Here is a 114,382-nt window from a genome sequence, read left to right as displayed (position 1 = left end):
CGCGGGCCTTCCGCCGGCGGCCAGGTCGAGCCGTCCGTAGAGGAAGTCGGCGGCGTTCTCGATGACGAGGCTCACATCGATCATCTCGTTGAGCGAGGCGGGCTGCGCACCGCCCGACCGCTCCACCCAGGTGATCACTGCGTAGTGGCCGTAGGTCTTGGCGTAGGCCGCGCTGAACCCGGGCCCGAACGCGGGCACGCCGGGCGCCTTCAGCGGCTCCACCCAGCCGGCGCCGGTCGCCGGCTCCAGATCGCGCAGGACCTGCTTGACCCCGTCCTCGGTCGCCATGTTGAGCACGATGAACTGGCCGACGTGCTTCTTGTCGTCGCTGACGTACGCGGCGCGGACGATCTGGCTGCACCCGTACTTGGCGAGGTCGCCCTGCAGGCGGGCGCCCCACGTGCCGGACTTGCAGTCAGTCAGTCTCGACGCGGCCAGCGTGAACGCGTACTTGTCGGTCTTGAGGCTCTTGGCCCCGAACGCCTCGCCCTCGGTGATCGCCCGGCCGTCGGCGGTCCGGGCCGCGATCTGCGCGAAGCCCTCACCGAGGTAGTCCGGCGTGTAGGCGCTCGGCACCGCCGCCTTCTGAGCTGGCTCGTCGCCGCCGCCGGTCAGCAGGACCACGGCCACGACCGCGACGACCAGCGCGACCAGCGCGGCGGCGCCGGCGCCGGCGCCGAGCAGCAGTTTCGGGCGGGGGAGTTTGCGGCCGGGCTTGTCCGCCGGCCAGAAGTCCCGCCCGCGGCCCTTCTGCGCGGCCTCGGCGGAACCTGTGTCACGAGCCTCGATCACGCCCCGGAGCTTAGCGGGCCGCGTCGCCCCCGCGCGCCCAAAAGGGCTTTTCGTCCAGATTCCTCGGTGCTACAGGCCGTTGGTGCCGATCAGCGCGCCGACGCCGTAGGTGATCCCCGCGGCGGCGGCGCCGAACAGCAGCTGCCGCGTCCCGCCGAACCACCAGGGCCGGGTGGTGATCCGCGACACCAGCGCCCCGGCGAAGAACAGGCCGAGCGCCGCGACGATCGCCGCGGGCCACAGCGAGGTGGCCCCCAGCATGTACGGCAGGACCGGCAGGATCGCGCCGATCCCGAACGACAGGAACGACGAGCCCGCCGCCAGCACCGGCGAGGGCAGGTCGCCGGGCGTCACCCCGAGCTCCTCCCTGGCGTGCACCTCCAGGGCCTCGTCGGGGTCGCGGGACAGCTGCCGGGCGACCTCGGCGGCGGTGTCGGGGTCGACGCCGCGGGCCTCGAAGACCTCGGCGAGCTCGCGCTCCTCGGCGACCGGGTGCCGGGCGAGTTCCCGCCGCTCGACCTCGATCTCCGCCTCCGCCAGCTCCGACTGGGAGGCGACGGAGATGTACTCCCCCGCCGCCATGGAGAACGCGCCCGCCGCCAGGCCGGCGAGTCCGGCCAGCAGGACGACCTTCTGGTCGGCCTGGCCGCCCGCCACGCCCGCGATCAGCGCGAAGTTGGACACCAGCCCGTCCATCGCGCCGAACACCGCTGGCCGCAGCCAGCCGCCGGTGACGTCCCGGTGCTGGTGCGTCGGCTCGGTCGTCACACTGGTCTTCTCACTGGTCTTCTCACTGGTCATCGTGCCCGCGTCCGCCCCGTTCCGATTCCTACTTCCCGTCCGAGACGGGCTCCGCCTTGTCTACCCGGGCGGGCTCGGGTAGATCGTCACCCTTGTCGTCCCCGGCCACGGGCTCGGGCTCGGGCTCGGGCTTCGCGGCGTCCGCGGGGACGTCTCCGGCTGGGTCTTCGGGGTCGTCCTCCGCGGAGGCGGACTCTTCGGCGAGCGTCTCCGGTTCGTCGGCGTCCGTCGCGTCCTCGGTCTCGGCCCGGGGCTTCCCGTCCGCCGGCTTCCCGTCGTCCTCGGCGCCCTCGGTCTCGTCCTTCGCACCGCTCGCCGTCTCGGACTTGACCGTTCCGGGGACGGCGCCGGGGTCGCCGGACGCCGCCGCGGCGGGGACGCCGACGTTCTCGGGGCCGGTGCGGCCCCGGGACAGGTACAGGTAGGCGACCGCGCCGGCGAACAGGATGATCGACGTCCAGTCGTTCAGCCGGAGGCCGAGGACGTGGTGGGCGTCGTCGATGCGCAGCGCCTCGATCCAGCCGCGCCCGACGGTGTAGGCGGCGACGTAGAGCGCGAACGCGCGGCCGTGCGTGAGCTTGTAGCGGCGGTCGGCCCAGATGACGAGGACCGCGACGCCGACGCACCACAGCGACTCGTACAGGAACGTCGGATGGTAGGTCGCGACGTCGGCGTACTTCGGGTCGAGGGCGGGCCCGCCGTCCAGCATCGGCCGGTGGTTCTCGTCGATCTTCAGTGCCCAGAAGGCGTCCAGCGGGCGGCCGTACAGCTCCTGGTTCCAGTAGTTGCCCCAGCGGCCGATCGCCTGCGCCAGGGCGATGCCGGGCGCGACCGCGTCGGCGAGCGCCAGCGCGGAGATGCCGCGCCGCCGGCAGCCGATGATCGCGCCGACCGCGCCCAGCGCGACGGCGCCCCAGATGCCGAGGCCGCCCTTCCAGATCTCCAGCGCCCGGACGGGGTCGCCGTCCGCCCCGAAGTAGCGCTGGTAGTCGGTGAGCACGTGGTAGAGCCGGCCGCCGACCAGGCCGAACGGCACCGCCCACACGGCCACGTCGACGATCACGCCCGGCGTGCCGCCCTTGGCGGCCCAGCGCCGCTCGCCCAGCCATACCGCGACGACGATGCCAAGGATGATCATGATGGCGTAGGCGCGGAGCGGGACGGGCCCGAGATGCCAGACGCCCTGCGAGGGACTCGGAATGTAGGCGAGCGGGTGCATGACCGTTGACGTTACCGCCTCCCGGGCGCGATGGGCGCCCTCTCTACCACCGCAACGAAGCCGTTGCCTCCGGCATGCCGCCGCGCAGGCCGGAGGCCGTGCCGCTGGACCGCGTGCCGCCGGGGACGGGCGTGCCGCCGCCGGCCTTCGCGACGGCCTTCCTCAGCTCGTCGGGCGAGCCGAGGACACCGGCGCCGACCTTCTTGCCGTTCAGCGCCAGGTACGGGGTGGAGTCGACGCCGGCCCGGCCCGCCCGGACGCTCGCCTGGTCCACCGCCTTCATCTGCTGCTCGCCGTTGACGCAGGCGGCGAAGGACGGGCTGGTCACCCCGAGATCGGCGGCCCACTCGACGAGGTCCCGCGGGAGGAAGCCCCTCGTCCCCTCCACGGGCTGCTCGGCGTAGAGCCGGTCGTGGTACTGGACCCAGTGGTCGGCGGGCATGCAGGCGGCGGCGTTCGCGGCCCGCCGCGAGTTCGACATGAGCGGATCCTGCTGGAACAGCTGGAACGGCCGGTAGACGACCTTCAGCCTGCCCTCCGCCGCGAGCTGCTTCATCGCCCCGCCGAGCCGCTCCTCCATCGACTTGCACGCGGGGCACTGGAAGTCCTCCCAGACGTCGAGGACGGGCGCGTTCACCCCCGGCTTCGCCATCGCGACCGAGCCGTCCTGCTGCCGGGTCGCGGGGGCGAGCGCGCCCTTGTAGTTGCTGATCGTGGGCGTGCCGCCGGTCCGGGAGGTCAGCACGACGACCGCGACGACCGCCACCGCCACCAGGGCGACGGCGCCGAGGACGACCAGCAGCGCCCGCTGCCGGCGTCCCCGTGCCGCCGCCCGCGCCCGTTCGTCCGCGAGACGCCGCCGCGCGGACGGTCCCCTGCCCTGCTCGCTCATCGATCCCCCGATCGCTACCGTGCGTGCTCCTGATCTGTCACGAGCGTAGCGGTGACGGGCGGGCGAGGTCCTCAGGAAGCGCCGGAGGGGGAGGTCACTTCCCGGAGGCGCCGGCGGCCTCGACGGCCGCCCGCAGCCCGGCGGGGTTCATGAACTGGGACTGGTCGAGCTTCTGGCCGTTCAGGAAGACCGTCGGCGTCCCATCGACGCCGCGCTGCTGCAGCGCGTAGTTGGTCATCGCGTCGACCGTGGACTTCTTCTGCTCGTCCCGGACGCACTTCTCGAAGTTCGCGTCGGTGACGCCGACGTCCTTGCCCCACTTCACGAGGTCGTCGGGGGAGAAGCCCTCCGAGCCCTCGGCGGGCTGGAACTTGAAGAGCGCGTCGTGGTAGGAGATCCACTTGTCGGCCGGGACGCAGAGGGCCGCCTCGGCCGAGCGCAGCGAGTTGATGCGGACGGGGTCCTTCTGCTGCCCGAACAGGTGGAACGGCCGGTAGACGACCTTGACCTTGCCCTGCACCGCGAGTTCCTCGACGGTCTTGCCGGTGGCCGCCTCGAACTGCTTGCAGATCGGGCACTGGAAGTCCTCGAAGATCTCCAGCTCCGGCTTGGTCACCCCGGCCTTCGCCATCACGATGGAGCCGTCGTCCTGGCGGCTGAGCGGGGCGAGCGCCCCCGTGTGCGGCTCGGCCCGGCCGTTCTTGCTCTTCTGGTCGACGACCAGGACGGTCGCGACGACGATCAGCGCCACCGCCACCACCGATCCGAGGACGATGGCGAGCAGCCGCCGCTGCTTGTCCCGGGCCGCCTGCCGCTTGCGCTCGGCGGCCAGGCGCTCCCTCGCGGACCGCTCTCGTGCGGCCTTGCTCATTGGTTCTCCTATGCGTGCGGACCGGCGCCGCATAGTGCGGCGCGGTAACGGCGAGATTAGTCGACCTGACCGATCCGTCGGAATTCGTCGGCCAGGACGAGGAGGAACAGCAGGACGGTGGCGACGTGGACGCCGGTGCACCACAGGCAGATCTTGTGCAGGATCACCAGCTCGACGGTGACGAGGTAGACGACGAACAGCACGCCGACCGAGACGGCCGCCACCCGGCCCCAGCGCAGCGGCGGCCACGTCGCGCGCAGCGCCCACGGCGTCAGCAGCGCCGCGAACCCGACGAAGAACGCCAGCCCGAGCAGCGGCATCGGGATGCCGAGCAGGCTGGAGTACTTGCTCGTCGTGACCGCGTGGCAGTCGATCGTCGAGGTCGCCGAGCACACCAGCGCGCCCTCGTCGTAGTGGCTGATCGTCAGGTAGACGGAGATCCCGAACCCGCCGAGCGTCAGCAGCCACGCCGCGACCTGGAACCACGCGGGCGGCATCGGCGGCGACGCCGTCCCGGCCCGGCCCTCCGCCGTCATCTCTTGCGTCATCGTGTTCCTTCCGGACCGCCTCCGCCGGCTCCGCCGGCGATCACACCCTATTGGAGAGCGGCGGTACCACAAGCATGAACTCGGCGGCGGCCGTCCAGAGTTCCCGGCGGACCGCGAAGCCCGCGCGGAGGCGGGTTCTCCGCGTTCCGCGCGGGCTCGGCAGGCGTGTGCGGGGCGGACGGTTGACGCGTGGTCAGCGGGCAACTCCAGCAGGCAGCGCCAGCGGGCCGGGTCAGCGGCCGGCGCGGACGCCCGCCGCGAGCTCCTCGGTGAGCGACCGGACGGCGGCCAGCCCGGACCCGAGGTCGGGGGCGTCCAGGACGCGGCGGATGAACGCCGACCCGACGATCACGCCGTCGGCGAACCCGGCGACCTCGGCGGCCTGCGCGCCGGTGCCGACGCCGAGCCCGAGCCCGACGGGCAGGCCGGTCCCGGCCTTGTCGATGATCGCGCGGGTCCGCTCGACCAGCCGCGGGGCGCCGGTGTCGACGGCGGAGCGGGCGCCGGTGACGCCCATCAGCGACGCCGCGTACACGAAGCCGCGGCACGCGCCGGTGATCGTCTCGATGCGCTCGTCGGTGGAGCTGAGCGCGACGAGGAACACCCGGTCGAGGCCGCGTGCGTCGGACGCCTCCAGCCACTCGCCGCCCTCCTCGGGCGTGAGGTCGGGCGTGATCAGCCCGGAGCCGCCCGCGGAGGCGAGGTCGCGGGCGAACCGGTCGACGCCGTAGTGGTCGACGGGGTTCCAGTACGTCATGACGAGGACGGGGACGCCGGTGGCGGCGACGGCCTCGACCGTCCCGAACACGTCGGCGACGCGGGCGCCGCCGACGAGGGCCTGGTGGACGGCGTCCTGGACGGTGGGGCCGTCCATCATCGGGTCGGTGTAGGGCAGGCCGATCTCGATGACGTCGCAGCCGGCGTCGACCATGGTCCTGGCGACCTCGACGGCGCCGTCTCGGGTGGGGAACCCGGCGGGCACGTAGCCGACGAGCGCGGCCCGCCCCTCGGCCTCGGCCTTGTCGTAGGCGGTCTGGACGGTCATCGGCCCTCTCCCCCGGGCATCAGGCCGAAGAAGGCGGCGGCCGTGTGCATGTCCTTGTCGCCGCGCCCGGACAGGCACACCAGGATCGTGGCGTCCGGGCCGAGTTCCCTGCCGACCTTGAGCGCGCCGGCGAGCGCGTGCGCGGACTCGATGGCGGGGATGATCCCCTCGGTGCGGCACAGCAGCGCGAACGCGTCCATCGCCTCGGCGTCGGTGATCTCGCGGTACTCGGCGCGGCCGCTGTCGTGCAGCCACGAGTGCTCGGGGCCGACGCCCGGGTAGTCGAGGCCGGCGGAGATCGAGTGGGTTTCGAGGGTCTGGCCGTCGTCGTCCTGCAGCAGGTAGGTCCGCATGCCGTGGATGACGCCGAGGGAGCCGCCGGTGAGGGTCGCGGCGTGCTTGCCGGTCGCGACGCCGTCGCCGCCGGCCTCGAACCCGTACAGCCGGACCGACTCGTCCTCGACGAAGGCGTGGAAGGTGCCGATGGCGTTGGAGCCGCCGCCGACGCAGGCGACGACCGCGTCGGGCAGGGCCCCGGTCATGTCGACGCACTGCCGCCGCGCCTCGACGCCGATGATGCGCTGGAAGTCGCGGACCATCATCGGGAACGGGTGCGGGCCCATGACGGAGCCGATGCAGTAGTGGGTGTCGTCGACGGTGGCGACCCAGTCGCGGAACGCCTCGTTGCAGGCGTCCTTGAGGGTGCGGCTGCCGGTCCGCACCGGGATGACCTCGGCGCCGAGCATCCGCATCCGGGCGACGTTGAGGGCCTGCCGCTCGGTGTCGACCTCGCCCATGTAGACGGTGCAGGTCAGGCCGAGGAGCGCGGCGGCGGTGGCGGTGGCGACGCCGTGCTGCCCGGCGCCGGTCTCGGCGAGGATCCGGGACTTGCCCATCCGGCGGGTGAGCAGCGCCTGGCCCAGCACGTTGTTGATCTTGTGGGAGCCGGTGTGGTTGAGGTCCTCGCGCTTCAGCAGCACCCGGGCGCCGCCCGCGTGCCCGGCGAAGCGCTTCGCCTCGGTGAGCAGGCTGGGGCGTCCCGCGTAGTTCGCGAGGAGGTCGTCCAGTTCCGCGGTGAAGCCGGGGTCCTGCTTGGCGGCCTCGAACTCGCGGGTCAGCTCGTCCAGCGCCGCCATCAGCGCCTCGGGGGCGAACCGGCCGCCGAAGCGGCCGAAGTGGCCCGTGGCGTCGGGTACGGGTCCAGCACCGCGCGCGGCGGTGTCCATGGTCATGGGAAAACGCGTCCTGTCGTGGGAGAAGTGGTCGATCGGGGTGAACGGGATCCTGGACTACCCCCGCCATCGCTCCCGGAGCGGTTCGACCTGCATGCCCACACCCTATCCAGTCGGCGCGCCGCTGTGGCGGGAGGACCCCCGCACCCCTGCCGCGAGCACGGGGCTCAGCCGCCCTGCCGCAGCGCGGGGTGGGCGCCGGCGGCGACCAGGTCGGCGACCGCGGCGCGCGGGTCCCGGCCGATGACCAGGCTCTCCCCCACCAGCACGGCGTCGGCGCCGCTGGAGGCGTAGGCGAGCAGGTCGTGCGGGCCCCGCACCCCGGACTCGGCGATCTTCACGACGTCCTTGGGGAGGGTGGGCGCGACCCGGGCGAACACCCCGCGGTCGACCTTGAGGGTGCGCAGGTCGCGGGCGTTCACCCCGACGACCTTGGCGCCGGCCTCGACGGCGCGGGCGGCCTCCTCCTCGGTGTGCGCCTCGACGAGCGGGAGCAGCCCGATGGACTCGGCCCGCTCGACCAGCGACACGAGGGCGTCCTGCGGGAGCGCGGCGACGATCAGCAGCACCATGTCGGCGCCCGCGGCGCGCGCCTCCCACAGCTGGTAGGAGGTGACGACGAAGTCCTTGCGGAGGACGGCGACGTCGACGCTGGCGCGGACGTCGGCGAGGTCGGCGAGGCTGCCGCCGAACCGGCGCCGCTCGGTCAGCACGCTGATCACCTTGGCGCCGCCGGCCTCGTAGTCGCGGGCGAGCGCGGCCGGGTCGGCGATCGCGGCGAGCGCGCCCTTGGACGGGCTGCTGCGCTTGACCTCGGCGATGACCGCGACGCCCGGGCCGCGCAGCGCGGCGAGCGCGTCCCGCGGGGCCGGGGCGCCCGCCGCCTTCTCCTTGACGGCGTCCAGCGGGACCTCGCGCTGCCTGTCGGCGAGATCGGCCCGGACGCCCTCGATGATCTCGTCCAAAACGCTCAAGGTCGCAGGCCCCCTATTTCAGGTCGTTCCGTGCACCGATCGTAGCCGCCTCGCCGGGCACGCCCCCCACCCGGGAGGCCCACCCGGCGGCCCCGCGCAGGTCAGGGTGCCAGCGCGGACGCGAACGGCAGGTTGCGGACGACCCAGTAGACCGCCACCAGGCCGAGGAACGAGTACACCACCGCCGGTCTGAACAGCACGGTCCGCATCGGCAGCCCTTGCGCGGTCCTGACCGTCCACCGCACGTGGAGGTAGCCGAAGACCGGCAGGAGCGCGAACAGCAGCGGGTTGTAGCCGAAGGCGGCGCCCACGTCCCCGTGCGTCAGAGCGTAGACGAGCCGCGTCATGCCGCACCCCGGGCAGTAGTACCCCGTCATCGTCAGGAACGGGCAGCCCGGATAGTGCCCCGCCTCGTTCGGATCGCCTCGGAACGCCACGACCAGCGCCACGCCGGCCGCACCGCCGAGCACCGCCGCCTGCGGCAGCAGCGCCCGCGCCCGCTCGCGCGCCGACGCTCCCTGCGGCGGAGCGGATACCCGGGTCACATCGTCCACGATAGACAGCCCGTCAGCCGTCCAGGACGTAGCCGACGCCCCGGACGGTTCTGATGGGGGTTCCTTCGCCCAGTTTGGCGCGGAGCTGGGCCACGTGGACGTCCACGGTGCGGCTCCCGGCGCCGGTGCCGGGGGCCCAGGCGGCGTCGAGGAGCTGCTCGCGGGTGAACACGCGGCCGGGATTGGCCATGAGGAATTCGAGGAGGTCGAACTCGGTGACGGTGAGGGAGACGCGGCGGTCGCCGGCGGCGGCGGTGCGGTCGCCGGGGTCGAGGGCGATCGCGCCGGCGCGCAGCGGGGCGGGGGCCCCGCCGGCGGCGCGGGCGGGGGTACCGCGGCGCAGCGCCTCGGCGACGGAGCCGACGAGGACGCGGGGGCCGAACGGGCGGCCGACGCGGTGCTCGCCGAGCGAGCGGGCGAGCGCGGGGTCGAGGGGACCGGTGACGGCGACGACGGGAGCGGGGCGGGCGGCGTCGGCGACGCGCCGGTAGAGCTCGGCGGGCAGCCCGGCGGTGGACAGGTCGAGGACGACGACGTCGGGCCGGACGCGCTCGGCGGCGGCGGGGGCGCGAGCGGGGTCGGCCTCGATCTCGACGTCGAAGCCCTCGCGGGCGAGGTAGCGGCGCTGCAGCTCGGCGACGGCGGGGTCATGCTCGACCAGGAGCACGAGGCCGCCACCGTCGCCGGTCACGCCGGCCCGTTCCGCCGGGCGGTCGGGTCCTCGCCGCGGTCGAGGGACCGCCACATCGCGGACGGGTCGTCCGCCGCGGCCGGCTCCGGCGCGGCGGGCCCGCGGTCGGCCGCGCGCTCGTACCGGGACGACATGCCGGGCCAGCGGGCGCCGCGCACGGCGGTGACGAGCCCGGCGACGGCCAGCAGGACCCCGCCGGTGACGGAGACCATCCACCACAGGTTCACGTGCAGGGCGGGGTCGGCGCCGAGCCCGAGCAGGGCGCTCTTGTCGCCGGCGGCCGACAGGACGTTCGGGCGCTGCACGGCGACGGCCGACGCGTAGGCGATCCCGGCCCCGAACAGGGCGATGAGGACCCCGACGCCCGCGCGCACACGGCCGCGGGTGGCGAACAGGGCGGCGAGACCGGCGAGACCGGCCCAGCCGAGGGCGCCCGCCGCGCCGCCGAGGTCGCCGCCGGTGAGCGTCTGGGTGAACGGGGTGATGGCGTCCTCGGCCCTGACGGTGGCCCACGTGCGCCCGGCGGCGAGCAGGGCGAGACCCGCGCCGGCGGCGCACAGCAGCGCCGTCAGGCCGCGCTCACGCCCGGGCGTCATGAGCTCTGCTCGGGACGTTCCCCGACCACGGCGTCGAGGACGTCGGCGTCCCAGCACGTGCGGTCGCCGGTGTGGCAGGCGCCGCCGACCTGGTCGACCTTCACCAGGAGGGCGTCGGCGTCGCAGTCCAGCGCGACCGACTTGACCCACTGCTGGTGGCCGGAGCTCTCGCCCTTCACCCAGTACTCCCGCCGGCTCCGCGACCAGTAGGTGCAGCGGCCGGTGGTGAGCGTGCGGTGCAGGGCCTCGTCGTCCATCCAGCCGAGCATGAGCACCTCGCCGGTGTCGTACTGCTGGGCGATGGCGGGCACCAGACCGTTCGGGTCGCGCTTCAGCCGCTCCGCGATCTTGGGGTCCAGATTGGACGCTCGTACGGACATGGACGAAGTTTATTGCGCCCGGGGCGCCCCATGAACGAAAGGGCCCGCTCCCAGGCGGGGGGAACGGGCCCAGACGTACGACTACGGGTGTTACAGGGGGACGACCTGGTCGGCCTGCGGACCCCGGTTACCCTGCGTCACCTCGAACTGGACGCGCTGGTTCTCGTCCAGAGTGCGGTATCCGGAGGACTGGATGGCCGAGTAGTGCACGAAGACGTCCGGACCGCCGCCGTCGACGGCGATGAATCCGAAGCCCTTCTCGGCGTTGAACCACTTCACGGTGCCCTGCTGGGGCATGTCTTTCTCCTTGCGGCAAAACCTGGGCCCACACCTCGCGGGCCCGTGCGGTCGCTGCGGAACGCTCTCGCCCCCCGTACGGTCCCGGAAAAGCCAAAACGCCCGCTGCCATCAGTTCGCGGGCGTCTGCACGATCGAGAACCACGACTGCAACCGACGGGCCCACAGTATCACCGCTTCCCCGTAAAGCGGAGGAGCCGCAAGGCACGCGATTCTCCCCCCGGCGAACGATGCCGTTACCTGCCCGTTAAAGACTCCAACCGGTCTCGGTCAGGCTCTTGACAGCGTCCGTGGCCCCGGTGAGACGGACGTCCGCGACGTCCCGGCGGCCCAGCGCCCACAGGACGAGTTCGCCGACCGGGCCGTGCACGCGCACGGCTCCGCGGGCGGCGCGGCCGCGGGCGGGCACCCGCAGGGCGCGGCCGTCCGGTTGCACCAGCGTTACCTCGACCTGACACTTTCTTAGGACAAAGCGGGCAATTTTTATGCGCCGCCAGAGCACTTCCTCGAGTTCCGGCGAGATCTCCCGGGGCTCCCAGTCGGGACGCGCCCGCAGGACGTCCTCATGGTGAACAAAGAACTCGACACCGTTCGCGTTTTTGTCGACTCCCGGAAGCGCGTACAGGGAGAACTTCGCCGGTCCGTCCCGGAACCGTTCCACCAGGCGGTCGAACGGGACGGCGCGCGCCGCGCGGCGCCGGACGCGCTCGGTGTAGAAGGACAGCGGGGACAGCACCAGTCCGGGGGCGGCGTCGGGACGGTTCTCCCGGACGACCAGGTGGGCGGCCAGGTCGCGGGCGCTCCAGCCGGCGCACTTGGTGGCCGCGTCCGGCCCCGCCTCCGCCAGCGCGGCGGCCAGCAGCAGCCGCTCGCTCCGGACGGAGCCGGGATCGGCCGGGCCGTCCTCGGGTGTGCTCATCACCTGATCGTAGGCCGTGGCGGGAGCGCCGGGAATAAGCGCCGGAGCGGGATGGTAGGCAATGTGCAGGCCCGTGGATCCCCTCACCCCGGTCGCAGGGGGCATGTTCCGGGCACCGTCGTGATCGAGGAGTCGCCGTGCCACCTGCGTCCAGACGCGTCAGCCCGCATGTGCTCAGGGAGGGCATGGGCGTGCTGTGGGTCGCGGTCAAGGCCGAGCCGCGGGCGTTCACGGTGTCGGTGCTCGCCAGCGCCCTGTACGCGGCGATGACCGTGGCGACCGCGCGGGTGCTCGGCTGGGCGGCCGAGGAGGTCGTGCTCCCGGCGTTCGAGTCGGGGAGCACGACGGCGGGAGCGCTGGCCGGCGCGGCCGGGCTCATCATGGCGGTGGCGCTGCTGAAGGCGCTCGGCGTCGCGGGACGCCGCTTCTACGCCGGCCTCATGCAGTACCGGATGCAGGCGTCCTACCGCCGCGCGGTGACCCGGCAGTACCTGCGGCTGCCGCTGGCCTGGCACCACCGGCATCCGGCCGGGCAGCTGCTGTCGAACGCCAACGCCGACGTGGAGGCGGTGTGGGCGCCGATCGCGCCGCTGCCGATGGCGGTCGGCGTGGTGTTCATGCTGCTGATCTCGGCGGTGTCGATCCTGGTGACGGACGTCGTCGTGGCCGCGGCCGGCTTCCTGGTCTTCCCCGCGGTCGCGCTGATCAACGTCGTGTACCAGCGGCGGCTGGCGCCGGTGGCGACCCGCGCGCAGCAGCTGCGCGCGGAGGTCAGCGAGGTGGCGCACGAGAGCTTCGAGGGCGGCCTGGTCGTCAAGACCCTCGGCCGGGAGGCGGCCGAGACGCGGCGGTTCCGGGAGCGGGCGGAGGCGCTGCGGGACGCCAACGTCGCGGTGGGCCGGATCCGCGGGCTGTTCGACCCGGTGCTGGAGGCCCTGCCGAACCTCGGCGTCCTCGCCGTCCTGCTGATCGGGTCGCTGCGGCTGGAGGCGGGCGCCATGTCGCCGGGCGACCTCGTGAACGTCGCCTACCTGTTCACGCTGCTGTCGTGGCCGATCCGGGCGCTCGGCTGGGTGCTCGGCGAGGTGCCGCGCAGCGTCGTCGGGTGGCGGCGGGTCCGCGGCGTGCTCGACGCGAGCGGCTCCCTCCCGTACGGGGACGGCGCGGTGGACGGCTCCGGCAAGGCGACCGAGCTGGAGGTCCGCGAGGTGAGGTTCGCCTACGAGGCGGCCGGGGACGTAAGCGGCTCCGGGAGGCACGTCCTGCACGACGTGTCGTTCGCCGCGTCCCCTGGCCGGACGATCGCGGTGGTCGGCCCGACGGGGTCCGGCAAGTCGACGCTGACCTCCCTGCTGGTCCGGCTGGTCGACCCGGCCGACGGCTCCGTCCTGCTGGACGGCGTCGACCTGCGCGACGTCCGCCGCGGCGGGGTCGCGGCGACGGCGGCGCTCGTTCCGCAGCAGACGTTCCTGTTCGACGACACCGTGCGCGGCAACGTGACGCTCGGCCTGGACGTGCCGGACGAGCGGGTCTGGGAGGCGCTGCGCCTCGCGCAGGCGGAGGGCTTCGTCGCGGCGCTCCCGGGCGGCCTCGACGCGCGGGTCGGCGAGCGCGGCGCGACGCTGTCGGGCGGGCAGCGCCAGCGGCTCGCGCTGGCCCGCGCGCTGGTGCGGCGGCCCCGCCTCCTCGTCCTGGACGACGCGACGTCCAGCGTCGACCCGCAGGTCGAGGCCCGCATCCTGCGCAGCCTGCGGGAGGCGCAGTCGGGCGAGGCGGGCGGCGCCACCGTGGTCGTCGTCGCCTACCGCAAGGCCACGATCGCGCTGGCCGACGAGGTCGTCTACATGGAGCACGGCCGCGTCGTCGCGCGCGGCGGCCACGCCGACCTGCTGGAGCGGTCGGAGGGCTACCGCGACCTCGTCAACGCCTACGAGCGGGCCGAGGCGGAGCACGAGGCGGTCGAGGGCGGCGAGGGGGCACTGGCATGACGATCCTGAACACCACCGGCCCGAACGGCCCGGGGCAGAACAGCACGGGCCAGACCAGCACGGGCCGGACCAGCACGGCCCCGAACACCGTGGGCCTGGACACCGCGGCGGTGACCGAGGGCGCGATCAGCACGCTCAGGCGGGGGCTGCGGCTCAGCCCGGAGTTCCGCGCGGGCCTCGCCGGAACGCTCGCCCTCGCGCTCGTGTCCACGGCGGGCCGCGTGGTGGTGCCCGTCGCCGTCCAGCAGACGATCGACAAGGGCCTCGGCCGCGCCGGCGGCCCCGACATCGCCTTCATCCGGACCGCGGTGCTGCTGTGCGCGGTGGCCGTGCTGGTGACGGCCGTGTGCGCGTACCTGATGAACGTGCGGCTCTACAGGACGTCCGAGGGCGGCCTCGCGGCGCTGCGGGTGAAGGCGTTCCGGCACGTCCACGACCTCTCGATGCTCACCCAGAGCGGGGAGCGGCGCGGCGCGCTGGTGTCGCGGGTGACGGGCGACGTCGACCAGATCAGCCAGTTCATGCAGTCCGGCGGGCTGATGTTCATCGTGTCGATCGGGCAGCTGCTCGTGGCGAGCGTGCTGATGCTGGTCTACTCGTGGCAGCTGGCGCTGCTGGTGTGGGCGGCGTTCCTGCCGCTGGCGTTCGCGCTGCGCCGCTTCCAGCGGATCGTGTCGGCGGCCTACTTCCGGGTGCGCGAGCGCATGGGCGACCTGCTGGCCGCGGTCGGCGAGTCGGTCGTGGGCGCCCCGGTCATCCGCGCCTACGCCTCCGAGGAGCGCACCGGCGCCAAGGTGGAGGAGACCGTCGAGTCCTACCGGGCGGCGCAGACCCGCGCGCAGATGATGGTCGCGCTGACGTTCCCGGTCAGCGAGCTGGTCGCCGCGGTGGCGACGGCCGCCGTCGTCATCGCCGGCACCCTGCTCGGCATCGCGGGCGAGGTCTCGGCCGGGAAACTGGTCGCGTTCCTCTTCCTCGTCACCCTGTTCGTCAGCCCGATGCAGACGGCCACCGAAGTGCTGAACGAGGCGCAGAACGCGATCGCCGGCTGGCGCCGCGTGCTCGGCGTGCTGGACACCGTCCCGGACGTCGCCGACCCGGGCGACGCCGGCCGGACGCTGCCGCGCGGCCCGATCGAGGTGCGGTTCGAGTCGGTGGGGTTCGCCTATCCGGGCGGCCCGCGCGTCCTCCATGACGTGAACGCCGACATCGCGCCCCGCAGCCGCGTGGCGATCGTCGGGCAGACGGGTTCGGGCAAGACGACGTTCGCCAAGCTCCTCACCCGCCTCATGGACCCCGTCTCCGGCCGCGTCCTCGTGGACGGCGTGCCCCTCACCGACGTCCGCTTCTCGTCCCTGCGCGAGCGGATCGTGATGGTCCCGCAGGACGGCTTCCTGTTCGACGCGTCCCTCGGCGACAACATCCGTTACGGGAGCCCCGGCGCGTCCGACGAGGACCTCGTCCGCGCGCTCACGGAGCTGGGCCTCGCCGGCTGGCTGGCCGGGCTCCCCCAGGGTCTCGGCACGCCCGTCGGCCAGCGCGGCGAATCCCTTTCGGCGGGCGAGCGCCAGCTCGTCGCCCTGGCCCGCGCCTACATCGCCGACCCGGACCTGCTCGTCCTGGACGAGGCGACCTCGGCCGTCGACCCGGCCACCGAGGTCCGCATCCAGCGGGCCCTGGACGGCCTGACCCGCGGCCGCACGGCGATCTCCATCGCCCACCGCCTCTCCACCGCCGAGGCCGCCGACGAGGTGATCGTCTTCGAGGCGGGGCGCATCGTCCAGCGCGGCCCCCACGAGACCCTCGTCACCCGGCCCGGCGTCTACGCCGACCTGCACGCCTCCTGGACCGCGCAGCGGGAGATGTGAGACGAGGACGACCTGGGGTAAAGGACTTGCCCGTTATCTGGTCTAGTGCGCATTCTGGCGGGGTGAGCAACGAGGTCGTGTTGGAATCGGCGGGCACGCTGCACGGTCAGCTGCAGCGTGGGCTCGGCAGGGCCGCGCGGCGCGCGGCGGACAGGCCGGGGGCGGGCGAGTACGTGTACGCCTGCGTCCGGCGGGACCCGCGATGGGACCGCCAGTGCGAGTCGCGGCGGCTGTACTACGCCCGGCTGATGGTGGATCTGGAGTTGCCGGCCGGGCCGGTGGCCGAGCACCTGTTCGACCCGTCCGACCACACCGATCCCGACGACTGGCGGGTCGACCTGGCGCTCGGCGTGCTCGCGGACCTGGTGCGGCTGAGCCGGCGCGAGGCGGCGGCGCCGCTGCGGCGGTACGCCGAGGAGGGCGCCCAGTGGTTCGACGCGGTGACCGAGCTCATCGACCTCGAGGATCCGTCCCTGACGATCGGTCTGGACGAGCTGGTGGCGGCGCGGTGCGACGACGCCGACCTGGACACGCTGATCCCGTTCGGGCGCAACCCGGTGATCGAGGCGTGGGCGGCGCGGCAGCCGCGGGTGGCGCGGGCGCTGGCGCGGCAGCGGGAGGCGGGCCGCGCGGCGCGCCGCGCGATGGCCGCCGCCACCGCGCGGGACGCGCAGAGCGAGGCGGAACTGCTGGAGCTGGCGCGGCGGCGCGGCGAGGGCGCCATCGCGGCGATCTTCGAGCTGGGGCGGCGGCGGACGCCGGCGCTGCTCGACCTCGCCGAGGAGCTGCTGCCGCAGCGGCCGAGCAGGTTCGGCGGCGCGGTGCGCCGGGCGCTGCGCGAGTACGGGCCGGAGACGCTGCCGCGGGCGCGGGCCTGGGCGGCCGAACGCGGCGGCTGCGCCGACATGGGGCTGCGCATCCTCGCCCGGTACGGCACCCGGCAGGACATCCCGCTGCTCATGGACGAGCTGCGCGGGGCCGTCGCCCGGCGGGAGTGGGGCGGCGCCGCCGGGCCGATCGAGGGGCTGGGGCGGCTGCGCGCGGGCGAGGCCGTCCCGCTGCTGAAGACCGCTTGGACCGAGTCCACCTACGCGTATCTGAGACCCCGCATCCTGACCGCGCTGACGAGAACCGCCCCGCACACGGCCGAGTCCTACACCGCCGAGGGGCTGTGGGACTGCGAGGAGGGCGTGCGCGCGGAGGCCGCCCGCTCAGCCCCGCTCACTCGCGAGACGGTGCTGCGGCTGCGACGGCTGCACCAGGACGGCGCCGAGGAGCCCGACGTCCGCGCGGCGGCGGGCGCGCGCCTGATGGCCTGAGCGGATCGGTGAACCCCGCCGGGGCGGGACGCGTATTCATCCGTCGAATCGCGCATCTCACCCCGGAGAGGAATGGCGATGGGTCCCCGACACCCCCTCGGCCCGATCACGCTGCCGCGCGTGAGGGCCGCGCTGCTGTGCGCGGCGGCGCTGGCGGCGCCGCTCGCGGCCGGCTGCTCCGCGAAGCCGGACGCCTCCTCCGGCGGGAAGGCCGCCGAGCCGGCGAGCCTGCGGGAGCTGGCCCGGCGGACGGACTGCGACGTGACCGGCACGCGCAAGGTCAAGGATCTGGAGCAGGGGAACTGCAAGACCCCGCGCGGCCGCTACGTCCTGCTGAGCTTCGTCAGCGACCAGGGCATGGACTCCTGGCTGCACGAGGCCAAGCCGTGGGGCGGGTGGTACCTGGTCGGGGCCCGCTGGGTGGCGGTCAGCGAGAAGCCGACACTGGAGTCGCTCCGCAAGGACCTCGGCGGCGAGATCGTCCAGGGTGACCACCACGACGGCGCCGGCTCCGGAGGCGGGCACGGAGGCGCGCACGGAGGCGGGCACGGCTGAGCGCTGGGCGGGACGGCTCAGCCGGTCGCGGTGCCCTCCTCGCCGCGGACCAGCAGCACGCTCCAGCGTTCCAGGGCCGGGCCGGTGCGGGCCAGGACGCGCCGCGCGGCCAGCCCGCGCCCGATCGTGCCGGGGTGCCACAGCGGGTGCCCGGGGCCGTCCACGACGACCCGGACGGCGGCGACCGGCAGCCTGCCGGCCCGTGCGGCGACGACGGCCGACTCCATGTCGGCGAGGCGCGCGCCCTGCGCGGCCAGCCTGGCGCGTTCCGCGCCGTGGACGACGTGGTCCGTGGTCACCAGGGGGCCGACCTGCACGCTGAGGCCGTCCCGGATCAGTTCCTCCGCGAGCAGGCGCGGCGCGCTGCACGGCACCGCCGCCCCGCCCGCGCCGCGGATCTCGTCGGCGACGAGGACGTCGCCCGGCCGCAGCCGCTCGTCGAGCGCGCCGCCGAAGCCGACGGCGACGAGGGCGGCGCACGCGTCCGGCAGCCGGGCCGCGTGCCGCGCCCGGTAGCCGACGACCACGACGGGGGTGCGGCTGAGCCCGCGCCGGACCGCGCGGGCCTCCATCCGCAGCGCGGCGCACACGACCGGGCCGAGCACGGGCGACTCCACGGCCCCGTCGCCGCTCACCGGGGCGCTGTCGGTACTCACCCGCACAGCGAAGCACGGTGTCACCGGGAAGATCCAGCCGCGTCACCGCGCGGTACCACATTCGTCCTGAGCGGCTCCGCCCCGGGGAGGGCGACGGCCGCCCGGCGGGCCCATAGACTCCACCGCATGACCTCCTTTCCCCTCCGGCGGAAGCTGGCCGTGATCCCGTTCGTCCTGCTGCCGCTCGGCGCCCTGGCCGCGTGCGGCGGCGAGAACAGCAAGACCTCCTGCAACGTCAGCTCCTGCACGGTGACCTTCGAGCGCGGCGTCGACGCGAGCGCGTCCATCCTCGGTGTGGAGGCGGAACTGGTGAAGGTGCAGGGCCAGCTGGTCACCCTCAAGGTCGCGGGCCAGACGGTGACCGTGCCGGTGGGCGACGGCGAGCAGGCCGAGGGGTTCGACATCTCGGTCCAGTCGGTCACCAAGGACAGTGTCGTGGTGAAGATCTCCAACAGCGGCTGACCCGCCCTAAGCTTCGTACATGCGTTCGATGAATCCGGCGGAGCGCCGTGCCCGGCTCGCGCTCCGTCACCGGCTCGCCCCGCAGGCGAGGACGGACGACGTCCTCGACATCGCGCGGTCCATGGTGGTGCTGCACGCCACCGATCCGGCCACGGTGTTCCTGTCCGTCGCGGCGCGCAGCGTCGACGCCGCCCCGGACGCGGTGGAGCGCGCCCTGTACGACGACCGCACGCTGCTGCGGATGCTCGCGATGCGCCGGACGATGTTCGTCGCCCCCACCGAGCTGGTCCCGGTGCTGCAGGCGTCCACGGCGAACGGGCTGGCGGCCAAGCAGCGCGCCACCTACGCCCGGATGATCGAGCGGGGCAGCGACATCCGCGACGCCCCGGCGTGGTTCGCGGCGGCCGAGGAGTCCGCACACGAGGCGCTGCTGGGCCGCGGCGAGGCGACGGGCGCGCAGCTCGGCGCCGACGCCCCCGTGCTGCGGACGCGGGTCGACCCGGCGCCGGGCAAGTCCTACTCCCGGCCCACGAGCGTCACCACCTGGGTCCTCGTCACGCTCGGCTGCGAGGGCCGCATCGTGCGGGGGCGGCCGAACGGGTCGTGGGCCAGCAGCCAGTACAGGTGGTCGCCGGTCGAGGCGTGGCTGCCGGGCGGCATCGAGGACGTCCCGGCCGCCGACGCCCGCGCCGCCCTCGTCCGCCGCTGGCTGCGCGCGTTCGGCCCCGCCCCGGTCGCGGACGTCAAGTGGTGGACGGGCTGGAACGCCGGTGACGTCCGCGGGGCCCTCGCGCTCCTCGACGTCACCGAGGTCGATCTCGGCGGCGGCACCGGCATCGTGCTGTCCGACGACCTGGAGCCCGCACCCGGGCCGGAGCCGTGGGCGGCGCTGCTGCCCGCTCTCGACCCGACGCCGATGGGCTGGCGGGAGCGCGGCTGGTTCCTCGGCGGCCACGGCCCCGCGCTGTTCGACCGGAACGGCAACATCGGCCCGTCGGTCTGGTGGGACGGGCGTGTCGTCGGCGGCTGGGCGCAGCGCGCGGACGGGGAGATCGCCGTCCGCGTCCTGGAGGACGTGGGCGCCGACGCGGAGGCGGCGATCGAGCGGGAGGCGGCGCGGATGTCGGCCTGGTACGGCGACGTCCGCGCGGTCCCCCGCTTCCGCACCCCGCTGGAGCGCGAGCTCACCTCCTGACGCGGGCGATCAGGCTCGCGACGACCTGCGCCTTCTCCGGGGCCAGTCCGGCCAGCCACCGCAGCACCTCCCGGTCGTAGGCGCCGAGCTCGACACCGTTCTCGGCGCATGTCCGGAGCAGCATGTCGAAGGTCCTGGCCCGCGCCACGCCGGGTTTGCAGTACGCGGCGTAGAGGTCGCGGACGTCCGCGGCGACGTCGCCCTCGGTGTCGTACGGCCCGCTCACGACGGCCCCCTTTTCCTGATCGACGCCCGCAGCCGCGGTCACCGCGTCCTGCCGAGGCGGTAGACGGAGCCGTCGCGCCAGAGCAGCCAGCCGCCCGCCGCGAGGACCTCGCCTCGCCATGTGGCCAGTCGCACCGAGCGCGTGTCCCACACCGTCGCGAGGCCGGCGACGGTGTAGGCGATCACGTCGTCGCCGGCGGTGAGCCGCACCGCCGGGGCCTGGCCGGCGGTGAGCGGCCGCCCCTGGTGTATGCCGAGCACCCTCGTCCACGTCTTCCGGTCGAAGATGGTCACGGTCCCGTCGACGGCCCAGGCGAAGTAGCGGCCGGTCGCCGCCGCCTGCCACACCGGCTCGGGCGACAGCGGCCCCTCGACCGGTATCTGTACTCCCTTCGGCCTCCTGTCGGGACCGACGGATGTGAGCCCCCCCATGGATCCGCTCGGCTTCCCGGTGGGCTTCTGCGCGCGGACCCCGCCCGGCAGGGGGTGGCGCTTGGTGATCTCGCTCGTCCGGACGTCGACTTCGCGGAGGCCGTTGGCCTTGTCCGTGGGGTCGACGGTGAACAGCGTCGGGTAGGCGAGCGCCTTGGCGTAGCCGAAGCTCCCCCGCGGGTTCTCCATCGTCTTCCCCGCGCCGCAGCCGGTGGCGAGGAACGGCTGGTCCATGACGTCGCTGCCGATGACCACGCCGCCGCCCGCGAGGACCGGACGCTCGGCCATGGCGCCCTGATCGTCGATCCCGCGGGTGAGGCCGCCCGGGACGCGACAGTTCAGCCGATTCGAGCCCGGGGCGATCCAGGTGCCGAACCCGCGGCCGGTGGCGAGCCCTCCGGCGGCGCGCCCGCCGAGGCGGCGGGGCGTGCCGCCCCCGGGGCCGGCCCGCCAGACGCGGCCGTCCGGGGCGCGGCCGATGACCGAGCCGTCGGCGCCGACGGCGTCCGCCCGGAACGTCCCACCGCCCGGCAGCCGGGTGGGGATCGTGACGATGCTGGAGGCGTCCATCGGGACGCCCGGCGGCCTGCCGGTGATCCCTCCCAGCGTGTCCGGCGCGTCCTCCGGGGGGCCGGACAGGGCGAGCGGCGCGGCGACCGCGGCGGCGGTGGCCACGACGGCGGTGGCCACGACGGCCGACGGTACGGCGATCCGGCGGCGGACTCGCGCGCGGCGGAGCCTGCGGGCGTTCTCCGCGTGGGCACCGGCATGGGGGCGGACGGTCTCCGCCCCCGCGCCGAAGGCCTCCCTGAGCCTTTCCTCGATCCCGTTCACGCGCTCTCCCCGTCCTCAGGTCGGTCCTTCAGTCGTCTGCCGAGTGCCGCGATGGCGCGGGCGGTGTGGGCCTTGACGGTGCCCGGCGCGATGCCCAGCGTCCCGGCCGTGTCGCGCTCGCTCAGGTCGAGCCAGTACCGCAGCACGAGCACCTCCCGCTGCCGGCCGGGCAGGTCCGCGACCGCCGCGAGCAGGGCGCGGACGTCCTCGCCGTGCACGACCTGGTGCTCCGCGGACCCGTCCTCGCCGGGCGGCGCGAGCTGCGCGTGCCGGCGCCGCGCCATCCGCAGGTGCCGCAGCCGGCTGCGGCACGCGTTGCACACGCTGGACCGCAGGTAGGCCAGCGCGGCGTTCTGGTCGCGCAGGGTGCGGCGCCTGCCGTGCAGGCGGACGAAGGCGTCCTGCACCACGTCCTCGGCGTCGTCGGCGCCGAGGAGGGCGGCGAGCCTGACCAGCCCCCAGAAGTGCGCGGTGAACAGTTCCTCGTACCCGTCGTCCGAGTCCTCGGGCGCCACGGCCGCGGCCTCCGCTGTCTGTTGGTACGTCACGGGCCAGAGACGAACGTAGGCGGGATCGGTTTACCGGCGGGACGCCGGTTTCCCGGTGGCCGGAACGGGCCACCGCAACACGCCGCCCGCCAAGGGCGGGCCCGGGTAAGGGCCCGCTGACCACAGTCCGAGGGCGCGTCTGTAACGTCACCCTGAGACTGAGGAGGCGCACGTGGCCGCACCGACCGACCTGGAGCCCGGAACGCTCCCCCCGCAGGCCGCCGAGCTAAGGACGCGGGTACGGGAGTTCCTGGCGCGGACGCCGTTCACGGCCCGCTGCGACAGCTGGCTCACCGGCGCGGACCCCGCGTTCAGCCGCCGGCTCGCCGAACGCGGCTGGCTCGGCATGACGCTGCCCGAACGGTACGGCGGGCACGGGCGCTCCCCGCTGGAACGGTTCGTGGTGATCGAGGAGCTGCTGGCCGCCGGAGCGCCAGTGGGCGCGCACTGGATCGCCGACCGGCAGACCGGGCCGAGCATCCTCGCCAACGGCACCGAGGAGCAGAAGGCGCGGTTCCTGCCCGCGATCGCGCGCGGCGAGTGCTTCTTCGCGATCGGGATGAGCGAGCCCGACTCCGGCTCGGACCTCGCGTCCGTCCGCACCCGCGCCGACCGCGCGGAGGGCGGGTGGCGCCTGCACGGCACCAAGGTGTGGACGAGCGGCGCCCACATCGCGCACGCGATCCTCCTTCTGGCGCGCAGCGCGCCGAGGTCGGACGACCGGCACGCGGGCCTGACCCAGTTCATCGTCCCGCTGCCGGACGAGCGGGTGACGATCCGGCCGATCCGCGGGCTGTCCGGCGAGCACCACTTCAACGAGGTGGTGTTCGACGGCGTGTTCGTCCCGGATGCGATGGTGCTCGGCCGCGCCGGGGACGGCTGGCGGCAGGTCACCGCCGAACTCGCCTACGAGCGCAGCGGCCCGGAGCGGCTGCTCAGCACGTTCATGCTGATCCGGCTCCTGCACGAGCGCGCGACCGGCCCGGCGGCGCGGCGCGCGCTCGGCCGGCTGACCGGGCGGCTGTGGTCGCTGCGGCAGGCGTCCCTGGCCGTGGCGGGCGCCCTGGAGGCCGGGCGGACCCCGGACGTCCCCGCGGCGCTGGTCAAGGACCTCGGGACGCGGTTCGAACGCGAGGTCATCGAGGTCGTGCGCGAGCACGCGGGCGTGGAGCCCGACCTCGCCTCCCCCGACCCGCTGGCCCGCACGCTGGCGGAGTCGGTCGTCCAGGCGCCCGGGTTCACGCTGCGGGGCGGCACCAACGAGATCCTGCGCGGCATCGTCGCGCGCGGCCTGGGAGTGCGCTGATGGAGCTGCTGGAGGAGACCGCGAACGAGATCCTGTCCGGGGACGAGCCGTGGGCGGCGCTGATGGAGTCCGGGCTCGCGCTGGTCGGGGTGTCGGAGGAGGCGGGCGGCAGCGGCGGGTCCCCGGCCGACGCCGCCGTCGTGCTCCGCGCGGCGGGACGCCACGCCGTCTCCGTGCCCCTCGCCGAGACGGGCTGGCTCGCCGGCCGGCTTCTCGCCGGGGCCGGGCTGCCGGTTCCGCCCGGTGTCCTCACGGCGGCGTCCGGGGAGGTCGAGGTCGGCGATGGCCGGACCCTGAGCGGAACGCTGCGGCGGGTTCCGTGGGCGCGCTCCGCGCACCGGCTCGCCGTCCTGGCGGAAGGACTCGTCGCGATCGTCGATCCGGCGCGCGCGCAGATCACCGAGGGGGAGAACGTGGCGGGCGAGCCCCGCGACGACGTCGTCCTGTCCGGCGTCCGGGCGGAGGCGGTGGCGCCGTGCGGCGTGGACGCGGCGGAGCTGCGGCGGCGCGGTGCGCTGGCGCGGGCACTGCAGCTGACCGGGGCGATGGGGCGGGCGCTCGAGCTGTCCGTCCGCTACGCGGGCGAGCGCGAGCAGTTCGGGCGGCCGGTCGGGCGGTTCCAGGCCGTCCAGCAGATGCTCGCCGAACTCGCGGGCGAGGCCACGGTCGCCGACGTCGCGGTGCGCGCCGCCGTCGCCGCCCCCGGCGACCCGGTCGCGGTGGCCGCCGCCAAGGCGAACGCGTCGCGCGCGGCGGGCACGGTGGCGGCGATCGCGCACCAGGTCCACGGCGCGCTCGGCGTCACGGAGGAGCACGTGCTGCGCCAGGTCACGCTGCGGCTCTGGTCCTGGCGGGACGAGTACGGGAACGAGACGGCCTGGTCGGACGAACTGGGCGCCTCGGCCGCCGAGGCTCCCGACCCGTGGGCGTTCATCACCGGCCCCTGACGGTTGCGGCCCGCCTCCGCGGTTATCTACCAGGTGGTAGCAACCTCACGTGGAGGCGGCATGGCGCTTGGGCTCCCTTACCCGCGAGGGCTGTCGCGCTACACGGTCGAGCGCGACCTGCCGGCGACCATGCCGGACGGCGTGACGCTGCTCGCCGACCGGTACGTCCCCGCCGGCGTCGAGCGCCCGCCCACGATCCTGGTGCGGACCCCCTACGGGCGGCGCGGGCCCGCCGCCCTCGCCAACGGGCTGCTGTTCGTCCCGTTCGGCTTCCAGCTGGTCGTGCAGAGCGCGCGCGGGACGTCCGGTTCCGGCGGCGAGTTCGATCCGCTCGGCAGTGAACGCGACGACGGCCTCGTCACCATCGAGTGGATGAAGCGGCAGCCCTGGTTCCACGGCACGTTCGCCACCTTCGGCCCCAGCTACCTCGGCTACTCGGCGTGGGCGACCGCCGCCGAGGCGGGCCCCGCGCTGAAGGCGATGTCGCTGCAGATCACCGCGTCCTCGTTCCGCGACGCCGCCTACGTGGGCGGGTCGTTCGCGCTGGAGTCGGCGCTGGCCTGGACGGACCTCACCCATCGGCAGCAGCGGCCGCTCGGCCTGCTGACCGCACCGCTGACGTCCCGGCGCCGCGCCGTGCGCGCCGCCCGCTCCGGCCGTCCCCTCACCGAGCTGGACGTGCTGGCCGGCGGCCGGCCCATGCGCTTCTACCAGGACCTCCTCGCCAACCACTCCGTCACGCGCGGCTACTGGGACCGGCGCGACTTCAGCGGCACCGTCGGACAGGTCGGCGCGCCCGTCAGCCTCCTCGGCGGCTGGTACGACGTGTTCCTGCCGTGGGAGATCAAGGACTACCTCGCGCTGCGCGCCGCCGGGCACTCCCCGTACCTGACCATCGGCCCCTGGTGGCACACCGACGCCCGGCACGGCCTTCCGGGCATCCGCGAGTCGCTCGCCTGGTTCCGCGCCCACCTGCAGGGCGACCCGTCCGGCCTGCGCTCCGACCCCGTCCGCGTCTACGTCACCGGCGCCCGCGAATGGCGGCACTACCGCGACTGGCCCCCGCCGGGGACCCGGCGGGTGCGCTGGCACCTGCACGCGGGCCCGTCGGACCGGCACGGCCTCGGCGAGGACGGCCCGCAGGACCATCCGGCCAGCACCTACACCTTCGACCCGGCCGATCCCACGCCCGCGCTCGGCGGTCCCACGCTGCTCGGCAGCTCCCGTCCCGTCGACAACAGGCCGCTGGAGCGGCGCCGGGACGTCCTCGTGTTCACCTCCCGGCCCCTCAGGGCCGACATGGACGTGATCGGCCCGGTCGGCGCCGACCTGTTCGTCCGCTCCGACCGCGAGCACACCGACTTCGTCGTCCGGCTCTGCGACGTCGCCCCGGACGGGACGTCCCGCAACGTCTGCGAGGGCGGCCTGCGCCTGCCCGCGGCCGACGGGAAGCGCGTCGGCGCCGACGGCGTCCGCCGCGTCGCCGTCGACCTGTGGCCGACCGGCCACCGCTTCGCGCGCGGCCACCGCGTCCGCGTCCACGTCACCAGCGGAGCCCACCCCAAGGTCGCCGCCAACCCCGGCACCGGCGAGCCCCTGGCCACCGCCGCGACCCGCATGCTCAAGGCCCGCCAGGAGGTGTTCCACGACCCGGACCATCCGTCCGCGATCATCCTCCCGGTCGCCGAGCGCTCCCCCGAGGCCGCCGTCCCCGCCCCCGAGGAGGACGCGCTCTAGAGGAGGACGCGCCCTAGAGGCGGGCGGCGATCGCCTTGGCGAACCTTTCGGCGCTGCCGGGACCGTGCTGGAGGTAGAGGTTGGGTTCGGTCAGTTCGAGTTCGATGATGAGCGGGGCGCCGTCCGGGCCGGCGATGAGGTCGACGCGCGCGTAGAGGAGGTCGCGGCCGCCGGGGACGGCGGCGAGCGCGCGGTTCGCGACGTCCAACTCGGCTTCGGTGGCGGTCGACGCGGTGACCTGGCCGCGCTCGGTGTCGTCGCGGACGGAGCCCTGGACGCCGGCGCCGGCGGTGAGGATCTGGGCCTTGCGCCCGGCGTGGCTGAACTCGCCTTCGCAGAAGACCAGGGCCGTCTCGCCGGCGGTGTCGACAGCGGACAGGTAGGGCTGGACCATCGCCGTCCGTCCCGCGCCGCGCAGCGAGCGCAGGTGGGCGCGGGCCTGTTCCTCCTCGCCGGGCCCCCAGCGGGCCGTGTCGCCGGAGCCGATGGAGACGGCCGGCTTGATGACGTACTCCGGCCAGTCAGGCGGGACGTCGTCCGGGTCCCAGCGGGTCGGGACGACGGGCAGGTTCGCGTCCGCGAGGTCGCGGAGGTAGCGCTTGTCGGTGTTCCAGCGGACGAGCCCGGCGGGGTTGAGGACGCGCGGCAGGCTCTCCGCCCACCCCACGAACTCCTCGCGCCGGGAGGTGTAGTCCCAGGTGGAGCGGATGACGACGAGATCGTGGCGGGACCAGTCGACGTCGGCGTCCCAGACGGCGGGCTCGGCGTCGACGCCCAGCGGGGCGAGGGCGGCGATGAGGGCCTGGACGTCGTCGCTCCCGCCGGGCAGCAGCGACCACGTCGCGAACGCGACGCTCATTCCGGGCGGGTCATGTCGGGGGGTTCATGTCGGGGGGTCATCTCGGGGGGTTCCTCTTCGGGCGTCTCAGCGGACGGGGTTGCCGGCCTCCCGCAGGGCCGCCTTGACCTCGGAGACGGTCAGCTCCCCGAAGTGGAAGACGCTGGCGGCGAGGACCGCGTCCGCGCCCGCGGCCACGGCCGGGGCGAAGTGGTCCACGGCCCCGGCGCCGCCGCTGGCGATCACCGGCACCGTCACCGCCTCCCTGACCTGGTGGATCATCTCGAGGTCGAAGCCCGCCTTGGTGCCGTCGGCGTCCATCGAGTTCAGCAGGATCTCCCCGACGCCGAGCTCCTCGGCGCGGCGCGCCCACTCGACCGCGTCGATGCCGGTACCCTTGCGCCCGCCGTGCGTGGTCACCTCGAAGCCCGACTCCGTGCCCTGCTCAATGGCCTGCTCAATGGCCTGCTCGGTGGCCTGCTCGTGGGAGGGCACGACGCGCCGCGCGTCCACCGACAGGACGATGCACTGCGACCCGAAGCGGTGCGCGGCCTCCCGCAGGAACTCCGGACGCGCGATCGCGGCCGTGTTCACCGACACCTTGTCGGCGCCCGCCCGCAGCAGCCGGTCGACGTCCTCGACCGTGCGGACGCCGCCGCCGACGGTCAGCGGGATGAAGACCTGCTCGGCGGTGCGGCGCACCACGTCGTAGGTCGTGGAGCGGTCGGCGCTGGACGCGGTGATGTCCAGGAACGTCAGCTCGTCGGCGCCCTCGGCGTCGTAGCGGCGTGCCAGCTCCACCGGGTCGCCGGCGTCCCGCAGGTTCTGGAAGTTGACGCCCTTGACCACGCGCCCGGCGTCGACGTCCAGGCACGGGATCACCCGCACGGCCACGGTCACTTCACGGCCTCCAGGGCCTCTTCCAGGGTGAACGCCTGCGCGTACAGGGCCTTGCCGACGATCGCGCCCTCCACGCCCGTGCCGACGAGGCCCGCGAGGGCCCGCAGGTCGTCGAGGGACGAGACGCCGCCGGAGGCGATGACGGGCTTGTCGGTCCGGGAGCAGACCTCGCGGAGCAGTTCGGTGTTGGGGCCGCGCAGCGTCCCGTCCTTGGTGACGTCGGTGACCACGTAGCGGGGGCAGCCGTCGTCCTCCAGCCGCGCGAGGACCTCCCACAGGTCGCCGCCCTCCCGCGTCCAGCCGCGCGCGGCGAGCGTCGTGCCCCGCACGTCCAGCCCGACCGCGATCTTGTCGCCGTGCGAGGCGATGATCTTGCGGCACCACGCGGGGTCCTCCAGGGCGGCGGTGCCGATGTTGACCCGGGCGCACCCGGTCGACAGGGCCGCCTCCAGCGACGCGTCGTCGCGGATGCCGCCCGACAGCTCGACCTTCACGTCCAGCCGCCCGGTCACCTCGGCGAGCAGCTCCCGGTTGGACCCGCGCCCGAACGCGGCGTCCAGGTCGACCAGATGGATCCACTCCGCCCCCGCCCGCTGCCAGGCCAGCGCCGCCTCGAGGGGGGCGCCGTAGGAGGTCTCGGTGCCGGCCTCGCCCTGGACCAGGCGGACCGCCTGGCCGTCGGCGACGTCGACGGCGGGAAGGAGCGTCAAAGTCATGCGGAAACCCTATCGAGGCAGATGGGACGGGGTGGTCAGGCGAGCGTGCCCAGCCAGTTGCCGAGCAGGGCCGCGCCCGCGTCGCCGGACTTCTCCGGGTGGAACTGGGTGGCGCACAGCGGGCCGTTCTCGACGGCGGCGACGAAGCGGTCGCCGTGCTCGGCCCAGGTGACCAGCGGCGGCGCGATGAGGCCGGTCGGGTCGGGCTCCAGGTCCCAGCCGCGGGCGGCGTAGGAGTGGACGAAGTAGAACCGCGCGTCCGCCAGGCCGTCGAAGAGGGCGGAGCCCTCGGGGACGGAGACCGTGTTCCAGCCCATGTGCGGGACGACCGGCGCGTTCAGCCGGTCGACCGTGCCCGGCCACTCGTCGCAGCCCTGGGTCGTGACGCCGTGCTCGATGCCCTTGGTGAACAGGATCTGCATGCCGACGCAGATGCCGAGCACCGGGCGCCCGCCCGCGAGGCGGCGGCCGATGATCTGGTCGCCGCGGACCGAGCGGAGCCCCGCCATGCAGGCCGCGAACGCGCCGACGCCGGGGACGACCAGGCCGTCGGCGTTCAGCGCGGCGTCCCAGTCGGCGGTGACGGTCACCTCGGCGCCCGCGCGGGCCACGGCGCGCTCGGCCGAGCGCAGGTTGCCCGAGCCGTAGTCCAGAATGACGATCTTCGTCACAGCCACAGCACGCCCCCGGCGAACGCCAGCCCGGCGAGGACGAGCAGCAGCAGCGCGCCGATCTTGATGCCCTGCTTGACGAAGCTGTAGACGCCCGCCAGCAGGAACACCCCCACCGCGAAGATCGCGATGTTTCCGTAGGTGAGGTCCAGGTCGCCGATCTCCACGCTACAGGGCCCCCTTGGTGGACGGGATGCCGTGCACCTTCGGGTCGAACGCCACCGCGTCGCGCAGCGCGCGGGCCAGGGCCTTGAACTGGGCCTCGACGATGTGGTGGGCGTTGCGCCCGTACGGGACGTGGACGTGCAGCGCCACCCGCGCGTTCGACACGAACGACTCGAAGATGTGCCGGGTCATCGTGGTGTCGTACTCGGGGCCGATCATCGGGGCCATGCCGTCCGGCTCGACGTGCACGAGGTAGGGGCGGCCGGACACGTCCACCGTGACCTGCGCGAGCGCCTCGTCGAGCGGGATCGAGGCGTCGGCGAAGCGGCGGATGCCGGCCTTGTCGCCGAGCGCCTCCCGGAACGCCTGGCCGAGCGCGATGGAGGTGTCCTCGATCGTGTGGTGGCTGTCGATGTGCAGGTCGCCCGCGGTCTTCACGGTCAGGTCGAACGACCCGTGCTTGCCGAGCTGGGCCAGCATGTGGTCGAAGAACCCCACTCCGGTCGCGACGTCGACCAGCCCGGTCCCGTCGAGGTCGATCTCGACGAGGACCCGGGTCTCCGCGGTCCCGCGCTCGACCCGTCCCTTGCGCGTCACACGCTCTCCTTCAGTGCAGTGCGGAAGGCGGCCATCTCCGCCGGGGCGCCGACACTGACCCGCAGCCACTCGGGCGGTCCCACCTCCCGGATCAGCACGCCTCGTTCGAGCAGGTTCTCCCAGACCCGGCGGCGGTCCGGGAACGTCCCGAACAGGACGAAGTTGGCGTCGGAGTCGGCCACCCGGAACCCCTCGGCGCGCAGCCACGCGACGATCTCGTCACGCTCGCGGCGCAGCGCCTCGACGCCGCCGAGCAGTTCCTCGCCGTGGGCGAGGGCGGTGCGGGCGACGGCCTGGGTGACGGCCGACAGGTGGTAGGGCAGCCGGACGAGCAGCAGCGCCTCGATCACGGCGGGGTCGGCGGCGAGGTAGCCGAGCCGGGCCCCCGCCATCGCGAACGCCTTGGACATCGTGCGGGTGACGATCAGCCGCGGATGGCGCTCCAGCAGCGTCAGCGCGGACGGCGTCCCGGCGCGGCGGAACTCCGCGTACGCCTCGTCGACGACGACCATGCCCGGCGCCGCCTCCAGCACCGCCTCGATCGCTTCGAGCGGCAGGGCGGTGCCCGTCGGGTTGTTCGGCGAGGTGAGGAACACGACGTCGGGACGGTGCTCCCCGACGGCCGCGACGGCCCGCTCGGGGCCGAGGCCGAAGTCCTCGTCGCGGAAGGCGTTCAGCCAGCGCGTGCCCGACACCGCGGTGATGATCGGGTGCATCGAGTACGACGGCTCGAAGCCGAGCGCGGTGCGGCCCGTCCCGCCGAACGCCTGCAGGATCTGCTGGATGATCTCGTTGGAGCCGTTCGCCGCCCACACCCGGCGGGCGGTGAGGCCGGCGGCGGCCGTGTCGCTGTTCAGGAAGGCGGCGAGGTCCTCGCGGAGCGCGACGGCGTCGCGGTCGGGGTAGCGGTTCAGCGCCCCGGCGACGTCCATGACGGCCTCGCCGAGGGCCTTCACCAGCCGTTCGGACGGCGGGTACGGGTTCTCGTTGGTGTTCAGCGCGTACGGGACGTCCAGCTGCGGCGCGCCGTAGGGCTTCCGGCCGCGCAGGTCGTCCCGCAGGGGCAGGTCGTTCAGCGAGGTCACGAGGGGATCTCCCAGTCGAAGCGGGCCTTCAGGGCGGCGCCGTGCGCGGGCAGGTCCTCGGCCTCGGCGAGCGCGACCACGCGCCCGGTGGCCTCGGCGAGGGCGTCCCGGTCGTACTCGACGACGTGCACGCCGCGGAGGAACGACTGGACCGACAGCCCGGACGAGTGGCAGGCGCACCCGCCGGTCGGCAGGACGTGGTTGGACCCGGCGAGGTAGTCGCCGAGCGACACCGGCGCGTGCGGCCCCACGAAGATCGCCCCGGCGTTGCGGACCCGGGCGGCGACCGCGGCGGCGTCGGCGGTGTGGATCTCCAGGTGCTCGGCGGCGTAGGCGTCGACGACCTTCAGGCCGTCCTCGACGCCGTCCACGAGGACGATGCCGGACTGCCGCCCGGCGAGCGCCTCGGTGATCCGCTCGATGTGCCTGGTGCGGGCGACCTGCGCCTTCAACTCGGTCTCGACCTCGTCGGCGAGCCGCGCCGAGTCGGTGACGAGGACGGCGGCGGCGAGCGTGTCGTGCTCGGCCTGGCTGATCAGGTCGGCGGCGACGTCGACCGGGCTCGCGGTGCCGTCGGCGAGGATCGCGATCTCGGTCGGGCCGGCCTCGGCGTCGATGCCGATCACGCCCTTGAGCAGCCGCTTGGCGGCCGCGACGTAGACGTTGCCGGGGCCGGTGACCAGGTCGGCGCGGGGGCACTCGTCGGTGCCGTAGGCGAACATCGCGATCGCCTGCGCGCCGCCGGCGGCATGCACCTCCTCCACGCCGAGGAGCGCGCACGCCGCCAGGATCGTCGGGTGCGGAAGGCCGCCGAAGTCCTTCTGCGCGGGCGAGGTCACGGCGAGCGAGCCGACCCCCGCCTCCTGCGAGGGGACGACGTTCATGACCACGCTGGAGGGGTAGACGGCGCGCCCGCCCGGCACGTACAGGCCGACGCGCCCGACCGGGATCCACCGCTCGGTGACGGTGCCGCCCGGCACGACCTGCGTGGTCACGTCGGCGCGGCGCTGGTCGCGGTGCACGGCGCGGGCGCGGCGGATGCTCTCCTCCAGCGCGTCCCGGACGGCGGGGTCGAGGTCGGCGAGGGCCTGGTGGACGGCCTGCACCGGAACGCGCGTGCTCTCCAGTTCGACCCCGTCGAACGCCTTCGTGTGCTCCCGGACCGCCGCCGAGCCGCGATGGCGGACGTCCTCGCAGATGGGCCGCACCTTGTCCAGGGCGGCCTCGACGTCGAGTTCGGCGCGGGGCAGCACGGAGCGCAGATCGCCGGGAAGCGAGCCGCGCAGGTCGATACGGGAAATCACGCGTCCAGTCTACGGAGTGGGACCGGCGCCCCGCGCATCGTCTCAGCTCCCGAGACGCGGCGTGTCCGTCAGATCCGCAGGGTGCCGTCGAGCACGGTGACGGCCCTGCCGGACAGGGTCACGCGGTCGCCGCGCAGGGCGACGCGGACGTCACCGCCGCGCGCCGACGCCTGGTGGCCCGTCAGCGTGTCGCGGCCGAGCCGGGCGGCCCAGAAAGGAGCGAGCGCGCAGTGCGCGGAGCCGGTGACCGGGTCCTCGGCGTCGCCGGGCAGGACGCGCGGCGCGAAGCACCGGGACACGAAGTCGTGCTCCCGGCCCGGGCCGGCCGCCGCCGTGACGATCACGACGCGGGCGTCGATCCCGGCGAGGGCTCCGGCGTCCGGGGCGGCCCCGCGGACGGCCGCCTCGTCCGCGACCTCCACCAGCAGGTCGTCCTGGGCGTTGCGGCCGACGTCGAGCACCGGCAGGCCGAGGGCCTCGGCGAGCCCCTCGGGGACCTCGACCGGCGCGGCGGGCGCCGCGGGGAAGTCCATCGCCAGGCCCCCGCCCTCCTCCCGGGTGACGGTGAGGACGCCGCTCTTCAGCGTCCGGAACCTGATCGGACGGTCCGGCGCGACCGTACCGGTGTCGTAGAGGGCGTGCGCGGCGCCCAGGGTGGCGTGCCCGCAGAGGGCGACCTCCATGACGGGCGTGAACCACCGCAACTCGAAATCCGCGGCGGAGTCGTCGACCGGGCGCACGAAGGCCGTCTCCGAGTGCTTCATCTCGGCGGCGAGGCGCTGCATCCAGCCAGGGTCGGCCTCGTCCTGGAGCAGGCAGACCCCGGCGGGGTTCCCGGCGAACGGGCGGTCGGTGAACGCGTCGACGACGAGGATCCTCATGTCGCCGACGCTAGCGTCCGTCCCGGGCCACGCCATAGGGCCAATTCGCGCGAAGTGGCCCCTCCCGGCCCACCATGATGACTCCGGCTTCACAATGTGAAAAATCACCCCTTACCAAGATCATCGATATCGACGTACCCTGGCGGGGCGAGGGCGCCTCCCGGCGGCGCCCAGGAGCGCGGGAGTGAGAGTGTGACCGAGCGGCTCGCCCTGTTCCCCCTGGGCACCGTGCTCTTTCCAGGGCTGGTGCTCCCCCTGCACCTGTTCGAGGACCGCTACCGCCGGCTCATCGCCGACCTGCTCGAACGGCCCGAGCCCCGCGGGTTCGGCGTCGTCGGCATCGAACTCGGCCACGAGGTCGGGGAGGGCGCCGCGCACCGGCTCGCCGAGGTCGGCTGCGTCGCCGAGCTGCGCGAGGTGGCCCCGCACCCGGACGGCCGGTACGACATCGTGACCGTCGGGGCCCGGCGGTTCCGGGTCAAGGAACTGGACCGCTCCCGGCCCTACCTGCAGGGCGAGGTCGAGTTCCTCCCCGAGGAGGCCGGCGGCGACCCCGGCCCGATGGCGGCGCGCGTCCGGCGGCTGTTCCGGCTGTACCGGCACCGGCTCGGCGCCGCCGGCTCGGCCACCTTCGACGAGACCGAGCCGCCGGACGACCCGGTGGCGCTGTCCTACGTGATCGCGGCGGCGCTCGTGCTGGACGGGCACGACAAGCAGCGGCTGCTGGAATGCGAGGACGCGGCGCTGCGGCTGTCGGCCGAACGGGACCTGCTGATCCGGGAGAACCGCATCCTGAACGTTTTGCCGACGATCCCCGCCGGGCAGTTCCTGGACGGGTCGTTCACGCCGAACTGAGGCGGCACGGCAGACTGCCCCCATGAGCAGCAGGACCAAGGGCGGCAAGGGGACCCCGGCGACCGTCGCCGCGACGCGCGCCGGGATCGAGTACACCCTGCACGCCTACGAGGTCGACCCGGACGCCGAGTCCTACGGCGAGGCCGCCGCCGACGCCCTCGGCATCCCCTACGGGCAGATCTTCAAGACCCTCCTGGCGGAGGTGGACGGGCGGCTCACGGTCGGGATCGTCCCCGTGTCGTCCAGCCTGGACCTCAAGGCGCTCGCGGCCGCAGCGGGCGGGAAGAAGGCGCGGATGGCCGCCCCGAAGGACGCCGAGCGCGCCACCGGGTACGTCGTCGGCGGGATCAGCCCGCTCGGGCAGCGGCGGCGGCTGCCCGCCGTGATCGACGCGTCGGTGTCAGGGCTCGCGACCGTCTACGTCTCGGCCGGTCGGCGCGGACTCCAGATCGAGCTCGTCCCCGCCGACCTCGTCCGCCTCACCGGCGCCGGTGTCGCCGTGATCGCCCGGGGGTAGCCGGCGGACGACCACCTCCAGCAGCCCGTACGCGGCCACGGCCGACGCCGGCCAGAACACGAGGACGCCCCTGGCCCGCAGGTCGGCGACGCCGGTGACGGCGGTGCCGTCGCGGGCGTGCCGGACGGCGTCCTGGAAGTCGCCCAGCCCGATCATGTGGCCGGTCCGCCAGGCCAGGACGGCCGCGACGCACCCCCCGGCGGCGAGTCCGAGCAGCAGCGCGACGTCGTTGCCGCGCCCGCCCGCCGCATAGGCGGCGAGACCGCACAGAATCCCGGTGACCAGGGCGATCAGGGCGAACCTCGCGTCGACCCCGATCGGCGCCTGCCCCTCCGGCTCGGCCAGAAGCGGCTCACCCTGCACGATCACGTAGGTCACCGCGGGCGCGATCCCGGCCCACAGCAGGCCCGCGAGCGGCCCGAGCAGCGCCACCACGACGGCGGCGACGCCCCCCGCCAGCCAGAGCCTCGTCGCGAAGAGCCTCCCGGCGGGTCGCCGCACCTCGTACGCTCCTAGATGTGAGTCCTCTGACAGCGAAAGTGACAGCGAAAGCCTAGCCTGCCCGGTTCCGCCGATCGACTCTCGAAGGGTGTCCGATTCCCGCCCACGACCGTCCCGATTACTGGGATAATGTGCCCGACATGTCCGGATTCAGTCCTGCGTTCGAACGCCTCGGCGCCGCGCGTGCGGCCGTCGTCCTGCAGCAGCAGGAGACGCTCGCCGAGTTCCTGCCGCGCGAGGACTGGAGCGCCGACCTGACCGCCCGCACCTACGCCAGCGGCGGCGTCACGGTCCGCGTCTCGCTGCTCGGCAGCTACGCGGCCCGCGAGCGCACCTGGCTGTGGGGCTGGGCGAACCCGCAGTTCGGCGACGCGCACCCCGCGGTCGCCCCGACGCTGGTCATCCGGGCCGTCGGGGAACGGCTCGGCATCCCCGAGTTCACCACTCCCGAGGTCGACCTGTCCTCGTACGCGGGCCCGGCCGGGCACGGCGGCGAACTGATCGCGATGGCCGCGGGCGGCGTGCTCGGCGGCGCCGGCTACCTCGGGGCCGGCTACGACGGCGGCTCCGCCTACCTGCACGTCGACGACCCGCAGGTGCCGGCCGCGCGGTGGGACCCGGTCCCGCTCCCCCGGCTGCTGGCGAACGCGGCGAGCCTGTTCCCGCGCGAGCCGAGGCTGACGCTCGCCGGGTTCCTGTCGCACCACCGCGTCCCCTACCGCCAGACCGACGTGCTGACCGAGGTCATGCTCCCCGGCGGCGGCGCCGCCCGCGCGGCCTTCGACGGCCTCGGCCGACTCGTCGAGTGGGACGCGGACCTGACCCCCGCCACCGTCGCGACCTGAGCGTCGCCGCCCCCGCTATGCGACGGCCTCAAGTCGCTACGTCTCTCAGCCCTGCCTGCGCGAACCCGCCGGGTTGCGATCGCGCAGCGAGCCCCTGGGCGAGCCGGAGCGATGCCGCCATCGCCGCTTCGCCCGTTGAAGGAAGGCGCTCCAGCGCCTGACACCGAGGGCAATGCGAGAAAACCCGCCTCAGCCGAGGCAGGACGGGCCCAGGAGCTGCTTCAGGTCGCCCATCAGGGCCGGGGACGGCGCCACGCGGAGCCGGTCGTCCAGGCGGACGACCGTGGTGCGCGGGCCGTTCTGGAGATACAGGTGCACCTCGGCGGTGCCCGGATGGGTGATCAGGACTTCCTTCAGGCGCGTGACCGTCGGTGGCGTGCAGCGGCCGAGCGGCATCGTCACCGACAGCGGGCCGGTGGCGTCGGTGATGGTGAGGTCGGGCTGGGTGACCTCCATCGCGATGATCTTCGCGACGTCCTCGCGGCGGTCGAGGCGGCCCTTGACGACGAGGATGGCGTCCTCGGCGAGGAGGGTCGAGCACAGCTGGTAGGACGACGGGAAGCACATCACCTCGATGGAGCCCCCCAGGTCCTCCAACTGGAACATCGCCCAGGAGTTGCCCTGTTTGGTGACCTTGCGCTGGAGGCCGGACAGGAGCCCGGCCACGACGACGACCTGGCCGTCCGGGCGCTCGCCGCCGTTCAGGACGGCGATGGTGCAGTCGGCCTCGCGTTCCAGGATGTGCTCGACGCCGAGGAGCGGATGGTCGGAGACGTACAGGCCGAGCATCTCCCGCTCGAAGGCGAGGAGCGTGGTCTTGTCCCACTCCTCGCCCTCGGGGATCGCGACGGTGAAGGCGTCCTCGCCGCCGTCGTCCTCCAGGGCGCCGAACAGGGAGTCCTGGCCGATGGCCTCCTTGCGCTTGATGTCGATGACCGAGTCGATGGCCTGCTCGTGCACCATCAGCAGGGCCTTGCGCTGGTGGCCCAGCTCGTCGAACGCGCCGGCCTTGATGAGCGACTCCACGACCCGCTTGTTGCAGACCTGCGGCGGGACCTTGTTGAGGAAGTCGTTGAAGTCGGTGTAGGCGCCCTTCTCCCGGCGGGCCGCGACGATCCCGTCCACGACGTTGTGGCCGACGTTGCGGACGGCCGACAGCCCGAAGCGGATCTCGGTGTCGCCCAGCGGGGTGAAGTCGGCCTCGGAGGTGTTGACGTCCGGCGGCAGGACCTTCAGCCCCATCCGGCGGCACTCCGACAGGTAGAGGGCGCTCTTGTCCTTGTCGTCGCCGACGGACGTGAGCAGCCCCGCCATGTACTCGGCCGGGTAGTTGGCCTTCAGGTAGGCCGTCCAGTAGGAGACGAGCCCGTACGCGGCGGAGTGCGCCTTGTTGAACGCGTAGTCGGAGAACGGGACGAGGATGTCCCACAGCGTCTTGACGGCCTCCTTGGAGAAGCCGTTGTCGATCATCCCCTGCTCGAAGCCGACGAACTGGGCGTCCAGCTCGGCCTTCTTCTTCTTGCCCATGACGCGGCGGAGGAGGTCGGCCTTGCCGAGCGTGTAGCCCGCCACCTTCTGCGCGATCGCCATGACCTGCTCCTGGTAGACGATCAGGCCGTAGGTGGTGTCGAGGATCTCCTTGAGCGGCTCCTCCAGCTCCGGATGGATCGGGGTGATCTCCTGCTGGCCGTTCTTGCGGAGGGCGTAGTTGGTGTGGGAGTTCGCGCCCATCGGGCCGGGGCGGTACAGGGCGCCCACGGCGGAGATGTCCTCGAAGTTGTCCGGCTTCATCAGGCGCAGCAGGGACCGCATCGGGCCGCCGTCGAACTGGAACACGCCTAGGGTGTCGCCCCGCGCGAGGAGGTCGTAGGTCGGCTGGTCGTCCAGCGGGAGACCGAGCAGGTCGACCTCGACGCCCTTGTTCTTCTTGATCCCCTGGAGCGCGTCGTCGATGATCGTCAGGTTACGCAGGCCCAGGAAGTCCATCTTCAGCAGACCGAGCGTCTCGCAGGTCGGGTAGTCGAACTGCGTGATGATCGCCCCGTCGGCGTCCCGGCGCATGATCGGGACATGGTCGGTGATCGTCTCACCGGACATGATGATCCCGGCGGCGTGCACGCCGGTCTGGCGGATCAGCCCCTCCAGGCCCTGCGCCAGATCCATGATCTGCTTGACGTCGGTCTCTTCCTCGTACAGCTTGCGCAGCTCGCCCGCCTCGCCGTGGCGCGGGTGCTTGTCGTCGAAGATGCCCGAGAGCGGGATGTCCTTGCCCATGACGGCGGGCGGGAACGCCTTGGAGATCCGGTCGCCGAGCGCGTACGGGAAGCCGAGGACGCGGCCCGCGTCCTTGATCGCGGCCTTCGCCTTGATGGTGCCGAACGTGGCGATGAACGAGACCTTGTCGGCGCCCCACTTCTCCGTCGTGTACTTGATGACCTCGGCCCGCCGGTCTTCAGGGAAGTCGATGTCGATGTCGGGCATGGACGCGCGCTCGGGGTTCAGGAACCGCTCGAAGATCAGCCCGTGCGGGATCGGGTCGAGGTCGGTGATGCCCATCGCGTACGCGATCAGCGAGCCTGCGGCGGAGCCTCGGCCGGGGCCGACGAGGATGCCGTTCTCCTTGGCCCACATGATGAAGTCGGCGACGACGAGGAAGTAGGACGGGTACCCCTTGCCGAGGATGACGCCCATCTCGTACTCGGCCTGCTCCTTGTACCCGTCCGGGAGGCCGTCGGGGAAGCGGCGGTCGAGGCCCTTCCAGACCTCCTTGCGGAACCAGCTCTCCTCCGTCTCGCCCTCGGGGACGGGGAAGCGGGGGCTGAGGTCGCGGTACTCGAACATGCCCGCCGGGTCGACCTTCTCGGCGATGAGCAGGGTGTTCCTGCAGCCCTCGAGCCAGATGTCGGACGAGTCGATGCCGCGCATCTCCTCGGCCGTCTTCAGGTAGTAGCCGCTGCCGTCGAACCGGAACCGGTCGGGGTCGGCGAGCTGCTTGCCCACCTGGACGCAGAGGAGCGCGTCGTGCGCGGTGGCCTCGGACTCGTGCGTGTAGTGCGAGTCGTTCGTGACGACCGGCGGGATGTCCAGCCTCCTGCTGATCTCGATGAGGCCGTCGCGGACGCGGCGCTCGATCTCCAGCCCGTGGTCCATCAGCTCCAGGAAGTAGTTCTCCTTGCCGAAGATGTCCTGGAACGTCGCCGCGGCCTTGAGCGCCTCGTCGAACTGGCCGAGCCGCAGCCGGGTCTGCACCTTGCCGGACGGGCAGCCGGTCGTGGCCATCAGGCCCTCGGCGTGCTCGGCGATCAGCTCCTCGTCCATGCGGGCGTACTTGAAGACGAAGCCCTCGGTGTACGCGCGGCTGGAGAGCTTGAACAGGTTGTGCAGGCCGGTCCTGTTCCGCGCCCACAGCGTCTTGTGGTTGATCAGCCCGCCGCCGGAGACGTCGTCGCGCTTCTGGCTCGGCTCGCCCCACTGGACCTTCTTCTTGTGGTAGCGGGACTCCGGCGCGAGGTAGGCCTCGATGCCGATGATCGGCGTGACCCCGGCGGCGGTGGCCTGCTTGTGGAAGTCGTAGGCGCCGTGCATGTTGCCGTGGTCGGTCATGGCGATCGCCGGCATCTTCTGCCGGCCCACCTCTTCGAACATCTGCTTCAGGCGAGCGGCTCCGTCGAGCATGGAGTACTCCGTATGAACGTGCAGATGAACGAAAGAGTCGGCCATGTGCGCTGCGCCTCCTGCTCGTCGCATGCGACCGCCCACGTCGCCTGGCCGGCACGTGGTGGCGTTGTCGGTCCCGGGGAAGATCGTCAACCCGGACGGAACGCCGGGATGACGCGGTCCTGAGAGCCTAACCGCATCGGGCGCCCCACGCGTCCCGACTCGCCCGAACCCGCGGACCGCTGAACGCCGCCCCCCGGAGCCGGCCGGCGGGGGTCAGGACTCCGCTTCGACGATCTCCAGGGCGCGGGCCAGATCATCCGGGTACGGGCTCTCGAACTCCACCCACTCGCTCTTGGTCGGGTGCTCGAACCCCAGCCGGACGGCGTGCAGCCACTGCCGCTTCAGGCCGAGCCGAGCCGCCAGTGTCGGGTCGGCGCCGTAAGCCATGTCGCCCACGCACGGATGCCGGATCGCGGACATGTGCACCCGGATCTGGTGCGTGCGCCCCGTCTCCAGGTCGATGTCGAGCAGCGTCGCCGCCCGGAACGCCTCCACCGTGTCGTAGTGCGTGACCGACGGCTTGCCGCCCGCGACGACCGCGAACCGCCCGTCGCCGGACGGATGCCGGTCGATCGGCGCGTCGACCGTCCCCCGGAAGGGGTCCGGATGGCCCTGCACGAGCGCCTGGTAGCGCTTGTCGATGCGGCGTTCCTTGAACGCCCGCTTGAGCCTGGAGTAGGCGATCTCGCTCTTCGCCACGACCATCGCGCCGGTGGTGTTGGCGTCCAGCCGGTGGACGACGCCCTGCCGCTCGGACGCGCCGCTGGTCGCGATCGTGTGCCCGGCGCCGAGGAGGCCGCCGAGGACGGTCGGGCCCGTCCAGCCGGTGGTGGGGTGGGCGGCGACGCCGATCGGCTTGTTCACCACGACGATGTCGTCGTCCTCGAACAGGACGGCCATCCCGGGGACGGGCTCGGCGACCGGGGCGGGCGGCGCGGGCGGCGGCGGCAGCGTGACCTCCAGCCAGGCGCCGGCGTGCAGCCGCTCGGACTTGGTGGCCACCTCGGCGCCGTCCAGCAGGACCTCGCCCGCGGCGATGATGTCCGCGGCGCCGCTCCGCGACAGGCCGAACAGCCGCGCCAGGGCGGCGTCGATCCGCTCGCCCTCCAGGCCGTCCGGCACGTGGAGGCTGCGCACCTGCCCCATCAGGACTTCTTCTCCTCGGGAGCGGGCGCCTTCGGGTCGTCCTCGGCGACCGGACAGGCGCCGGGCTCCGGGGTTCCGGCCCCGGAGCCCCCCGCCTCGGGCTTTCGCGCCTCGGCGGAGCCGGTCTCGCCGGGGTCGTCGTCCTTGCCGGCGATGCGCGTCCCGTCGACCTGGAGGCCGCGCGCCGCCAGCCACACGGCGAGGACGCCGCCGCACACGATCGCCGAGTCGGCCAGGTTGAACACCGGCCAGTGCGGCAGCTGGATCCAGTCGACGACGTGGCCCTTCAGCGGCGCCGGGGCGCGCAGCAGCCGGTCGATCAGGTTCCCGATCGCGCCGCCGAGCAGCAGGCCGAGGCAGACCGCCCACGGCGCGCTGCGCAGGTTGCGGGCGGTGCGCAGGATGGCCACCACCACGCCGCAGGCGATCAGGGTGAACACGACCGTGTAACCGGTGCCGATCGAGAACGCGGCGCCGCTGTTACGGGTCTCGCGCAGCGTCAGCAGGCCGCCGAGCAGCCGGATCGGCTCCCGGTCCTCCAGCGTCGCCACCACGATGATCTTGGACACGATGTCGGCGGCGAGCGCGGCCACGGCCACGGCGACCAGCACGCCGACGCGGCGCGGCCGAGGAGATCCCGTGGATTCCCCGGCCTCGCGCTCTGGGTTCGTTGAGTCGCTCAGCGACGTTCCTCGCGTTGTTTGCATGTCACACACAGGGTCGCACGCGGGAAGACCTGGAGTCGCGCCTTGCCGATCGGCTTGGCGCACGACTCGCAGGTTCCGTACGTGCCGGCGTCCATCCGCTGGACCGCCCGCTCGATCTGGGCGAGCAGGTCCTGTGAATTGTAGGCCAGGGCGAGCTCGTGTTCGCGCTCGTACGTCTTGGCGCCCGCGTCGGCCTGGTCGTCGCCGGCCCCGTCGCTGCCGTCGCCCTCGGCGATCTGGCTGGCGGACGCGGCGATCTCGGCCCGCAGGCCCTCGATCTGCTCCTGCAGCCCGGCCCGCGCCTCGGCGAGTTCCCCGGGCGTCCAGCGGTGCTCCCCCTCGCGCACCGGAAGCTCCGCAGCCTTGGCCGCCTTCGCCGGGGCCCGGCCGCGCCGGGGGCCCGGCCGGCCCGGTTTCCCGGCCGGGCCCCCGGCGGCGGGCGCCGTGCCCCGGTTCTTGCCTGCGGCGGACTTCGCGGCGGGCCTTTCGGTGGGCTTCGCGGCGGCGGTGCCCTTCGTCGCGCCGGCCATGTCGGCCTCCCTCGCGCTGATCGCCTCGACGGGCATTGCGGGCAGCATTGGTCCCCTTCCTCGGGCGCGGTAAACAACCTTGGCCGTGGTACCGACCGCTTATGCCCGGTCGCCGATCGCCCGGAAACTCCCCTGCGGCGCACGAGATCGCAAAGGAACGCCACCGGCCGCCCGGCCGGCCCGGCGGCCGAAAACGGGAAGAGCACGGGGCGCGCGTAGGTTAAAGTGCAGGCGAGCATGTTTCTCGGCAGGCCCTGATGGGGACACCTGCCGCCGAACGCGGCCATGAGCGACCCGGGGACGGTGCGAGCCCGGGGGCGAGCCCGGCGGTCTGATCACCCCGGAGCCGCCGGAAGAACCGCCCGCGGACGCGTCCGCGGGCGCAGTAGACCCGGCGGCCGAGACTCGAACGAAGCGGGCCGTGCCGTCGGGCGCGGTCAAGGAGGGTGGTACCGCGGGGCCGAGCGCCTCGTCCCTCCGGTCAACGTGGTCACGTCGATCCGGAGGTCCGCCATCGTGAGCCGAGGTTTTCGGCCGCTTCCCGCGCAGGTCGATCTGCCCGCCCTGGAGCGGGACATGCTGCGCCGCTGGCAGGAGGGCAAGGTCTTCGAGCGGTCGCTGGAGCGCACGGCGTCCGGCGACCCGTGGGTGTTCTACGAGGGGCCGCCCACCGCCAACGGCATGCCGGGCGTCCACCACGTCGAGGCCCGCGTGTTCAAGGACGTCTTCCCGCGCTTCAAGACCATGAAGGGCCGCCACGTCCCGCGCAAGGCCGGCTGGGACTGCCACGGCCTGCCCGTCGAGGTCGCCGTGGAGAAGGAACTCGGCCTCACCGGCAAGAAGGACATCGAGGAGTACGGCGTCGCGGAGTTCAACGCCCGCTGCCGCGAGTCGGTCCTGCGCCACGTGGACGCGTTCGAAGAGATGACCGAGCGCATGGGGTACTGGGTCAACACCGACCAGGCCTACCGGACGATGGACCCCGAGTACGTCGAGGCCGTCTGGTGGTCGCTGAAGCAGGTGTTCGACAAGGGCCTGCTGTTCCGCGACTTCCGCATCACGCCGTACTGCCCGCGCTGCGGGACGGGCCTGTCCGACCACGAACTGGGCCAGCCGGGCGGGTACGAGACCGTGTCCAGCCCGTCGGTGTACGTGCGGATGCCCGTCACGTCCGGTCCGCTCGCCGAGATGGGCGCCGCGCTGCTCATCTGGACGACGACCCCATGGACTCTGGTGTCCAACACCGCCGTCGCCGTCCACCCCGAAGTCACGTACGCCGCCGCCCGTCCGCAGGGATCGGACGAGGTGCTCGTCGTGGCCGAGCCCCTGGTCGACCAGGTTCTCGGTGAGGGCGCCGAGCGGCTCGCCGCCTTCCAGGGCACCGAGCTCGAGCGGACCACGTACCAGCGGCCGTTCGAACTGGTCGACATCCCCGATGCGCACTACGTCGTCCTCGGCGACTACGTGACCGTCGAGGACGGCACCGGGCTCGTCCACCAGGCGCCCGCGTTCGGCGGCGACGACATGGCCGTCTGCAAGCGGTACGGGATGCCGATCGTGAACCCGATCGGGCCGGACGGGCGCTTCCTGCGGGAGGTGCCCCTGGTCGGCAACAAGTTCTTCAAGGACGCCGACGAGCCCCTCACCGACGACCTGCGCGCGCGCGGGCTGCTGTTCCGCGGCGCACACTTCGACCACAGCTACCCGCACTGCTGGCGCTGCCACACGCCGCTGCTCTATTACGCGCTCCCCGCCTGGTACATCCGCACCACGCAGATCAAGGACCGGCTGCTGGAGGAGAACGAGAAGACCAACTGGTACCCCGAGACCGTCAAGCACGGCCGGTACGGGGAATGGCTGCGCAACAACGTCGACTGGTCGCTGTCCCGCAGCCGCTACTGGGGCACGCCCCTCCCGCTGTGGGTCTGCGGTGAGGACGAGGAGCACATCACCTGTGTCGGCTCCCTCAAGGAACTGGGCGAGCTGGCCGGACGCGACCTGTCCACACTCGACCCCCACCGGCCGTATGTGGACGACGTCACGTTCCCCTGCCCGCACTGCGGGGAGGAGGCGCGCCGCGTGCCCGACGTCATCGACGCCTGGTACGACTCCGGGTCGATGCCGTTCGCGCAGTGGGGCGCGCCCTACCGCAACAACGACGTCTTCGAGAACGCCTACCCGGCCCAGTACATCTGCGAGGCCCAGGACCAGACCCGCGGCTGGTTCTACTCCCTCATGGCCGTCGGGACGCTCGTGTTCGACCGGTCGTCGTACGAGAACGTCGTGTGCCTCGGCCTGATCCTGGCCGAGGACGGCCGGAAGATGAGCAAACACCTCGGCAACGTGCTGCGGCCGATCCCGCTGATGGACGAGCACGGCGCCGACGCGGTGCGCTGGTTCATGGCCGCGACCGGGCTGCCCTGGGCGTCCCGCCGCGTCGGGCACGGCGCGCTGGAGGAGATCGTCCGCAAGGTCCTTCTCACGTACTGGAACACCGCGTCGTTCTTCGTCCTGTACGCGAACGCCGCCGAGGCGCAGGGCCGCGCCTGGACGCCGGACCGGCTGGCGGAGGCCCCCGCCCCGGCGGACCGCCCGCTCCTGGACCGCTGGGCGCTCGCCGAGCTGCACCGCACCGTCCGCGAGGTCGACACCGCGCTGGAGGAGTTCGACACCGCGCGCGCGGGCCGGCGCCTCTCGCAGTTCGTCGACGACCTGTCGAACTGGTACGTCCGGCGTTCCCGGCGGCGCTTCTGGGAGGGCCCCGAGACCCCGGAGGGCTCGGCCGCGTTCGCCACGCTCTACGAGTGCCTGGAGACCCTGACCCGCCTCATGGCACCGATCGTCCCGTTCATCACCGACCACGTCTGGGACGTCATCAGGCCCGGGGACGGCCCCGAGTCGGTTCACCTGGCCGACTGGCCCGCCGTCGACGAGGACCTCGTGGACGAGGCCCTGACCGCCCGGATGGCGCTCGTCCGCCGCCTGGTGGAGCTCGGGCGCTCCGCGCGGGCCGCGAGCGGCGTCCGGACCCGCCAGCCCCTCGGCCGCGCCCTCGTCGGCGCACCCGGCTGGTCCGCGCTGCCCGAGCAGCTGCGGGCGCAGATCTCCGAGGAGCTGAACGTCCTCGGCTTCGAGGAGCTGTCCTCGATCGGCGGCGACCTGGTCGAGTACGAGGTCAAGCCGAACTTCCGGGAGCTGGGCAAGCGCTATGCCAAGGACACCCCGAAGGTGGCCAAGGCGATCACCTCCGCCGACCCGGCCGGCCTGGTGCGGGCGCTGCGCGCGGGTCACGCGGAGGTGCAGGCCGCCGACCTCGGGACCGTCGCCCTGTCTGCGGGCGACGTGATCGTCACCGAGCGGCCGCGCAGCGGCTGGGCGGTGGAGAGCGCCGCCGGCGAGACCGTCGCGCTGGATCTCACCGTCACGCCCGAGCTGCGCCGCGCGGGCCTGGTGCGGGAGGCCGTCCGGCTCGTCCAGGAGGCACGCAAGGCCGCCGGGCTGGAGGTCACCGACCGCATCGAGCTGTGGTGGGAGGCGACCGGCAGCGACCTCGCCGAGGCGCTGCGCGCGCACACGCGGGAGGTGGCCGCCGAGGTCCTCGCGACCGCGGTGACCGAGGGCCGTCCGGCGGGCGTCCCCGCCACCCGGGACGAGGACCTCGGCCTCACCTACTACCTCCGCAAGGCATGAGGCTCTCCGCCGCGCCCGGCCGGATCCGGGCGCGGCGGAGAACTTTTCCGCCATGGGGTTCATCGCGACACATCTCGTTTGCGATGATGGTCCGGTGAGTCTTCCCGAGCAGCCTTCCGGCTCCGAACGCCCGGCCCCGCAGTCCCCCGCGAACATGCGCGCGTCGGACGCCGACCGCGACGAGGTGGCCGACCGCCTGCGCGAGGCGCTGGCGGAGGGGCGCATCACGGCGGAGGAGCACGCCGAGCGCATCGACGCCGTCTACAAGGCCAAGACGTACGCCGAACTGGAGCCCGTCCTCAGCGACCTGCCATCGGAGCAGGCGCCCCGGCCCCGGGTCGACCTGCGCAAGGAGCCCGCGCTCGCGCCGCCTCCGCCGCAGTCGCCCAACCTCGTGGCGATCTTCGCCGGGGTGGAGCGGAAGGGCCGGTGGCTGGTCGAGCCCACCACCCACGTCTCCTGCGTGTTCGGCGGCGCCGACCTCGACTTCCGGCAGGCGGTGCTCAGCCGGAGCGAGGTGACCGTCAACGTCACCTGCGTCTTCGGCGGCGTGCACATGATCGTCCCGCCGGGGGTGCGGGTCGTCGGATCCAACACCGCGGTCTTCGGCGGCAACGATCTGCCGGAGGACGACACCGCGGACCCGGACGCGCCCGTCATCCGGATCACCGGGATGGTGCTGTTCGGCGGCGTCTCGGTGAGCCGCCGCGCGATCGGCGAGAAGCGCGGCCGCCGCGACCGGCACCGGGAGCGCCATGAGCTGCACCGGCACCACCACGAGGAACTGCGGGAAGCGCACCGCGAACTCCGCGACGCCCGCCGCGAGCACCTGCGGGAACTGCGCGACGAGCGCCGCCGGAGACGCTAGCCGAACCGGCCCGGCGGCCGGCCCGCCGGTTCAGTCGCGGGCGTGCTCGCGGTCGGGCTGGCAGACCAGGCAGGCCGTGCAGCCGCGGGACTTCGCCTCCGCGCGGGACAGCGACTCCAGGTCGTCGGCCTCGTCGCCGATGTCCTCGATGAGGGCGCAGTCGACCCGGTGGTAGCGCTTGGTGCCGCTCAGGATGCGGACCTGCGGGCCGTCTCCGGCCGGCTCGCCCGCGGACTCGCCACCGGACGGCGCCGGCTCGGCCTCGTCGGCCGGCTCCGGCTCGGCCGCGGGGGCCTCCCCCTCACCGGCCCCCTTGCCGGCCCTGTCCCCGGCCCTGTCCTCGGTGCCCTCGAAGGCGTGCCGCGGCTTCGGGGCCCCGGCGTCGGAGCCGATGTGCGGGGCCGGGCCGAGGTCGGCGGTGACGTCCGGTTCGGCGGACGCGGCCTCAGCGGGCCTGTCCCAGGCGGAGCGGCCCTCCGGCTCCCGGACGGCGGGCTCGGGCTCCTCGGCCGCCTCCGGCGCGCTCGGCGCCGTCCCGGCCGTCTTGCCGAACAGCCCCGCGACCGGGACGTCGGTCATGGTCGGCCCGGCCGGGTCCACGGCGGGCTCGTCCGCCCGCGGGATCTCGGCCGTCCGGTCGAACGCTTCGGGCTCGTCGAACGAGGCGGGCCGGTCGAACGAGGCGGGCTTGTCGAACGCCCCGGGCTCGTCGAACGAGGCGGGCGCGGGCGAGGGCTCGGCGAGTCCCGCCAGGCCGCTCCCGCGGCGCTCCGCACCGGGCTCGCGGGCCCCGGCCCCCGGCGCCTTGCTCGCATCCCCGCCGTCGTCAGGGGACGCGGGGACCGACGCCGCGGCGCGCGCCGCCAGTGCGGTGTCGGGCATGCAGGCGGTGCAGGGGCTGAACCCCTCCTCCTTGGCCTCGGCGTAGGTCAGTTCCTCGGTGTCGCGCCCGGCGAGCTGCCGGCACGTGTCGAGGTGGTAGCGCTTGCGGCCGCGGACGACGAACACCAGCGCGTCGTCGGGGACGTCGACGGGCGGAGCGGGCATCTCCAGCGCGTCGTCGGCCGGATCCACCGCCGGTGACGTGGCCGCCGGGACGCCCTTGGCGCCCGCGGCGTTCTTGGCCGGCGCCGGGGGGGCGGCCTTCCGGCGCTTGTCCTTCTTGGCCTTGGCCTTCTTGCTCGAGCGGGCCGGCGTCGCCGAGGCCCCGGGGCCCCACAGCTCCTTGCGCCGCAGGAACACCCCGATCGCCAGGCACAGCGCCGAGACGATGCTGACGGCGATCGATATGTAGATGACCACCAGCGCGTCCAGGCCGAAGACCTGGGCGCTGTCTCCGTTTCCGGCGACGATTCCCGCTACCAGCAGGGCGATCGCCACCACCACGAGGACGCCACTCAGGATGATCACAGGGTCTCTCCCACTCGTTCGGACCGCTCGGCTCCGGGCCGCGCGAAGGGCCCGGTGGCCGTCCCGCACGACCGCCCGGCATCACCGGAGTGGCGCCGCTGCCACGCCCGGCGCGGGCATCGGGACGACACTATCGCCTGCGGCGGCCGCGTCAGCGCCGATCGTGCGGCGGGTTGTCACCGCCCGCGTGGAACGCGCCGGTCGCCGAGTGCTGAACCTGCTGGCCGTGCTCGGCGGGCTGCGGGAACGTGCCCGGCGCGGGAGAGGGGCCGCCGGCGGCGCCGTTGCGGTTCTCGACGTGCGCCAGGCTGCTCTGCGGGCCCGTCTGCGGCCCCTGGGGCGCGCTCTGCTGGGACTGGACGGGAGCCGCGCCCGGGACGGCGGCGAACGCGCCCGTCTCGGTGCTGCCCGCCTCCAGGTCGCGGAGCTGCCCCTCCAGGTAGACCTTCAGGCGGCTGCGGTACTCGCGCTCGAAGGCGCGCAGGTTGTCGACCTCGCGCTCGAGCTCCTCGCGCTGCTGCACCAGCGAGCCCATGACCTGGCGGTGCCGCTCCTGGGCGTCGCGGTCGAGGGCCTCGGCGCGCGAGCGGGCCTCGCTGACGATCTGGTCGGCCTGCCGGCGGGCCTTGCCGAGGATCTCCTCGGCCTCGCGGCGGGCGCGGCCGAGCGTCTCGTCGGCCTCCCGGCGCGCGTCGGCGATCGCCTGGTCGGCGGTCTGCTGCGCCAGCGCGAGCACGCGGGCCGCGGTGTCCATGTTGTCCTCGCCGGTGGGCGCGGCGGCCATGCCGAGACCGCCGAGGACGGGCTCCGGCTCGGGCTGCGGCTGCGGCTCGGGGCGGGGCGGCTCAGGGATCTTCTGGACGTCCGGCTTCGGCTCCACAATGGGGGCGGCCATGGCGGGAACCTTGCCGCGCAGGCATTCGGCCAGCTTGGCCCGCAGTTCCTCGTTCTCCTGGATGAGGCGGTCGAGCTCCGCCTCGACCTCGTCGAGGAAGGCGTCCACCTCTTCCTCGTCGTACCCCGGCCTCAGCCTGGTGGTACTGAACTGCTTGTTCCGCACATCGGCGGGTGTCAGCGGCATGTCTCGTCTCCTTGGCGCGCTTGGAGTCTGTCCCTGAAGGACGGTATCCGATCGATCTAGGGACCGCCGAATATGGAGCCGACGACCCTGGTCAGGATCAGGACCACAAAGATGAGCACGGTGAAGCTGAGGTCCAGTGCAACGTTACCCAGCCGCAGCGGCGGGATGAAACGCCTCAGCAGCTTCAGTGGCGGATCGGTGACGGTGTAGATCGCCTCGGCGATCACCAGCACCACCCCGGACGGCTTCCATTGGCGGGCGAACGACTGCAGGATCTCCAGCACCAGCCTCCCGATCAGGAAGAGGAGGAAGAAGTACAGAAGGTACGTCAGCACCTGTCCAGCGATGTTCACGGATACTCTCGCATGTGGCTATCAGCTCTGGTTGAAGAACCCACGTTCCGCCATCCGGGCCTTGTCCTCCGCCGTCACCTCCACGTTGGCGGGCGACAGGAGGAACACCTTGTTCGTAACACGCTCGATGCTCCCGTGCAGGCCGAACACGAGACCCGCCGCGAAGTCGACCAGACGCTTCGCGTCGCTGTCGACCATCTCGGTCAGGTTCATGATCACCGGTGTGCCCTCCCTGAAGTGCTCCCCGATGGTCCTTGCCTCGTTGTAGGTCCTTGGATGCAGAGTAGTGATACGAGCGAGGTCGGTGGTACCGGACTCGTAGAGCGCGACGGAGCGTCGCTCTATGGTCGACGTGGAGTGATGGTCGCGATCCCGGTCCGCGCTCTCCTCGGCTCGGGTATGCTGACCGCCGGATTCGTCCTCGCGGCGACGGGTCTGACCCGGGTCGGTCTCGTCGTCGTAGACCTCGTACTCGTCGTAGTCGCCGTACTTGTCGTCGTAACGGTCGTCCTCCACAAGGCCGAGGTAGACCGCCATCTTGCGCATCGCGCTGGCCATACGCCCCTCCGTGTCCTGTGGTCGCGGCGCCGGGCGCGTCCGGTGCCGCCGGTGGACTGGTTCCGTCGTGGCGACCCACGTTCCGCCAGGTACCACTCGGGGGACATTACCTGACGATTGCCCGTCGGCCTCCGAGCAACGCCGTACCGACCCGCAGGTGTGTCGCGCCGCACGCGATCGCCTGTTCCAGATCGCCGCTCATACCCGCACTGACGATCCGGGCATCCGGATGGTTCCGCCTGATCTCCCCCGCCAGCCCGGCGAGCCGGGTGAAGGCGGGCAGCGGGTCGGCGCCGAGCGGCGCCACGGCCATCACCCCGCCGAGCCGCAGGCCGGCGGCCCCGGCGATCTCGTCGGCCAGCCCCGGCACGGCGTCCGGGGCCGCGCCGCCCCGGCCCGCCGGACCGCCCGCCGCGTCCTCCTCCAGCGAGACCTGGACGAGGCAGCGCAGCGTGCGGCCGGCGCGGACGGCGGACTCCGACAGCGCCGAGACCAGCCGGGAGCGGTCCACGGAGTGGACGACGTCGGCGTAGCCGGCGACCGCGCGGGCCTTGTTGGTCTGCAGCCGGCCGACGAAGTGCCAGGTGAGCGGGAGGTCGGCGCATTCGGCGGCCTTCGGCCGGGCCTCCTGGTCGCGGTTCTCGGCGACCTCGGTGAGGCCGAGCCCGGCGAGCAGCCGCACGTCGGAGGCGGGGAAGGTCTTGGTCACCGCGATGAGCGTGATCTCGTTCTCGTCCCGGCCCGCGGCGGCGCACGCGGCGGCGATGCGGGCGCGGACCGCGGCGAGGCCCTCGGCCAGCTCGGCCGTCCGTTCCTGCGGGGTCACGCGCCGTCCTCGAGCCAGACGTATCCCGCGAAGCGGCCGGTGCGGCCCTCGCGGCGGTAGGAGAAGAGGCCCGGGTCCTCGATGGTGCAGCGCGGGTCGGCGGCGACGCCGCGGACCCCGGCGGACGCGAGCTGCTCGGCGACGCCGGCGCGGATGTCCAGGCCGGGCGTGCCCTTGGACGTCGTGGCGTACGCGGCGGGCGCGACGGCGGCGACCTCGTCCCGCATCTCGGCGGGGACCTCGTAGCAGCGGCCGCACGCGGCGGGCCCGATCGCGGCGGTCATCCGCGCGGGGTCGGCGCCCCGCACGCACATCGCCTTCACCAGTGCCGGGACGACCCCGGCGGCGGTGCCGGGACGGCCGGAGTGGGCGGCGCCGACGACGCCGGCGGCGGGGTCGGCCAGCAGGACGGGCGCGCAGTCGGCGACGAGGACGGCGAGGGCGAGGCCGGGGACGGTCGTGACGATCGCGTCGACGGGGCCGGGGGGCTCGGGGGAGGTGACGAACGCGACGTCCGCGCCGTGCACCTGCCGCATGAAGACGGTGCGGGCCGGGTCGAGGCCGAGCGCGGCCGCGGCGCGGCGCCGGTTGCCGAGCACGGCGGCGGAGTCGTCGCCGACCGCGCCGCCCAGGTTCAGTGAGTCGTAGGGGGGCCCGCTCACGCCGCCGGCGCGGTCGGTGAAGGCTGCGCCGACGCCGTCGCCCAGGGCGACGGAGGTGATCACTTCAGGAAGTCGGGGACGTCGAGCTCGTCGTCCTCGTCGAACACCACGGGCCGGCGGCGCTGGCCGGAGGAGGCGGGGCCGCCGTCGCTCTCCCCCGCGTGCACGCGGGAGGAGGACTGCCCGCTGGGCTGGCGCGGCGCGGGAGCGCGCGACCCGGCGGGCTCCGCGGAGCCGCCGGCGTCGCGGTCGCCCGGCGGCCCGGCCGGGGCGTTGTCCGCCCGGGCGGGCTGGTCGCGGCCGGCCCCCCGGTCGTCGTGCCCCTGCGCGGGCGGCTGCGCGGGCGGCTGCGGTCGGTCGCTCTCGACCCGCTGCGGCGGGGCCGGGGCGGGCGGGTGCGGCGCGGCGGCGGCCTGCGCCACCGACTGCTGCTGCACCCCGGCCTGGTGGGTGCTCGCCGGTTCGGACCGGCCGACCCTGCTCGGGATCGGGTTGGCCGGCGCGGCGGCCGGCGCGGACGCCGGCGGCGGCACCGGGCGGGGGGGCGGCGGGGGAAGCCGCTTGCTCTCGGGTTCGGGGGCCGGCTTGGCGGGACGGCCCTCGTCAAAACCCGCCGCGATCACCGTGACCCGGACCTCGTCGCCGAGCGCGTCGTCGATGACCGCGCCGAAGATGATGTTGGCGTCCGTGGCCGCCGCGTTCGACACGAGCTGCGCGGCCTCGTTGATCTCGAACAGCCCGAGGTCGGAGCCGCCGGAGATGGACAGCAGCACGCCGTGCGCGCCGTCGATGCTGGCCTCCAGCAGCGGGCTGGAGATCGCCATCTCGGCGGCGGCGACCGAGCGGTCGTCGCCGCGCGCGGAGCCGATGCCCATCAGCGCCGAGCCGGCGCCGGACATCACGGACTTGACGTCGGCGAAGTCCAGGTTGATCAGGCCCGGTGTGGTGATGAGGTCGGTGATGCCCTGGACACCGGACAGCAGCACCTGGTCGGCGGCCTTGAAGGCGTCCAGGACGCTGACCTGCCGGTCGGAGATCGACAGCAGCCGGTCGTTGGGGATGACGATGAGGGTGTCGACCTCGTCGCGCAGCGTCTCGATGCCGGCCTCGGCCTGCATGGCGCGGCGCTTGCCCTCGAAGCTGAACGGGCGGGTGACGACGCCGATCGTCAGCGCGCCGAGCGTGCGGGCGATGTTGGCGACCACGGGCGCGCCGCCGGTGCCGGTGCCGCCGCCCTCCCCGGCGGTGACGAACACCATGTCGGCGCCCTTGAGGACCTCCTCGATCTCCTCCCGGTGGTCCTCGGCGGCCTTCCGGCCGACGTCCGGGTTCGCCCCGGCGCCGAGGCCGCGGGTGAGTTCGCGGCCCACGTCCAGTTTCACGTCGGCGTCACTCATCAGCAGCGCCTGGGCGTCCGTGTTGATCGCGATGAACTCGACGCCCTTGAGACCCTCTTCGATCATCCGGTTGACGGCATTGACGCCGCCGCCGCCGATGCCGACGACCTTGATGACCGCGAGGTAGTTCTGCGGTGCTGCCACGACGAGGGGCCTTTCCGCTATCTCCGACCGCCCTGCCCGGTCTGCCGACCGTGCCGCCGCGGTATTCCCGACCTGTGCACTGAGGCGGGGCCAAAACCCTCACCCTCAACTTGAGGCTTACAGTTATGTCAACCTGAAGACTGATACGGACAGTAGGGCGGCCTTACCGCCAGGGTCAACTAACCTCCCCCGAACTCCACCGGCGTGTCGCACCTGGCACGGATGTGCCCTGGTTGGCGTCGGGCGTCCGCCCGATCCGCGGTCCGCGTGCACCGGCGTCCCCTTCCCGCTCCGCGTCGTCGGCCTTGACCGTTCCCGCCTGACCGTTCCAGCGTGCCCGATCGGACGGCGGGAATCGCCACGACACACGCACCCGGCTCACTTCGTCTTCAGGACCCCGGGGGAACTGATGTCGACGGTGCGGACGGCACGGCCGGCCGCGGTGCGCCGCACCGCGTCCAGCAGCCTGATCTTCTCTCCTGCCCGTTCGGCGGCGCCCCACACCACGGTCTGCCCGTCCTTCATGTGCAGGGTCACCGTCTCCGGACCGGTCGCCTCCACCTCGGCCACCCTTCCGCTCAGCCGTTCCGGCAGGCCGGACAGCACGGCGAGCGCCGCGCGGGTGGCCAGGTCGGACGGCCCGGGCGAGGCGACCGCCAGCGTGGGGAGCCCGGCCGGACGGGACGCGCCGTCGGCCACGGTGACCCCGTGCCGGTCGAGCAGGTGGTACCGCCCGCCGCGCACGAGGACCGCGACCGGGACCCGCTCCCGCACGACGATCCGGACCGTCCCCGGCCAGTCCCGCTCGATCCGCGCGGACTCGACCTCGCGGAGCCGCTCGACCCGCTCCCCGAGCGCGCCGGTGCGCAGCCGGGCCATCGGCGTGCCGAGGTCGATCCCGGCGGCGGCGACGATCCGGTCGCGGGGCGCCAGGCCGGCGCCGGTCACCTCGACGTGCCGCACCACCAGCAGCCGGGAGCCGAGCAGCACCCAGGTCACCAGGCCGAGCGCGCCGACGACCAGCAGTGTGACGAAGACCGCCTTCCACCGGTTCGGACGGCCGCGCCAGGGGCCGGCCGCCCCGTCCTCCGGGACGGCGCGCCGGTCCGTCCGTACCTCGGTCATGACCCAAGCTTGGCAGTCTTCCCCCCGCGCGGCGGCGACCGCCCCGGCGGCGGCGTGTCGGTCTCAGGAGCCGGCGAGGCGCTCCAGGATCAGCGGCCCGAGCTGCGTCACGTCCCCGGCGCCCAGCGTGATGACGACGTCGCCGGGCCGGGCGAGGGACGCCGCGATGCCGGGCACCTCGTCCCGGACGGGCGCGTAGACGGTCGCGGTGCCTGCCGGGACGGCGTCGGCGACCAGGGCGCCCGTCACGCCGGGCTCCGGGTCCTCGCGGGCGCCGTACACGTCCAGCACGACCGCGACGTCGGCGAGGCCGAGCGCCGCGCCGAACTCGGCGGCGAAGAACCGGGTGCGGCTGTACAGGTGCGGCTGGAAGACGGCGACGATCCGGCCGCCCTCGCCCTTCTCGCCCAGGTAGTCGCGGGTGGCGTCCAGGTCGGCGGTCAGCTCGGTCGGGTGGTGGGCGTAGCTGTCGAACACCTCGGCGCCGCCCGCCGCGCCCTTGCGCTCCAGCCGCCGCATCGCGCCGCCGAACGCGGCGAGACCGGCCCGCACCGCCGCGTCGTCCATGCCGAGCGCCTGCGCGACCGCGACGACGGCGGCGGCGTTGAGCGCGTTGTGCCGTCCGGGCACGGAGAGCACGACCTCGCCGGCGCCCTCGATCTCGAACCGGGAGCCGAGGCCGCGCGGGGTGAATCCGGTCACCCGCAGGTCGGCGCCCTCGGCCTCCCCGTAGGTCCGGACGGTGAGCCCCCGCCCCCGTGCCCGCGCCAGGCCGGCGAGCTCCATCGCGACCGGGTCGTCGGCGCCGGCGACGAGCGTCCCGCCCGGCTCGACGCGGTCGACGAAGCGGGCGAAGTTCTCCTTCACCATCTCGAAGCCGCCGTAGTTGTCGAGGTGGTCGGCCTCGACGTTGGTGACGACCGCGATGTGCGGCGTGTACATGAGGAACGAGCCGTCGCTCTCGTCGGCCTCGGCGACGAACACGTCGCCGGCGCCCTCGTCCGCGCCGAGGCCCGTGGTGACGAGCTGCCCGCCGATGCAGTAGGACGGGTCGGCGCCGGCGTGCTGGAGCGCGACCGTCAGCATCGACGTCGTGGTGGTCTTGCCGTGCGTCCCGGCGACCGCGACGGCGCGCCGCCCGGCCATGAGGGAGGCCAGCGCCGCGGAGCGGTGCAGGACGCGCAGGCCGCGCTCGCGGGCGGCGACCAGTTCGGGATTGGTCTCCCTGATCGCCGTGGAGACCACCACCGTGTCGGCGTCGCCCACGTACGCGGCGTCGTGCCCGACGTAGACCTTGGCGCCGAGGTCGCCGAGCTGGGCGAGCAGTTCGGAGTCGCGGGCGTCGCTGCCGGACACGGCCATGCCGCGCCGCAGCATGATGCGGGCGATGCCGGACATCCCGGCGCCCCCGATCGCGATGAAGTGGACCCTGCCGAGCTCGCCGGCGGGGACCACCTCCCCCGGGTCGATCAGGCTCATCGCGCGGCGCCCGCCGAGCGGACCACGTCGTACACCATGCGGGCGAGCGCGACGTCGGCGTCCCGCCGGCCCATCCGGCCGGCGGCCTCCGACATGTGCGCGACCCGCGCCGGGTCGGCGAGCACCGGCAGCAGGTTCCGGGCGATCCAGTCGGGCGACAGCTCGGCGTTGTCGACCAGCATGCCGCCGCCCGCCGCGACGATCGGCTCGGCGTTGAGGCGCTGCTCGCCGTTGCCGATCGGGAGCGGGACGTACACCGCCGGCAGCCCGACGGCGGCCAGCTCGGCGCAGGTCATCGCGCCCGCGCGGCACATGGCCATGTCGGCGGCGGCGTAGGCGAGGTCCATCCGGTCGCAGTAGGGGATCGTGACGTACTGCGGGCCGCCGGGCGAGGGCTCGGGCTCCTCGGTGTTCTTCGGCCCGACGATGTGCAGCACCTGGATGCCGGCCTGCCGGAAGTACGGCGCGGCGGCCACCGCGGCCTGGTTCAGCGAGCGGGCGCCCTGCGAGCCGCCGAAGATCAGCAGCGTGGGCAGGTCGGGCAGCAGCCCGAAGTAGGAGCGGGCCTTGTCGCCCATGGCGAGCCGGTCGAGGGCGGCGATCTCGCGGCGCAGCGGGATGCCGACGAACGTGGCGTTCGGCAGCGGCGAGTCCGAGTGCGAGACGGCGACGTGCTCGGTGAACCGGGCGCCGAGCTTGTTGGCGAGGCCGGGCTTGGGATTGGCCTCGTGCACGATGATCGGCACCTTGCGCTTGCGCGCCGCGAGGTAGCCGGGCGTGGCGACGTAGCCGCCGAACCCGACCAGGACGTCGGCGCGGGCCTGGTCGAGGACCGCCGCAGCCGCGTTGATCGCCCCGCGCAGCCGGCCGGGGACCGAGAGCAGCTGCGGGGTCAGCGTGCGCGGCAGTGGGACGGGCGGGATCAGCGCGAGCTCGTAGCCCCGCTGCGGGACGAGGCGGGTCTCCAGCCCCCGCTCGGTTCCGAGGCAGACGATCCCGGTGTTCGGGTCGTTGCGGCGCAGCGCGTCGGCGAGGGCCAGGGCGGGCTCGATGTGTCCGGCGGTGCCCCCGCCGGCCAGGACAACCCTCATGCTCGTTGACAACTCCTCAGCGTGGTCGAAAGGGGGGATTTCACCGCCGTGCCAGACCCAGCCAGCTTAGAGCCCTCACGACCGGTCCGGGGCCACGTGCGGAGAGTGCCTGCCGCGCGCCGGGCTCGCGTTTGGCGAAGGCGAGCAGCATCCCGAGCGCGAACAGGCTCGGGATGAGCGCCGAGCCGCCGTACGAGACCAGCGGAAGCGGGATCCCCGTGATGGGTAGGACGGCGATGACGGCGCCGATGTTCACGATGGCCTGCACGACCAGCCAGGCGGTCACGCCCGCGGCGGCGAGCCGGGTGAACGGGTCCTTCACCCGCCGCGCGATGCGCAGCCCGGCGTAGGCGAGCGTCCCGAACAGGCCGACGACCACGAGGGTTCCGATGAGGCCGAACTCCTCCCCCACGATCGCGAAGATGAAGTCGGTCTCGGCGTGCGGGAGGTAGTCCCACTTGGCGCGGCCCTCGCCGAGGCCCGTGCCGAACAGGCCGCCGGAGGCGACCGCGAACAGGCCCTGGGTGCCCTGGTAGTTGGTGGTGAGCTGGTTGCCGGACGGGTCGAGGAAGCCGGTGAGGCGCTGCATCCGGTACGGCTCGACGAGGATGAGGATCGACACGAGCAGGCACACGAGCCCGGCGATGCCGACGAACAGCCGGCCGGGCGCGCCGACGACCCACAGCAGCCCGAGGAAGATGGTGAGGAGCACCAGCGTGGTGCCGAGGTCGCTGCCCAGCATGACGAGCAGGACGAGGACCCCGGCGCCCGGCAGCAGCGGGACGAGCAGCGGCCGCCACTCGGTGAGCTGGCCGAGCCGCTCCTTGCGGGCCAGCAGGTCGGCGCCCCACAGCACGAGGCCGAGCTTGGCCAGCTCGGAGGGCTGGATCTGGACCGGCCCGAGGTCGACCCAGCGGGTGGCGCCGTTCGCGCTGCGGCCGAGCCCGGGGACGAGCACGAGCCCTAGGCAGACGATCGACAGCAGCAGCAGCGGGTAGGCGAGCGCGCGGAACGTCTTCACCGGCAGCCGCGACGCGAGCCACATGCCGGGCAGCCCGATCCCCACCCACACCGCCTGCTTCTGGAACAGCGTGTACGCCGACCCGGTCGTCTGGAGCTGCTTCACGCTGGAGGCCGACAGCACCATCGTCAGGCCGAGCGCGAGCAGCATCATCGAGCAGCCCAGCACCAGGTAGTAGGAGGTCAGGGGCCGGTCGAGCAGCCCGACGGCCGCGGCCACCTGCTCGCGCGGCCCCGGCCGCCGGGCGCCCTCCTCCTCGGCGGCGGCGGTCACGGGTTCCGGGGGGCGTCCCCCGGGTGAGCAGGGCGGACGCCTTGCGCCAGGCGCTGCACGGCCGCGATGAAGGCGTCACCGCGGGCCGGGTAGTTGGCGAACATGTCGAAGGACGCCCCGACGGGCGCGAGCAGCACGGTGTCTCCGGCGCGGGCGAGCCGGGACGCTTCGTTGACGACGCGGTCCATGGCCCCAGTGTCGGTGTCGGAGACGTCCACGACCGGGACATCCGGGGCGTGTCGCGCGAGTGCCTCCGCGAGCCGGTGCCGGTCGCGACCCATCAGCACGGCGCCGCGCAGCCGCCCGGCGCACGAGCGCACCAGGTCGTCGACGTCCAGGCCCTTGAGGAGGCCGCCGGCGACCCACACGACGGTGTCGTAGGCGGCGAGGGACGCGGCGGCGGCGTGCGGCTGGGTCGCCTTGGAGTCGTTGACGTAGGCGACGCCGGCGACGTCCGCGACGTGCTGGATGCGGTGCGGGTCCGGGACGAACGAGCGCAGCCCCTCGCGGACGGCCTCGGGCGGCGCCCCGAACGCGCGGGCCAGCGCGGCGGCGGCCAGCGCGTTCGCGACGTTGTGCGGCGCGTACGGGCGGACGTCGCCGAGCGCGGCCAGCTCGGCGGCCTGGCTCGCGGGGTCCTCGGTGAACGCGCGGTCGACCAGCAGGTCCTCGACGACGCCGAGTTCGCCGGGGCGCGGCACCCGAAGGGTGAACCCGATCCGCCGGTCCACGCCCGGGGCGCGCTCGGCGAGCGCCGTGGACGTGTCGTCGTCGGCGTTGTAGACCGCGACGGTGCCCGGCGCGTAGATCTTGCCCTTGGCGCCGACGTAGGCGTCCATGGAGCCGTGCCAGTCGAGGTGGTCGGGCGCGACGTTGAGCACGACCGCCGCCTCCGGGGCGAGCGAGCCGGACCAGTGCAGCTGGTAGCTCGACAGCTCCACCGCCAGGACGTCGTACGGCTCGGACACGGCCTCGACGATCGGCGTTCCGACGTTGCCGGCCGCGAGCGCCTTGTGGCCGGCGGCGGTGAGCATGCACGCCAGCATCCGGACGACGGTGGTCTTGCCGTCGGTCCCGGTGATGGCGAGCCACGGCGCCGCGCCCGGCTCGCGAAGCCGCCATGCCAGCTCGACCTCGCCGATGATCTCGATGCCCGCCGCGGCGGCCGCGGCGAGCAGCGGGACGTCCGGCCTCCATCCGGGCGAGGTCACGACCAGTTCGGCGCCCTCGGGGAGGGTCTCGCCGTCGCCGAGCCGGACGGTGACCCCGCGGGCCTCCAGTTCGGCGGCGTGCCCCCGCTGCTCGTCGCCGTCGCGGGCGTCCACGACGGTGACGCGGGCGCCGCGCCCGGCCAGGACGCGGGCGGCGGCGCGGCCGGACACGCCGAGACCCGCCACGCACACGGCGAGGCCGTCCCAGGACCCGCTCACTTCTTCGGCATCCATTCCAGGTAGAACAGGCCGATGCCCATCGCCGTGAACAGCGCGGACATCAGCCAGAAGCGCACGACGATCGTGGTCTCGGCCCAGCCGGACATCTCGAAGTGGTGCTGCAGCGGGGCCATCTTGAAGATCCGTTTCGGCTGCGGCATGAACTTGCCGGTCAGCTTGAACCCGCCGACCTGGATGATCACCGACAGCGTGATCATCACGATCAGCCCGCACAGGATGGCGAGCAGCAGCTGGGTGCGGGTCAGGATCGCCAGGCCGACCAGCACGCCGCCGAGGGCCAGCGAGCCGGTGTCGCCCATGAAGATCTTCGCGGGCGGGGCGTTCCACCACAGGAAGCCGAACACGCCGCCGAGCACGGCCGCGGCGACCACCGCGAGGTCGAGGGGGTCGCGGACGCTGTAGCAGTTGGGGGCGAGGGCCGCGGCGCAGCTGTTGCGCAGCTGCCAGTTCCCGATGATCACGTAGGCGGCCAGCACCATGCCGGCCGGGCCCGCCGCGAGGCCGTCCAGCCCGTCGGTGAGGTTCACGCCGTTGGACATGGCCGCGATGAGCAGCAGCGCCCACACCACGAACAGGTACGGGCCGATCGAGGGGCCGAAGTCGCGCAGGAAGGACAGGTGGGGGTCGGCGGGGGTGACGTCGTAGCCGTTGGGGAAGTTCAGGGAGGCGACCGCGAACACGACGCCGACCAGGATGATCCCGATCATCTTGGCGCCGCTGCGCAGGCCGAGGCTCCGCTGCTTGAACACCTTGATGTAGTCGTCGACGAACCCGACGAGGCCGAGGCCCGTCATCAGGAACAGCACCAGGACGCCGGAGATCGTCGGCTCCTCCCCGGTGACCAGGTGCGCCGCGCCGTAGCCGACGAGCGCGCCGACGATGAAGACCGCCCCGCCCATCGTGGGGGTGCCGCGCTTCTTGAGGTGCGCCTCGGGGCCCTCGTCGCGGATCATCTGGCCGTAGCCGAGCCGGTTGACGATCCGGATCCACACCGGTGTGCCGACCATCACGAAGATCAGCGCGATCCCGGCCGCGATGATGATGTTGGTCATCGGGCGTCCTCCGCGAGGAGCGCCTCGGCCACCCGTTCCAGTCCCGCCACGCGAGAGCCCTTCACCAGCACGACGTCCCGCGGCGCGAGCCGCTCGCTGAGCGCGGCCACCGCCGCGCCGACGTCATCCACCTGCACGCACTCTCCCGTCCATGACGCCACCTGCCCGGCCCCTTCGGCCATCGCCGCCGCGCTCGCGCCGACGACGATGAGGCCGGCGATCCCGCTGCGCGCGACATGCTGCCCGATCTTGGCATGTTCCGCCACGGAGGAGGCGCCGAGTTCGGCCATTTCCCCCAGCACCGCGTACGCGCGGCGGCCGCGGGCCATGTGCACGAGCACGTCGAGCGCCGCGCGGGTCGAGTCGGGGTTGGCGTTGTAGGCGTCGTTCACCACGGTCACCCCGTCGGCCCGTTCGGTGACCTCCATCCGCCACCGGCTGACCGGCACGGCCGCCGACAGTCCCTCGGCGATCGCCTCCGGCGCCAGCCCGGCCGCGCGCGCGGCGGCGGCCGCGGCGAGCGCGTTCGGGACGGCGTGGGCCCCGTGCAGGCGCAGCGCGACCGGCGCCGAGCCCTCCGGCGTGACCAGGGTGAACCTGGCCCGGCCCTGCTCGTCGAGCGTCTCCTCGACCGCCCGGACCACCGCGTCCGGCGCGCGGCCGAACGTGACGACCTGGCCCCGCGTGCGGGACGCCATCGCGGCGACCAGCGGGTCGTCGGCGTTGAGGACGGCGGTCCCGCCCGGCGGCACCGCCTCCACGATCTCGCCCTTGGCGCGGGCGATGTTCTCCCGGCCGCCGAACTCCCCGACGTGCGCGGTGCCGACGTTCAGCACCACCCCGACGTCGGGCCGCGCGATCCCGGTCAGGTAGGCGATGTGGCCGATCCCGCGTGCGCCCATCTCCAGGACGAGGTTGCGGGTCGCGGCGTCGGCGCGCAGCACGGTGAGCGGCAGGCCGATCTCGTTGTTGAACGAGCCGGGCGGATACACCGTCGGCCCGGCACGGCCCGCCAGCTGCCCGATGAGGTCCTTGGTGGAGGTCTTGCCCGCCGAGCCGGTGACGGCGATGACGGTCACGTCCGGCAGCCGCTCCAGCACGCCCCTGGCGAGCCGGCCGAGCGCCTCCTGGACGTCCGGCACGACCACGCAAGGACCCTCCACGGAACGCTGCGCGAGCACCGCGGCGGCCCCGGCGGCGAGGGCCCCGGCCGCGAAGTCGTGCCCGTCCGCGCGCTCGCCCTTCAGCGCCGCGAACAGCGCCCCGGGCTCCACCGCGCGGGAGTCGACCACCACGGGACCGCTCACCACGACGTCCGGGGGCCCGTGCCGGATACCCCCCGTGATCTCCGCGATCGTCGACAGCGGAAGTGGGATCACGCCTGCGTCCCGTCCCCTCTGGTCCCTCGTGTCCGGCGCCGGAGCGCCGCGCGGACGACCTCGCGGTCGTCGAACGGATGCACCTCGCCCGCCACGTTCTGCCCCTGTTCGTGGCCCTTGCCCGCGACGACGAGGACGTCGCCGCGGCGGGCCCGGCCGACGGCCAGCCCGATCGCGGCGGCGCGGTCGGGCTCCACGACGATGTGCGCGCGCTCGGGCTGCGGCACCTTGAGCCCGCCCTCGACCATAGCGGCGAGGATCCCGAGCGGATCTTCCGACCTCGGGTTGTCGTCGGTGAAGTACGCCGTGTCGGCCAGCCGGGCGGCGGCCTCGCCCATGAGCGGCCGCTTGCCGCGGTCGCGGTCGCCGCCGCAGCCGATCACCACCGTGAGATCTCCCTCGGTGACGGGCCGCAGCGCGGTCAGCACGGCCTCGACCGCGCCCGGCTTGTGCGAGTAGTCGACGAGGGTGACGAAGTCCTGGCCCTCGTCGACGCGCTCCAGCCGGCCGGGGACGCCGGGCAGCGACGCGACCCCGCGGACGGCGGCCTGCAGCGGGATGCCCGCCTCGACCAGCGCGACGATCGCGGCGAGCGCGTTGGCGACGTTGAACGGCCCGGCGAGCCCGACCTCCGCGTCGGCCTCGACCCCGCCGGGCCCGACGACGCGGAACACGCTGCCGTCGGCGCCGACCCGGACCGCCTCGGCACGCCAGTCGGCCGCCGGGTCCCCGGTCGCCGAGAACGTCGTCGTCGGCACGGTGGCGATCTCCAGCAGCTCCCGGCCGTAGTGGTCGTCCAGGTTCACCACGCCGACGCGGGAGTACTCCGGCGTGAACAGCCGAGCCTTCGCCAGGAAGTAGTCCTTCATGGTCGGGTGGTAGTCGAGGTGGTCCTGGGAGAGGTTCGTGAACACCGCGACCTCGTAGCGGGCGCCGCCGACGCGGCCCTGAACGAGCGCGTGGCTGGACACCTCCATCGCGGCGGCGCCGACGCCGCGCTCGCGCATCATCGCCAGCAGCGCGTGCAGGTCGGTCGCCTCCGGGGTGGTCAGCGCGCTCGGCACCCGCTCGCCGCCGACCCGGATCTCGACGCCGCCGACCAGGCCGGTCTCGACGCCGGCCGCGCGCAGCCCCGCGTCCAGCAGGAACACGGTGGTGGTCTTGCCGCTGGTGCCGGTGACGCCGATGAGCGTGATGTCCGCCCCCGGATCGCCGTACACCCACGACGCCGCGTCGCCGAGCCGCGCGCGGACGTCGGGCGTCACCAGGACCGGCAGGCCCGTCGCCGCCGCCTTGTCGTACCCGTCGGGGTCGGTGAGGATCGCCGCCGCGCCCGCGTCGGCGGCCTGGCCGGCGAACTGGGCGCCGTGTGCGCGCGCGCCGGGCAGCGCGGCGTAGATGTCGCCGGGCCGCACCGCCCGCGAGTCGTGCGTGATCCCCTTGACCGACACGCGGTCCCAGCCGTCCCGCTCGATCCCGAGAAGCTCCGCGAGCCCGCTCAGCTGACGGGCCGGATTGGTGGTCGGACGCATGGCTGTTCTTTCGGTGCGGGCGGAACGGGACCGCTGGGACACGGGTGGTGGACTCACAGGCGAGGAGGGTACTCGCTGCGGTCAGTCTCGGGCGTGGATCTGGATGATCGGCGGTCGGCTCCCCGTCGGCGGGATCTTCTGGGACTGCAGGGCGAAGCTCATCACGTCCTTGAAGACCGGTGCGGCCGCATCGCCACCATAGTGGCTGCCGCGCTTCGGGTCCTGCAGGACGACCTGCACGACCAGCTGCGGGTCGTCGGCCGGGGCGAACCCGGCGAACGACGCGGTGTAGCCGCCGCCGCGGTAGCAGCCGCAGCGCGGGTTGACGATCTCGGCGGTGCCGGTCTTGCCCGCGACGCGGTACCCCTTGATCTGTGCCTTGGGGGCGGTGCCCTCGTCGGTGGTGACGCCCTCCAGCATGTCGCTGATCTGCCGGGCCGTCTTCCGGCTGATCACCTGCCTGCGCTGCGGCGCGGGCGCCGGCGTGAACCTGTCGTCCTCGCCGACGGTGCCTTCGACCAGGGTGGGCGCGACACGGACGCCGCCGTTGGCGATGGTCGCGTACACGCTCGCCATCTGCACCGCGTTGACCGACACCGTCTGCCCGAACGCGATCGGGTAGCGGTCGGTCCCCCACCACTTGTTCGGCGGCTCCAGCAGCCCGGGGGTCTCCCCGGGCAGCTGCAGGCCGGTCTTCTGCCCGAAGCCGAAGTCGCGCAGCGTCTGGTAGAGCCGCTGCGGGGTGATGCTCTCGCTGGCCATGATGGTGCCGACGTTGCTGGACTTGGCCAGCACCCCGGCGAAGGTGAGCCGCTCCGGCGCGTGCGGGTGCGAGTCGTGGAACTTGACGTCGTACTTCTTGATCATGTACGGCACGGTGTAGGGCGTCTGCGGGGTGACCCCGCCGTGCTCCATGACGGCGGCGGCGGTGACGACCTTGCCGGTACTGCCCGGCTCGTAGGCGTCCTGGACGAGTGGGCTGCCCCAGCGGGACCGGTCGGACTCGGCGTAGCGGTTCGGGTCGAACCCGGGCGCCGACGCCATGGCGAGCAGGCGTCCGGTGCGCGGGTCCATCACGATCACGGTGCCGCTGCGGGCCCCGGTCGCCCTGACCTGCTTCTCGATGGCCTCCTGCGCCATGAACTGCAGGTCGAGCTCCAGCGTGAGCCGGATGCCGCGGCCGGGCACGGAGGGGCGCTTCTGGTCCTCGCCCATCGGAATGTGCTGGCCCTCCAGGCTGATCTCCACCCGCTGCCAGCCCGCGCGCCCGGCGAGCACGTCGTTGAGCGAGCTCTCCAGACCGGCGGCGCCCTTCCCCGTGTCGTTCACGAAACCTATGACGCCCGCGGCCAGCGAATCGTTGGGATACTCGCGGCGATATTCCGGCAAAGTCCCGATTCCCGGGAAGTTCCACGAGGTGACGAGCCGGGCCTGGTCGGGCCGGACGCCGTGCGCCAGGTACACGAACCTGGTGCCGGTCTTGCTGAGCTGCTTCATCAGCGTCGCCGGGTTCAGGCCGAGGGTCGGGGCGAGCGCGTTCACGACCGCCTGCCGCTTGCCCGACCGGATCAGCGACGGGTCGGCGTAGATGGCCCGCGCCTCCACCGTCATCGCGAGCGGATTCCCCTTGGCGTCGGTGATGTCGCCGCGGACGGCGGGCAGCGTGATCTCCTGCATCCGCTGGCGCATCGCCTCCTCGGTGTACTTGCCCGACTCGATCGTCTGCAGTTGGACGAGGCGCCCTGCGAACAGCGACAGCACGAACGCGACGGCGAGCAGGCCGACGTTGAGGCGCTTCATCGGGTCGCGGCGGTGGAAGGGCACGCGGCCGCGCGGCCCACGGCCCGGCGGCCGCGGCCCGGAGCCGCCGGAACGGCCGTTGCGGGCCGTGCCGGGACCGTTCTTGCGCGCGCCCTTGCCGGGCGCGCCGCCGGCGGGCGGCTTCTTGCGCGCGGGCTTGGTGGAGGCGCCCTTGGGCGCCTCCGTGCGCGATGCCGTGCGCGACGCCGCCTTCTTCCGTTCGGTGGCCTTCCGTTCGGTGGCCTTCCGTTCGGGCGCCTTCCGCTCGGGGGCCTTGTGCTCGGCGCCCTTCCTGGAAGCGCCGCGCGCGGGACGGCGGGACGCGCTGCCCTTGCCGCCCGGCCGTCCCGCGCCGTCCGCCCTCCCGCCCGGGGAGCGCGGACCGCCGCCGGTCTGATGCCCGGACGCGCGCGCCGCGCCCGGGCCGCTCTTGTCGTCCCGCCCGGCCGAGCCCCGCGGGGCCCGCCCGTCCGGGCCGCGTCGCCGGCCGGGCGGGGGGCCGGCGGCCCCGGGTCCCGGCCGTTTCGTCACCGTGCCCCCCGCTCCCCGATGCCGCGGCGCCCCGTCACGGCGCCCCGTTCCCGGTCTGAGCGCCCGTGCCCGGGCGGGCACCGGCGCCGGCGGGGCCCGCGGCGGGGCCCCGGACGCCATCGCCGGGCACCACGGTGCCGGGGACGCCGAGGACGCCCGCCGCGCCGGCCGAGGCCGCGGCCGCGTGCGGGACGGGACGGAACGTGCCGCCGCTCGCCCGGCCGGTGTCGGGGTCGAAGAAGGCAGGGTCCTCGGCCTTCTTGTAGCCGAGCGCCCTGGCCTTCTCCGCCAGCGCCGCCGGGGAGCCCTCGCGCGCGATGTCCTCCTCGTAGGCCTGACGCTGCTGTTCGAGCTGCTTGTTGCTCTGCTGGAGCCGCGTCAGCGTGAACGCGTCCTCGGCGAGGACGGTGTTGAGCAGCAGCAGGCTCACCAGTGCGCCGCCGAGCAGCCCGACGATGAGCAGCACGAACGGCGTGCGCGGCGCCGGCCGCCGGGCCGCGGCCGGCCCCGGCCGGACGGCCGCCTTCGCGTTCTTTGTGACCGCCGCCTCGGCGGCGGCGCCCCTGGGCGCCGTCTTCGGCGCGGTCTTCGGGCTCTTCGCCGCGGCCTTGGCCCGGGTCTTGGCCGGAGTCTTGGGCGGAGTCTTGGGCGGAGTCTTGGGCGGAGTCTTGGGCGCGGTCTTCGCGGCCGTGGCCGCGGCTGACCGCGACGGGGTCCTCTTCTTCGGCGCCCTGGTCGGCGGGCGCCTGCTCGTCGTCGTCATGTCGCCTCCCGGACCCGCTCCGCGGCGCGCAACCGCACCGATCCGGCCCGTGGGTTGGTCGTGGTCTCCTCGCTGGACGGCAGCTCGGCCCCGCGCGTCAGGAGCCGGAACCTCGGCTCGTGCTCGGGCAGCGGGACGGGCAGGTCCGGCGGGGTGGTGTCGGCCGCCTGGGCGGCGAGGACCTGCTTGGTGATGCGGTCCTCGAGGGAGTGGTAGGACAGGACGGCGGCACGGCCGCCGACCGGGAGCGCGTCCAGGGCGGCGGGCAGCGCCCGGCGCCAGCTGTCGAGCTCGCCGTTCACCTCGATGCGCAGCGCCTGGAAGGTGCGCTTGGCCGGGTTGCCGCCGGTGCGGCGGGTCGCGGCCGGGATGGCGGCGCGCACGAGGTCGGCGAGCCGGCGGGTGGAGTCCAGCGGGGCGCGCTCGCGCTCGCGGACGATGGCCGAGGCGATCCGCTGGGCGAACCGCTCCTCGCCGTAGTCGCGCAGGATCCTGGCGAGCTCGGCGGGCGGGTAGCCGTTGACGACCTCGGCCGCCGTGAGGCGCTGGGTGCGGTCCATCCGCATGTCGAGCGGCGCGTCGTAGGAGTAGGCGAAGCCGCGCCCGGCCTCGTCGAGCTGCGGCGAGGACACTCCGAGGTCGAACAGGACGGCGTCCACCGCGCGGACGCCGAGCCGGCGCAGCACCGCGGGGATCTCGTCGTAGACGGCGTGCTCCAGACTCACCCGGTCGCCGAACGGCGCGAGCCGGCGTGCGGAGCGCTCCAGCGCGACGGTGTCGCGGTCGAGGCCGATGAGCCGCAGCCGCGGGACGGCCCGCAGCATCGCCTCGGCGTGGCCGCCCATGCCGAGCGTGCCGTCGAGGTAGACGGGGTCGCGGCCCGTGACGGCCTCGGCCGCGGGGATGAGCAGTTCGAGGACGCGGCCGAGCATGACCGGCACGTGGCCGCTCTCCGGCCCCCGGTCGCCGGCCGGCCGGCCGGCACCCTCGGACGCGTGGTCGCCTGCGTCCATGGTTCACCCCCTGTACTGCCACCTCGCTCGCGGACTTGTGGCATCGCCGGACCGGACCGTCCCGTGCCCCCGGCGGCGGCCTCGCCCGGCCAGGTCCCCATCCGCTGCCCTAGAGGAAGATCACCGCGTTTCCGCGGGGGGTCGCCGTCTGGCGCCGGGGAAGCTGCGCCAGCTGGCTCGGAGAGCGGCTGGAGACCTGGCCGAACGTGGGCCAAAGCCGGTCAACGGACCGACGAGTCTTCGCTCAGAGGATCCCTGGCAACACCTCCTCCGAGACGTCGGAGAACGTCTGCTCCTCCTGCTCCAGGTAGGCCTCCCATGCCTGGGAGTCCCAGATCTCCAGACGCGTGTTGGCCCCGATGACCGTGCAGTCGCGGGTGAGCCCCGCGTACTTGCGCAGCGGCGGGGGAATCGTGACGCGGCCCTGTTTGTCCGGTACCTCGTCGGAGGCGCTGGCGAAGAAGACCCGGCTGTAACCGCGGACCGCCTTCTCCGTGACCGGCGCGGCACGCAGAGCCTCGGTAATCCGCTGGAACTCCGCCATGGGGAAGACGTACAGGCAGCGTTCCTGGCCCTTCGTGATCACCAATCCCCCCGACAGCTCCTCGCGGTACTTCGCCGGCAGGAACAGTCGTCCCTTGTCGTCGAGGCGCGGTGAATGGGTGCCGAGGAACACCGGCCCCACCTCCCGCGCCGCATGGGGCGCTACCGCCCCCACGGCGCCCCACTCTACTCCACTCTTCCCCACCGTCAACAAGAAAAACACTCCTCACGCCCGAATTTCGCGGACGAAACCGCAGGTCAGAGAGGGTGGTGCGGAGTGGGGCCCAGCGGCCGGCGCTCCGCGCGCCGTACCGCGGGCAGGCGGCGCGCGGCGCGTTCCCGTGGGCCGCGACGGGGCCCCGGATGATCGCGGTGGAGCGGAGTGGAGGGCAGAGTGGGAGGGCCGCGCGGAAGGGCCGCGCGGCCGGGCGGCACCGGCCGTCGGCACCGTGCAGCACAATGGGCTCGCGTTCCCCATGAACATCGCGGCGGGCCTTCCGACGACGTACTGTCGGGTGGAACGGCTGAGGAGGGTTTGGTGGCAGTAGGTACGCACGGCGAGTCGTTCATGGAGACCGACCCCCCGGCATCCCACCCTGCCCGGCAGCGCTCTTCGGGAGGCGACGGGCCGGGCCCCGGGCTCGACGGGCTCGCCCACGTCGCGAACAAGATCCGGGACGCGGTCGAGTCGGTGATCGAGGGCAAGCCCTCGGTGGTGCGGCTCGCGCTCACCGTGCTGCTGGCGGAGGGGCACCTGCTGATCGAGGACGTGCCCGGGGTCGGCAAGACGATGCTGGCCAAGGCGCTCGCGCGCTCGGTCGACTGCTCGGTGCGGCGCGTCCAGTTCACCCCGGACCTGCTCCCCAGCGACATCACCGGAGTCAGCGCCTACAACCAGGAGCTGCGCGAGTTCGAGTTCAAGCCGGGCCCGGTGTTCGCGAACATCGTGGTGGGCGACGAGATCAACCGGGCGTCCCCGAAGACGCAGTCGGCGCTGCTGGAGTGCATGGAGGAACGCCAGGTCACGGTGGACGGCACCACCTACGCGCTGGAGCCGCCGTTCATGGTGATCTCCACGCAGAACCCGGTGGAGATGGAGGGCACCTACCCGCTGCCGGAGGCGCAGCGCGACCGGTTCACCGCCCGCATCTCGATGGGCTACCCCGACTCGGCCGCCGAGCTGGAGATGCTCGACACGCACGGCCAGTCGTCCCCGCTCGACCGGCTCACCCCGGTCGCGCACGCCGCCGACGTCCGCGACCTCATCGAGGTGGTGCGGCGCCAGCACGTCGCGCAGCCGGTGCGGCAGTACGCGATCGACCTCGTCTCCGCCACCCGCAAGCATCCCGATCTGCGGCTCGGCGCGTCCCCGCGGGCGACGCTGCACCTGGTGCGGGCCGCCCGGGCCTACGCCGCGCTCGACGACCGCGACTACGTCGTCCCCGACGACGTCCAGGACCTCGCCGTCCCCGTCCTCGCGCACCGGCTGCTGCCGACCGCGGAGGCTCAGGTGGAGCGGCGCCGTCCCGAGCAGGTCGTCGCCGACCTGGTGAAGCGGCTGCCGGTCCCCTCCCCCGGGAAGTGACCGGTGCGACGCGCCCTCGCCGGTCTCACCACCCGCGGGCGGTCCTTCGTGGCCGCCGGCGCCACCGCGATCGCGTGCGCGGTCGTCCTCGGCGAGCGTGACCTGCTGCGGGCCGGGGTGCTCGTGCTGGTGCTGCCGCTGCTGTGCATGCTCGCGGTGTCGCGGACCCGCTACCGGCTGGCGTGCGCGCGGCGGCTGGAGCCGGCGCGGCTGCCGGTCGGCCGCGAGGCCCGCGTCGACCTGCGGCTGGAGAACGTGTCGCGGCTGCCGAGCGGGCTGCTGATGGTGGAGGACAGGGTCCCGTACGCGCTCGGCGGCCGGGCCCGGTTCGTGCTGGACCGGATCGAGCCGCACGGCTCCCGCCAGCTCGGCTACCGGATCCGCTCGGACGTGCGCGGGCGCTACCGCGTCGGCCCGCTGACGGTCCGGCTCGCCGACCCGTTCGGGATGGTGGAGCTGCTGCGCTCGTTCAGCCTGTCCGACACCCTCACCGTGACGCCGCAGATCGTCCCGCTGCCGCACAGCCGGCTGTCGGGCGCCTGGACGGGCGGCGGCGACAGCGTCGCCCGCGCGGTCTCCGCTGCGGGCGAGGACGACGTGGCCCCCCGCGAGTACCGGCACGGCGACGACCTGCGCCGCGTGCACTGGCGGTCCACCGCGAGGCACGGGGAGCTGATGGTGCGGCGCGAGGAGCAGCACTTCCAGAGCAGCGGGACGCTGTTCCTCGACACCCGCCGCTCCGCGCACTGGGGCGAGGGGCTGAGCGGCTCGTTCGAGCAGGCCGTGTCGGCGACCGCGTCGATCGGCGTCCATCTCGTCCGGACGGGGATGAGCCTGCGGTACGTCACCGACGCCGGTGAGGCGCTGCCGGGCGCGCCGGCCGAGGGAACGTTCGAGGGGCTGCTGCTCGACGCGCTCGCCGTGGCGCGCCGGTCCACGAGGGGTTCGCTGTCGGCGGGGCTGGCCGCGCTGCGCGGCGCCCATGGCGGCGGGCCGGGCGGCGGGCCGGGCGGGGGACGGGAGCGTGAAGGGCTGGTCGTCGCGGTGTTCGGCGCCCTGTCCGCCGAGGAGGCCCGCTCGGTGGCGGCCATGCGGCGCGGCACCGGGACCTGCGTCGCGGTGCTGGTCGGGGGCGGGCCCGGCAACACCGACACGCCCGGGAACGGGGGCACGGGGCGACCGGACACGGGGCGACCGGACACGGGGCACACCGGATCGGCCGCGGGGCTGCTGCGCGCGGCGGGGTGGCGGGTGCTGCCCGTCCGGTCCGCCGCGGATCTCGCCCAAGCGTGGACGACCGCCGGTAAGGCCGGCGAGGACTTCGTCAGGGACGGTTCATGAGGATCCGGATGACGGTCATGGCCGGGGTGGCGACGCTCGGCGGCTCGCTCGGCCTCTACCCGCTGTTCGAGAAGTCCGGCTGGTTCTGGGCCGGGTTCGGGGCGGTGCTCGCCGTCGCGGGCGGCGGGCTGCTGGCCCGGCGGCTGCGGCTGCCCGCGCTGCTGAACCTGGTGTTCGGGCTGGCGGCGCTGCTGCTCTACCTCAATCTCGCCTACGCCGCCGACAAGGCGTGGCTGGTGTTCATCCCGTCCCCGGAATCGGTGCATCATCTCGGCGAGCTCGCCGGGGAGGGCTGGCGGGCCGCGAACCGGTACGCCGCGCCGGTCCCGCTGCTGCCGGGCATCGCGATGCTGACCGCCGCCGGGATCGGGCTGGTCGCGGTGCTCGTCGACATGCTCGCCGTCCGGCTGCACCGCACCGCGCCCGCCGGGCTGCCGCTGCTGGCCATGTACAGCGTGCCCGCGGCGGTCCGCGAGGACGGCGTCGGCTGGCTGGCGTTCGGCGCCGGGGCGCTCGGCTTCCTCGCGCTGCTGATGGCCGACTCCCGGGAGAAGGTCGGCGGCTGGGGCCGCACGGTCACCACGCGCAGCCGCCCCCCCGAGGTGCCGCTGGCCGGGACGCGGGCCCGTCCGGGCGAGGAGGCGCGCCCCGACGCGGCGGCGCTGGCGGCGAGCGGCCGCCGGATCGCGGTCGGCGCGGTCGCCGTCGCGGTGCTGCTGCCGGCCGCCGTGCCGGGCCTGCAGCCGCGCGCGGTGTTCGGCCTCGGCGGCGGCTCGGGCCAGGGCACCCGGACCGTGACCACGCCCGACCCGCTCGTCAGCCTGAAGCGAGAGCTGACCCGGCTGGACGACTCCGTCGTCCTCACCTACCGGACCGACGATCCGCAGGGCCCCGACTACCTGCGCCTCTACGCCCTCGACCGGTTCGACGGCGACCGCTGGACCTACAGCCCGCTGAAGAGCAGCTCCAAGGACAAGCTGGTCGACGGGCGCGCGCTCCCGCCGCCGCCGGGGCTGTCCATCGGACGCACCCACAGGGTGACGACCAGGGTGCTGGTACGGCCCGAGGTCAGGAACATGACGTTCCTGCCGGTGCCGTACGCGCCGTCCAACGTGGCCATCAAGGGCGACTGGCGGGTGCATCCGTCGTCGCTGATGCTCTACTCGCTGCGCGACTCGGCCGGCGGACGCTCCTACACCGTGCAGAGCCTGCGCGCCGACCCGACCACCGCGCAGCTCGCCGCCGCGGGCGGCTACCCGGCCGACGTCGTCTCGCACTACACGGCGGTGCCCAAGAACATCCCGCCGCAGGTCAGGCGGCTCGCCGAGCAGATCACCGCCGGGTCGGCGACCGCGCTCACGCAGGCGGTGCGGCTGCAGCGCTGGTTCACCGTCGGCGGCGGGTTCAGCTACGACCTGTCCGCGCCGGCGCCGCAGCACGGCAGCGACCTCGTCGACTTCCTGCTGCACAGCAGGCGGGGCTACTGCGAGCAGTACGCCGCGTCGATGGCGTTGCTGGCCCGGATCCTCGGCATCCCGTCCCGCGTGGCCATGGGGTACACGCCGGGCAGCGAGGTGAGGCCGGGCGAGTGGGTCGTCCGGTCGCGGGACGCGCACGCCTGGCCGGAGCTGTACTTCCAGGGCACCGGCTGGGTGCGGTTCGAGCCGACGCCGGCCGGCGCGGCCGGGCAGGGCACCGCCGTCACGCCGTCCTACAGCCAGCCCGCCGTCACCGCCGGCGGCGAGAGCGGCGGTCAGACCGGGCAGACGCCGGCCACCTCCGCCCCAGGGGAGGAGACGAGCGCCTCGCCGAGCACGGGCGCCCGGCACCGCGACGACGAGGGCCCCGGTAACCGCACCACCCAGCAGGACGACGGGCAGGGCGGGTTCGCGGCCACGCCGTGGCTGGCGGGCGCGCTGCTGGCGCTGCTGCTGATGGGCGTCCCGATGGCGCTGCGCACGTTCACCCGGCGCCGCCGCTGGTCCGCGCTGGCCCCGCCGCGCGCGCCGTCGCCCGGCGCCCCGGCCCGGACGCGCACGGCGACGCCCGACCCGGCGGGGGCCGCCCACGCCGCGTGGCGGGAGCTGCACGACGACGCGCTCGACCACGGGCTCGAATGGCGGGCCAGCGACTCCCCCCGCGCCACCGCGCGCCGCCTCGGCGAGCTGCTCGAACTGGACGCGGCCGGAGCGCGGGCCCTCACTCGCATCGCCCGCGCCGAGGAACTGGCCCGCTACTCCCGGTCCCGCTCCGCCGAGCCGGTGGAGCGGCTGCGCGCCGACGTGCGGACCGTCCGGGAGTCGTTCGCGGCGTCGGTGAGCCGCCGGGCCCGCTTGCGCGCCCGGCTGCTGCCGCCGTCCACGATGACGCAGACCCGCGACGCGCTCCGCACCGCCGGAGACCGGATCCTGAACGTCACCGCCCGCGTGAACGCCCTTCCCGCCCGCCTCCGCCGCAGGTAGCGGCCGGCGGGCGGGGCGACCCCGACAAACGCTCGTCCCGGGCCCGCGGGTGAGCCCGCGGAACCGGGACGGTCGGGACGTCGTTCAGTCGCCTTCGGTGCGGCGGCGCCAGCGCTCTTCCATGCGTTCCATGAAGCCGGCCTTGGCGGGGCGGGGCGAACTCCCGCCGCCGCGGGCCGGCTCGTGTCCGATGCCGGTCATCCGCTTCCAGCTCGTCAACGCCCAGACGCAGCACACCACCATCAGCAGGAAACCGGTCACGCTGATCGCGATGGTGACCGTGCCCTCGTTGATCACAAGACCGGCCATCAGGGCGCAGACGCCCACGACGAAGCCGAGGGCCGCCTTGACGATCCGGCGCTTGTAGTGGACCTGGGGGTTGGTCGAGCGAACCGCGTGAGCGAACTTCGGATCCTCGGCGTACAGAGCCGATTCGATCTGTTCGAGCATGCGCTGCTCGTGCTCAGAGAGCGGCACGGCACCTCCCAACGACAGCTCCGCGACGGGGTATCCGATGCGGGACGCGAACGTCAACGGTGATATGCCCAGAATACGAGCACTGTCGAGCGTACGAAAGTGAACGGCCCGTCGAGGGCCCGGTACCGGTCACCCCACAGCCTTCCTTCATTCCTATCCGTCCCTGCCGTCGCGTCCGTCGCCGTCCGCCGCCCGGCGCACCAGTGCGGCGGGACGGACGGCGCCGCGGCCGAATCGGTGCGCTACCTGGTCCATGGCACGCTCGGCCTCACGCCAACCGCGTTCCGGCTCGTCGAAGGCGAGCTGACGGGGGGCCTCGCCGGCGGGACCCAGGTTCTCGACCCGGACCCCGACCAGACGGAGTCGTACCCGTTCCAGCCCGGCTGCCTCGTACAGCTCGCAGGCTGTGACATAGATCACACGGGCGAGGTCGGTCGGCTCGCTCAGCGTGCGCGCCCGGGTGATCGTCTTGAAGTTCGCCATTCGCAGTTTGACGCTGACCGTCCGGCCGGCGTTCCCGCTCTCGCGCAGCCGCTCGCCGGTCCTCTCCGCCAGCCGCAGCAGCGACCGCCGGATGACGTCGGGGTCGTCGACGTCGGTGTCGAACGTCTCCTCCGCGCCGATGCTCTTGTCGGGCGTGTGCGGGACGACCTCGCGCGGGTCGCGTCCCCAGGCCAGCTCGTGCAGGTGCGTGCCCGTCGCGGTGCCGAGCTCGCGCTGCAGCGTGGCCAGCGGCACCCGGGCGAGCTGCCCGACCGTCCGGAGCCCGAGCCGGGTGAGGGTCTGCTCCGTCCGCTCCCCGACGCCCCACAGGGACGCGACGGGCAGCGGATGCAGGAAGTCGACGACCCCGCCGGCGGGCACCACGAGCAGCCCGTCGGGCTTGCACCGGGTCGAGGCGAGCTTGGCGATGAACTTGGTGCTCGCGACGCCGACCGAGCAGGTGATGCCCTGCTGGTCGCGGACCTGCTCGCGGATCATCCGGGCGATCTCCGCGGGCCGGCCGAGCCGCCGCCGGGCGCCCGCCACGTCGAGGAACGCCTCGTCCAGCGAGAGGCCCTCCACCAGCGGCGTGATCGAGCGGAAGATCTCGAACACCGCGGCCGACACCCGGCCGTACTTGCCGTGGCTCACCGGCAGCACGACCGCCTGCGGGCAGAGCCGCCGCGCCCGCGTCATCGGCATCGCCGAGTGGACGCCGAACGTCCGGGCCTCGTAGGACGCCGCGGACACCACGCCGCGCGGCCCGGCCCCGCCCACGACGACGGGACGCCCCCGCAGCTCGGGACGTTCCAGCAGCTCCACGCTGACGAAGAACGCGTCCATGTCCACGTGCAGGATGGCGCAGCCGGTGTCGTCGGCGGGCGGGCCCGGCTGCGGCCCCGGCCGGTGCAGCTGCTGCTTGCGGCTCACGGCTCTACCCGGCCGGCTTGTCGGCCACCAGGTGCAGCTGGGCGGCCAGGTCCCGCAGGACGGGGTGGACGGCGGCGACCGCCTCCAGCGCGATCAGCGCGTCGGCCGAGTCGGCGTCGCCGTCCAGCAGGCCGCTCGGCACCAGGTCGGCGAAGATCCGGACGCCGTGCAGCTCGGCGACCCGCAGACCCGATCCGCGGACCAGCGTCGACAGCGTCTCCCGGGTGAAGCGGCGGGGCATCCGGTCGCCCTCGCCCCACCGCCCGGACGGGTCGGTCAGCACCCGCCGCGCGTCGTCGAAATGGCCGGAGACGGCCCGGTGCAGGGCGGCGGCGACCTGCCCGGCGACCAGCACGCTGACCGAGCCGCCCGGCCGGACCACGCCGGTCAGCGCGGCCATCGCCGCGCCCGGCTCGTCGACGAACTCCAGCACGCTGTGGCACAGCACGAGGTCGGCCGTGTCTCGGCCGAGCAGGTCGGGCAGGTCGACGGCGTCGCCCTGCACCGCGCGGACCCGCACCCCGGACTCGGCGGCGCGGCGCTCCAGCGCGGCGAGGGCGTCCGGGTTGGCGTCGACCACGGTGACGCGGTGCCCCAGCTCGGCGAGCGGCACAGCGAACCCGCCGGTGCCGCCGCCGACGTCCACGACGTCGCGCGGGCCGGCCTCGGGGGTGATGCGGGCGAGCACGGTCCGCAGGGCGTCCCATAGGACGGCGCTGCGCACCCGGCCGCTGCCGCGCACCCGCTTCTGTTGCCGGCCGGTCACGGCCACTCCCCTAACGTCGCTCATCCCCGCCAAGCCTAGCCGCCCGGTGCCTCGCGGCCGACTCGTCACAGGGAGAGCGAGGGCTTCAGCTGCTGGAGGCGGGCCAGGAGGCCGTTGACGAAGCGGGGGGACTCGTCGGTGGACAGCTCGGTCGCCAGCGCCACCGCCTCGCTGACGGCGACGCCGTCGGGGACGTCGTCGACCCACAGCAGTTCGAAGGCGCCCATCCGCAGGATGTTGCGGTCGACGGCCGGCATCCGCTCCAGCGTCCACCCGGTCGCGTACGTGGAGATCAGCTCGTCGATGCGCTCCCGGTGCTCCTGGACGCCCTCGATCAGCCGGACGGCGTGCGGGTACTCGGCCGGCTCGTCCTGGTTCGGACGGCCCCGCGCCGCGAGCACCGCGGTCGGCTCCTCCTCCCGCAGCTCCGCCGCGAACAGGATGTCCAGCGCGAGCTTCCTGGCCTTGCTGCGAGCGCTCATGGCCTCGCCCCGCCCGCACTCGTGGCCTCGCTCGGCTCGGGCGGCCCGCCGCCCATCAGGCGCGGCCGAGGTAATCGCCGGAGCGGGTGTCGACCTTGACCTTCTCGCCGGTGGTGATGAACAGCGGCACCTGGATCTGCGCGCCGGTCTCCACGGTGGCGGGCTTGCTGCCGCCGGTGGAGCGGTCGCCCTGCAGGCCGGGCTCGGTCTCGGTGATCTCCAGCACGACGGCGGCGGGCAGCTCGACGTACAGCGGGTTGTCGTTGTTGAAGGCGATCACGGCGTTCTGCTCGGGGAGCAGGTAGTCGGACGCGTCGCCGACGACGGCCGCCGGGATGTGCGGCTGGTCGTAGGTCTCGGTGTCCATGAAGACGAAGTCCTCGCCCTCGCGGTAGAGGTACTGCATCTCCCGCTTGTCGACGCTCGCCACCTCGACCTTGGTGCCGGCGTTGAAGGTCTTGTCGACGACCTTCCCGGACAGGACGTTCTTGAGCTTGGTGCGGACGAACGCGCCGCCCTTGCCTGGCTTGACGTGCTGGAACTCCAGGACGGTCCACAGCTGGCCGTCGAGGTTCAGCGTCATGCCGTTCTTCAGGTCGTTCGTCGTCGCCACTGGCTGTTCTCCCGGTCGCGGACCCGCGCGTCTACAGGACGAGCAGGTCCTTGGTCGTTGTGGTGAGGATCTCCGGGCCGTTCGCGCGGACCACGAACGTGTCCTCGATGCGAACCCCGCCCCGGCCCGTGAGATAGACCCCCGGCTCCGCGGTGATCGGTACCCGATCCGTCAGTTTACCGGTCTTGTCGTACCCCAGGAATGGCGCTTCGTGGATCTCGAGTCCGACGCCGTGCCCGAGGCCGTGGGTGAACGCCGCGCCGTGCCCCGCGGCCTTGATGATCTCCCGGGCGGCGGCGTCGACGTCCCTGGTCCCGGCGCCGGGCAGCGCGGCGTCGAGCGCGGCGCGCTGCGCCAGGTGGACGAGGTCGTAGACGTCGCGCTGCCAGCCGGCGGGCTCGCCGATCGCGACGGTGCGGGTCATGTCGGCGTGGTAGCCGCCGTACAGGGCGCCGAAGTCCATGGTGACGAGGTCGCCGGCCTGGACCTCCCGGCCGCCGGGGTGATGGTGCGGGACGGCGCCGTTCGGGCCGGACGCGACGATCGACTCGAACGCGGGGCGCTCGGCGCCGAAGTCGACCATGGCCCGTTCGAGCGCGACCGCGACGGCCCGCTCGGTCACCCCGGCGCGGATCTCGGGCAGGACGGCCTCGAACGCGCGGTCGGTGATCGCACACGCCTCGCGCAGGAGGCCGATCTCCGTCTCGTCCTTGACCATGCGCAGTTCCTCGACGAGCGGGCCGAGCGGCAGCAGCTCGATCGGCCTGTCGAGCCGCCCGGTCTCCTCGGTCAGCGCGGCGTGCTGCTCCACGGTCACGTCGTGGGCCTCGAAGCCGAGCCGGCCGTGGCCGTCGGCGGCGGCCCGCGCCGTCAGCGCCCCCGCCACCTGCCGGTCGACGACGACCGGCAGCTCCGGGCATACCTCGGCGGCAGTGCCCGCGTACCGGCCGTCGGTCGCGAGCACGGCCGGGCCGTCGGCCGCGACGAGCAGCGCCGCCCGGGAGCTGTCGAGGCCGGTCAGGTAGCGGACGTTGACGAGCCGGGTCACCAGCAGGGCGCCGGCGTCGCGTGCGGCGACGAGCGCGGCCAGCCGGCGGCGGCGCGCGAGGTGCGTCTCCCCCATGACCAGGACTCTAGTGGGCCTCCTGCTCCGCCCGGCCACGGGGGACCGCGGCGCCCCGCGGCATGCCGCGGGGCGCGGGAGCGCGCCGTCTCGACGCGGTCACGAAACATGAAGAACCCTCGACCCTGCCGCGAGGGCTGGCCTAGCGTGACCGGCGGTGTGAATCTTCCGTCCCCCGCACGGACTTCCCCAGAAGGGATTCCCTTGACCCGAGTCAGCCGCCGCAGACTGCTCGGCACGGGCGCGCTCACCGCCGCCGGAGCGGTCGCCTCCGCCGCCGCGGCGCCGTCCGCCGCCGCCCGCACCGCCCCCCTCAGTGCCCCCCTCAGTGCCCCCCTCAGTGCCGACGTGGTGATCGTCGGGGGCGGGCTGTCCGGCCTGACCGCCGCGCGCGACCTCGCCGCCGCCGGCCGGTCGGTGATCGTCCTGGAGGCCCGGGACCGGCCCGGCGGGCGCGTGTACGGGCTGCCGCTCGGCGACGGCACCACCAGCGAGGGCGGCGCGGAGTTCATCGGCCCGACACAGGACCGCATCGCCGCGCTCGCCAGGGACATGGGGGTCGAGACCTTCAAGACCTACAACGAGGGCAAGAACGTCTACTACCGCAACGGCAAGCGGTCCCTGTACGCGAGCGACGGCCTCCTCGGCGCGGTCCCGCCCGACTGGGGCGTGATCGACCTGGAGCTGGCGCTGCTCAAGCTCGGCGCCATGGTCAAGGAAGTCCCCGTCGGGGAGCCGTGGAAGGCGGCGAAGGCCGAGGAGTGGGACGCCGGGACGTTCTACACCTGGTCGCGGTCCAACTCGCTCAGCGCCGGCGCGCGGTTCCTGATGGACGCGTTCGCCTCCTCGACGCTGTCGGCGCGCTCGCAGGAGATCTCGCTGCTGTACCTGCTGCACTACGCGGCGTCGGCGGGCAACGAGAGCACCCCGGGGACGATCGACCGGCTGATCAACACCAGGGAGGGCGCGCAGGAGTCCCGGTTCGTCGGCGGCTCGCAGGAGGTGCCCGTCCGGCTGGCGGCCGCGCTCGGCGACATCGTCCGCTACAACGCGCCGGTGCGGTCCATCGCGACCGGCCCGGGCGGCGTGACCGTCACCGCGGACGGGGTCGCGGTGGCGGCGAAGCGGGTGGTCGTCGCGATGTCCCCGGCGATCGCCGGAAAGATCGACTACTCGCCGGGGCTGCCGGCCGCCCGCGCGCAGCTCATGCAGCGCTACCCGATGGGCTCGATCGCCAAGTTCGTCGGCGTCTACGACACGCCGTTCTGGCGGGCCGACGGCCTGACCGGGCAGGCGGTCGCCGACGGCGGCGCGATCGACGCGACGTTCGACAACAGCCCGCCGGACGGGTCGCGCGGCATCCTGATGGGCTTCATGAACCAGGCGAACATCCGCAGGCTGGACGGCGCGTCCGCGGACGAGGTCCGGGCCGCGGGCCTCGACTCCTTCACCAGGCTGTTCGGCGACAAGGCCGCCGATCCGCGGATCACGGCGTTCCAGCGCTGGGACAACGAGATGTGGAGCGGCGGCGGCCCCGTCGGCGTCGCCCCGCCCGGCGCGCTCACCGCCTTCGGCCCGGCGCTGCGCGAGCCGTGCGGGCCGATCCACTGGGCGGGCACCGAGACGTCCGACTACTGGACGGGCTACATGGACGGCGCCGTCCGCTCGGGCGAGCGCGTCGCCAGGGAAGTGCACGCGGCGCTCTGAGGCGCGCGACGGGCGGCGTGCCGGGCTCGCCGGGCACGCCGGCCCGTTCACGCACCTCGCCGTTCACGCACCTCGCCGTTCACGCAGCCGCTCACACTTCGGCGGCCATCTCCTTGACCTTCTCGATCAGGGCGAGCCGGCCCTTGGGGTCGCCCGCGATCGGGGACACGTTCAGCGTCGTGATCCCGGACTCCTTCATCGCGGCGAGCCGCTCGCGGACGTGGCCCTCGGAGCCGATGAGCGACATCTTCTCCAGCAGCTCCTGCGGGACCTTCGCGGCGGCCTCGTCCTTCTTGCCGTCCAGGTACAGGTCCTGGATCTCCTCGGCCTCCTTCTCGAAGCCGTAGCGGCGGGCGAGGTCGTTGTAGAAGTTCTTGCCCTTGGCGCCCATGCCGCCGATGTAGAGCGCCGCCATCGGACGGCCGAACTCCAGGTAGCCCTGCACGTCGTCGCCGATGGCGAGCGCGGCCTGGCCGACGATGTCCAGCTCGCCGAGCGCGGGGTCGCGGCGGGCCTTGCCCGCGGCGAGAGACGCGCCCCACACGTCCGCGGCCTTCTCCGGCATGTAGAAGATCGGCTCCCAGCCGTTGGCGATCTCGGCGGTCTGCTCGACGTTCTTCGGCCCGATCGCGGCGACCAGGATCGGGATGTCGGCGCGCACCGGGTGGTTGATGAGCTTCAGCGGCTTGCCGAGGCCGGTGCCCTGCCCCTCCGGCAGCGGCAGCGTGTAGTGCCTGCCGTCGTACTGGAGCCGCTCCCGCCGCCACACCTTGCGGCAGATCTCGATGACCTCGCGGGTGCGGCCGAGCGGCGCCGTGTAGGGGACGCCGTGGAAGCCCTCGATGACCTGCGGGCCGGACGCGCCGATGCCGAGCGTGAACCGTCCGTCCGACACGTAGTCCAGGCCGGCGGCGGTCTGCGCCATCGCCGTGGGCGTGCGGGAGTAGATGTTCAGGATGCCGGAGGCGATCTCCAGCCGCTCGGTCTTCGCGGCGATGTAGCCCATCTGGCTCACCGAGTCGAAGCTGTAGGCCTCCGCGACGTAGACGATGTCGAGGCCGGCCTTCTCGTAGTCCGACAGCTCCTCGACGGTCTCCTTGAAACCGCCGGAGTAGCTGAGCGCCATCCCGATGCGCATCGGCATCCTCTCCCTAACCGAATCCGATTCCAGTCGAACGTAACCTACTCCGCCGCCAGGCGGTCAGCGCGGGGCGGGACCGTTCAGGGCGGGGCCGTGCAGCGCGTCCAGTACCGGCCGGTACAGATCCGCGCGGATCCGGGCGACGGTCTTGCCGTTCCTGCCCGCCGACGCCGCCGCGAGTTCGACCGCGGCGGGCAGGACCTCGTCCCCGGCGGCGACCCGCTGGACGATCCCCGCCTCCCGGGCCTGCTCGGCGGTGTACCGGCGGCCGGTGAGCATGGCCTCGTGCGCCGTGGCCCTCGGCAGCCGCTCCTTGAGAAGCGCGTTCATACCGGGCGTGAAGCTCATCCCGAGGTCGACCTCGGGCAGGCAGAAGTAGCCGCGGTCGGTCCGCATGACGGCGGCGTCGTGGCAGAGGGCGAGCATCCCGCCGCCGGCGAAGGCGTGCCCGTTCACCGCCGCGACCGTGGGCATCGCAAGCTCCAGGACGCGCGCGAACAGGCCGTGCACGCGCCGCAGGTACTCCTCGAACTTGTCCTGGTTCGCTCCGAGCCACTCCAGGTCGAGGCCGTTGGAGTAGAACTTGCCGGTACCCACGGTGACGAGCGCGGCGGGGCCGTCGCTCTTCGCCACGGTGTCGAGAGCGCCCTCGACCGCCCCGAGGAAGTCGGGCCCGAACCGGTTCTCGCCGGCGTCGAACCGCAGGACGTGCACGTCTCCGTCGCGCTGGAGGTCGATCACGAAGCTCTCCTTCATCCGTGCCTGAGCGAACCCTACGCGCCGGTGTCCGGCTGGAAGACCATGCAGGTCGTGGTGGCGTGCGCGACGAGCTTGCCGTCCGCGCCGGTGACGCGGCCCTCGGCCGTCGCGACCTTGCGCCCGACGTGGACGGTCGTCCCCTCGCAGACCAGCCGGCCGCCCTCAAGCGGCACCGCCCGGACGAAGTTCACCTTCAGCTCGAGCGTCGTGTAGCTCGCGCCCTCGGGCAGCGAGGTATGCACCGCGCACCCCATGGCCGAGTCGAGCAGCGTGGAGATGATGCCGCCGTGCACGGTCCCGAGCGGGTTGCCGAAGTCGGTGCGGGGCGTGAGGGCGCACACGACCCGCCCGGGCTCCAGGCTCTCGACCGTGATGCCGAGCAGGGCCCCGACCCCGTACCCCTGTTCCACGCCCATGGCGAGCAGTTCCTTCAGCTGCTCCAGCCCCGCCGTGCTCTCCACCACGCTCCCCCTGTCGGTAGGACGTCCGTCATAGGCACGATTCTGTATGACGAAAGTCATGGTCAATGCGGGAAGCTTATGATGAATGTCATAATCGGTCCATGGGGACGGACAGCCGGGAACGCATGGTGCGCAGCGCCGCCTACCTCTTCCGCGAGCGCGGCTACAGCGGCACCGGGTTCCGCGACGTCATCGCGCACAGCGGCGCCCCGCGCGGGTCGATCTACCACCACTTCCCGGCCGGCAAGGCGCAGCTCGCCGAGGAGGCCGTCCGCTACGCTGGGGAGTTCCTGAACGCCGGCATCCTCGCCGCCACCGAGGGCGGCGACGCCGCCTCCGCGGTGGACGCCTTCGTCGGCTGGTGGCGGCAGGTCCTGATCAAGAGCGAGTTCCGGGCGGGCTGCCCCATCGTCGCGGTGACCGTGGAGTCCCACGACGAGGCCCCGCAGCTCGGCGCGGCCGCCGCGGCCGTGTTCGGCCGCTGGCAGGACACCCTCGCCACCGGCCTCGGCAACGCCGGCGTCCCCGACGACCGCGCCGCCCGCCTGGCCCGCCTCATCGTCGCCGCCGTCGAGGGCGCCACCATCCTCTGCCGCGCCCACCGCGACGTGGCCCCCCTGGACGACGTGGTCGCCGAACTGAAGGACCTCACGCGAAGCGCGGTCAGGGACGACTGACCGCGCCCTGCGCTCAGCCCCGCTCGCCGGTGGCTACAGCCGCCGCCGTGCGGCGGGGCCGGGGTCAGGGGGTCTTCTGTTCGGCGATGAGTTCGGCTACGGCCTGGAGGGCGAGGACGTAGGACATCGGGCCGAAGCCGGCGATGGTGCCGGTGGCCACGCCGGCGACCACGGAGGTGTGCCGGAACTCCTCGCGCGCCGCGGGGTTGGTGATGTGGACCTCGACGAGCGGGGCGGTGCGCTGGGCGAGAGCGTCGCGCAGCGAGTAGGAGTAGTGGGTGAACGCGGCCGGGTTCAGCACGATGGGGGTGTGCTCGTCGGCGGCCTCGTGCACCCAGCGCACCATCTCGGCCTCGTCGTCGGTCTGCCGGACCTCGACGCTCAGGTCGAGGCGGCGGCCGGCGTCACGGCAGAGGGCGACGAGGTCGTCGAAACTGGTCGTGCCGTACTTCTCGGGCTCGCGGACGCCGAGGCGCCGCAGGTTCGGGCCGTTCAGGACGAGGACGCGGGTCATCCGCGGCTCCCTTCGGGGGGGCGGCGACCGGGCCCAGGCGGCCCGGCCGGCCGGCGATCATCACTCCGCCGGCGCTCCGCCGTTCTCGTCCGGCACGCGGTCATCGGCCGACCTCGCGGTAGGCGGCGGCGAGCAGTTCCTCGTCCGGGCCTTCGAGGCGGCCCGGCTCGGCGATGCCGTCCAGGACGACGAAGCGGAGCGTCGTGCCGCGCGACTTCTTGTCGATGGTCATGGTGGCGCGCAGGCCGGGCCAGTCGGCGGCGTAGGAGACCGGCAGGCCGACCGAGGTGAGGAGGTCGCGGTGCCGCCGGACGACCTCGGCGGGCAGTCGGCCCGCGAGGCGGGACAGTTCGGCGGCGTAGACCATGCCGATCGCGACGGCGTGGCCGTGGCGGAACCGGTAGTCCTCGGCCTTCTCGATGGCGTGGGCCAGGGTGTGGCCGTAGTTGAGGATCTCGCGGAGGCCGCCCTCCCTGAGGTCGGCGGACACCACGCCGGCCTTGACCCGGACCGCGCGCTCGACCAGCTCGCGGGTGTGCGGGCCGTGCGGGGACGCGGCGCCCTTCGGGTCGTCCTCGACCAGGTCCAGGATCCGCGGGTCGGCGATGAAGCCGGCCTTGATGATCTCGGCGAGGCCGCTGATGTAGTCCTCGCGCGGCATCGTCATCAGCGTGGTCAGGTCGCACAGGACGCCGGCGGGCGGGTGGAACGCGCCGACGAGGTTCTTGCCCTCGGGGACGTTGATGCCGGTCTTGCCGCCGACCGCCGCGTCCACCATGCCGAGCAGGGTGGTGGGCACGAGCACCGCCCGCACCCCGCGCAGCCACGACGCCGCCGCGAACCCGGCGAGGTCGGTGGTGGCGCCGCCGCCGACGCCGACGACCACGTCCGAGCGGGTCATGCCGGACCGGGCGAAGGACGACCAGAGCCCGGCGAGCACGCCGACCTCCTTGGCCGCCTCGCCGTCCGGGACGGGCAGCGCGTGGACGGTGTACCCGGCCTGTTCGAGCGCGCCGCAGACGGGACGCGCGATCTCCGGCAGGCCCTCGGCGTGGACGACGGCGACGGCACGGGCGCGGTCGCCGACCATGGCGGGCAGCTCGCCGAGGACGCCCGTCCCGATGACGACGTCGTACGGGTCGGCGCCGCCGACGTGCACGCGCGCCTGCGTCACGCCGCCCCCAGGGCCTTGGTGATCTCTTCGACGATGTCGGCGGGGTCGCGACCGTCGGTGTCGACGCTCACCGCGGCGAGGCGCTCGTAGATCGGGAGGCGCTCCGCCAGGAGCTTGCGCATCTGGCTGCGCGGGTTCAGCACGAGCAGCGGCCGCGCGGAGGCGAGCCCGACCCGCTTGATCGCCTCGGACAGCCCGACCTTCAGGTAGACGACCGCGTGCCCGCCGAGGAGGTCCTGGGTCTCGGCGGCGAGGACGGCCCCGCCGCCGAGCGCGACGACGCCCTCGTGCTCGGCGAGGGCCGCCGCGACGGCCGCGCGTTCCAGCTCGCGGAAGCGGTCCTCGCCGTCGTCGATGAAGATCTCGCCGATCGGCTTGCCCGCCGCCGCCTCGACGTCGGCGTCGGTGTCGCGCAGCGGGACGCCGAGGCGCTCGGCGAGCGCGGCGCCGATCGTGGTCTTGCCCGAGCCGGGCGGCCCGATGATGACTGCCTTCGGTCGCATGGTCCCGTTCACTTGATCGTCAGGGAGGACAGGTATCCGCGCAGGTTGCGCGCGGTCTCCTCGGCGGAGTCGCCGCCGAACTTCTCCAGCGCGGCGTCCGCGAGGACGAGCGCGACCATCGCCTCGGCGACGATCCCGGCGGCGGGGACGGCGGTGACGTCGCTGCGCTGGTTGATCGCCTTGGCGGGCTCGCCGGTCCTCACGTCGATGGTGTCCAGGCGCCGCGGGACGGTCGAGATCGGCTTCATCGCCGCCCGGACCCGCAGGACCTCGCCGGTCGTCATGCCGCCCTCGACGCCGCCGGCCCGGTTCGTCCGGCGGCGGACGCCCTCGGGCGTCGCGTCGATCTCGTCGTGCGCCCGCGAGCCGGGCCGCCGGGCGGTGGTGAACCCGTCGCCGAGCTCCACGCCCTTGATCGCCTGAATGCCCATGAGGACGCCGGCGAGCCGCGAGTCGAGCCGCCGGTCCCAGTGGACGTGGCTGCCGAGGCCGGGCGGGAGCCCGTAGGCGAGGACCTCGACGACGCCGCCGAGCGTGTCGCCGGCCTTCTTCGTCTCGTCGATGTGCGCGACCATCGCGGCGGACGCCGCGCCGTCGAAGCAGCGCACCGGGCTCTCGTCCACCCGCGCGAGGTCGCCGGGCTCGGGCAGGACGTCCTCGGGCGCCGCGACCTCGCCGAGCGCGATCACGTGGCTCAGGACGTCCACGCCGAGGGCCTGCTTGAGGAACGCCTTGGCGACCGTGCCGAGCGCGACCCGCGCCGCGGTCTCCCGCGCGCTCGCCCGCTCCAGCACGGGACGGGCGTCGTCGAAGCCGTACTTCTGCATGCCGACGAGGTCGGCGTGCCCGGGGCGCGGCTGCGACAGCGGCGCGTTGCGCGCCTGGGCGGCGAGGACGCCGGCGTCCACGGGGTCGGCCGACATGACCGTCTCCCATTTCGGCCATTCGGTGTTGCCGACCTCGATCGCGACCGGCCCGCCGAGGGTCACCCCGTGCCGGACGCCGCCGAGGATCGTCACCTCGTCCTGCTCGAACTTCATCCGGGCGCCCCGCCCGTGCCCGAGCCGCCGGCGGCGCAGTTCCTCGGCGATGTCCCCCGAGGTCACGCGCACACCGGCCGGCAGCCCCTCCACGATCGCGGTGAGGGCCGGGCCGTGGGACTCCCCAGCGGTCAACCAGCGCAGCATGCCCCCGATCCTATTGAGTCCGCGCGCCCGCCCGTGACGGCGTCCAGCATCTGAGAGGCTCGGCTCCGGAGGTGGGGGATGAGGCGGAAGCTGCTCGCCCAAGCGCGGGCGTGCGCCGAGCTGGGGTCGCCGATGTACGCGGAGCTGCTCGCGCGGGCGGCGGAGGACCCGGGCCGGGCGGTCGCCGACGTGCTCGGAGGGCGCACCGGCCCCGGCTTCATCCTGGGGATGCTGGGGACGGTGCACCGGATCGTGCTGGAGGGCCGGGCGCCCGAACTGGCGGCGTACTACCCGACCGCGGGAGGGACGGAAGATCCGCTGCTGGCCTGGCCCGCGTTCCGGGACGTGCTGGCCGAGCACGCGGCCGAGATACGCGAGGGCCTCGCCGACCCGCCGCAGACGAACGAGGTCGGACGCGCGGCCCCGCTGGTCGGCGGCCTCCTCACGATCGCCGCGGCCACGGGCCTGCCGGTCAGGCTGCTGGAGATCGGCGCGAGCGCGGGCCTGAACCTGCGCGCCGACCATTTCCGGTTCCTGCACGAAAAGGGCGCGTACGGTCCCGAGTCACCGGTCGTCCTGCCCGGCGCGTGGCGGGGCCTTCCGCCGGTGGACGCCCCGCTCGCCATCGCCGAGCGGCGCGGATGCGATCCGAGCCCGCTGGACGCGGCCTCCCCGGACGCCCGGCGGCGGCTCCTGTCGTACGTGTGGCCCGACCAGGCGGAGCGGGTGGCGCGGCTGAGGGCGGCGTTCGAGGTTGCGGCGCGGGTCCCGGCGGCGGTCGTGCGGGCGGGCGCGGCGGAGTTCCTCGACGGGCTCGCGCCGGAGCGGGGCGCGGTCACGGTCGTGTGGCACTCGACGATGCGCGCGTACCTGTCGCGGGACGAAGCCGCGCGCGTCGACCGGCACATCGGGGACGCCGGCGCCGCGGCCACCGGGGACGCGCCCGTGGCCCACCTGTCGTTCGAGGGGCGGGACGCCTCCCGGCTCGACGCCGTCCATGTCCTCAGGCTGCGGCTCTGGCCGGGCGGGGAGCGCCGGATCATCGGGGAGGGCCCGGCGCACGGCCTTCCGACGACCTGGTTCTAGCCCGCGCCCTTCCAGGTCTCGTGGTGGACGAGGTCGCCGAGCGGTTTCCGCATCGAGCGCAGCCGCGCGGTGTCGGACGGCTGCACGGCGTCCTCGCGGGGGTGGCCGACGGTGACGACGCCGACCACGGCGACGTCGTCCGGAATGCCGAGCAGGGTCTTGAGCTCGTCCTTGCGGGGGACGGTCGCGAAGCCGGTCGCGAGGCCCGCGTCGATCGCGGCGAGCTGGATCAGCATGAGGAACGCCCCGGAGTCGACCCACCAGTAGGGGGCGGGCCACTCCATCTCCTCGCCGTCGACGAGCTTGTCGGGCCGGGTGTAGCGGTCGTGGTAGTCGTCCTCGCGGATGCCGAGCACCATGAGCACCGGCGCGACCGACAGCCATTCCTCCGGGTAGTGGGATTCCCCGGCGAGTTCGGCGACGCGCTCGCGCGTCGCCGGGTCGGTGACGACGACGAGGCGGTGGCCCTGGCTGAACCCGGCGCTCGGCGCCCGGCGGATCGTCCCGGCGATCTTCCGCACGGTGTCGGCGGGTACGGGGTCGGGCCGGTAGCGGCGGACCATCCGCCGCTCCGCGAGCACGTCGTCGAACTCCACCGTCGTCTCCGTTCTCAGATGCCCTGGCCGAGGCCGCCGTCGGCCTTCAGGGGGGTTCCGGTGATGAAGCCGGCCTGCTCGCTCGCGAGGAACGCGGCGATGGCGCCGAAGCCGGCGGCGGCGAATCCGCGGGCCGTGGCCAGGCCGAGGCCGCCGGTCGCGGCGGCGACCAGCGCGACCCGGCCGCGCGGTCCGGGATTCATCAGGTCTCCTCGTGCGTCCGGGCGGGGGCGGGGCGGAGCGGGTAGCCGTAGCGGGCCAGCAGCGGCGCGGCGAGGACGGTCGCGACGGCGCGGGCGGACGCGGGCTGGGCGCGCACCCACGCGTCGTCGTCCCTGATCCGGACCGGGCCCTGCCGCAGCCGGTCGGGGTTGCCCGTGACGGTGTGGTTGACGCCGAGCCGGGCGGAACCGCCGGCGTCGGCGGGCGGGTCGCCGGCGAGGCCCGCGTGCTCCATGACCCGCGCCAGCTCGGCGCGGGGGCTCGCGACGAAGTCCTCGTAGCGGAGCCGCAGGCACCGGTCGGGGAACGCGCGCGCGACGCGTTCGGACGCCAGGTTGAACCCCGTCCAGTAGGCGGTGCTGCGGGCCGGGCCCATCGCCGGGATGTACTCCTTCGCGCGCCGCCACGACTCGGCGGTGGCGCGCGGGTCCCGGACGACGTGCAGGACGCGGGCGTCCACGCCGGGCGCTCCGCACAGCGCGGCGGCCTCGGCGGGGAACTTGCCGGTGTCGACGATCAGCCCGGCGGCGGTCTCGTCCGCGATCGCCGCGTAGAGGCCGGCCAGGTCGCGGGCGGCCGGGTGGGGGGCGCGGACGCGCCGGGCCTCGGCGAGCCGCCGGCCGGTGTGCCGCGTCCGCAGCGCGGTCCGCTGGAGCCGGACGGCGCGTTCGGCGTGCCAGGCGGGGTCGTCGCCGGCGAGCCGCCCGATGACCGCCTTCCAGAGCGGGCACGACGGGATGTCCTGCCCGCATCCGCAGAGCGTGTTGGTGCCCCGGCCGAGGACGCCGTTCCTCCACAGGTAGCGGAGCTCGCCGACGTGCACGGCGCCGGGCACCTCGCCGAGGAGGTTCCCGAGCAGGGTCGTCCCGCTGCGGCACCAGCCCGTCACGTACAGGACGCGGACCATCAGCGGCGTCCCGTACGCGACGGGCCGGCGCCGACGACCTTCCGGACGGCCGCGACGACATGGTCGCGGTCCCGCTCGGTGAGGTTGGCCGACAGCGGGATGTCGATCGCCTCGTCGAGCCGCGCGGCCGTGACGGGGTACTCGGCGCGGGCGCGCGCCGCGTCCGGGAACAGGAACCGCCAGTTCCAGAACGCGCGCACGTTGACGTCGCCGGGGTCGCCGAGGGCGCGGGCGTCGATGCCCTCGGCGCGCAGCGCGGCGGCGGTCCAGGCGGTGCCGCGGGCACCGGCGCCGGGCAGCCGGAACACGAGCGCCTCGCCGAGGTAGGCGTGCTCGGCGACGGGCCGGCGCAGCGCGACGCCGGGCACCCCGGCGAGCCGCGCGGCGACGTCGTCGTGGTTGCGGCGGTGGGCGGCGAGCCGGTCGGGCAGGCGGCGCAGCATCGGCCGGGCGAGCGCGGCCCGGATCTCGTCCATCCGCAGGCTGAAGATCGGCAGGGCCAGGTCGTCGACGGGCGGCGGCGGGCCGTCGAAGTGCCGCGCCATCCGGCCCTCGTAGGCGCCGGAGTAGACGACCGCGCGGGCGTGCACGGCCGGGTCGCGGGCGAGCAGGAACCCGCCCTCGCCGGTGTTGAGCGACTTGTCGGACTGGGTGCTGAACGCGCCCGCGTCGCCGAAGGTGCCGAGGAGGCGGCCGTTCAGCCGGGCGCCGAGCGCGGGAACCGCGTCCTCGACGACGGGGACGCCGTGCTCGCGGGCGAGCGCGCAGATCGCGTCCATGTCGCTGGCGAACCCGCGCATGTGCACGACGACGATCGCGCGGACGGCGGGGGTGAGCCGGCGGCGCAGGTCGGCGACGTCCATGTGCAGGTCGTCGTCGCATTCGACGAAGACGGGACGGTGCCCGGCGAGCAGGATCGCGCTGGGCGTCGCGGCGAAGGTGAAGGCGGGGCAGGCGACGAGGGAGCCGGGCGGCAGATCCAGGGCGAGCAGCGCGAGCGTGATGGCGGCGGTGCCGCTGGCGCACGACAGCGCGTGCGGGACGCCGAAGTACGCGCACAGGTCGCGCTCGAACCGGCCGGTCTGCGTCTCGGCGTACGGGCGGTGGTCGTAGCGGAAGTAGAGCCGGTCCCGGATCGCGCCGAGCGCGGCGTCCAGGTCGTCCTCGCCGATGAAGACGTCGCCCTTGTCGTAGGTCGGCCAGGGTTCGGTGCGCACCGGCTCGGCGCCGTCGATGGCGAGCAGGCCGGGCTGGACGTCCACGGTCATGTCGTCTCCTCCACGGGGAACGGGAGCATGCTCAGGGGTTCGGGGGCGCCAGGGCGAGCACCGCGGGCACGTCGGCGGGGAACGCGCGGCGCAGCAGCCCGAAGCCGATGCCGGACAGGCCGGCGAGCAGTCCGGGCGCGGGCGCGGGCAGGGCGGCGCGCCACACGCCGGACGGGCGGGGGGCGGGTTCGCCGAGGGCGGTGAGCAGTTCCGCGAGCCCGGACGCGCCGTGGCAGAGCGAGTCGTCCGGCTGCGGGCCGGCGTCGCGGACGGTCCGGGCGGCGGCGTCGAGGGAACGCTCCAGCCCGGGCACGGCGCCGCGGAGTACCAGCAGGGCCAGGCCGGTGCCGGCGGCGCCCTGGCACCAGCCGGGTTCGGTCGGGCACCGGCCGGGTCCGGTCGCCGGTCCGCGGGCGGCGAGTTCCCGCGCGCGGGCCGCGTGCCGGGGGTCGCCGAGCAGGCCGTGCAGGCGGGCGTGGGCGACGGCCGCGCCCGGCGCGCCGTAGCCGAATCCGTCCCCGGCGGGCTCCATCGCCAGGAGCCGCTCGCCGGCGGCCCGCGCCGCCTCCTCCGCCTGCCCGCCGTCCTGTCCGGCGCCGGGCAGGACGGCGTGCAGGGCGAGCGCGGAGAGCAGCGCGCCGGCTTCGCCGTCCAGGACGCCGGGCCCGGCCGGCGCGGGCGGCGGCGCGCCGCTGGCGGCCTCGGCCAGGTCCGCGCGGCGGTGCACGGCGGCGGCGTGGGCGAGGTGGTAGACGGGCCCGAGTGCGGGCACGGCGGCGGACGCCCGGCAGCGGAGGGCGACCTCGTCCGCGACCTGCTCGGCCAGCCTCGCGGCCCACCGCTCGCCGGTCACGGCGGACAGGTAGGACAGGAACAGGCCGATGCCCGGCAGGCCGCCGTAGAGATCCAGCCCGGCGGGCGCGACGCGGCGGGAGGCGGCGTCGACGACCTCGACGGTGAGCCAGCCGATCCGGTCGCCGTCCCGGACGGCCGTCGCGTCGAGGCGCCGGGCGATGTCCAGGGCGTCCCGTACCGGGTCGTCGCCGGACGGCCGGTGCGCGGGGTGGCCGGCGCGCGGCCGGGTGTCCAGCGCGGCCAGGCTCGCGTCGATGATCTGCAGCTGGCCGGCGAGATCGTCCTCCCCCAGCGCGGCGAGCCGTGCCGCGGTCTCCTCGATCGGGGGCACGGGCAGTACGTCCGGCAGGCGCGTCCCGTCCTCCAGCCACACGTCGCGGTGGCCGGGGCGGACCTCGAAGACCGGCACCTCGCCGCGCCGCAGCGCCGCCTTCTCCGCGTCGACGAGCGCCGCGCGGTGCGGGACACCGGGCCAGCCGGCCGCGAGCCGGTCGAGGCCGCGCTCGTGGGCGGCGGGATCGCGCACCGCCTCCGGCCGCCAGCCCTCCAGCAGCAGCCGGACGTAGAGGAACGTCGAGAGCTGGATCAGCCGCACCGGGACGTCCGCGCAGCCGTGCAGCGGCCCGGCGGGCGCGAGGAGAGTGGTCCCGGCGGCGGCCAGCCGGCGGTAGGCGAAGGTGTAGCCGGCGGTGAGCGCGCCTCGGTGCGCGCGGGGGTCGGCGGCCTCCCCGCCAGGCAGGCGCAGCCGCCCCGCGGGCGCGGGGACGGTCCGGTAGCCGAGCCCGACCCGCATCCGGTCGGTGCCCGGGTCCTCGGTCATCGGCGTCGGGATGAGGGAGCGGCGGGCGGGGGCGATGCCGAGGGGGCTGATGTCGATGCCGAAGGGCAGCTCGGTGTCCGCGTCGGGCATGACGAGCGGGCCGGGGAGCAGGCCGGTGCGCAGCACGGACGCCGCCAGCCGCTCGGCGGCCGGGTCGCCGAGCCGCGCGCGGCGCGCCGCCGGCTGCGTCCCCTCGGTGTGGAACAGGGCCTCCAGGTCGATCACCACGGGGTCGGCGCCGGCGGCGATCACGTTGTCGGCGTGCAGGTCGTAACCGTGCACCGCGTGGGTCAGCGCGAGCAGCGCGCCCATCCGCCAGAAGAACGCCGGGAGCCGCTCCCCCGTGCAGGGGGCGGGCTCGATGTACTCGCTCCAGCCCCGGTCCCCCCGGTCCAGCAGCCTCGGACGGCGCAGCGGGTGGGGCACGCCTTCGGACGCGTTGAACCAGCCGAGGAGGCGGTCGAAGCAGCCGTCGACGGCCAGGCTCCGCGGTTTGTAGACGACGGTGCCGCGTTCGAACCGGACGATCGCGACCGTCCGGCCGCCCCGGTGCGTCTCGGCGGACCCGAACACGACGTCGCCGAGGGCCCCGAGGCCGCCGAAGGTCTCGGTGAGCGCGGGCAGGTCGGCGGCGAGGTCGCGGGCGAAGGCGGCGCGGGCGGCGACCCAGTCGTCCAGCATGCCGGGGACCAGCCCGGCGAGGACGGGGTGCGCCGCCCAGATCCGCCGTGCCGTCTCTGGTTCGCGCAGGCTCCGCACGAACGCCTCGTAGCGCTCCCGCGGTGTCGCGCCGTCCAGTCCGCGCCGCCTCGCCGCGTCGAGTTCCCGGGCCAGCGCCGGCTGGACGGCCATCGCGAGCCGGCCGGGCGGCGGCTCGCGGACGAGGAGTCCGGTCAGGCCGCCGGGGAGGCCCGGCCGGGAGCTCAGCTCGGCGCGCAGGGCGCGCCGAGCGGCGGCGATCTGGGGTCGCGCGATCTCCAGGAGGCCGAGGCCGGCGTCCTGGAGATCGTCCGACGCGGCGGAGGGAGCCGCCGCCGTGGCGCTCATCCGGCCTCACCCGGGCCGGAGCCTGGGCGGGGGCGTTCCTCCCCGTTATCGGAAGGGACACGGCCATCGGAAGGAACGCGGCCATCGGTAGGGGCGCGGTCATCGGTAGGGGCGCGGTCATCGGTAGGGGCGCGGTCGCCGGAAAGGGCGCGCAGCGGGCAGCCGGGCGCGGGCCGGCCGGCCGGCCGCGGGCCCGTCCCGCGAATGGGATCGATCACCGGGTCGGTGAATCCCGCGGCCGGCCCGGCCGCTTTATCCGGCTTCGGCATGTCACCGTCCCTTCCAATCCGCTACGAAGTTCTACCATGACAGATTTTTCGGAACAAGATCGATGGGGACCCTTTTAATTTCTTCGCCGGTGTGCTTACTCTCTCGGTTGGCACGGTGCAAGATCGGCATCGTGCATTTGTCGGCCGACCCGAGATCCGGGCGGTCGCGCAAAGCATGTCTGATGGGAGTTCGCCGTGCTGGACTACCTCATCGATGACCCGGGGCTGCGTGAGCGCGGCCCCGGCGAGGAACTGGCGATCGCGGTCGCGCGGGCTGCCGGGGGCGACGCGGCGGTCCGGCTCCGCGCGCCGCTGACGACGCTGTTCCCGCTCGCCTCCACCCGGCCCCGGCCCACCGTCCGCGAGCAGACCAAGGGCGGCACGGTCACCGACCGCACCCTGCGCTACGTGCGCGAACACCGCGACACCGGGCGGGACGGCGACCGCGGCACCCGCTACGGCGCGACGCCCGAGGCGGTGTTCCGGCCGGCGGTCGCCAAGGCGGAGCTGACCGAGATCTCCGTCGCCGTGCCGGCGCCCGCCGAACTGTGCCACGACCCGGCGTTACTCGCCCGCTTCGTCGACCACCGCGTGATCGTCCGGCTGTGCACCGTGGAGAACGAGGTGCTCCTGCACGGCAGCGACGACGGCGCGATCCCCGGGCTGCTGCGCCTGGAGGGGCTGCGCCGCCTCAGCGCGGCGACGGAGGATGCCCAGGCGGGCGCGGTGATGGACGCCCTGATGGGCGGCTGCGCCGAGGTGGAGGAGATGGGCGGCTCGTGCGACGGGCTCGTCATGCACCCCGCCCTGTACTGGCGGCTCGTGGGCGGCGGCGCGCTCCCCTCGCTGGACTCGGCGGGGCTGCGCATCACCCGAACCCGCATGATCGAGCGGGACCGGGTCCTGCTCGGCGACTTCCGCGCCGGCATCACCCTGCTGGACGGTGAGGAGTCGACGCTCGCGCTGCGCCGCCCGGCCGGCGACGGCGCGGCGACGATCACCGCCGCGATGCGCCTCGGCCTCGCCGTGCACCTGCCCCAGCACTTCGTCCTGCTGAGCCTCTGACCGCACTCCGATCTCCCCGGTGCTCCCCCGGGCCCCGAACGGCAGGGCCCGCGTCCGTGAGAAATGGAGGTGACCGACATGCGCACGACCCCGTGGTGACAATACCCGGTCACAATCCGTGGTGACGCCCTTGGCGACGATCCGCGATGCCGATCGACCGCCATTCCGCGTCCCGGCAGGATCAGGAGGTGAATCGTATGCGCACGACGCCGTGGTAAACCTACCGGATAACTCGGAAATCCGCCGAGCGGCATGCACGACAATGGCCGCGCGACTGAATTCGGTCACATGAATTCGCGGCGGCCCGCGCCGAATTACCGATAACGGCGCAGCGGCGCCCGCGGTACCCTCCGGTGCCGCGGGCGCCCTCCTTCCCGGGCGGCGGCGCCGGCGAGCGCGGTCGCCAGCAGCCCCGCCGCGAGCCCCGCCCACGCGACCCGGAACGCGGTCCCGGTCGGCTCGTGCAGCACGGCCGCGAGCCCGCCGATCCCGGCCGCCGCGCCGGCGGACCGGGCCAGCATGATCAGCGCGCTGCCGCTGCCGAACCGGGCGGGCGGGACGGCGGCCATCGCGATCGTCTCGATCGCCACGGCGGCCGCGGCCGTCCCGGCCGTCCCGGCGACGAGCGCGGGCAGCACCACCCCGGGGTAGCTCCGTCCGGCGCCGAGGACCTCCGCCGCGAGGGGCCAGCACCAGCCCGCCGCGCCCACCACGCCGCCCGCGACCGCGACCGCCCGCGCGCCCGCCCGGCGCACCAGCGGGCCGCTCCACCAGGAGACGACGGCCGAGGTCAGCGGTCCGGGCGTGAGCGCGAGCCCGGCGGCGAGCACCGGGTAGCCCCAGCGGTCGGTGAGGAACAGCGCCACGCACAGCGCCACCGCGAACTGGGTGACGCTGAGCAGCGCCATCGCCGCGTTGCCCGCCGCCGTGGAGCGGGCCCGCAGCAGCGTGAAGTCCGCCGCCGGGCGGGGATGGCGGAGCGACCGGCGCACCCCGAGGCAGGTCAGCGCGGCCCCGGCGGCGAGCGCGGCCGCGGTCCGGCCGGCCGTCCAGCCCCAGTCCGGGCCCTGCACGACGCCGAGCACCAGCGCGCCGACGCCGCCCGCGAGCAGCGCCGTGCCGAGCAGGTCGGGCAGGCCCTGCTCCCCCGCGTGCTCCCCCGCGTGCTCCCCCGCGTGCTCCCCCGCGTGCTCCCCCGCGTGCTCCCCCGCGCGCTCCCCCGAGTGCCCCTCCGCGCGCTCCCCCGAGTGCCCCTCCGCGCGCTCCCCCGAGTGCCCCTCCGCGCGCCGGGCCGGGACGCCCGCCGCGGCGCAGGCCAGGGCGAGCGCGCCGAGCGGCAGGTTGATCAGGAAGATCCAGCGCCAGCCGCCGAGGGCCAGCAGTGCGGCGCCGAGCGCGGGCCCGCTCGCGCCCGCGACGCCCGCGGCGGCGCCGAGCAGCCCGAACGCGTGCCCGGCCCGGCCGGGGAACTCGCTGAGCCCGACCGAGATCGACAGCGCGACGACCGCGCCGCCGCCGGTCGCCTGCAGCATCCGCGCCAGCACGAGCCCCACCGGGCCGGTCGCGAGCGCGCAGGCGGCCGAGCCGAGCGTGAACACCGCGAGGCCGCCGAGGAAGATCCGCTTGGGGCCGAGCCGGTCGGCCGTTCCCCCGGCCGGCAGCAGCACGGCGGCGAACACCACCGTGTAGGCGGTGATCGTCCAGGACAGCCCGGCGAGGGTGCTGCCCGGGAACTCGCGGAGCAGCTGCGGGATCGCGATGCTGACGATGTTGTAGTCGATCACCGCCATGACGTTGGCGAGGATGACCGAGGTGAGCGCCAGCGCCCGCCGCCGGGACGCGCTCGCCGGAGCCGCGAGCACCCCGGCGAGCATTCCCGCGAGCGGCCCGGCGCTCACTGCGCGGCGGCGGTGCGGGCCCTCCGGGCGAACTCCTCCTCGAGGACGCGTTTGCGGATCTTCCCGGTCGGCGTCTTCGGCAGCTCGGCGACGATCTCCAGCCGGTCGGGCTCGTAGCCGGGCGTCATTCCCGCGCCCGAGACCTGCTCGCGCAGATCCTCCAGCGTCGGCGGGGCGGTGCCCGGCGCGGGGACGACGACGGCGACGACGGTCTCGCCGAGCAGCGGTTCCGGCTCCCCGACGACCGCGACCTCGGCGACGCGCGAGTCGGCGCGCAGGATCCCCTCCACCGCGACCGCGGGGACGTGCAGCCCGCCCTTGTTGATCATGTCCTTGGTACGGCCGATGATCTTGATGCCGCCGCGCCCGTCCGGCCGGGCCAGGTCGCCGGTGACGAACCATCCGTCGTGCAGCGCCGCGGCGAACGCCTCGTCGGCGCCCTCGTAGCCGAGGCACATGTTCGCGCCGCGGACCTCCAGGCGCCCCGGCCCGTCCGCGACGACCGCGCCGTCCTCGCCGACGAGCCGCGCCGACATCCACTCGACGGGCCGGCCGTCACTGCGGGACGCCCAGTCCGGCGGGTCGTCGGGGCGGCCGATCGTGACGCCGCCGTTCTCGGTCATCCCCCACAGCGACCGGACGGGGAACCCGAACGTGTCGTGGAACCGCCCCGGCAGGTCCGGCGGGATCGGCGTGGACCCGGTGACCATGTGCCGCAGCGCGACCGGCCGCGGGTTCGCCCGCTGCTCCGCCACCAGTTCGTCCAGGATGAACGGGGTGAAGTACGCGGCGGTGATCCCGTATCTCGCGGCGAGGTCGAGGAAGTCGCCGGGCTTGAACGCGTCCGCCCACACGGCCGTCGCGCCCGCGACGAGCGGCGCCAGCATCCCGTAGAGCCAGCCGCCCTGCCCGCCGACGATGCACGGCGTGGACAGCACGTCGTCCTCGCCGAGCCCGAGCGGAACGGTGTAGGAGCGCGCCATCGCGTACAGCGTGTTGTGCGAGTGCCGGACGCCCTTCGGCCGCCCGGTCGTCCCCGACGTGTACATGATCTGGAGGACGTCGTCGCCGGACGGCCGGTGCCGGGGCGCCGCGCCGCCCGCCGTGAGCAGGGCGCCGTCGAAGCCGGTCGCGCCCTCGGGGACCTTCTCCCCCACCACGATCTGGTGGCGCAGCGCGGGCAGCCGGTCGCGCATGCCCGCGATGGTCCCGGCGATCTCCAGGCCGCGCACCTCGTCCAGCGACACGACGGCGCTGGCGCCGGACTCGCGCAGGATCCACTCGGTGTCGGCGGCGCCCGTCGCGATGTAGTACGGCACCACGACGGCGCCGGCGCGGCCGCAGCCGAGCGCGAGGACGGTTGCCTGCCACTGGTTGACGAGCTGCATCGCGACCCGGTCGCCGGGGCCGATGCCGAGCGCGGCCAGGCCCGCCGCGCACCGGTCCACGAGCTCCGCCACCTGCGCGTAGGAGAGGACGACGTCGGGCTCGTCCCCCGTCTCCCAGACATGCCCGACCACCGCCGGACGGTCCGGGGCGGCGTCCGCCCACCGGTCGAGATCGTCCAGGAACGTTCCGTCGCGCCACCAGCCGCGGCGCCGGAACTCCTGTGCGTCGTGCAGGCTCGCCATCGTCGGCCCCTTCCATGCCGGGTGACTTGATCATGACCACGGCGCGGCGGGATCGGCAACGGCCACTGTTGACGAAGACCGGCGGGACCGGTCGGCACCCGGGCTCAGGCGATCTCGCGCCAGTCCAGGACGGGCGCGGCGAGGTCCCTGATGGCGGCGAGGAGGCCGAGCCGGTTGGCGCGGACGCCCGGGTCCTCGTCCATGACCATCACGTCGTCGAAGTAGGCGTCGATGGGCGCGACGAGGGCGGACGCGGCCGTGGCGAACTCCGGCACGGACGGCCGGGCGGTCAGCTCGGCCTTGACGCGGGTGAACGCCTCGTGCAGGTCGCCCTCGGCGCGCTCGGTGAACAGGGCCGGGTCGTAGCCGGCGCCGGCGGCGTCGGGCACGATGCGCAGGACGCGCTGCAGCGCGGTCGTGAGCCGCTCGAACCGGGGCGACCCGAGCAGCTCCGCCAGGTCGCCCGCGGCCCGCGCGGCGTGCGCGGGCGCGCCCGCGAGCGGCAGCACGGCCCGGACGACGTTCACCGCACGCCCCTCGTCCAGGAGGTTCTGCTCCAGGCGGCGCGCGATGAAGCGTTCGGCCTCCGCGAGCGCGTCCGGGGCGGCGGTGACGGGCTGGTGCCGGGCGGCGAGGGCGAGGCCGTCGCCGACCGTGACGGGCGCGAGGCGCGGGACGTCCCGCAGGATCGCGGTCAGCGCCAGCGCGGCGCGGCGCATCCCGAACGGGTCGGAACTCCCGGTCGGCGCGGAGCCGACGGCGAACAGCCCGGTCAGGAGGTCGAGCCTGTCGGCGGCGGCGAGGACGGCCCCGGCGACGGTGGCGGGCAGCGCGTCGCCGGCCGAGCGGGGCAGCTCCATCTCGTGCAGGGCCAGCGCGACGCCCTCGGCCTCCCCTGCGCGGCGGGCGTACTCGCGGGCCATCGTCCCGGCGAGGCTCGGCAGCTCGATGACCATGGACGAGGCAAGGTCGAACTTCGCCAGCGCGGCGGCGCGGGCGAGCGTGGCCCGCTCCTGCGCGGTGAGGTCGAGGCGGCCGGCCAGGTCGGCGGCGAGCGCGGCGATGCGGGACGACCGGTCGGCCATCGACCCCAGCCGTTCGGTGAACGTGAGCCTGCCGAGCCCCTCCTTGATCTGCTCGGGCGTGCGCCGGAGGTCCTGCCGGAAGAAGAACGAGGCGTCCTCATAGCGCGCGCGGAGGACGGCTTCGTTCCCGGCCCGGACGGCGTCGTGGTCGCATTCGCCGTTGGCGACCGTGACGAAGTGCGGGAGGAGCCGGTTCGACGGCCCGCGCACCGGCAGGTAGCGCTGGTGCTTGCGCATGACCGTGGTGAGGATCTCCTCGGGCAGCTCCAGGTACTTCCCGTCGAAGGAACCGAGGACGGCGACGGGCTCCTCGACCAGGTTGACGATCTCCTCGACGAGGGCGTGCTCGGCGGCGACGTCGACCGTCCCGTCGTGGCTGCGCGCGAGGGCCGCGGCGTCCTCGGCGACGCGGGTCCGGCGGCGGGACGGGACGGGCTCGATGCCGTGCCCCCGCAGGACGCCGACCAGCGACGCGGCGTCCGGCACGTCGACGCGCGGCGAGTCGGACGTCCGGTGGACGCGGGTGGAGCGCCCGGCGGCGAGGTCCGCGACCGTGAACGGGACCTCCCGCTCGTCCAGCAGCGCGAGGAGCCAGCGGATCGGGCGGGCGAACGACAGGCCGGGGGCGTTCCACCGCATGTTCTTGCCCGCGCGGAGCCCGGTGACGATGTCCGGGAGCAGCGCGGCCAGGACCTCGGCGGCGGGGCGCCCGACGACCTTCCGTACGTATCCGGCGTACTCCCCGCCCGACACGGTCACCCGCTGGACGTCCGACACCGCGACGCCCTGCCCCTGCGCGAACCCTCGCAGCGCCCGCGTCGGCTCCCCGGACGCGTCGTAGGCGGCGGCGAGACGCGGCCCCTTCACGACCTGCTCGGTGTCGGGCTCGCGGGCCTCCAGGCCGTGGACGAGCACGATGATCCGGCGGGGCGTCGCGCACGTCTCGAGCGAGGAGGCGTCGGTGAGCAGCCCGGCCGCCGCCAGCCCGTCGCGCAGCCGCTCCGCCACATGATCGGCCGTCCGCGCCACCTCGCCCGGCGGCAGTTCCTCGACCCCGATCTCCAGCGCGAACGTCCCGGCGGAGGAGGCGTCCGGCGGCGCGCCCGCCGCGGCGGCGGCGGGCCGCGCCGCGGCGTCGCCGAGCGGATGCCCGAGCTCGGCGCGGCGCTCCACCCACAGGGCGGCGACCTCGTGGGCGAGGCCGCGCATCCGGGCGAACGCGCGCGCCCGCTCGGTGGTGCCGATCGCACCCCGCGCGTCCAGGACGTTGAACGCGTGCGAGCACTTCAGCACGTAGGAGTGGGCGGGGACGGGCAGCCGCGCGTCCAGCATCCGCCGCGCCTCGGCCGCGTACGCCTCGAACAGCTCCCGGTTCGTCGCGATGTCGGCGTCGTCCAGGTAGTAGCGGCTCATCTCGTACTCGGCCTGCCCGAAGGCCTCCCCGTAGGTGACGCCGGGCGCGTACGCGATGTCCTTGAAGTGGGAGACGCCCTGCAGCGCCATCAGGATGCGTTCCATCCCGTAGGTGATCTCGACCGACACGGGGTCGAGGGTCAGCCCGCCCGACTGCTGGAAGTAGGTGAACTGGGTGATCTCCAGGCCGTCCAGCCAGACCTCCCAGCCGAGCCCCCACGCGCCGAGCGCGGGCGAGGCCCAGTCGTCCTCGACGAACCGGACGTCGTGGGCGCGCAGGTCGACGCCGAGCGCGGCGAGGCTGCCGAGGTACTGCTCCTGCGCGTCGCCCGGCTCCGGCTTGAGGATCACCTGGAACTGGGTGTGGGTCTGCAGCCGGTTCGGGTTGTCGCCGTACCGCGAGTCGTCCGGGCGGACGCTCGGCTCGACGTAGGCGACGCGCCACGGCTCCGGCCCGAGGACGCGCAGCGCGGTGGCCGGGTTGAGCGTGCCCGCCCCCACCTCGGTGTTCATCGGCTGCGCGACGAGGCAGCCGCGTCCCGCCCAGTAGTCGGTGAGCCGGATCAGGGCGTCCTGCATGGTCAGCACGGGAGTCTCCAATGGCGGCGGTCGGATGAAGCCTAGGGCCGCCCGGGACCTCGCCCGGTGTCGAACATGCCGACAGCCTGCCGGACCGGCGGCGTCGGCGCGAGCGGATTACCGTCGCAGGACGTTCAGTTCGACGCCGCCGACGATCCGGCCGCGCAGCACCTCGGCGAGCCGGTCGGAGACCCGCTGGACGGTGACGCGCTCGTCGTGCCCGTCCACGACGGCGAACCGCACCGCGACCTCGGCGGACGTCCCCTCGATGACCCGGACGCCGGTCACGGACGGGTCGGAGCCGAACGCGGCCTCGACCGCGGCGAGGACGTCCGGGTCCTCGTGCGGCGGCGGGATGGGCCGGCCCTCGGCGAGCAGGTGCAGGCGCAGGCCGTCCACGGCGAACGGGACCGGGCCCGCCACGTCCACGACCAGGGCGTCGGCGCCCTCGTCGAGGGCGGCGCGGCACGCGTCGCCGCCGCGCACCGTCACGGGGCGGGCGTCGGCGCGCCACGCCCTCATCGTCTCCGAGCAGGTGAAGCCGAGCACGCCGCGCCGCCCGTCGTCGCCGATCAGCGTGGGCAGCGCCATCTCGCTCGACTTCTCCCGGCGCGGCTCGCCGGGCGCGACCTCCTCCTCCTCGGTGAGGACCGCGACGATCGGGACGAGCAGCCGGGCCCCCTGCAGCCGCCGCAGCACCGTGTGCGCGCCGACGCGCCCGGCCGCGAACCCGGTGAGCGCTTCGCACAGCCGGGGGTCGGCGCTTCCGTCGTCTCCCGGGATCAGTGGTTCGGGAATGGTCAGTCCGGACACGGCAGGAAGGCTATAACCTCCGGTGACCGCTGCGCCTACCTATTCGGATACTGTTCGTGGCCGCCCGGTCACCCGAGGTCGGCGATGGCGGCGACGGTGCCGCCGCCGGAGGGCCCCTGGTGGACGGCCGCGACCGACACGAACACCGCCGGGTCGCCGGTGACGGACGCGGCGACGCCGCCGACGCACGCCTTGATCTGCCGGTGCCAGTGCACGTCGGAGTCGTCGAGCATGATGTTGCGGCGGCCCCGGACCGAGCCGCCCGGGTCGGCCTCGCACTTGATGAACACGTTCACGAGCCGGTCGCCGAGGTCGGACGTGCGGGGCCGCTCGGGCAGGTCGAGGCCGGCGGCCCTCACCGCGTCCCAGATGCCGTCGGCGTCGAGTGCGTCCTTCATCACACCGTGTCCGGCCCGGTAGCGGCCGCCGATGCCGCGCACGTTCCCGACGACGACGATCTGCGCGCGGTCGAGTTCGACGCCGGACGAGCACGACGCCACCGACGAGTACAGCGAGAGGTCCCTGTGGATCTGCTCCGCCGACGGCATGCTGATCTCGCCGAGCGCGACGGCGATGCCGAGCGCGGTGGTCGAGTTGGAGATGTCCATCGACTTGAGCGTGTCGTCGGTGACGACGTCGCGGCCGCGCGACTTCGCGTCGTTGATCGTGTCGAGGGTGAGCAGCGGCGTCTTCGTCTGGACGTAGTGGACGTCGGCCGGGTCGTCGATCCCGGCGATCTTCATGGCCTCGCGGACGCCGCCGGCGACGGTCTCGACCATCGCGGGACGGCCGATGTCCTCGGGCAGGATGACGTCGCTCATCGCGACGCCCACCGACAGGCGGGGCTCGTCCGAACCGGCCGGCGACCCCGGCGCCGTCGCCGGGTCGACGGTCGCGAAGACGGTCGCGTGCGGGCTGAGGACGCCGTCGGTGCCGCCGGACCAGACGAGGGGGACGCGCGCCACCTCGTCCGCCGTCCGGGTCCCCCTGGCGAGCAGCACCTCGCGGAACGCCCGGTCGGCCAGCAGCCGCGTGTAGTCGTTCACGCCGCCGTTGCCCTCGGTCTTGCCGACGACGGCGAGGACCCGGTCGGCCTCCAGGACGCCGTCGTCGATCAGCCGGGCCAGCCCGGACGCGTCGGTCACGCTCTCGATGGGGATCTTGCGGACTTCGATCGGATCGGGCACGTCATCGCTCCTCAGCTGCTCGGTCGAATCGATCTCTACCCTGCCGGTCCCGGTGGGTCACGCCTCGACGACCGTCCCCGCCTCACCGCGGGCGGCGTCGCCGAGCCGGGCCAGCGACGCGATCGCCGCCCGCCGGCCGCCGGACGCGACGAACCGGCGCGCCGCCTCCACCTTCGGGCCCATGCTGCCGCCGGCGAAGTGCCCGGCGGCGGCCAGCGCGGCCAGCTCCGCGGCCGTGGTGCGGTGCAGCGGGCGCGCCCGCGGCGTCCCGAACCCGGTCATCGCGCCCTCCACGTCCGTGGCGATCACCAGGACGGACGCGCCGAGCCGGCGGGCCAGCAGCTGCGCCGCGAGGTCCTTGTCGACGACGGCCTCGACGCCGCGCAGCGTCCCGTCCACCCGCACCACGGGCGCTCCCCCGCCGCCTGCCGCGACCACGACGTGGCCCGCGTCCAGCAGCGCCGCCGCCGCGCCGGCGTCGAGGATCTCCAGCGGCTCGGGCGAGGCGACGACGCGCCGCCAGCCGCGCTCGCCGAACGACCGCCACGTCTCGCCGAGCGCCATCGACCGGCGCGCCTGCTCCTCCGGGAAGTAGCGTCCGATCGGCTTGGCGGGGGCGCCGAACCCGGGGTCGGCCCCGTCCACGAGCGTGCGCGTCACCACCGTGGCCACCGGGCGGGCGGCGCCCCGCGCGGCCAGCGCCCGGTCCAGCGCGTTCATGATCATTACGCCGACGGTGGCCTGGGTCTGCGCGCCGCACCAGTCCAGCGGGACGGGCGGCACCACCCCGGCCGCCAGCTGGTTCTTGATCAGCAGGTTGCCGACCTGCGGGCCGTTGCCGTGCGTGAGCGCCACCCGCGCGCCCGCCGCGACCAGCCCCGCCACGCGCGCCATCGCGGCCTCGATCGCCGCCGCCTGCGCGTCCGGCGCGGCGCTGCCGTCCGGTGCGGTCATGGCGTTGCCGCCGAGCGCGATCAGGACCCGCTCGCCGTCGAGCGTCCCGCCGTTCCAGGTCACGGACGGACGCTAACCCGTGCGGCGGGCGGCGCTCATGGGCGAAACCAGCCCAAGCAACGCCGCCCGTTCGGCAACCTCCGCCCAACCGGTCGGGCGCTGTCGTCCAGCGAGTCCGGCCGGCCCGTCGCCTTCCGGAACGTGGCATGCTTCTCAGCGGAGGCGGGCGAGGCGCTCCACGGCCTCGTCGATGACCTCGTCCTTCTTGCAGAACGCGAACCGGACGAAGTGGGCGCCGGCGTCGGCGTGGTCGTAGAACACCTGCGTCGGGATCGCGACGACGCCCGCCTTCTCCGGCAGGGCGCGGGCCAGCTCCATCCCATCGGTGAAGCCGAGCGGCCGGATGTCGGCCTGCACGAAGTACGTGCCCTGCGGCCGGTAGGTCGTGAACCCGGCCGCCTCCAGCCCGGTGATGAGGCGGTCCCGCTTGCCCTGGAGCGACTTGCGCAGCTCCTCCACCCACGGGATCTCGTTGCGCAGCGCGTACGCGGCGGCCCGCTGGTAGGGGGCGCTGACCGCATAGGTGAGGAACTGCTTCACCGTCTGGACGGCACGGACATGGGGCGCGGGCGCTGTCACCCAGCCGGTCTTCCATCCGGTGACGGAGAACGACTTGCCCGCGGACGACACCGACACCGTCCGCTCCCGCATCCCGTCGAGCGTGGCGAGGGGGATGTGCCCGGCTTCGTCGAACGTGAGGTACTCGTAGACCTCGTCGGTGATCGCGATTAGGTCGTGCTCGCGGCAGACGCCGGCGATGGCCTCCAGCTCATCCCGCGTGAACACGGTGCCCGCCGGGTTGTGCGGCGAGTTCACCAGGATCGCGCGCGTGCGGGGGCCGACGGCGGCGCGCAGCGCGTCGGGGTCGAACGTGAAGCGCCCTTCCACGGGACGCAGCGTGACGGGCCTCCGGACGGCCCCGGCGAGCGCGATCACCGCCGCGTAGGAGTCGTAGTACGGCTCGAACACGATGACCTCGTCGCCCGGCCCCGCGAGCGCGAGCACCGACGCGGCGACGCCCTCGGTGGCGCCCACGGTCACGAACACCTCGATCGCCGGGTCGTACTCCAGCCCGTACCGGTCGAGCCGCTGCGCCGCCACCGCCTCGCGCAGCTCGGGCAGGCCGGGACCGGGCGGGTACTGGTTACCGCCCGAGCGGATGGCCTCCACCGCCGCGTCGAGCACCCCGGCGGGGCCGTCCTCGTCCGGGAAGCCCTGCCCCAGGTTGATGGCGCCGGTCCGGACGGCGAGGGCCGACATCTCGGCGAAGATCGTTTCGCCGAAACCCTGCATGCGCTCGACCAGTGGCTCTCTCATGGTCACCAGCCTAGGCCCGGCGTCCCGGCGCACACGGGAGCATGACGGGGACGGTCGCGGAGCGGTGGTCGCGGAGCGGTGGTCGCGGAGCGGTGGTCGCGGAGCGGTGGTCGCGGAGCGGTGGTCGCAGACGGGTGAAGGCCCCGGCGGGGTGGCGTCCTAGAGTTCGCCCAGGCGGGTCTTGACGACCTTGCCCATCGCGTTGCGCGGCAGCGAGTCGACCAGGTGGACGACACGGGGACGCTTGTGCGCCGACAGCCGCTCGGCGACGAAGTCGATGAGCCCGTGTTCGCCGACGCCGTCGGCGACGACGTACGCGGTCACCTGCTCGCCGAGGTCGTCATGGGGGGTGCCGACGACGGCCGCCTCCCGGACGGCGGGATGCGCGAGCAGCGCGTTCTCGACCTCGCCGGCGCCGATCCGGTAGCCGCCGCTCTTGATCAGATCGGTGGACGCGCGGCCGACGATGCGGTGCCAGCCGTCCGGGCCGATGCTCGCGATGTCGCCGGTGCGGAACCAGCCGTCCGGCGCGAACGACTCCGCGGTCGCCTCGGGGCGGTTGAGGTAGCCCTTGAACAGCAGCGGCGCGCGGACGTGCAGCTCGCCGGGCGTCTCTCCGTCGTCCGGGACGGCGGATCCGTCCTCGGCGACGAGGCGGGTCTCGACGCCGGGCAGCGGGGTGCCGACGAAACCGGGGCGCCTGTCGCCGTCGGCGCGCGCGCTGACCGTGATGAGGGTCTCGGTCATCCCGTAGCGCTCGACGGGACGGTGCCCGGTGAGTCCGGCCAGCCGCTCGAAGACGGGCACGGGCAGGGGCGCGCTGCCGGAGACGAGAAGCCGGGCGCTGCGGAGGGCCTCGGCGGTGGACGGGTCCGCCGCCGTCCTCGACCAGACGGTAGGGACGCCGAAGAACAGGCTGCCGCCGTCGTCCTGCGCGGCGGCCGCGTACAGCTCGGGCTTAGGACGGCCCGTGTGGACGAGCGGCGACCCCACCCGCAGGGCCCCGAGCACGCCGAGGACGAGCCCGTGCACGTGGAAGAGGGGCAGCCCGTGGACGAGGACGTCGCCGGGCGTCCACGCCCAGGCTTCGGCGAGCGCGTCGAGCCCGGCGGCGATCGCACTCCGCGAGATGAGAACGCCCTTCGGCGCACCCGTGGTGCCGCTCGTGTAGAGGATGAGCGCGGTCGCATCGGCGGGGACGCCCGTTCCGCCGCCGCCGTCGCGCGGCAGCCGGTCGACCGGGAGGAGGGGCGGTTCGCCCGCCGCCTGTCTCACGTCGCTCGCGGCGAGGATCATGCTCGCGCCCGAGTCGCCGAGGATGTGGGCGCGTTCGGCGGGGCCCGAGTCGGGCGGCAGCGGCACCACGGGGACACCCGCGAGGAGTCCGCCGAGGACCGCCGCCACCGTCTCCAGGGACGCCGTGGCGTGCACGGCGACGGCGTCGGCGCCCGCGATCTCCGCGGCGACGGCGGACGCCCAGCCGAGCAGTTCGTCGCGCGGCAGTTCCCGTCCGGCGATCCGCACCGGGCCGCCGGTCTCGCCGAGCAGGTCCATCACTCGCCCCTCTCCTTCTCCTCCAGCCAGGCCAGTACCGCGTCGGTGTGCTCGCCGAGCAGCGGCGGCGCGGTGTGCTCGCGTCGCGGCGCGCCGTCGAAGCGCAGCGGGGGGCCGGGCAGCTCGATCCGGCCGAGCCGCGGATGGTCGACCTCGATGACGAGGCCCTGCGACCGGGTCTGCTCCCACTCGTAGACCTCGTCGATCGACCGGATCGCACCGGCGGGCACCCCGGCCTCGTCCAGCCGGGCGAGCCAGGCGTCGCGCGTGTCGCCCGCGAGGACCTCCTCGATGTCGGCGGTCAGCTCCGGGCGACGCGCCGCACGGTCCGGGATCGTCGCGTAGCGCGGGTCGTCGGGGTCGAGGCCGACGAGCGGCGCGAACCGCCGCCACAGGTTCTGGTTCGCGACGCCGATCTGGAGCTGCCCGTCCTTGCAGCGGAACGTCCCGTACGGAGCGATGGACGGGTGGTCGTTGCCCACCGATTCGGGGACGTCGCGGGCGACGGTCCAACGCGTCCCCTGGAACATGTGGGCGCCCACGACCGACGCCAGCAGCGACGTGCGGACGACCGTTCCGCGGCCGGTGCGGGTCCGCTCGTACAGCGCCGCCAGCACCCCTGCGACCCCGTTGCCCGCCGCGAGGATGTCCGCGATCGACAGCCCGACCTTGCTCGGCGTGCCGGGCGGGCCCGTCACGCTCATGATGCCCGCCTCGCCCTGCACGATCGCGTCGTAGCCGGGACGTCCGCCCTCCGGCCCGTCGTGCCCGAACCCGGTGATGGACAGCACGACCAGCCCCGGATTCAGCTCGTGCAGGCGCTCGACCGGGAAACCGAGCCGATCGAGGACGCCCGGCCGGAAGTTCTCCACGAGCACGTCGGCGTGCCGGACGAGCCTTGTCAGGGTCTCCGCGCCCTCGTCCGACTTGAGGTCGAGGGTGATCGACTCCTTGTTCCGGTTGATGGACAGGTAGTAGGTGCTGACCTGGTCGTCGCCCGCGAACGGCGGCCCCCAGCCGCGGGTCTCGTCCCCGCCTCCGGGCTGCTCGACCTTGATGACCCGGGCACCGAGGTCGGCGAGCGTCATGGTGGCCTGCGGGCCCGCCACCACGCGGCTGAGGTCCACGATCAGGACGCCTTCGAGCGGTCCGGGCAAGGAGGTCCTCCTTAGAGGGCAGGGCTTGGAAGTTCGCGGGCAGGGCATCTGGAAGTTCGCGGGCAGGGCATCTGGCAGTTCGCGGGCAGGGCGTCTGGCAGTTCGCGGGCAGGGCGTCTGGAAGCGGGTAGGGCACCTGGAAGTATGCCGTCCGTGCCGCACACCGCCATGACCTACCCGGCGCTCGCCGCGCGCCTGCTCGCGCTGCCGCCGTCCTGCGGCCCCGCGCGCCTGATCGCGGTGGACGGCCCGAGCGGCGCCGGCAAGTCGACGTTCGCCGGTCACCTGGCCGAGGTGCTGGTCGGCGCGCCCGTGATCCGCTCGGACGATTTCCGGGTGCCGTGGGACGCGGACCCGCTCACCTGGTGGGAGCCTCTCCGCAGCGCGGTCCTCGACCGGCTTTGTGAGGGGCGGCCCGCTCTGCTGCGCCGCTACGACTGGCATCACGACCGCTACGGTCCCGAGGAGGAGATCCCACCCGTGCCGGTGCTGTTCATCGAGGGTGTCGGGGCGGCCTGGGCCGGGTCGCCCGCCGCCTACCGCATCTGGATCGACGCGCCCCACGACCTCCGCCGTGCCCGCGCCCTCGACCGCGACGGCCCCGAACACGCGGACGCGTGGGACGCCTGGGCCGTCCGCGAACAGGCTCACTTCAGCACCGACGCCACACGTGCGCGCGCTGACCTGCTGGTGGACGGAACCACGTTCACCCAGCACCGCTTCTCCTCCCTATGAACCTTCATCGGGCACCAAGCGTGCCAGTTCTATTGATCCGGTGGTTTGGTGATCCGGTGTTGATGTTTCGCTGTTCTGGCGTTCCCGGTGGTTCCTGTCGGAGGTTTGCGCGTGTTCCGTGCCCGAAGTTCGGAGTTCGATTAATTGTGGTGGGGGCGGCGCTGCGTACGGGGCCGCCCCTCCAAAGTCAAGGGCGCTTCGCGTCGCTTCGCGATGGACTTCGTCCACCCTTGACTTCGGAGCCTCTGCGACCCCTGAGCGCAGCTTTTCGTCGGGCAGGCTCCGCCTGCCCTCTGCCCGACGCGCCGCCCCCACCCGTCCAAGAGTCGTGTTCGGCTGCTTCGTTCCGCCGAGGTGTCACCCCTGCACAGAAGGCTGGCAGCCAGGGCCCATAAAGTCCAGTATGAGCAATAGGCGCAATAGGTGCATTTCGGGGGACGGCTCTTTGGTGCGCAATTTTAGGGGTCTGAATTTGGGTCGTGGGGTGCAATATCGCGGCCAAGCAGGTATCATATTCATATGAGTTCAGTCACGGTCGACCTTGACGGGGCGTCCACCATGGAATTGGTGAGCGCCGCGTCTGCGATCGCCGCCGAACTCGCCCGCCGTGACGCGCCCGAATCGGCGGCGGCCTGCATGGAACTCACCGAAACACTCACCACCGCCACTGATATGCAAGAGGCGGCCCTTTCCGGGTTCGTCGACGTCGTGGACCGGCACAGGGAAGCGCAGCGGTGGGGGTTCCCGTCCACCAGGTCATGGCTGCGGTCGCGGCTGGGCATGCGCGAATCCCGCGCCAGAGAACGCCTGAACCTGGCCCGCCAGCGGCACCGCCTGACCCAGGTCACCACCCGCTGGGCTGCAAGCGACCTTTCGCTCGGCTACGCCTCGACCATCGCCGATGCGGTCGTCCGCCTCGACGACGCGGACTGCCGGGCAGCGGAACAGATTCTGCTCGAGATGGTCGACCAGGGCTTCTCCGCCGGGAAGGTGGCCTCCTTCGGCAAGCGGGTCCGAGACGTCATCGCCGAGCGCGACGGCACTGAACGGGCCGACTCCGACACCCGGCACGGCTACGAGCGGTCCTGGATCGATACCTCCCGTTCACTGGACGGCGGTCGCTACGTCAAGGGCTGGCTGAACGCCGAAGACGCCGCCATCTGGGATGGCACGCTCGGTCCCCTGGCCAAGCCCGCCGGCGTCGACGACCATCGTGACCTGTCCGAACGCACGGCGGCCGCTCTCAGCTCCGTGCTGTCGGGCGGCCACCGCGCCACCAAGGTCACCGTCATCTGCGACCTCGACACCCTCACCGGTGGCCAGGCCCCCGCGCGCCTCACCGACGGCACCCCGATCCCCGCCACGCAAGCCCGCCGCATCGCCCTCAGCGCGGGCGTCTCACCTCTCCTGCTGGGACGCGGCCACGCACCCCTCTACCTGGGCCACAGGGTCCGTTTCGCCAGCGGCCCCCAACGCCAGGTCCTGGAGACCCTCTACCCGACGTGTGCGGTGCAGGGCTGTGAGGTCCCCGGTGCACTGTGCGAAGTCGATCATGTGAACGGCTGGGCCCTCGGCCGCAGCCCCACCGACATCGACCGGCTCGCACTGTGTTGCGGATGGCATAACCGTTACAAGCACGCCAATCCAGAGCGGCTCCGCATCACGACGGAAGCAGACGGCCGCTACACCTACCGGCTCCACCCACCCGGAGCCGACCCGCCCGCCGAACCCGAACACCCCCCGCCGCCCCAGCTGCGCGCCGCCTGAGGCCCAGAGGCTCGGGGTGGGTTCACACTCGCGGCCATGGCTGGCGTCCCGAAATGGCGTCGATCACCTGGTTTCCGAGTGCCTATGCTCGCGACCATGACGGACGATGCCGACTACCTCACGACCAACAGGGCGCTCTGGGACGAGCCTCCCGATCCATGTGGCCAGTGACTTCTACGACCTGGCCGGGTTCAGGGCCGGCATGCAGATCCTGCGTCCGTTCGGGCTCCCCGAGGTCGGGGGACGCCACCGGGCGCCGGCTCGTCCACCTGAAATGCCGCTTCGACCTGCAGCCCCTCTCCCTTTCCGCAAGGTGACACCTCGGCGGGACGAAGCAGCCGAACACGACTCTTGGACGGGTGGGGGCGGCGCGTCGGGCAGAGGGCAGGCGGAGCCTGCCCGACGAAAAGCTGCGCTCAGGGGTCGCAGAGGCTCCGAAGTCAAGGGTGGACGAAGTCCATCGCGAAGCGACGCGAAGCGCCCTTGACTTTGGAGGGGGGCCCCGTACGCAGCGCCGCCCCCACCACAATTGACCGAACTCCGGGCACGGAACCCCGATAGGAACCACCGAAACCCTGGGCTCGGCGCAGCACGTCCCCGGTGCGTCCTGGCGGGTTCGTCTACCTCGCGGAGTTCCACCCGTTCGGCGACGCCCTCGACGACGAGGAGGGCCGTGCTCCGCTCCGCGCCACCCGGCCGGCACGCACATCGACCCATGGGGCACTGCCTTCACCCAGCACCGCTCCCTATGGACCGGGTCGACCTGACCCGGTCCATAGGGGCTAAAGGAAGCGGCGGATAGGGGTGATCGACAGTTCCCTGGCGCGCTGGGGCAGGGAACGCCGGGCCCAGCGCGCGTGATCGACCCGCTCGCTGCGGGCGAGGTCCGCGTCGAAGTGAGCGTCGAGCGTCGCGGTCAGGTCTTCGTCGATCACCGCGAGCATGACCTCCTCGTCGTGGTCGAGGGACCGCCGGTTGAAGTTCGTCGAGCCGAGCAGGGAGACCATCCCGTCCACGGTGATGATCTTGGTGTGCAGCATGGACGGCTGGTACTGGTAGATGCGCACACCGCAGCCCAGGAGCGTCTCGTAGTGCCGCTGGCTCGCCAGGCGGCTCACCCGCTTGTCGGCGTGCGGGCCCGGCAGGAGCAGTTCCACCTCGACGCCGCGGCGGGCCGTCTCGCACATCAGATCGATGAAGTAGGTATCAGGGGCGAAGTAGGCGGAGGCCACCCGCAGCCGCCGCTCCGCCAGCTGGAGGACGACCCTGAAGAGGGTCTGCATGTCCTGCCAGCCGAGACTGGCCGATCCCCTAACGACCTGCACCACGGCGTCACCGGCCGCCTCGTGGACGCCGAAGCGGTCGCGGTCGTCGAACAGCGCGTCGTCGCACTCGGCCCAGTTCTGGGCGAACGCGGCCGCGACGCCGTCCACCGCGGGCCCGCGCACCCGGAAGTGGCTGTCCCGCCACTCGTGCTCGTCGCGGGCGTCACCGCACCATTCCTCCGCGATGCCGACTCCCCCGGTGAACGCCGTCCGCTCGTCCACGACGAGCACTTTGCGGTGGCAGCGGTGATTCTGCTTGAACGGGGAGCGGGTCATGGGTTTGCGGAACCATCTGACCGTGACGCCCGCCCGGTCCATCTGGTCCAGTAGATCCCTCTCGATCTGCCAACTGCCGATGCCGTCCAGGAGCAGGCGGACCCGCACGCCCTCGCGCGCCCGGTCCGACAGCGCGTCGGCGAACCGGCGAGCGATGTCTCCGCGCCAGTACACGTAGGTCATCATGTCGATGGTGTGCCGTGCTCCGGCGATCTCCTCCAGCATCGCGGGGAAGATCTCGTCCCCGTTGAGCAGGGGGGTCACGGCGTTGCCCTCCGTCGCCGCCACGCCGATGAGCCGCTCCAGGGTCCGGCGGATCCGGTGCGCGCGGTCGGCGGCGGGGGGCGAGGGGGTGCCGGGGTCGGTCTCAGGTTCCGCCGGTCGTTGCTGGGGGACGGTCATTCCGGTCTCTTCTCCTTACACTGCCGTCGACGACCAGCCGCCCTCGCACTGCCGCATCGAGGACGCGAGGGTGATCGCCGCTCGGCGGAGATTTGTCCCCCTGTCCGCCCTTATTATTCCCCCCGGCCGTGCCCGCCCTCGCGCCGGGCCACGCTCAGGGCCGCCGCCTCGGGTACCGCTGCTTGATCTGCTCGACCAGACCGCCGAACCCGGCCACGGTCAGGGTGAGATATCCCTCATGGGGGTTCTTGCTGTCCCGCACACCGATCCCTGCACCCGGTGAAAGTCGTCCCAACTCAACGCACTGCTGGTCACTGATGCCCCCGCTGTGGCTGCTCTTCCGCCAGTGAACGATCATGAGTACTGCTCCAGGTAGCGCTCGACGAGGACGCGCGAGGCCTCTTCGGGTAGGGCCTTCGCACCGATACGTTCGAACTTAGTCGAAAAGTCCCTTACCTCGATGGGACTCTCGATCAAGCGTCCGCCGTTCTGAGCACCGGCGTAGGCGACATCCCGCTCTGGCAGGCAGATGATTTGGAACGGACCGTCGAATCCGTGATGAGCGCCGGCCGCAGTCGGGACGATACGCATGATGACGTTCGGCCGGGCGGCCATCTTGAGCACGTGCTCCAGTTGTTGCTTCATGACCTGGGGGCCACCGATGGGACATGCCAGCACGCTCTCGTCGACGAGCATCCACAGCACAGGCGCGTCCGAGCGCTCCAAGATCAAGCGTTGCTTCTCCAAACGCGTGGTGATCTCAGGCTCGATGTCCCCCGTCTCCGCTGCGAGAAGCGCGCGAATGTAGCCCTCTGTTTGGAACGGTCGGGGGATCGCCTTGCCGTGGTAGGTCTTGATCGTCGTTGACTGCTTCTCGTATTCCATGCACTGTCGCGCCCAGTCCGGATCATGAGCCATTCGGGCAAACCAGAGGATTAGTTGAAAAAGCAGACCCGTTCCATAGTGCCTGTCCAGCAGTCGCATCTGGTCGTCCTGTGGGCGCCGCCTGCCCGCCTCCAGGTTGGAAACAGTCGATCGGGCAGCCCCGATGATCTCGCCGCATTGAGCGAGCGACAGGTCGGCCTTCTCTCGCATGAAACGCATGAAGAAAGCTAGGAAGTGCCACATCGACACCCTGGGGTCCAGGGGTTCACGAACGGAAGGCATAGCTTCTCCTAAGTTTTCAACCCGCTTGGGCACAGCCAAAGGCTAGGCATCTCCGGTGATCCTTGTCACACGAAATCGGGAAGTCGGACAAGGACGGGACGATGGCGATGACGGTGACCGGGGATTTGATCATTTCGCTGATGGGCACGCCCGCCTCGGTGGGGCTCGCGCGCACTCTCGTGGACGCGCGGATTCGCAAATGGGACTACTTCCACATTCTCGACAACGCGCTTCTCATCGTCTCGGAGCTCGTCACCAACGCGGCCCGGCAGACGCCGCGCGAGGAGATCCGCCTCCAGTGCAGCCGGGACTCGTACGGGGTGACCATCGCCGTCTGGGATGGCGCCTACGAACTCCCCCGGGCCAAGCCGATGCGGGAGCTGACGCTCGATGACCTCGATCTGTCCGAGGCGGCCTTCGACGACAACGGCGGCTGGGGGCTGCACATCGTCCAGGTCCTGTCCGCCAAGTGCGGTGTCATCGCCGACCCCGGCGGCGGCAAGTGGGTCTGGTCCCGTTGCGCCACGAGGCGCTCTGACATATCCCCGGCTCAGCCGGGAGGGACTTGAAGGGAGGTCTCTGGGTCTGATGGCTTACCCGAACCCGAAAGGGGGACGGGACAGGAGCATGCCAGGAAAG

Annotated in this window: 106 protein-coding genes (1 of these 106 cut by a window edge); 24 read left to right on the top strand and 82 right to left on the bottom strand. The window is 73.7% G+C overall.

The annotated features are described in order from the left end of the window. The 15 genes from SM418_RS17745 to SM418_RS17675 all read right to left on the bottom strand — a co-directional run. Positions 1-792, bottom strand: partial view of a hypothetical protein gene (locus SM418_RS17745; RefSeq protein WP_371941948.1) — the 5' portion only. The gene continues 6 nt to the left of window position 1, outside the view; only the first 792 of its 798 coding nucleotides appear in the window; it begins with the start codon at positions 790-792; its stop codon lies off the left edge, out of view. Positions 793-861: 69 nt separating this feature from the next. Beyond that, complete coding sequence (locus tag SM418_RS17740; RefSeq protein ID WP_371941947.1) at positions 862-1,593, bottom strand: VIT1/CCC1 transporter family protein; 732 nt, start codon at positions 1,591-1,593, stop codon at positions 862-864. A 28-nt stretch (positions 1,594-1,621) separates the two neighbouring features. After that, a complete protein-coding gene (lgt, locus tag SM418_RS17735) occupies positions 1,622-2,812 on the bottom strand; it encodes a prolipoprotein diacylglyceryl transferase (RefSeq protein ID WP_371941946.1) in 1,191 nt (396 codons plus the stop codon). 43 nt (positions 2,813-2,855) lie between these two features. Beyond that, the gene (locus SM418_RS17730; RefSeq protein ID WP_371941945.1) at positions 2,856-3,704 is read right to left on the bottom strand and encodes a DsbA family protein; all 849 of its coding nucleotides are present in this window, start codon (positions 3,702-3,704) and stop codon (positions 2,856-2,858) included. A 94-nt stretch (positions 3,705-3,798) separates the two neighbouring features. Then, complete coding sequence (locus tag SM418_RS17725; RefSeq protein ID WP_371941944.1) at positions 3,799-4,575, bottom strand: DsbA family protein; 777 nt, start codon at positions 4,573-4,575, stop codon at positions 3,799-3,801. A gap of 56 nt (positions 4,576-4,631) precedes the next feature. Then, a complete protein-coding gene (locus SM418_RS17720) occupies positions 4,632-5,123 on the bottom strand; it encodes a vitamin K epoxide reductase family protein (RefSeq protein WP_371941943.1) in 492 nt (163 codons plus the stop codon). 232 nt (positions 5,124-5,355) lie between these two features. Beyond that, entirely contained in the window at positions 5,356-6,168 is an 813-nt protein-coding gene (gene trpA, locus SM418_RS17715; RefSeq protein ID WP_371941942.1) for a tryptophan synthase subunit alpha, read from the bottom strand. Next, positions 6,165-7,400, bottom strand: a complete 1,236-nt coding sequence (trpB, locus tag SM418_RS17710) for a tryptophan synthase subunit beta (protein WP_371941941.1) — start codon at positions 7,398-7,400, stop codon at positions 6,165-6,167. Before trpB ends, trpA begins: the two co-directional genes overlap by 4 nt. A 167-nt stretch (positions 7,401-7,567) precedes the next feature. Next, positions 7,568-8,374, bottom strand: coding sequence for an indole-3-glycerol phosphate synthase TrpC (gene trpC / locus SM418_RS17705; RefSeq protein WP_371941940.1), 807 nt, complete (start codon positions 8,372-8,374; stop codon positions 7,568-7,570). A gap of 101 nt (positions 8,375-8,475) precedes the next feature. Then, on the bottom strand, positions 8,476-8,919 hold the full coding sequence (locus tag SM418_RS17700) for a DUF2752 domain-containing protein (RefSeq protein WP_371941939.1): 444 nt from the start codon (positions 8,917-8,919) through the stop codon (positions 8,476-8,478). Positions 8,920-8,941: 22 nt separating this feature from the next. Continuing rightward, complete coding sequence (locus SM418_RS17695; protein ID WP_371941938.1) at positions 8,942-9,619, bottom strand: response regulator transcription factor; 678 nt, start codon at positions 9,617-9,619, stop codon at positions 8,942-8,944. Continuing rightward, the gene (locus tag SM418_RS17690) at positions 9,616-10,215 is read right to left on the bottom strand and encodes a Trp biosynthesis-associated membrane protein (RefSeq protein ID WP_371941937.1); all 600 of its coding nucleotides are present in this window, start codon (positions 10,213-10,215) and stop codon (positions 9,616-9,618) included. The genes SM418_RS17695 and SM418_RS17690 overlap by 4 nt, the downstream gene beginning before the upstream one ends. Next, positions 10,212-10,595 (bottom strand): phosphoribosyl-AMP cyclohydrolase, encoded by a 384-nt coding sequence (gene hisI / locus SM418_RS17685; RefSeq protein ID WP_371941936.1) that lies wholly within the window; start codon positions 10,593-10,595, stop codon positions 10,212-10,214. The genes SM418_RS17690 and hisI overlap by 4 nt, the downstream gene beginning before the upstream one ends. A 90-nt stretch (positions 10,596-10,685) precedes the next feature. Further along, positions 10,686-10,892: a cold-shock protein gene (locus tag SM418_RS17680; RefSeq protein ID WP_018657218.1), complete on the bottom strand. Its 207-nt coding sequence runs from the start codon at positions 10,890-10,892 to the stop codon at positions 10,686-10,688. 247 nt (positions 10,893-11,139) lie between these two features. After that, positions 11,140-11,811: a TIGR03085 family metal-binding protein gene (locus SM418_RS17675; RefSeq protein WP_371941935.1), complete on the bottom strand. Its 672-nt coding sequence runs from the start codon at positions 11,809-11,811 to the stop codon at positions 11,140-11,142. A gap of 185 nt (positions 11,812-11,996) precedes the next feature. Between SM418_RS17675 and SM418_RS17670 the strand changes: the two genes are divergently transcribed. The 4 genes from SM418_RS17670 to SM418_RS17655 all read left to right on the top strand — a co-directional run bounded on the left by SM418_RS17670 (position 11,997) and on the right by SM418_RS17655 (position 17,541). After that, positions 11,997-13,799, top strand: coding sequence for an ABC transporter ATP-binding protein (locus tag SM418_RS17670; protein ID WP_371942052.1), 1,803 nt, complete (start codon positions 11,997-11,999; stop codon positions 13,797-13,799). After that, complete coding sequence (locus tag SM418_RS17665) at positions 13,796-15,667, top strand: ABC transporter ATP-binding protein (protein WP_371941934.1); 1,872 nt, start codon at positions 13,796-13,798, stop codon at positions 15,665-15,667. Before SM418_RS17670 ends, SM418_RS17665 begins: the two co-directional genes overlap by 4 nt. A 62-nt stretch (positions 15,668-15,729) precedes the next feature. After that, complete coding sequence (locus SM418_RS17660) at positions 15,730-16,986, top strand: hypothetical protein (RefSeq protein ID WP_371941933.1); 1,257 nt, start codon at positions 15,730-15,732, stop codon at positions 16,984-16,986. A 78-nt stretch (positions 16,987-17,064) separates the two neighbouring features. Then, positions 17,065-17,541, top strand: coding sequence for a hypothetical protein (locus tag SM418_RS17655; protein WP_371941932.1), 477 nt, complete (start codon positions 17,065-17,067; stop codon positions 17,539-17,541). 17 nt (positions 17,542-17,558) lie between these two features. Here the strand turns inward: SM418_RS17655 and SM418_RS17650 are convergent, their stop codons facing one another. Continuing rightward, complete coding sequence (locus tag SM418_RS17650; RefSeq protein ID WP_371941931.1) at positions 17,559-18,197, bottom strand: phosphorylase family protein; 639 nt, start codon at positions 18,195-18,197, stop codon at positions 17,559-17,561. A gap of 126 nt (positions 18,198-18,323) precedes the next feature. On the opposite strand from SM418_RS17650, the gene SM418_RS17645 reads away from it, so the two are divergent. Together SM418_RS17645 and SM418_RS17640 are read left to right on the top strand one after the other, a co-directional pair. Continuing rightward, positions 18,324-18,659 (top strand): hypothetical protein, encoded by a 336-nt coding sequence (locus tag SM418_RS17645; RefSeq protein WP_371941930.1) that lies wholly within the window; start codon positions 18,324-18,326, stop codon positions 18,657-18,659. Positions 18,660-18,678: 19 nt separating this feature from the next. After that, entirely contained in the window at positions 18,679-19,854 is a 1,176-nt protein-coding gene (locus SM418_RS17640; RefSeq protein WP_371941929.1) for a winged helix DNA-binding domain-containing protein, read from the top strand. Here the strand turns inward: SM418_RS17640 and SM418_RS17635 are convergent. Genes SM418_RS17635 through SM418_RS17625 form a run of 3 tightly spaced genes read right to left on the bottom strand, consistent with a single transcriptional unit; the run spans position 19,844 to position 21,893 of the window. Further along, a complete protein-coding gene (locus SM418_RS17635; RefSeq protein ID WP_371941928.1) occupies positions 19,844-20,080 on the bottom strand; it encodes a hypothetical protein in 237 nt (78 codons plus the stop codon). The two genes, SM418_RS17640 and SM418_RS17635, sit on opposite strands and share 11 nt — an antisense overlap. A 38-nt stretch (positions 20,081-20,118) precedes the next feature. After that, a complete protein-coding gene (locus SM418_RS17630) occupies positions 20,119-21,345 on the bottom strand; it encodes a hypothetical protein (RefSeq protein ID WP_371941927.1) in 1,227 nt (408 codons plus the stop codon). Then, on the bottom strand, positions 21,342-21,893 hold the full coding sequence (locus tag SM418_RS17625; protein WP_371941926.1) for a SigE family RNA polymerase sigma factor: 552 nt from the start codon (positions 21,891-21,893) through the stop codon (positions 21,342-21,344). Before SM418_RS17625 ends, SM418_RS17630 begins: the two co-directional genes overlap by 4 nt. A 172-nt stretch (positions 21,894-22,065) precedes the next feature. Here SM418_RS17625 and SM418_RS17620 point away from each other — a divergent pair, with 172 nt between their 5' ends. Genes SM418_RS17620 through SM418_RS17610 form a run of 3 tightly spaced genes read left to right on the top strand, consistent with a single transcriptional unit; the run spans position 22,066 to position 25,883 of the window. After that, positions 22,066-23,199, top strand: a complete 1,134-nt coding sequence (locus tag SM418_RS17620) for an acyl-CoA dehydrogenase family protein (RefSeq protein ID WP_371941925.1) — start codon at positions 22,066-22,068, stop codon at positions 23,197-23,199. Beyond that, complete coding sequence (locus SM418_RS17615) at positions 23,199-24,146, top strand: acyl-CoA dehydrogenase family protein (protein ID WP_371941924.1); 948 nt, start codon at positions 23,199-23,201, stop codon at positions 24,144-24,146. The genes SM418_RS17620 and SM418_RS17615 overlap by 1 nt, the downstream gene beginning before the upstream one ends. 60 nt (positions 24,147-24,206) lie before the next feature. Continuing rightward, positions 24,207-25,883, top strand: a complete 1,677-nt coding sequence (locus SM418_RS17610) for a CocE/NonD family hydrolase (RefSeq protein WP_371941923.1) — start codon at positions 24,207-24,209, stop codon at positions 25,881-25,883. 13 nt (positions 25,884-25,896) lie between these two features. Here SM418_RS17610 and SM418_RS17605 read toward each other — a convergent pair whose 3' ends face one another. The 9 genes from SM418_RS17605 to SM418_RS17565 form a co-directional block, all read right to left on the bottom strand. Further along, positions 25,897-26,742: an ATP-grasp domain-containing protein gene (locus SM418_RS17605; protein ID WP_371941922.1), complete on the bottom strand. Its 846-nt coding sequence runs from the start codon at positions 26,740-26,742 to the stop codon at positions 25,897-25,899. Positions 26,743-26,808: 66 nt separating this feature from the next. Beyond that, a complete protein-coding gene (gene hisF / locus SM418_RS17600; RefSeq protein WP_371941921.1) occupies positions 26,809-27,621 on the bottom strand; it encodes an imidazole glycerol phosphate synthase subunit HisF in 813 nt (270 codons plus the stop codon). Further along, complete coding sequence (gene priA / locus SM418_RS17595) at positions 27,618-28,337, bottom strand: bifunctional 1-(5-phosphoribosyl)-5-((5-phosphoribosylamino)methylideneamino)imidazole-4-carboxamide isomerase/phosphoribosylanthranilate isomerase PriA (RefSeq protein WP_371941920.1); 720 nt, start codon at positions 28,335-28,337, stop codon at positions 27,618-27,620. The genes hisF and priA overlap by 4 nt, the downstream gene beginning before the upstream one ends. 35 nt (positions 28,338-28,372) lie before the next feature. After that, entirely contained in the window at positions 28,373-29,008 is a 636-nt protein-coding gene (gene hisH / locus SM418_RS17590) for an imidazole glycerol phosphate synthase subunit HisH (protein WP_371941919.1), read from the bottom strand. Then, positions 29,005-29,175 carry a CG2302 family histidine operon protein gene (locus tag SM418_RS17585; protein WP_371941918.1) on the bottom strand — a complete coding sequence of 57 codons (171 nt, stop codon included), beginning with the start codon at positions 29,173-29,175 and terminating at the stop codon, positions 29,005-29,007. The genes hisH and SM418_RS17585 overlap by 4 nt, the downstream gene beginning before the upstream one ends. A 1-nt stretch (position 29,176) precedes the next feature. Then, complete coding sequence (gene hisB / locus SM418_RS17580) at positions 29,177-29,770, bottom strand: imidazoleglycerol-phosphate dehydratase HisB (RefSeq protein WP_371941917.1); 594 nt, start codon at positions 29,768-29,770, stop codon at positions 29,177-29,179. Beyond that, positions 29,767-30,855, bottom strand: a complete 1,089-nt coding sequence (locus tag SM418_RS17575) for a histidinol-phosphate transaminase (protein WP_371941916.1) — start codon at positions 30,853-30,855, stop codon at positions 29,767-29,769. The genes hisB and SM418_RS17575 overlap by 4 nt, the downstream gene beginning before the upstream one ends. Next, positions 30,852-32,159 carry a histidinol dehydrogenase gene (hisD, locus tag SM418_RS17570; RefSeq protein WP_371941915.1) on the bottom strand — a complete coding sequence of 436 codons (1,308 nt, stop codon included), beginning with the start codon at positions 32,157-32,159 and terminating at the stop codon, positions 30,852-30,854. The genes SM418_RS17575 and hisD overlap by 4 nt, the downstream gene beginning before the upstream one ends. Before the next feature lie 68 nt (positions 32,160-32,227). After that, positions 32,228-33,040: a PhzF family phenazine biosynthesis protein gene (locus tag SM418_RS17565; RefSeq protein WP_371941914.1), complete on the bottom strand. Its 813-nt coding sequence runs from the start codon at positions 33,038-33,040 to the stop codon at positions 32,228-32,230. Positions 33,041-33,232: 192 nt separating this feature from the next. Between SM418_RS17565 and SM418_RS17560 the strand changes: the two genes are divergently transcribed. After that, entirely contained in the window at positions 33,233-33,895 is a 663-nt protein-coding gene (locus SM418_RS17560) for an LON peptidase substrate-binding domain-containing protein (RefSeq protein WP_371941913.1), read from the top strand. 22 nt (positions 33,896-33,917) lie between these two features. After that, positions 33,918-34,412: a Cys-tRNA(Pro) deacylase gene (gene ybaK, locus SM418_RS17555; RefSeq protein ID WP_371941912.1), complete on the top strand. Its 495-nt coding sequence runs from the start codon at positions 33,918-33,920 to the stop codon at positions 34,410-34,412. On the opposite strand, the gene SM418_RS17550 is transcribed toward ybaK, so the two are convergent. Further along, a complete protein-coding gene (locus SM418_RS17550; RefSeq protein ID WP_371941911.1) occupies positions 34,296-34,913 on the bottom strand; it encodes a hypothetical protein in 618 nt (205 codons plus the stop codon). The two genes, ybaK and SM418_RS17550, sit on opposite strands and share 117 nt — an antisense overlap. Before the next feature lie 140 nt (positions 34,914-35,053). Here SM418_RS17550 and SM418_RS17545 point away from each other — a divergent pair, with 140 nt between their 5' ends. After that, positions 35,054-35,758, top strand: coding sequence for a DUF6882 domain-containing protein (locus tag SM418_RS17545; RefSeq protein ID WP_371941910.1), 705 nt, complete (start codon positions 35,054-35,056; stop codon positions 35,756-35,758). A gap of 189 nt (positions 35,759-35,947) precedes the next feature. Here SM418_RS17545 and dnaE read toward each other — a convergent pair whose 3' ends face one another. The 4 genes from dnaE to SM418_RS17525 all read right to left on the bottom strand — a co-directional run bounded on the left by dnaE (position 35,948) and on the right by SM418_RS17525 (position 41,678). Next, entirely contained in the window at positions 35,948-39,478 is a 3,531-nt protein-coding gene (dnaE, locus tag SM418_RS17540) for a DNA polymerase III subunit alpha (protein ID WP_371941909.1), read from the bottom strand. Positions 39,479-39,691: 213 nt separating this feature from the next. Beyond that, positions 39,692-40,624 carry an RluA family pseudouridine synthase gene (locus SM418_RS17535; protein WP_371941908.1) on the bottom strand — a complete coding sequence of 311 codons (933 nt, stop codon included), beginning with the start codon at positions 40,622-40,624 and terminating at the stop codon, positions 39,692-39,694. Further along, positions 40,624-41,235 carry a signal peptidase II gene (gene lspA, locus SM418_RS17530; protein WP_371941907.1) on the bottom strand — a complete coding sequence of 204 codons (612 nt, stop codon included), beginning with the start codon at positions 41,233-41,235 and terminating at the stop codon, positions 40,624-40,626. Before lspA ends, SM418_RS17535 begins: the two co-directional genes overlap by 1 nt. A gap of 68 nt (positions 41,236-41,303) precedes the next feature. Next, a complete protein-coding gene (locus tag SM418_RS17525; protein WP_371942051.1) occupies positions 41,304-41,678 on the bottom strand; it encodes a TraR/DksA family transcriptional regulator in 375 nt (124 codons plus the stop codon). 699 nt (positions 41,679-42,377) lie between these two features. Here SM418_RS17525 and ileS point away from each other — a divergent pair. Both ileS and SM418_RS17515 read left to right on the top strand, forming a co-directional pair. Beyond that, on the top strand, positions 42,378-45,551 hold the full coding sequence (ileS, locus tag SM418_RS17520; protein ID WP_371941906.1) for an isoleucine--tRNA ligase: 3,174 nt from the start codon (positions 42,378-42,380) through the stop codon (positions 45,549-45,551). A gap of 94 nt (positions 45,552-45,645) precedes the next feature. Further along, positions 45,646-46,419: a DUF1707 SHOCT-like domain-containing protein gene (locus tag SM418_RS17515; RefSeq protein ID WP_371941905.1), complete on the top strand. Its 774-nt coding sequence runs from the start codon at positions 45,646-45,648 to the stop codon at positions 46,417-46,419. A 30-nt stretch (positions 46,420-46,449) separates the two neighbouring features. On the opposite strand, the gene SM418_RS17510 is transcribed toward SM418_RS17515, so the two are convergent. From SM418_RS17510 to mraZ, 19 genes are all read right to left on the bottom strand, one after another. After that, on the bottom strand, positions 46,450-47,829 hold the full coding sequence (locus SM418_RS17510) for a hypothetical protein (RefSeq protein ID WP_371941904.1): 1,380 nt from the start codon (positions 47,827-47,829) through the stop codon (positions 46,450-46,452). Between the two features lie 151 nt (positions 47,830-47,980). Continuing rightward, a complete protein-coding gene (locus SM418_RS17505; protein ID WP_371941903.1) occupies positions 47,981-48,910 on the bottom strand; it encodes a DivIVA domain-containing protein in 930 nt (309 codons plus the stop codon). A 56-nt stretch (positions 48,911-48,966) separates the two neighbouring features. Then, positions 48,967-49,263 (bottom strand): YggT family protein, encoded by a 297-nt coding sequence (locus SM418_RS17500; RefSeq protein WP_371941902.1) that lies wholly within the window; start codon positions 49,261-49,263, stop codon positions 48,967-48,969. Positions 49,264-49,284: 21 nt separating this feature from the next. Beyond that, positions 49,285-49,821, bottom strand: coding sequence for a cell division protein SepF (locus tag SM418_RS17495; protein WP_371941901.1), 537 nt, complete (start codon positions 49,819-49,821; stop codon positions 49,285-49,287). A 106-nt stretch (positions 49,822-49,927) separates the two neighbouring features. Then, on the bottom strand, positions 49,928-50,647 hold the full coding sequence (locus SM418_RS17490) for a YggS family pyridoxal phosphate-dependent enzyme (protein ID WP_371941900.1): 720 nt from the start codon (positions 50,645-50,647) through the stop codon (positions 49,928-49,930). Then, positions 50,644-51,372: a peptidoglycan editing factor PgeF gene (gene pgeF, locus SM418_RS17485; protein WP_371941899.1), complete on the bottom strand. Its 729-nt coding sequence runs from the start codon at positions 51,370-51,372 to the stop codon at positions 50,644-50,646. The genes SM418_RS17490 and pgeF overlap by 4 nt, the downstream gene beginning before the upstream one ends. Continuing rightward, a complete protein-coding gene (gene ftsZ, locus SM418_RS17480) occupies positions 51,369-52,850 on the bottom strand; it encodes a cell division protein FtsZ (RefSeq protein WP_371941898.1) in 1,482 nt (493 codons plus the stop codon). The genes pgeF and ftsZ overlap by 4 nt, the downstream gene beginning before the upstream one ends. Positions 52,851-53,228: 378 nt before the next feature. After that, complete coding sequence (locus SM418_RS17475; RefSeq protein WP_371941897.1) at positions 53,229-53,975, bottom strand: cell division protein FtsQ/DivIB; 747 nt, start codon at positions 53,973-53,975, stop codon at positions 53,229-53,231. Positions 53,976-54,038: 63 nt separating this feature from the next. After that, positions 54,039-55,454 carry a UDP-N-acetylmuramate--L-alanine ligase gene (gene murC / locus SM418_RS17470; protein ID WP_371941896.1) on the bottom strand — a complete coding sequence of 472 codons (1,416 nt, stop codon included), beginning with the start codon at positions 55,452-55,454 and terminating at the stop codon, positions 54,039-54,041. Further along, positions 55,451-56,545 carry an undecaprenyldiphospho-muramoylpentapeptide beta-N-acetylglucosaminyltransferase gene (gene murG / locus SM418_RS17465; RefSeq protein ID WP_371941895.1) on the bottom strand — a complete coding sequence of 365 codons (1,095 nt, stop codon included), beginning with the start codon at positions 56,543-56,545 and terminating at the stop codon, positions 55,451-55,453. Before murG ends, murC begins: the two co-directional genes overlap by 4 nt. Positions 56,546-56,585: 40 nt before the next feature. Further along, on the bottom strand, positions 56,586-57,839 hold the full coding sequence (ftsW, locus tag SM418_RS17460) for a putative lipid II flippase FtsW (protein ID WP_371941894.1): 1,254 nt from the start codon (positions 57,837-57,839) through the stop codon (positions 56,586-56,588). Further along, on the bottom strand, positions 57,836-59,284 hold the full coding sequence (gene murD / locus SM418_RS17455; RefSeq protein ID WP_371941893.1) for a UDP-N-acetylmuramoyl-L-alanine--D-glutamate ligase: 1,449 nt from the start codon (positions 59,282-59,284) through the stop codon (positions 57,836-57,838). The genes ftsW and murD overlap by 4 nt, the downstream gene beginning before the upstream one ends. Then, a complete protein-coding gene (gene mraY / locus SM418_RS17450; RefSeq protein ID WP_371941892.1) occupies positions 59,266-60,342 on the bottom strand; it encodes a phospho-N-acetylmuramoyl-pentapeptide-transferase in 1,077 nt (358 codons plus the stop codon). The genes murD and mraY overlap by 19 nt, the downstream gene beginning before the upstream one ends. Continuing rightward, positions 60,339-61,721 carry a UDP-N-acetylmuramoyl-tripeptide--D-alanyl-D-alanine ligase gene (locus SM418_RS17445; protein ID WP_371941891.1) on the bottom strand — a complete coding sequence of 461 codons (1,383 nt, stop codon included), beginning with the start codon at positions 61,719-61,721 and terminating at the stop codon, positions 60,339-60,341. Before SM418_RS17445 ends, mraY begins: the two co-directional genes overlap by 4 nt. Next, a complete protein-coding gene (locus tag SM418_RS17440) occupies positions 61,718-63,253 on the bottom strand; it encodes a UDP-N-acetylmuramoyl-L-alanyl-D-glutamate--2,6-diaminopimelate ligase (protein WP_371941890.1) in 1,536 nt (511 codons plus the stop codon). The genes SM418_RS17445 and SM418_RS17440 overlap by 4 nt, the downstream gene beginning before the upstream one ends. A gap of 81 nt (positions 63,254-63,334) precedes the next feature. Continuing rightward, complete coding sequence (locus SM418_RS17435) at positions 63,335-65,053, bottom strand: peptidoglycan D,D-transpeptidase FtsI family protein (RefSeq protein WP_459077256.1); 1,719 nt, start codon at positions 65,051-65,053, stop codon at positions 63,335-63,337. A 565-nt stretch (positions 65,054-65,618) separates the two neighbouring features. Beyond that, complete coding sequence (gene ftsL / locus SM418_RS17430; RefSeq protein WP_371941888.1) at positions 65,619-66,347, bottom strand: cell division protein FtsL; 729 nt, start codon at positions 66,345-66,347, stop codon at positions 65,619-65,621. Then, a complete protein-coding gene (gene rsmH, locus SM418_RS17425) occupies positions 66,344-67,360 on the bottom strand; it encodes a 16S rRNA (cytosine(1402)-N(4))-methyltransferase RsmH (protein WP_371941887.1) in 1,017 nt (338 codons plus the stop codon). The genes ftsL and rsmH overlap by 4 nt, the downstream gene beginning before the upstream one ends. Positions 67,361-67,604: 244 nt before the next feature. Next, positions 67,605-68,036, bottom strand: a complete 432-nt coding sequence (mraZ, locus tag SM418_RS17420; protein ID WP_371942050.1) for a division/cell wall cluster transcriptional repressor MraZ — start codon at positions 68,034-68,036, stop codon at positions 67,605-67,607. A gap of 435 nt (positions 68,037-68,471) precedes the next feature. On the opposite strand from mraZ, the gene SM418_RS17415 reads away from it, so the two are divergent. Genes SM418_RS17415 through SM418_RS17405 form a run of 3 tightly spaced genes read left to right on the top strand, consistent with a single transcriptional unit; the run spans position 68,472 to position 73,291 of the window. Next, positions 68,472-69,488: an AAA family ATPase gene (locus SM418_RS17415; protein WP_371942049.1), complete on the top strand. Its 1,017-nt coding sequence runs from the start codon at positions 68,472-68,474 to the stop codon at positions 69,486-69,488. A gap of 3 nt (positions 69,489-69,491) precedes the next feature. After that, positions 69,492-70,829 carry a DUF58 domain-containing protein gene (locus SM418_RS17410; RefSeq protein ID WP_371941886.1) on the top strand — a complete coding sequence of 446 codons (1,338 nt, stop codon included), beginning with the start codon at positions 69,492-69,494 and terminating at the stop codon, positions 70,827-70,829. Further along, on the top strand, positions 70,826-73,291 hold the full coding sequence (locus SM418_RS17405) for a transglutaminase TgpA family protein (protein WP_371941885.1): 2,466 nt from the start codon (positions 70,826-70,828) through the stop codon (positions 73,289-73,291). Before SM418_RS17410 ends, SM418_RS17405 begins: the two co-directional genes overlap by 4 nt. Before the next feature lie 84 nt (positions 73,292-73,375). Here the strand turns inward: SM418_RS17405 and SM418_RS17400 are convergent, their stop codons facing one another. The 6 genes from SM418_RS17400 to SM418_RS17375 form a co-directional block, all read right to left on the bottom strand. After that, entirely contained in the window at positions 73,376-73,768 is a 393-nt protein-coding gene (locus SM418_RS17400) for an SCO2097 family morphological protein (RefSeq protein WP_371941884.1), read from the bottom strand. 153 nt (positions 73,769-73,921) lie between these two features. Next, positions 73,922-75,181: a DNA polymerase IV gene (locus tag SM418_RS17395; protein ID WP_371941883.1), complete on the bottom strand. Its 1,260-nt coding sequence runs from the start codon at positions 75,179-75,181 to the stop codon at positions 73,922-73,924. Between the two features lie 4 nt (positions 75,182-75,185). Beyond that, complete coding sequence (locus SM418_RS17390) at positions 75,186-75,971, bottom strand: methyltransferase domain-containing protein (protein ID WP_371941882.1); 786 nt, start codon at positions 75,969-75,971, stop codon at positions 75,186-75,188. A gap of 41 nt (positions 75,972-76,012) precedes the next feature. Further along, positions 76,013-76,429 (bottom strand): transcription antitermination factor NusB, encoded by a 417-nt coding sequence (gene nusB / locus SM418_RS17385; RefSeq protein WP_371941881.1) that lies wholly within the window; start codon positions 76,427-76,429, stop codon positions 76,013-76,015. Between the two features lie 55 nt (positions 76,430-76,484). Beyond that, positions 76,485-77,042 (bottom strand): elongation factor P, encoded by a 558-nt coding sequence (efp, locus tag SM418_RS17380; protein ID WP_371941880.1) that lies wholly within the window; start codon positions 77,040-77,042, stop codon positions 76,485-76,487. Positions 77,043-77,073: 31 nt separating this feature from the next. Beyond that, positions 77,074-78,165, bottom strand: a complete 1,092-nt coding sequence (locus tag SM418_RS17375; protein ID WP_371941879.1) for a M24 family metallopeptidase — start codon at positions 78,163-78,165, stop codon at positions 77,074-77,076. 204 nt (positions 78,166-78,369) lie between these two features. Between SM418_RS17375 and SM418_RS17370 the strand changes: the two genes are divergently transcribed. Further along, complete coding sequence (locus tag SM418_RS17370; RefSeq protein ID WP_371941878.1) at positions 78,370-79,872, top strand: flavin monoamine oxidase family protein; 1,503 nt, start codon at positions 78,370-78,372, stop codon at positions 79,870-79,872. A 91-nt stretch (positions 79,873-79,963) separates the two neighbouring features. Here SM418_RS17370 and SM418_RS17365 read toward each other — a convergent pair whose 3' ends face one another. From SM418_RS17365 to SM418_RS17355, 3 genes are all read right to left on the bottom strand, one after another. Then, positions 79,964-81,010: an LLM class F420-dependent oxidoreductase gene (locus tag SM418_RS17365; RefSeq protein ID WP_371941877.1), complete on the bottom strand. Its 1,047-nt coding sequence runs from the start codon at positions 81,008-81,010 to the stop codon at positions 79,964-79,966. Positions 81,011-81,073: 63 nt separating this feature from the next. Beyond that, positions 81,074-81,754: an enoyl-CoA hydratase/isomerase family protein gene (locus SM418_RS17360; RefSeq protein WP_371941876.1), complete on the bottom strand. Its 681-nt coding sequence runs from the start codon at positions 81,752-81,754 to the stop codon at positions 81,074-81,076. 32 nt (positions 81,755-81,786) lie between these two features. Then, a complete protein-coding gene (locus SM418_RS17355; protein WP_371941875.1) occupies positions 81,787-82,233 on the bottom strand; it encodes a PaaI family thioesterase in 447 nt (148 codons plus the stop codon). 101 nt (positions 82,234-82,334) lie between these two features. On the opposite strand from SM418_RS17355, the gene SM418_RS17350 reads away from it, so the two are divergent. Then, positions 82,335-82,910 (top strand): TetR/AcrR family transcriptional regulator, encoded by a 576-nt coding sequence (locus SM418_RS17350; RefSeq protein ID WP_371941874.1) that lies wholly within the window; start codon positions 82,335-82,337, stop codon positions 82,908-82,910. A 64-nt stretch (positions 82,911-82,974) separates the two neighbouring features. On the opposite strand, the gene aroQ is transcribed toward SM418_RS17350, so the two are convergent. The 4 genes from aroQ to aroC all read right to left on the bottom strand — a co-directional run bounded on the left by aroQ (position 82,975) and on the right by aroC (position 86,288). After that, positions 82,975-83,424 carry a type II 3-dehydroquinate dehydratase gene (gene aroQ / locus SM418_RS17345; protein WP_371941873.1) on the bottom strand — a complete coding sequence of 150 codons (450 nt, stop codon included), beginning with the start codon at positions 83,422-83,424 and terminating at the stop codon, positions 82,975-82,977. A gap of 100 nt (positions 83,425-83,524) precedes the next feature. Beyond that, on the bottom strand, positions 83,525-84,514 hold the full coding sequence (gene aroB, locus SM418_RS17340) for a 3-dehydroquinate synthase (RefSeq protein ID WP_371942048.1): 990 nt from the start codon (positions 84,512-84,514) through the stop codon (positions 83,525-83,527). An 80-nt stretch (positions 84,515-84,594) separates the two neighbouring features. Continuing rightward, on the bottom strand, positions 84,595-85,101 hold the full coding sequence (locus SM418_RS17335; protein ID WP_371941872.1) for a shikimate kinase: 507 nt from the start codon (positions 85,099-85,101) through the stop codon (positions 84,595-84,597). A gap of 8 nt (positions 85,102-85,109) precedes the next feature. Then, the gene (gene aroC / locus SM418_RS17330; protein ID WP_371941871.1) at positions 85,110-86,288 is read right to left on the bottom strand and encodes a chorismate synthase; all 1,179 of its coding nucleotides are present in this window, start codon (positions 86,286-86,288) and stop codon (positions 85,110-85,112) included. A 78-nt stretch (positions 86,289-86,366) separates the two neighbouring features. On the opposite strand from aroC, the gene SM418_RS17325 reads away from it, so the two are divergent. Beyond that, complete coding sequence (locus SM418_RS17325; protein ID WP_371941870.1) at positions 86,367-87,374, top strand: DUF2332 domain-containing protein; 1,008 nt, start codon at positions 86,367-86,369, stop codon at positions 87,372-87,374. Here SM418_RS17325 and SM418_RS17320 read toward each other — a convergent pair. From SM418_RS17320 to SM418_RS17300, 5 genes are read right to left on the bottom strand one after another with little or no spacing between them, the layout of a single operon-like run. Next, on the bottom strand, positions 87,371-87,970 hold the full coding sequence (locus SM418_RS17320; protein WP_371941869.1) for a nitroreductase family protein: 600 nt from the start codon (positions 87,968-87,970) through the stop codon (positions 87,371-87,373). The genes SM418_RS17325 and SM418_RS17320 overlap by 4 nt on opposite strands. 14 nt (positions 87,971-87,984) lie before the next feature. Next, on the bottom strand, positions 87,985-88,173 hold the full coding sequence (locus SM418_RS17315; RefSeq protein ID WP_371941868.1) for a hypothetical protein: 189 nt from the start codon (positions 88,171-88,173) through the stop codon (positions 87,985-87,987). Continuing rightward, on the bottom strand, positions 88,173-89,099 hold the full coding sequence (locus SM418_RS17310) for a sulfotransferase (RefSeq protein WP_371941867.1): 927 nt from the start codon (positions 89,097-89,099) through the stop codon (positions 88,173-88,175). Before SM418_RS17310 ends, SM418_RS17315 begins: the two co-directional genes overlap by 1 nt. Next, positions 89,099-90,367: a DegT/DnrJ/EryC1/StrS family aminotransferase gene (locus SM418_RS17305; protein WP_371941865.1), complete on the bottom strand. Its 1,269-nt coding sequence runs from the start codon at positions 90,365-90,367 to the stop codon at positions 89,099-89,101. The genes SM418_RS17310 and SM418_RS17305 overlap by 1 nt, the downstream gene beginning before the upstream one ends. A gap of 31 nt (positions 90,368-90,398) precedes the next feature. After that, positions 90,399-93,089: a type 2 lanthipeptide synthetase LanM family protein gene (locus tag SM418_RS17300; protein WP_371941863.1), complete on the bottom strand. Its 2,691-nt coding sequence runs from the start codon at positions 93,087-93,089 to the stop codon at positions 90,399-90,401. Positions 93,090-93,553: 464 nt separating this feature from the next. Here SM418_RS17300 and SM418_RS17295 point away from each other — a divergent pair, with 464 nt between their 5' ends. Further along, positions 93,554-94,423, top strand: a complete 870-nt coding sequence (locus SM418_RS17295; protein WP_371941861.1) for a family 3 encapsulin nanocompartment shell protein — start codon at positions 93,554-93,556, stop codon at positions 94,421-94,423. A gap of 314 nt (positions 94,424-94,737) precedes the next feature. Here the strand turns inward: SM418_RS17295 and SM418_RS17290 are convergent, their stop codons facing one another. From SM418_RS17290 to SM418_RS17250, 9 genes are all read right to left on the bottom strand, one after another. Next, the gene (locus SM418_RS17290) at positions 94,738-96,321 is read right to left on the bottom strand and encodes an MFS transporter (protein WP_371941859.1); all 1,584 of its coding nucleotides are present in this window, start codon (positions 96,319-96,321) and stop codon (positions 94,738-94,740) included. Beyond that, positions 96,318-97,952 (bottom strand): AMP-binding protein, encoded by a 1,635-nt coding sequence (locus SM418_RS17285; RefSeq protein ID WP_371941857.1) that lies wholly within the window; start codon positions 97,950-97,952, stop codon positions 96,318-96,320. Before SM418_RS17285 ends, SM418_RS17290 begins: the two co-directional genes overlap by 4 nt. Positions 97,953-98,056: 104 nt before the next feature. Next, complete coding sequence (locus SM418_RS17280; protein ID WP_371942047.1) at positions 98,057-101,029, bottom strand: glycine--tRNA ligase; 2,973 nt, start codon at positions 101,027-101,029, stop codon at positions 98,057-98,059. A gap of 117 nt (positions 101,030-101,146) precedes the next feature. Further along, complete coding sequence (locus SM418_RS17275) at positions 101,147-101,842, bottom strand: SseB family protein (RefSeq protein ID WP_371941856.1); 696 nt, start codon at positions 101,840-101,842, stop codon at positions 101,147-101,149. A gap of 68 nt (positions 101,843-101,910) precedes the next feature. Next, entirely contained in the window at positions 101,911-103,029 is a 1,119-nt protein-coding gene (bar, locus tag SM418_RS17270) for a barbiturase (RefSeq protein ID WP_371941855.1), read from the bottom strand. A 57-nt stretch (positions 103,030-103,086) separates the two neighbouring features. Next, positions 103,087-104,046: a carbamate kinase gene (locus tag SM418_RS17265; protein ID WP_371941853.1), complete on the bottom strand. Its 960-nt coding sequence runs from the start codon at positions 104,044-104,046 to the stop codon at positions 103,087-103,089. 150 nt (positions 104,047-104,196) lie between these two features. Further along, positions 104,197-105,360 (bottom strand): pyridoxal phosphate-dependent aminotransferase, encoded by a 1,164-nt coding sequence (locus tag SM418_RS17260; RefSeq protein ID WP_371941852.1) that lies wholly within the window; start codon positions 105,358-105,360, stop codon positions 104,197-104,199. 159 nt (positions 105,361-105,519) lie between these two features. Further along, positions 105,520-106,914: an acyl-CoA synthetase gene (locus tag SM418_RS17255; RefSeq protein ID WP_371941850.1), complete on the bottom strand. Its 1,395-nt coding sequence runs from the start codon at positions 106,912-106,914 to the stop codon at positions 105,520-105,522. Then, on the bottom strand, positions 106,914-108,071 hold the full coding sequence (locus SM418_RS17250) for a CaiB/BaiF CoA transferase family protein (RefSeq protein WP_371941848.1): 1,158 nt from the start codon (positions 108,069-108,071) through the stop codon (positions 106,914-106,916). The genes SM418_RS17255 and SM418_RS17250 overlap by 1 nt, the downstream gene beginning before the upstream one ends. A gap of 144 nt (positions 108,072-108,215) precedes the next feature. Here SM418_RS17250 and SM418_RS17245 point away from each other — a divergent pair, with 144 nt between their 5' ends. Both SM418_RS17245 and SM418_RS17240 read left to right on the top strand, forming a co-directional pair. Further along, positions 108,216-108,806 carry a uridine kinase family protein gene (locus tag SM418_RS17245; protein ID WP_371941846.1) on the top strand — a complete coding sequence of 197 codons (591 nt, stop codon included), beginning with the start codon at positions 108,216-108,218 and terminating at the stop codon, positions 108,804-108,806. A gap of 519 nt (positions 108,807-109,325) precedes the next feature. Beyond that, positions 109,326-110,573 carry an HNH endonuclease signature motif containing protein gene (locus SM418_RS17240; RefSeq protein WP_371941844.1) on the top strand — a complete coding sequence of 416 codons (1,248 nt, stop codon included), beginning with the start codon at positions 109,326-109,328 and terminating at the stop codon, positions 110,571-110,573. A gap of 782 nt (positions 110,574-111,355) precedes the next feature. On the opposite strand, the gene SM418_RS17235 is transcribed toward SM418_RS17240, so the two are convergent. From SM418_RS17235 to SM418_RS17225, 3 genes are all read right to left on the bottom strand, one after another. Next, positions 111,356-112,576, bottom strand: coding sequence for a phospholipase D-like domain-containing protein (locus SM418_RS17235; protein WP_371941842.1), 1,221 nt, complete (start codon positions 112,574-112,576; stop codon positions 111,356-111,358). A gap of 154 nt (positions 112,577-112,730) precedes the next feature. Further along, on the bottom strand, positions 112,731-112,934 hold the full coding sequence (locus SM418_RS17230) for a DUF397 domain-containing protein (protein WP_371941841.1): 204 nt from the start codon (positions 112,932-112,934) through the stop codon (positions 112,731-112,733). Then, positions 112,931-113,743 (bottom strand): helix-turn-helix domain-containing protein, encoded by an 813-nt coding sequence (locus SM418_RS17225; RefSeq protein ID WP_371941839.1) that lies wholly within the window; start codon positions 113,741-113,743, stop codon positions 112,931-112,933. Before SM418_RS17225 ends, SM418_RS17230 begins: the two co-directional genes overlap by 4 nt. Before the next feature lie 101 nt (positions 113,744-113,844). Between SM418_RS17225 and SM418_RS17220 the strand changes: the two genes are divergently transcribed. Beyond that, the gene (locus SM418_RS17220; protein ID WP_371941837.1) at positions 113,845-114,312 is read left to right on the top strand and encodes an ATP-binding protein; all 468 of its coding nucleotides are present in this window, start codon (positions 113,845-113,847) and stop codon (positions 114,310-114,312) included. The last annotated feature ends 70 nt before the right edge of the window (positions 114,313-114,382 follow it).

This window comes from Actinomadura chokoriensis (assembly GCF_041463665.1).
Taxonomy (GTDB): domain Bacteria; phylum Actinomycetota; class Actinomycetes; order Streptosporangiales; family Streptosporangiaceae; genus Spirillospora; species Spirillospora chokoriensis_A.
This window is presented reverse-complemented; position numbering and strand designations above follow the sequence as displayed.

Coding starts and splice junctions, on each gene's coding strand:
- SM418_RS17740 (WP_371941947.1), bottom strand. CDS start 1,593: ATGACCAGTGAGAAGACCAGTGAGAAGACCAGTGTGACGACCGAGCCG.
- lgt (WP_371941946.1), bottom strand. CDS start 2,812: ATGCACCCGCTCGCCTACATTCCGAGTCCCTCGCAGGGCGTCTGGCAT.
- SM418_RS17730 (WP_371941945.1), bottom strand. CDS start 3,704: ATGAGCGAGCAGGGCAGGGGACCGTCCGCGCGGCGGCGTCTCGCGGAC.
- SM418_RS17725 (WP_371941944.1), bottom strand. CDS start 4,575: ATGAGCAAGGCCGCACGAGAGCGGTCCGCGAGGGAGCGCCTGGCCGCC.
- SM418_RS17720 (WP_371941943.1), bottom strand. CDS start 5,123: ATGACGCAAGAGATGACGGCGGAGGGCCGGGCCGGGACGGCGTCGCCG.
- trpA (WP_371941942.1), bottom strand. CDS start 6,168: ATGACCGTCCAGACCGCCTACGACAAGGCCGAGGCCGAGGGGCGGGCC.
- trpB (WP_371941941.1), bottom strand. CDS start 7,400: ATGACCATGGACACCGCCGCGCGCGGTGCTGGACCCGTACCCGACGCC.
- SM418_RS17690 (WP_371941937.1), bottom strand. CDS start 10,215: ATGACGCCCGGGCGTGAGCGCGGCCTGACGGCGCTGCTGTGCGCCGCC.
- hisI (WP_371941936.1), bottom strand. CDS start 10,595: ATGTCCGTACGAGCGTCCAATCTGGACCCCAAGATCGCGGAGCGGCTG.
- SM418_RS17680 (WP_018657218.1), bottom strand. CDS start 10,892: ATGCCCCAGCAGGGCACCGTGAAGTGGTTCAACGCCGAGAAGGGCTTC.
- SM418_RS17675 (WP_371941935.1), bottom strand. CDS start 11,811: ATGAGCACACCCGAGGACGGCCCGGCCGATCCCGGCTCCGTCCGGAGC.
- SM418_RS17670 (WP_371942052.1), top strand. CDS start 11,997: ATGGGCGTGCTGTGGGTCGCGGTCAAGGCCGAGCCGCGGGCGTTCACG.
- SM418_RS17665 (WP_371941934.1), top strand. CDS start 13,796: ATGACGATCCTGAACACCACCGGCCCGAACGGCCCGGGGCAGAACAGC.
- SM418_RS17655 (WP_371941932.1), top strand. CDS start 17,065: ATGGGTCCCCGACACCCCCTCGGCCCGATCACGCTGCCGCGCGTGAGG.
- SM418_RS17645 (WP_371941930.1), top strand. CDS start 18,324: ATGACCTCCTTTCCCCTCCGGCGGAAGCTGGCCGTGATCCCGTTCGTC.
- SM418_RS17640 (WP_371941929.1), top strand. CDS start 18,679: ATGCGTTCGATGAATCCGGCGGAGCGCCGTGCCCGGCTCGCGCTCCGT.
- SM418_RS17615 (WP_371941924.1), top strand. CDS start 23,199: ATGGAGCTGCTGGAGGAGACCGCGAACGAGATCCTGTCCGGGGACGAG.
- SM418_RS17610 (WP_371941923.1), top strand. CDS start 24,207: ATGGCGCTTGGGCTCCCTTACCCGCGAGGGCTGTCGCGCTACACGGTC.
- SM418_RS17605 (WP_371941922.1), bottom strand. CDS start 26,742: ATGAGCGTCGCGTTCGCGACGTGGTCGCTGCTGCCCGGCGGGAGCGAC.
- priA (WP_371941920.1), bottom strand. CDS start 28,337: ATGACTTTGACGCTCCTTCCCGCCGTCGACGTCGCCGACGGCCAGGCG.
- SM418_RS17565 (WP_371941914.1), bottom strand. CDS start 33,040: ATGAGGATCCTCGTCGTCGACGCGTTCACCGACCGCCCGTTCGCCGGG.
- ybaK (WP_371941912.1), top strand. CDS start 33,918: ATGAGCAGCAGGACCAAGGGCGGCAAGGGGACCCCGGCGACCGTCGCC.
- SM418_RS17545 (WP_371941910.1), top strand. CDS start 35,054: ATGTCCGGATTCAGTCCTGCGTTCGAACGCCTCGGCGCCGCGCGTGCG.
- dnaE (WP_371941909.1), bottom strand. CDS start 39,478: ATGGCCGACTCTTTCGTTCATCTGCACGTTCATACGGAGTACTCCATG.
- SM418_RS17535 (WP_371941908.1), bottom strand. CDS start 40,624: ATGGGGCAGGTGCGCAGCCTCCACGTGCCGGACGGCCTGGAGGGCGAG.
- SM418_RS17505 (WP_371941903.1), bottom strand. CDS start 48,910: ATGCCGCTGACACCCGCCGATGTGCGGAACAAGCAGTTCAGTACCACC.
- SM418_RS17495 (WP_371941901.1), bottom strand. CDS start 49,821: ATGGCCAGCGCGATGCGCAAGATGGCGGTCTACCTCGGCCTTGTGGAG.
- SM418_RS17475 (WP_371941897.1), bottom strand. CDS start 53,975: ATGACCGAGGTACGGACGGACCGGCGCGCCGTCCCGGAGGACGGGGCG.
- murC (WP_371941896.1), bottom strand. CDS start 55,454: ATGAGCCTGATCGACCCGGGGGAGGTGGTCCCCGCCGGCGAGCTCGGC.
- murG (WP_371941895.1), bottom strand. CDS start 56,545: ATGAGGGTTGTCCTGGCCGGCGGGGGCACCGCCGGACACATCGAGCCC.
- murD (WP_371941893.1), bottom strand. CDS start 59,284: ATGGATGCCGAAGAAGTGAGCGGGTCCTGGGACGGCCTCGCCGTGTGC.
- mraY (WP_371941892.1), bottom strand. CDS start 60,342: ATGACCAACATCATCATCGCGGCCGGGATCGCGCTGATCTTCGTGATG.
- SM418_RS17440 (WP_371941890.1), bottom strand. CDS start 63,253: ATGCGTCCGACCACCAATCCGGCCCGTCAGCTGAGCGGGCTCGCGGAG.
- SM418_RS17435 (WP_459077256.1), bottom strand. CDS start 65,053: ATGAAGCGCCTCAACGTCGGCCTGCTCGCCGTCGCGTTCGTGCTGTCG.
- ftsL (WP_371941888.1), bottom strand. CDS start 66,347: ATGACGACGACGAGCAGGCGCCCGCCGACCAGGGCGCCGAAGAAGAGG.
- rsmH (WP_371941887.1), bottom strand. CDS start 67,360: ATGGACGCAGGCGACCACGCGTCCGAGGGTGCCGGCCGGCCGGCCGGC.
- SM418_RS17415 (WP_371942049.1), top strand. CDS start 68,472: ATGGAGACCGACCCCCCGGCATCCCACCCTGCCCGGCAGCGCTCTTCG.
- SM418_RS17405 (WP_371941885.1), top strand. CDS start 70,826: ATGAGGATCCGGATGACGGTCATGGCCGGGGTGGCGACGCTCGGCGGC.
- SM418_RS17390 (WP_371941882.1), bottom strand. CDS start 75,971: ATGAGCGACGTTAGGGGAGTGGCCGTGACCGGCCGGCAACAGAAGCGG.
- nusB (WP_371941881.1), bottom strand. CDS start 76,429: ATGAGCGCTCGCAGCAAGGCCAGGAAGCTCGCGCTGGACATCCTGTTC.
- SM418_RS17375 (WP_371941879.1), bottom strand. CDS start 78,165: ATGGGGGAGACGCACCTCGCGCGCCGCCGCCGGCTGGCCGCGCTCGTC.
- SM418_RS17365 (WP_371941877.1), bottom strand. CDS start 81,010: ATGCGCATCGGGATGGCGCTCAGCTACTCCGGCGGTTTCAAGGAGACC.
- SM418_RS17350 (WP_371941874.1), top strand. CDS start 82,335: ATGGGGACGGACAGCCGGGAACGCATGGTGCGCAGCGCCGCCTACCTC.
- aroQ (WP_371941873.1), bottom strand. CDS start 83,424: ATGACCCGCGTCCTCGTCCTGAACGGCCCGAACCTGCGGCGCCTCGGC.
- aroB (WP_371942048.1), bottom strand. CDS start 84,514: ATGGTCGGCGACCGCGCCCGTGCCGTCGCCGTCGTCCACGCCGAGGGC.
- SM418_RS17335 (WP_371941872.1), bottom strand. CDS start 85,101: ATGCGACCGAAGGCAGTCATCATCGGGCCGCCCGGCTCGGGCAAGACC.
- aroC (WP_371941871.1), bottom strand. CDS start 86,288: ATGCTGCGCTGGTTGACCGCTGGGGAGTCCCACGGCCCGGCCCTCACC.
- SM418_RS17325 (WP_371941870.1), top strand. CDS start 86,367: ATGAGGCGGAAGCTGCTCGCCCAAGCGCGGGCGTGCGCCGAGCTGGGG.
- SM418_RS17315 (WP_371941868.1), bottom strand. CDS start 88,173: ATGAATCCCGGACCGCGCGGCCGGGTCGCGCTGGTCGCCGCCGCGACC.
- SM418_RS17310 (WP_371941867.1), bottom strand. CDS start 89,099: ATGGTCCGCGTCCTGTACGTGACGGGCTGGTGCCGCAGCGGGACGACC.
- SM418_RS17305 (WP_371941865.1), bottom strand. CDS start 90,367: ATGACCGTGGACGTCCAGCCCGGCCTGCTCGCCATCGACGGCGCCGAG.
- SM418_RS17300 (WP_371941863.1), bottom strand. CDS start 93,089: ATGAGCGCCACGGCGGCGGCTCCCTCCGCCGCGTCGGACGATCTCCAG.
- SM418_RS17285 (WP_371941857.1), bottom strand. CDS start 97,952: ATGGCGAGCCTGCACGACGCACAGGAGTTCCGGCGCCGCGGCTGGTGG.
- SM418_RS17280 (WP_371942047.1), bottom strand. CDS start 101,029: ATGCAGGACGCCCTGATCCGGCTCACCGACTACTGGGCGGGACGCGGC.
- SM418_RS17260 (WP_371941852.1), bottom strand. CDS start 105,360: ATGAGAGAGCCACTGGTCGAGCGCATGCAGGGTTTCGGCGAAACGATC.
- SM418_RS17255 (WP_371941850.1), bottom strand. CDS start 106,914: ATGGACCTGCTCGGCGAGACCGGCGGCCCGGTGCGGATCGCCGGACGG.
- SM418_RS17245 (WP_371941846.1), top strand. CDS start 108,216: ATGCCGTCCGTGCCGCACACCGCCATGACCTACCCGGCGCTCGCCGCG.
- SM418_RS17240 (WP_371941844.1), top strand. CDS start 109,326: ATGAGTTCAGTCACGGTCGACCTTGACGGGGCGTCCACCATGGAATTG.
- SM418_RS17235 (WP_371941842.1), bottom strand. CDS start 112,576: ATGACCGTCCCCCAGCAACGACCGGCGGAACCTGAGACCGACCCCGGC.
- SM418_RS17230 (WP_371941841.1), bottom strand. CDS start 112,934: ATGATCGTTCACTGGCGGAAGAGCAGCCACAGCGGGGGCATCAGTGAC.
- SM418_RS17225 (WP_371941839.1), bottom strand. CDS start 113,743: ATGCCTTCCGTTCGTGAACCCCTGGACCCCAGGGTGTCGATGTGGCAC.
- SM418_RS17220 (WP_371941837.1), top strand. CDS start 113,845: ATGGCGATGACGGTGACCGGGGATTTGATCATTTCGCTGATGGGCACG.